This is a genomic window from Streptomyces avicenniae (assembly GCF_000719135.1).
In the GTDB taxonomy this organism is placed as follows: domain Bacteria; phylum Actinomycetota; class Actinomycetes; order Streptomycetales; family Streptomycetaceae; genus Streptomyces; species Streptomyces avicenniae.
The window spans coordinates 455175-567741 of sequence record NZ_JOEK01000009.1; the positions used below are offsets into that span (position 1 = coordinate 455175).

Annotated in this window: 101 protein-coding genes and 1 pseudogene (2 of these 102 only partly in view); 57 read left to right on the forward strand and 45 right to left on the reverse strand. The window is 74.2% G+C overall.

Translation table 11 applies throughout. The features are described 5' to 3' along the window. The 4 genes from IF27_RS17020 to IF27_RS17035 form a co-directional block, all read left to right on the forward strand. Window positions 1-137 carry the 3' portion of a GNAT family N-acetyltransferase gene (locus IF27_RS17020; protein ID WP_110945981.1) on the forward strand. 472 nt of this gene lie to the left of the window's left edge, so only the last 137 of its 609 coding nucleotides appear in the window; its start codon lies off the left edge, out of view; it ends in the stop codon at window positions 135-137. After that, window positions 134-1249, forward strand: coding sequence for an amino acid ABC transporter permease (locus IF27_RS17025; protein ID WP_110945982.1), 1116 nt, complete (start codon window positions 134-136; stop codon window positions 1247-1249). The genes IF27_RS17020 and IF27_RS17025 overlap by 4 nt, the downstream gene beginning before the upstream one ends. Further along, complete coding sequence (locus tag IF27_RS17030; RefSeq protein ID WP_052850434.1) at window positions 1246-2022, forward strand: amino acid ABC transporter ATP-binding protein; 777 nt, start codon at window positions 1246-1248, stop codon at window positions 2020-2022. The genes IF27_RS17025 and IF27_RS17030 overlap by 4 nt, the downstream gene beginning before the upstream one ends. Window positions 2023-2148: 126 nt before the next feature. Then, complete coding sequence (locus tag IF27_RS17035; RefSeq protein WP_052850435.1) at window positions 2149-3147, forward strand: ABC transporter substrate-binding protein; 999 nt, start codon at window positions 2149-2151, stop codon at window positions 3145-3147. Window positions 3148-3205: 58 nt separating this feature from the next. On the opposite strand, the gene IF27_RS17040 is transcribed toward IF27_RS17035, so the two are convergent. Next, window positions 3206-3427, reverse strand: coding sequence for an Atu4866 domain-containing protein (locus IF27_RS17040; RefSeq protein ID WP_052850677.1), 222 nt, complete (start codon window positions 3425-3427; stop codon window positions 3206-3208). Window positions 3428-3605: 178 nt separating this feature from the next. Between IF27_RS17040 and IF27_RS17045 the strand changes: the two genes are divergently transcribed. Then, a complete protein-coding gene (locus IF27_RS17045) occupies window positions 3606-4439 on the forward strand; it encodes a helix-turn-helix transcriptional regulator (protein WP_052850436.1) in 834 nt (277 codons plus the stop codon). 21 nt (window positions 4440-4460) lie between these two features. Here the strand turns inward: IF27_RS17045 and IF27_RS17050 are convergent, their stop codons facing one another. Together IF27_RS17050 and IF27_RS17055 are read right to left on the reverse strand one after the other, a co-directional pair. Beyond that, window positions 4461-5186 (reverse strand): Atu4866 domain-containing protein, encoded by a 726-nt coding sequence (locus IF27_RS17050; protein ID WP_052850437.1) that lies wholly within the window; start codon window positions 5184-5186, stop codon window positions 4461-4463. Between the two features lie 27 nt (window positions 5187-5213). After that, complete coding sequence (locus tag IF27_RS17055) at window positions 5214-6608, reverse strand: amidohydrolase family protein (RefSeq protein WP_052850438.1); 1395 nt, start codon at window positions 6606-6608, stop codon at window positions 5214-5216. Window positions 6609-6841: 233 nt separating this feature from the next. Between IF27_RS17055 and IF27_RS17060 the strand changes: the two genes are divergently transcribed. Then, window positions 6842-9061, forward strand: a complete 2220-nt coding sequence (locus IF27_RS17060) for an NADP-dependent isocitrate dehydrogenase (RefSeq protein WP_052850439.1) — start codon at window positions 6842-6844, stop codon at window positions 9059-9061. A 96-nt stretch (window positions 9062-9157) separates the two neighbouring features. Here IF27_RS17060 and IF27_RS17065 read toward each other — a convergent pair whose 3' ends face one another. Next, window positions 9158-9961, reverse strand: coding sequence for an SAM-dependent methyltransferase (locus IF27_RS17065; RefSeq protein WP_052850440.1), 804 nt, complete (start codon window positions 9959-9961; stop codon window positions 9158-9160). 130 nt (window positions 9962-10091) lie between these two features. On the opposite strand from IF27_RS17065, the gene IF27_RS17070 reads away from it, so the two are divergent. The 5 genes from IF27_RS17070 to IF27_RS17090 all read left to right on the forward strand — a co-directional run bounded on the left by IF27_RS17070 (window position 10092) and on the right by IF27_RS17090 (window position 14338). Continuing rightward, window positions 10092-10355: an acyl carrier protein gene (locus IF27_RS17070; RefSeq protein ID WP_052850441.1), complete on the forward strand. Its 264-nt coding sequence runs from the start codon at window positions 10092-10094 to the stop codon at window positions 10353-10355. Beyond that, window positions 10352-11545, forward strand: a complete 1194-nt coding sequence (locus IF27_RS17075) for a beta-ketoacyl-[acyl-carrier-protein] synthase family protein (RefSeq protein ID WP_052850442.1) — start codon at window positions 10352-10354, stop codon at window positions 11543-11545. Before IF27_RS17070 ends, IF27_RS17075 begins: the two co-directional genes overlap by 4 nt. A 32-nt stretch (window positions 11546-11577) precedes the next feature. Further along, the gene (locus tag IF27_RS17080; protein ID WP_052850443.1) at window positions 11578-12804 is read left to right on the forward strand and encodes a cytochrome P450; all 1227 of its coding nucleotides are present in this window, start codon (window positions 11578-11580) and stop codon (window positions 12802-12804) included. Between the two features lie 137 nt (window positions 12805-12941). Next, window positions 12942-13739 carry an endonuclease I family protein gene (locus IF27_RS17085; protein ID WP_052850444.1) on the forward strand — a complete coding sequence of 266 codons (798 nt, stop codon included), beginning with the start codon at window positions 12942-12944 and terminating at the stop codon, window positions 13737-13739. A gap of 77 nt (window positions 13740-13816) precedes the next feature. Further along, a complete protein-coding gene (locus tag IF27_RS17090) occupies window positions 13817-14338 on the forward strand; it encodes a GNAT family N-acetyltransferase (protein WP_052850445.1) in 522 nt (173 codons plus the stop codon). A gap of 9 nt (window positions 14339-14347) precedes the next feature. On the opposite strand, the gene IF27_RS17095 is transcribed toward IF27_RS17090, so the two are convergent. The 3 genes from IF27_RS17095 to IF27_RS17105 form a co-directional block, all read right to left on the reverse strand. Next, the gene (locus IF27_RS17095) at window positions 14348-15172 is read right to left on the reverse strand and encodes an SAM-dependent methyltransferase (RefSeq protein WP_052850446.1); all 825 of its coding nucleotides are present in this window, start codon (window positions 15170-15172) and stop codon (window positions 14348-14350) included. Window positions 15173-15952: 780 nt separating this feature from the next. Next, window positions 15953-16285, reverse strand: a complete 333-nt coding sequence (locus IF27_RS17100) for a histone-like nucleoid-structuring protein Lsr2 (RefSeq protein ID WP_052850447.1) — start codon at window positions 16283-16285, stop codon at window positions 15953-15955. Between the two features lie 455 nt (window positions 16286-16740). Continuing rightward, window positions 16741-18162 carry an APC family permease gene (locus tag IF27_RS17105; RefSeq protein WP_110945983.1) on the reverse strand — a complete coding sequence of 474 codons (1422 nt, stop codon included), beginning with the start codon at window positions 18160-18162 and terminating at the stop codon, window positions 16741-16743. 193 nt (window positions 18163-18355) lie between these two features. Here IF27_RS17105 and IF27_RS17110 point away from each other — a divergent pair, with 193 nt between their 5' ends. Together IF27_RS17110 and IF27_RS17115 are read left to right on the forward strand one after the other, a co-directional pair. Continuing rightward, the gene (locus IF27_RS17110; protein ID WP_052850448.1) at window positions 18356-19381 is read left to right on the forward strand and encodes a lactonase family protein; all 1026 of its coding nucleotides are present in this window, start codon (window positions 18356-18358) and stop codon (window positions 19379-19381) included. Between the two features lie 110 nt (window positions 19382-19491). Then, complete coding sequence (locus IF27_RS17115; protein WP_052850449.1) at window positions 19492-19782, forward strand: hypothetical protein; 291 nt, start codon at window positions 19492-19494, stop codon at window positions 19780-19782. Between the two features lie 303 nt (window positions 19783-20085). Here the strand turns inward: IF27_RS17115 and IF27_RS17120 are convergent, their stop codons facing one another. Next, window positions 20086-20565: a Rid family hydrolase gene (locus IF27_RS17120; protein WP_052850450.1), complete on the reverse strand. Its 480-nt coding sequence runs from the start codon at window positions 20563-20565 to the stop codon at window positions 20086-20088. Between the two features lie 90 nt (window positions 20566-20655). Between IF27_RS17120 and IF27_RS17125 the strand changes: the two genes are divergently transcribed. From IF27_RS17125 to IF27_RS17140, 4 genes are all read left to right on the forward strand, one after another. Further along, on the forward strand, window positions 20656-21159 hold the full coding sequence (locus tag IF27_RS17125) for a MarR family winged helix-turn-helix transcriptional regulator (protein WP_052850451.1): 504 nt from the start codon (window positions 20656-20658) through the stop codon (window positions 21157-21159). Between the two features lie 67 nt (window positions 21160-21226). Continuing rightward, on the forward strand, window positions 21227-22054 hold the full coding sequence (locus IF27_RS17130) for an APH(3'') family aminoglycoside O-phosphotransferase (protein WP_052850452.1): 828 nt from the start codon (window positions 21227-21229) through the stop codon (window positions 22052-22054). A gap of 72 nt (window positions 22055-22126) precedes the next feature. Further along, window positions 22127-22684, forward strand: a complete 558-nt coding sequence (locus tag IF27_RS17135) for a hypothetical protein (protein ID WP_052850453.1) — start codon at window positions 22127-22129, stop codon at window positions 22682-22684. Between the two features lie 81 nt (window positions 22685-22765). Next, the gene (locus IF27_RS17140) at window positions 22766-23791 is read left to right on the forward strand and encodes a glycoside hydrolase family 5 protein (RefSeq protein WP_052850454.1); all 1026 of its coding nucleotides are present in this window, start codon (window positions 22766-22768) and stop codon (window positions 23789-23791) included. Between the two features lie 34 nt (window positions 23792-23825). On the opposite strand, the gene IF27_RS17145 is transcribed toward IF27_RS17140, so the two are convergent. The 5 genes from IF27_RS17145 to IF27_RS17165 all read right to left on the reverse strand — a co-directional run bounded on the left by IF27_RS17145 (window position 23826) and on the right by IF27_RS17165 (window position 28745). Beyond that, the gene (locus IF27_RS17145) at window positions 23826-24824 is read right to left on the reverse strand and encodes a small ribosomal subunit Rsm22 family protein (RefSeq protein WP_110945984.1); all 999 of its coding nucleotides are present in this window, start codon (window positions 24822-24824) and stop codon (window positions 23826-23828) included. Between the two features lie 78 nt (window positions 24825-24902). After that, window positions 24903-25853, reverse strand: a complete 951-nt coding sequence (locus IF27_RS17150) for an aldo/keto reductase (protein ID WP_275935581.1) — start codon at window positions 25851-25853, stop codon at window positions 24903-24905. 182 nt (window positions 25854-26035) lie between these two features. Continuing rightward, window positions 26036-27091: a serine hydrolase domain-containing protein gene (locus tag IF27_RS17155; protein WP_052850458.1), complete on the reverse strand. Its 1056-nt coding sequence runs from the start codon at window positions 27089-27091 to the stop codon at window positions 26036-26038. Beyond that, the gene (locus tag IF27_RS17160; protein ID WP_052850459.1) at window positions 27088-28014 is read right to left on the reverse strand and encodes a DUF6895 family protein; all 927 of its coding nucleotides are present in this window, start codon (window positions 28012-28014) and stop codon (window positions 27088-27090) included. Before IF27_RS17160 ends, IF27_RS17155 begins: the two co-directional genes overlap by 4 nt. Then, on the reverse strand, window positions 28014-28745 hold the full coding sequence (locus IF27_RS17165; RefSeq protein ID WP_052850460.1) for a hypothetical protein: 732 nt from the start codon (window positions 28743-28745) through the stop codon (window positions 28014-28016). The genes IF27_RS17160 and IF27_RS17165 overlap by 1 nt, the downstream gene beginning before the upstream one ends. A 501-nt stretch (window positions 28746-29246) precedes the next feature. On the opposite strand from IF27_RS17165, the gene IF27_RS17170 reads away from it, so the two are divergent. Both IF27_RS17170 and IF27_RS17175 read left to right on the forward strand, forming a co-directional pair. Next, the gene (locus IF27_RS17170; RefSeq protein WP_052850461.1) at window positions 29247-30413 is read left to right on the forward strand and encodes a wax ester/triacylglycerol synthase domain-containing protein; all 1167 of its coding nucleotides are present in this window, start codon (window positions 29247-29249) and stop codon (window positions 30411-30413) included. 177 nt (window positions 30414-30590) lie between these two features. Continuing rightward, on the forward strand, window positions 30591-32183 hold the full coding sequence (locus IF27_RS17175; protein WP_052850464.1) for an alkaline phosphatase D family protein: 1593 nt from the start codon (window positions 30591-30593) through the stop codon (window positions 32181-32183). A gap of 30 nt (window positions 32184-32213) precedes the next feature. Here IF27_RS17175 and IF27_RS17180 read toward each other — a convergent pair whose 3' ends face one another. Then, entirely contained in the window at window positions 32214-33434 is a 1221-nt protein-coding gene (locus IF27_RS17180; RefSeq protein WP_052850466.1) for a DUF4032 domain-containing protein, read from the reverse strand. A gap of 1030 nt (window positions 33435-34464) precedes the next feature. On the opposite strand from IF27_RS17180, the gene IF27_RS17185 reads away from it, so the two are divergent. Genes IF27_RS17185 through meaB form a run of 3 tightly spaced genes read left to right on the forward strand, consistent with a single transcriptional unit; the run spans window position 34465 to window position 39606 of the window. Beyond that, window positions 34465-36369 (forward strand): methylmalonyl-CoA mutase subunit beta, encoded by a 1905-nt coding sequence (locus IF27_RS17185; protein WP_052850467.1) that lies wholly within the window; start codon window positions 34465-34467, stop codon window positions 36367-36369. A gap of 2 nt (window positions 36370-36371) precedes the next feature. Beyond that, the gene (scpA, locus tag IF27_RS17190; protein WP_052850468.1) at window positions 36372-38567 is read left to right on the forward strand and encodes a methylmalonyl-CoA mutase; all 2196 of its coding nucleotides are present in this window, start codon (window positions 36372-36374) and stop codon (window positions 38565-38567) included. A gap of 13 nt (window positions 38568-38580) precedes the next feature. Beyond that, a complete protein-coding gene (gene meaB, locus IF27_RS17195) occupies window positions 38581-39606 on the forward strand; it encodes a methylmalonyl Co-A mutase-associated GTPase MeaB (RefSeq protein ID WP_223291084.1) in 1026 nt (341 codons plus the stop codon). On the opposite strand, the gene IF27_RS17200 is transcribed toward meaB, so the two are convergent. Continuing rightward, window positions 39597-41828 carry a discoidin domain-containing protein gene (locus IF27_RS17200; protein WP_052850469.1) on the reverse strand — a complete coding sequence of 744 codons (2232 nt, stop codon included), beginning with the start codon at window positions 41826-41828 and terminating at the stop codon, window positions 39597-39599. The genes meaB and IF27_RS17200 overlap by 10 nt on opposite strands. 251 nt (window positions 41829-42079) lie before the next feature. Here IF27_RS17200 and IF27_RS17205 point away from each other — a divergent pair, with 251 nt between their 5' ends. Then, window positions 42080-43222 (forward strand): glycoside hydrolase family 88 protein, encoded by a 1143-nt coding sequence (locus tag IF27_RS17205; RefSeq protein WP_052850470.1) that lies wholly within the window; start codon window positions 42080-42082, stop codon window positions 43220-43222. A gap of 67 nt (window positions 43223-43289) precedes the next feature. On the opposite strand, the gene IF27_RS17210 is transcribed toward IF27_RS17205, so the two are convergent. Further along, complete coding sequence (locus IF27_RS17210) at window positions 43290-44525, reverse strand: MFS transporter (protein WP_052850471.1); 1236 nt, start codon at window positions 44523-44525, stop codon at window positions 43290-43292. 86 nt (window positions 44526-44611) lie between these two features. On the opposite strand from IF27_RS17210, the gene IF27_RS17215 reads away from it, so the two are divergent. Further along, window positions 44612-44962 carry an ArsR/SmtB family transcription factor gene (locus IF27_RS17215; RefSeq protein ID WP_052850472.1) on the forward strand — a complete coding sequence of 117 codons (351 nt, stop codon included), beginning with the start codon at window positions 44612-44614 and terminating at the stop codon, window positions 44960-44962. Between the two features lie 12 nt (window positions 44963-44974). On the opposite strand, the gene IF27_RS17220 is transcribed toward IF27_RS17215, so the two are convergent. Next, on the reverse strand, window positions 44975-47023 hold the full coding sequence (locus IF27_RS17220; RefSeq protein ID WP_052850473.1) for a glycoside hydrolase family 31 protein: 2049 nt from the start codon (window positions 47021-47023) through the stop codon (window positions 44975-44977). A gap of 228 nt (window positions 47024-47251) precedes the next feature. On the opposite strand from IF27_RS17220, the gene IF27_RS17225 reads away from it, so the two are divergent. From IF27_RS17225 to IF27_RS17235, 3 genes are all read left to right on the forward strand, one after another. Then, window positions 47252-48601 carry a hemolysin family protein gene (locus tag IF27_RS17225; protein ID WP_110946009.1) on the forward strand — a complete coding sequence of 450 codons (1350 nt, stop codon included), beginning with the start codon at window positions 47252-47254 and terminating at the stop codon, window positions 48599-48601. Then, window positions 48598-49623, forward strand: a complete 1026-nt coding sequence (locus tag IF27_RS17230) for a hemolysin family protein (protein WP_052850474.1) — start codon at window positions 48598-48600, stop codon at window positions 49621-49623. Before IF27_RS17225 ends, IF27_RS17230 begins: the two co-directional genes overlap by 4 nt. 107 nt (window positions 49624-49730) lie before the next feature. Continuing rightward, on the forward strand, window positions 49731-49919 hold the full coding sequence (locus IF27_RS17235; protein ID WP_052850475.1) for a DUF2795 domain-containing protein: 189 nt from the start codon (window positions 49731-49733) through the stop codon (window positions 49917-49919). Between the two features lie 573 nt (window positions 49920-50492). Here IF27_RS17235 and IF27_RS17240 read toward each other — a convergent pair. Beyond that, entirely contained in the window at window positions 50493-51329 is an 837-nt protein-coding gene (locus tag IF27_RS17240) for a hypothetical protein (RefSeq protein ID WP_190233000.1), read from the reverse strand. 796 nt (window positions 51330-52125) lie between these two features. Between IF27_RS17240 and IF27_RS17245 the strand changes: the two genes are divergently transcribed. Both IF27_RS17245 and IF27_RS17250 read left to right on the forward strand, forming a co-directional pair. Next, window positions 52126-53181, forward strand: coding sequence for an NsdA family TPR-like regulatory protein (locus IF27_RS17245; RefSeq protein ID WP_052850477.1), 1056 nt, complete (start codon window positions 52126-52128; stop codon window positions 53179-53181). Window positions 53182-53302: 121 nt separating this feature from the next. After that, window positions 53303-53851 (forward strand): GNAT family N-acetyltransferase, encoded by a 549-nt coding sequence (locus tag IF27_RS17250; RefSeq protein WP_052850478.1) that lies wholly within the window; start codon window positions 53303-53305, stop codon window positions 53849-53851. Between the two features lie 92 nt (window positions 53852-53943). Here IF27_RS17250 and IF27_RS17255 read toward each other — a convergent pair whose 3' ends face one another. From IF27_RS17255 to IF27_RS17270, 4 genes are all read right to left on the reverse strand, one after another. Continuing rightward, entirely contained in the window at window positions 53944-55299 is a 1356-nt protein-coding gene (locus IF27_RS17255; RefSeq protein ID WP_052850479.1) for an MFS transporter, read from the reverse strand. A 201-nt stretch (window positions 55300-55500) separates the two neighbouring features. Continuing rightward, the gene (locus IF27_RS17260; RefSeq protein ID WP_052850480.1) at window positions 55501-56673 is read right to left on the reverse strand and encodes an alcohol dehydrogenase catalytic domain-containing protein; all 1173 of its coding nucleotides are present in this window, start codon (window positions 56671-56673) and stop codon (window positions 55501-55503) included. A 91-nt stretch (window positions 56674-56764) separates the two neighbouring features. Beyond that, on the reverse strand, window positions 56765-58480 hold the full coding sequence (gene ctaD / locus IF27_RS17265; protein ID WP_052850481.1) for an aa3-type cytochrome oxidase subunit I: 1716 nt from the start codon (window positions 58478-58480) through the stop codon (window positions 56765-56767). Window positions 58481-58572: 92 nt separating this feature from the next. Beyond that, on the reverse strand, window positions 58573-58956 hold the full coding sequence (locus IF27_RS17270) for a DUF2267 domain-containing protein (RefSeq protein ID WP_052850482.1): 384 nt from the start codon (window positions 58954-58956) through the stop codon (window positions 58573-58575). 280 nt (window positions 58957-59236) lie between these two features. On the opposite strand from IF27_RS17270, the gene IF27_RS17275 reads away from it, so the two are divergent. Continuing rightward, window positions 59237-60247, forward strand: a complete 1011-nt coding sequence (locus IF27_RS17275; protein ID WP_223291085.1) for a SigB/SigF/SigG family RNA polymerase sigma factor — start codon at window positions 59237-59239, stop codon at window positions 60245-60247. A gap of 21 nt (window positions 60248-60268) precedes the next feature. On the opposite strand, the gene IF27_RS17280 is transcribed toward IF27_RS17275, so the two are convergent. Then, window positions 60269-61714, reverse strand: coding sequence for a GH1 family beta-glucosidase (locus IF27_RS17280; protein WP_052850483.1), 1446 nt, complete (start codon window positions 61712-61714; stop codon window positions 60269-60271). Window positions 61715-61900: 186 nt separating this feature from the next. On the opposite strand from IF27_RS17280, the gene IF27_RS17285 reads away from it, so the two are divergent. After that, window positions 61901-63019, forward strand: coding sequence for an NAD(P)/FAD-dependent oxidoreductase (locus IF27_RS17285; RefSeq protein WP_110945988.1), 1119 nt, complete (start codon window positions 61901-61903; stop codon window positions 63017-63019). A 26-nt stretch (window positions 63020-63045) separates the two neighbouring features. On the opposite strand, the gene IF27_RS17290 is transcribed toward IF27_RS17285, so the two are convergent. The 4 genes from IF27_RS17290 to IF27_RS17305 all read right to left on the reverse strand — a co-directional run bounded on the left by IF27_RS17290 (window position 63046) and on the right by IF27_RS17305 (window position 67635). Beyond that, the gene (locus tag IF27_RS17290; protein WP_190233001.1) at window positions 63046-63948 is read right to left on the reverse strand and encodes a glycosyltransferase family 2 protein; all 903 of its coding nucleotides are present in this window, start codon (window positions 63946-63948) and stop codon (window positions 63046-63048) included. Further along, window positions 63945-64652, reverse strand: a complete 708-nt coding sequence (locus IF27_RS17295; protein WP_052850484.1) for an SDR family NAD(P)-dependent oxidoreductase — start codon at window positions 64650-64652, stop codon at window positions 63945-63947. Before IF27_RS17295 ends, IF27_RS17290 begins: the two co-directional genes overlap by 4 nt. A gap of 45 nt (window positions 64653-64697) precedes the next feature. Further along, complete coding sequence (locus tag IF27_RS17300) at window positions 64698-66509, reverse strand: thiamine pyrophosphate-requiring protein (RefSeq protein ID WP_052850485.1); 1812 nt, start codon at window positions 66507-66509, stop codon at window positions 64698-64700. A gap of 64 nt (window positions 66510-66573) precedes the next feature. Continuing rightward, entirely contained in the window at window positions 66574-67635 is a 1062-nt protein-coding gene (locus tag IF27_RS17305; RefSeq protein ID WP_052850486.1) for an NAD-dependent epimerase/dehydratase family protein, read from the reverse strand. A gap of 190 nt (window positions 67636-67825) precedes the next feature. Between IF27_RS17305 and IF27_RS17310 the strand changes: the two genes are divergently transcribed. The 11 genes from IF27_RS17310 (at window position 67826) to IF27_RS17360 (ending at window position 82340) form a co-directional block, all read left to right on the forward strand. Next, the gene (locus IF27_RS17310; protein WP_110945989.1) at window positions 67826-68842 is read left to right on the forward strand and encodes an NAD-dependent epimerase/dehydratase family protein; all 1017 of its coding nucleotides are present in this window, start codon (window positions 67826-67828) and stop codon (window positions 68840-68842) included. Between the two features lie 48 nt (window positions 68843-68890). Next, window positions 68891-70549 carry a carbamoyltransferase family protein gene (locus IF27_RS17315; protein ID WP_052850487.1) on the forward strand — a complete coding sequence of 553 codons (1659 nt, stop codon included), beginning with the start codon at window positions 68891-68893 and terminating at the stop codon, window positions 70547-70549. Between the two features lie 4 nt (window positions 70550-70553). Further along, the gene (locus IF27_RS17320; RefSeq protein WP_052850488.1) at window positions 70554-71585 is read left to right on the forward strand and encodes a glycosyltransferase family 2 protein; all 1032 of its coding nucleotides are present in this window, start codon (window positions 70554-70556) and stop codon (window positions 71583-71585) included. A 58-nt stretch (window positions 71586-71643) separates the two neighbouring features. Next, the gene (locus IF27_RS17325; RefSeq protein WP_420822021.1) at window positions 71644-72228 is read left to right on the forward strand and encodes a D-glycero-alpha-D-manno-heptose-1,7-bisphosphate 7-phosphatase; all 585 of its coding nucleotides are present in this window, start codon (window positions 71644-71646) and stop codon (window positions 72226-72228) included. Then, window positions 72225-73304, forward strand: a complete 1080-nt coding sequence (locus tag IF27_RS17330; protein WP_052850490.1) for a glycosyltransferase family 9 protein — start codon at window positions 72225-72227, stop codon at window positions 73302-73304. Before IF27_RS17325 ends, IF27_RS17330 begins: the two co-directional genes overlap by 4 nt. Continuing rightward, window positions 73301-74266 (forward strand): glycosyltransferase, encoded by a 966-nt coding sequence (locus IF27_RS17335; RefSeq protein WP_052850491.1) that lies wholly within the window; start codon window positions 73301-73303, stop codon window positions 74264-74266. Before IF27_RS17330 ends, IF27_RS17335 begins: the two co-directional genes overlap by 4 nt. Next, window positions 74266-75504, forward strand: a complete 1239-nt coding sequence (locus IF27_RS17340) for a glycosyltransferase (protein WP_052850492.1) — start codon at window positions 74266-74268, stop codon at window positions 75502-75504. The genes IF27_RS17335 and IF27_RS17340 overlap by 1 nt, the downstream gene beginning before the upstream one ends. 41 nt (window positions 75505-75545) lie before the next feature. After that, window positions 75546-76220 (forward strand): D-sedoheptulose-7-phosphate isomerase, encoded by a 675-nt coding sequence (locus IF27_RS17345; RefSeq protein ID WP_052850493.1) that lies wholly within the window; start codon window positions 75546-75548, stop codon window positions 76218-76220. Beyond that, window positions 76217-77647: a D-glycero-beta-D-manno-heptose 1-phosphate adenylyltransferase gene (gene rfaE2 / locus IF27_RS17350; RefSeq protein ID WP_052850494.1), complete on the forward strand. Its 1431-nt coding sequence runs from the start codon at window positions 76217-76219 to the stop codon at window positions 77645-77647. The genes IF27_RS17345 and rfaE2 overlap by 4 nt, the downstream gene beginning before the upstream one ends. Continuing rightward, window positions 77644-78609 carry a glycosyltransferase family 9 protein gene (locus IF27_RS17355; RefSeq protein ID WP_052850495.1) on the forward strand — a complete coding sequence of 322 codons (966 nt, stop codon included), beginning with the start codon at window positions 77644-77646 and terminating at the stop codon, window positions 78607-78609. The genes rfaE2 and IF27_RS17355 overlap by 4 nt, the downstream gene beginning before the upstream one ends. Before the next feature lie 182 nt (window positions 78610-78791). Next, entirely contained in the window at window positions 78792-82340 is a 3549-nt protein-coding gene (locus IF27_RS17360; protein ID WP_052850496.1) for a WD40 repeat domain-containing protein, read from the forward strand. Between the two features lie 15 nt (window positions 82341-82355). Here IF27_RS17360 and IF27_RS17365 read toward each other — a convergent pair whose 3' ends face one another. The 3 genes from IF27_RS17365 to IF27_RS17375 form a co-directional block, all read right to left on the reverse strand. Then, complete coding sequence (locus IF27_RS17365; protein WP_052850497.1) at window positions 82356-82655, reverse strand: NIPSNAP family protein; 300 nt, start codon at window positions 82653-82655, stop codon at window positions 82356-82358. 100 nt (window positions 82656-82755) lie between these two features. Further along, window positions 82756-83688 (reverse strand): glycosyltransferase family 2 protein, encoded by a 933-nt coding sequence (locus IF27_RS17370; RefSeq protein WP_052850498.1) that lies wholly within the window; start codon window positions 83686-83688, stop codon window positions 82756-82758. Beyond that, window positions 83675-84547: a glycosyltransferase family 2 protein gene (locus tag IF27_RS17375; RefSeq protein WP_052850499.1), complete on the reverse strand. Its 873-nt coding sequence runs from the start codon at window positions 84545-84547 to the stop codon at window positions 83675-83677. The genes IF27_RS17370 and IF27_RS17375 overlap by 14 nt, the downstream gene beginning before the upstream one ends. 87 nt (window positions 84548-84634) lie before the next feature. On the opposite strand from IF27_RS17375, the gene IF27_RS17380 reads away from it, so the two are divergent. The 3 genes from IF27_RS17380 (at window position 84635) to IF27_RS17390 (ending at window position 88285) form a co-directional block, all read left to right on the forward strand. Continuing rightward, window positions 84635-85564 (forward strand): polysaccharide pyruvyl transferase family protein, encoded by a 930-nt coding sequence (locus IF27_RS17380; protein WP_052850500.1) that lies wholly within the window; start codon window positions 84635-84637, stop codon window positions 85562-85564. Window positions 85565-85685: 121 nt separating this feature from the next. Next, window positions 85686-87809 (forward strand): catalase, encoded by a 2124-nt coding sequence (locus tag IF27_RS17385; RefSeq protein WP_052850501.1) that lies wholly within the window; start codon window positions 85686-85688, stop codon window positions 87807-87809. A gap of 83 nt (window positions 87810-87892) precedes the next feature. Further along, window positions 87893-88285, forward strand: coding sequence for a CBS domain-containing protein (locus tag IF27_RS17390; RefSeq protein WP_052850502.1), 393 nt, complete (start codon window positions 87893-87895; stop codon window positions 88283-88285). Window positions 88286-88303: 18 nt separating this feature from the next. On the opposite strand, the gene IF27_RS17395 is transcribed toward IF27_RS17390, so the two are convergent. Together IF27_RS17395 and IF27_RS17400 are read right to left on the reverse strand one after the other, a co-directional pair. Further along, entirely contained in the window at window positions 88304-89668 is a 1365-nt protein-coding gene (locus tag IF27_RS17395) for an NAD(P)/FAD-dependent oxidoreductase (protein WP_052850503.1), read from the reverse strand. Window positions 89669-89771: 103 nt separating this feature from the next. Next, the gene (locus IF27_RS17400; RefSeq protein ID WP_223291097.1) at window positions 89772-90254 is read right to left on the reverse strand and encodes a DUF6328 family protein; all 483 of its coding nucleotides are present in this window, start codon (window positions 90252-90254) and stop codon (window positions 89772-89774) included. 401 nt (window positions 90255-90655) lie between these two features. Between IF27_RS17400 and IF27_RS17405 the strand changes: the two genes are divergently transcribed. Together IF27_RS17405 and IF27_RS17410 are read left to right on the forward strand one after the other, a co-directional pair. Then, the gene (locus IF27_RS17405) at window positions 90656-93709 is read left to right on the forward strand and encodes an FAD-binding and (Fe-S)-binding domain-containing protein (RefSeq protein WP_052850504.1); all 3054 of its coding nucleotides are present in this window, start codon (window positions 90656-90658) and stop codon (window positions 93707-93709) included. A gap of 128 nt (window positions 93710-93837) precedes the next feature. Then, on the forward strand, window positions 93838-94188 hold the full coding sequence (locus IF27_RS17410; protein WP_052850505.1) for a hypothetical protein: 351 nt from the start codon (window positions 93838-93840) through the stop codon (window positions 94186-94188). 18 nt (window positions 94189-94206) lie between these two features. Here IF27_RS17410 and IF27_RS17415 read toward each other — a convergent pair whose 3' ends face one another. From IF27_RS17415 to IF27_RS17430, 4 genes are all read right to left on the reverse strand, one after another. Continuing rightward, window positions 94207-94599 (reverse strand): hypothetical protein, encoded by a 393-nt coding sequence (locus tag IF27_RS17415; RefSeq protein ID WP_052850506.1) that lies wholly within the window; start codon window positions 94597-94599, stop codon window positions 94207-94209. Window positions 94600-94686: 87 nt separating this feature from the next. Beyond that, a complete protein-coding gene (locus IF27_RS17420) occupies window positions 94687-95526 on the reverse strand; it encodes an ABC transporter permease (RefSeq protein ID WP_052850507.1) in 840 nt (279 codons plus the stop codon). After that, window positions 95523-96473, reverse strand: a complete 951-nt coding sequence (locus IF27_RS17425; protein ID WP_052850508.1) for an ABC transporter ATP-binding protein — start codon at window positions 96471-96473, stop codon at window positions 95523-95525. The genes IF27_RS17420 and IF27_RS17425 overlap by 4 nt, the downstream gene beginning before the upstream one ends. A 29-nt stretch (window positions 96474-96502) precedes the next feature. Continuing rightward, window positions 96503-96961 carry a MarR family winged helix-turn-helix transcriptional regulator gene (locus tag IF27_RS17430; protein WP_052850509.1) on the reverse strand — a complete coding sequence of 153 codons (459 nt, stop codon included), beginning with the start codon at window positions 96959-96961 and terminating at the stop codon, window positions 96503-96505. A 168-nt stretch (window positions 96962-97129) separates the two neighbouring features. Between IF27_RS17430 and IF27_RS17435 the strand changes: the two genes are divergently transcribed. From IF27_RS17435 to IF27_RS17445, 3 genes are all read left to right on the forward strand, one after another. Then, the gene (locus IF27_RS17435) at window positions 97130-98566 is read left to right on the forward strand and encodes an FG-GAP-like repeat-containing protein (RefSeq protein WP_223291086.1); all 1437 of its coding nucleotides are present in this window, start codon (window positions 97130-97132) and stop codon (window positions 98564-98566) included. Window positions 98567-98797: 231 nt separating this feature from the next. Continuing rightward, the gene (locus IF27_RS17440) at window positions 98798-100174 is read left to right on the forward strand and encodes an FG-GAP and VCBS repeat-containing protein (protein ID WP_223291087.1); all 1377 of its coding nucleotides are present in this window, start codon (window positions 98798-98800) and stop codon (window positions 100172-100174) included. A 385-nt stretch (window positions 100175-100559) separates the two neighbouring features. Next, a complete protein-coding gene (locus IF27_RS17445; RefSeq protein WP_110945991.1) occupies window positions 100560-101999 on the forward strand; it encodes an FG-GAP-like repeat-containing protein in 1440 nt (479 codons plus the stop codon). Window positions 102000-102032: 33 nt separating this feature from the next. On the opposite strand, the gene IF27_RS17450 is transcribed toward IF27_RS17445, so the two are convergent. From IF27_RS17450 to IF27_RS17465, 5 genes and pseudogenes are all read right to left on the reverse strand, one after another. Next, window positions 102033-102905, reverse strand: coding sequence for an alpha/beta fold hydrolase (locus tag IF27_RS17450; RefSeq protein ID WP_110946012.1), 873 nt, complete (start codon window positions 102903-102905; stop codon window positions 102033-102035). Beyond that, window positions 102902-104041: a zinc-binding metallopeptidase family protein gene (locus IF27_RS17455; protein WP_052850511.1), complete on the reverse strand. Its 1140-nt coding sequence runs from the start codon at window positions 104039-104041 to the stop codon at window positions 102902-102904. Before IF27_RS17455 ends, IF27_RS17450 begins: the two co-directional genes overlap by 4 nt. Before the next feature lie 158 nt (window positions 104042-104199). Beyond that, window positions 104200-104473: pseudogene (locus IF27_RS30380) on the reverse strand (IS5/IS1182 family transposase); the annotation flags it as partial. A 10-nt stretch (window positions 104474-104483) separates the two neighbouring features. Further along, the gene (locus IF27_RS17460) at window positions 104484-104918 is read right to left on the reverse strand and encodes a hypothetical protein (protein ID WP_052850512.1); all 435 of its coding nucleotides are present in this window, start codon (window positions 104916-104918) and stop codon (window positions 104484-104486) included. A gap of 303 nt (window positions 104919-105221) precedes the next feature. Next, window positions 105222-106082: an SDR family NAD(P)-dependent oxidoreductase gene (locus IF27_RS17465; RefSeq protein ID WP_052850513.1), complete on the reverse strand. Its 861-nt coding sequence runs from the start codon at window positions 106080-106082 to the stop codon at window positions 105222-105224. Window positions 106083-106157: 75 nt separating this feature from the next. Between IF27_RS17465 and IF27_RS17470 the strand changes: the two genes are divergently transcribed. From IF27_RS17470 to IF27_RS17480, 3 genes are all read left to right on the forward strand, one after another. Then, complete coding sequence (locus IF27_RS17470; protein ID WP_052850514.1) at window positions 106158-106565, forward strand: winged helix-turn-helix transcriptional regulator; 408 nt, start codon at window positions 106158-106160, stop codon at window positions 106563-106565. A gap of 157 nt (window positions 106566-106722) precedes the next feature. Next, entirely contained in the window at window positions 106723-107472 is a 750-nt protein-coding gene (locus tag IF27_RS17475; RefSeq protein ID WP_052850515.1) for a sugar phosphate isomerase/epimerase family protein, read from the forward strand. Then, window positions 107469-108596, forward strand: a complete 1128-nt coding sequence (locus tag IF27_RS17480; protein WP_052850516.1) for a Gfo/Idh/MocA family protein — start codon at window positions 107469-107471, stop codon at window positions 108594-108596. The genes IF27_RS17475 and IF27_RS17480 overlap by 4 nt, the downstream gene beginning before the upstream one ends. Before the next feature lie 91 nt (window positions 108597-108687). On the opposite strand, the gene IF27_RS17485 is transcribed toward IF27_RS17480, so the two are convergent. The 3 genes from IF27_RS17485 to IF27_RS17490 are packed head-to-tail and all read right to left on the reverse strand — an operon-like array spanning window position 108688 to window position 110086. Then, window positions 108688-109452, reverse strand: a complete 765-nt coding sequence (locus IF27_RS17485) for a hypothetical protein (RefSeq protein WP_052850517.1) — start codon at window positions 109450-109452, stop codon at window positions 108688-108690. Continuing rightward, the gene (locus IF27_RS31165) at window positions 109449-109592 is read right to left on the reverse strand and encodes a hypothetical protein (RefSeq protein ID WP_190233002.1); all 144 of its coding nucleotides are present in this window, start codon (window positions 109590-109592) and stop codon (window positions 109449-109451) included. Before IF27_RS31165 ends, IF27_RS17485 begins: the two co-directional genes overlap by 4 nt. Beyond that, window positions 109592-110086, reverse strand: a complete 495-nt coding sequence (locus tag IF27_RS17490) for an ATP-binding protein (RefSeq protein ID WP_052850518.1) — start codon at window positions 110084-110086, stop codon at window positions 109592-109594. Before IF27_RS17490 ends, IF27_RS31165 begins: the two co-directional genes overlap by 1 nt. Window positions 110087-110239: 153 nt before the next feature. On the opposite strand from IF27_RS17490, the gene IF27_RS17495 reads away from it, so the two are divergent. From IF27_RS17495 to IF27_RS17510, 4 genes are all read left to right on the forward strand, one after another. Next, window positions 110240-111019, forward strand: coding sequence for an XRE family transcriptional regulator (locus IF27_RS17495; protein ID WP_420822022.1), 780 nt, complete (start codon window positions 110240-110242; stop codon window positions 111017-111019). A 91-nt stretch (window positions 111020-111110) separates the two neighbouring features. Next, window positions 111111-111311, forward strand: coding sequence for a DUF397 domain-containing protein (locus IF27_RS17500; protein ID WP_052850520.1), 201 nt, complete (start codon window positions 111111-111113; stop codon window positions 111309-111311). Window positions 111312-111399: 88 nt separating this feature from the next. Next, window positions 111400-111624 (forward strand): DUF397 domain-containing protein, encoded by a 225-nt coding sequence (locus IF27_RS17505; protein WP_052850521.1) that lies wholly within the window; start codon window positions 111400-111402, stop codon window positions 111622-111624. A gap of 88 nt (window positions 111625-111712) precedes the next feature. After that, window positions 111713-111913, forward strand: coding sequence for a DUF397 domain-containing protein (locus IF27_RS17510; RefSeq protein ID WP_052850522.1), 201 nt, complete (start codon window positions 111713-111715; stop codon window positions 111911-111913). 60 nt (window positions 111914-111973) lie between these two features. Here the strand turns inward: IF27_RS17510 and IF27_RS17515 are convergent, their stop codons facing one another. After that, window positions 111974-112567: the final stretch of an MFS transporter gene (locus IF27_RS17515; RefSeq protein WP_052850523.1), read on the reverse strand. It continues 636 nt past the right edge of the window; 594 of the gene's 1230 nt are visible here — the last part of the coding sequence; its start codon lies beyond the right edge, outside the window; the stop codon is at window positions 111974-111976.

Here is a 112567-nt window from a genome sequence, read left to right on the forward strand (position 1 = left end):
CCGACCCGGAGACCATCGGGCCGCTGCCCTTCGAGAAGCACCTCGGCCGGGGCGCCCCCCGTGCCGCCACCACCACCGCCAGCACCGTGACCGCCGCAGGGCCGGGCGCCGCAGAACCGGGGAGGACCCGACCATGACTTCGGAAGCCGACAGAGGCGGCGCGCCGCCGGGCTCCCCGGGGGAGGGGGCCGCGCCGTCCGCCGTCGCGGCGCCGCCCCCCGCGCCCGCGCCCGCCGCGCCGGGACCGCCGGACGGGCCCCGCGAGCGGCAGGGACGCCTGGCGCCCGACGACGAGGTGAGCGGCCTGCGGATCGTGCCCGCCCGGCACTACGGCCGCTGGCTGGCCGGGGCGGCGATCCTCGTGCTGGTCGCGCAGTTCGTCAACGGCCTGGTCACGAACCCGGCGTGGGACTGGCCGGTCTTCTTCGACTACCTGCTGGCCGACAGCGTGCTGCGCGCGGTGTGGGTGACCGTCCAACTGACCGTGTACGGGACGCTGCTGGGCTTCGCCCTCGGCGTCGTGCTCGGCCTCATGCGGCTGTCGCGCAGCTACGTGCTGCGCAGCGTCGCCTGGGCGTACGTGTGGGCGTTCCGGTCGATCCCGCTGATCGTGCAGCTGCTGTTCTGGTTCAACCTGGCGTACCTGTACCGGGAGTTGGGATTCGGCATCCCGTTCGGTCCGGTGCTGTGGCGCGTGGGGACGATGGACCTGATCGGCGCGATGACGGCCGCCGTCATCGGGCTGGCACTGCACCAGGCGGCGTACGCGGCGGAGATCGTGCGCGGCGGCGTGCTGGCGGTGGACGCGGGGCAGCGGGAGGCCGCGGCGGCGCTGGGCATCCCCCGGGTGCGGCAGTGGCGGCGCATCGTCCTGCCGCAGGCGATGCGCGGCATCCTGCCGAACGCGGCCAACGAGATCATCTCCCTGTTCAAGGGCACGTCGATCGTCTCGGTGATGGCGATCGGCGAGCTGTTCTACCAGGTGCAGGTGGTCTACGGGCGCAACGGCCGCGTCGTGCCGCTGCTGATGGTCGCGACGGTCTGGTACATCGTGCTGACGACGGTGCTGACCGTCGCGCAGTACTACGTGGAGCGGCGGTTCGCCCGGGGGGCGACGTCGCACGCGCCGCAGAGCCCGGCGCGGCGGCTGCGGAAGGTCGCCGGGGACCTGCGCGCGGGCGCCGCCCGCAGGCGGGGGCGGCTGCCGGGCGAACGGGGCACGGAACCGGCCGCGGGAGGCGCGCGATGAGCGGCGCGGCGGGCGGCGTGATGGTCGATGTGCGCGGTGTCCACAAGGCGTTCGGCACGCTGCCGGTGCTGCGCGGGGTGGACCTCCAGGTGCGGGCCGGCGAGGTGACCGTCGTCATCGGGCCGTCGGGCTCCGGCAAATCGACCCTGCTGCGCGGGATCAACCACCTAGAGAAGCTGGACAGGGGCTCGGTGCGGATCGACGGGGAGCTGATCGGCTACCGCCGCTCGGGGCACGTCCTGCGCGAGCTGAAGGAGCGCGACGTGCTCAGGCAGCGGGCGCACATCGGCTTCGTCTTCCAGAACTTCCATCTCTTCCCGCACCTGACCGTGCTGGAGAACGTCATCGAGGCGCCGCTGTCCACGCTGCGCAGGCCGCGCCGTACGGCCGTGGCGCAGGCGCGCGCGCTGCTGGAGCGGGTGGGCCTCGCGGACCGGGAGGCCGACTACCCGCGGCACCTGTCGGGCGGGCAGCAGCAGCGTGTGGCGATCGCCCGCGCGCTCGCGCTGGAGCCGAAGGTGCTGCTGTTCGACGAGCCGACGTCCGCGCTCGACCCCGAGCTGGTCGGCGAGGTGCTCGGCGTGATCAAGGACCTGGCCCTGGCGGGCACCACGATGATCGTGGTCACCCACGAGATCGGCTTCGCCCGTGAGGTGGCCGACACGGTGGTCTTCATGGACCAGGGCCGGATCGTCGAGCAGGGCCCGCCGCCCGAGGTGCTCGACCGGCCGCGCCACGAGCGGACGCGGGCGTTCCTCTCGAAGGTCCTGTAGCCACCCACCCACACCTGCCCGTTCCCCGCGCCGCACCGGCCGGTGGGCGGGCCTGCCCCCACGGCGCACCTTTTGCACCTTTCGCCCCACATTTTTTCGTTACCGACCCGACCGGAAAGTACTGCCATGACTCCTCGAACCGCCCGACGCCGGACCGTCGCCGCCCTCACCCTCGTCCTCGCCGCAGGGCTGGCCGCCTGCGGCGATCCGGACGAGTCGGGAAACGGCTCAGGCGGCTCCGCCTCAGGTGACGCCGCCGACTCGGGCGACGCCGGTGTGAACACCAGCCCCGACCAGGACCGCGTCCGCACCGACGAGGTCGCCGACATCGTCGCCCTCCTCCCGGACGAGATCCGCGAGCGCGGCACGCTTGAGGTCGTGAACTCGGTGGGCGCCGTGCCGCCGCTGAACTTCTACGCGAGCGACGACGAGACCGTGATCGGCGTCGAGAGCGACCTCGCCGTCCTGGTCGGCGACGTGCTCGGCCTTGAGGTGAGCTTCAACACCGTGGACTGGGCCAACATCTTCGTCGGCCTGGACAGCGGCCAGTACGACGTCGGCTTCTCCAACATCACGGTGACCGAGGAGCGCAAGGAGAAGTACGACTTCGCCACCTACCGGCTGGACAGCCTGGCGTTCGAGACGCTCGCCGACGCGGACTGGACGGTCGAGGGCCCGGCGGACGTCGCGGGCCGCACCATCGGCGTCGGCTCGGGCACCAACCAGGAGCAGATCCTCATCGAGTGGAGCGAGGAGAACGTCGCCGCGGGCCTCGAACCCGTGGACATCGCCTACTACGCGAACCCCACCGACTACTACCTCGCGCTCTCCTCGGGACGCCTCGACGCCTACCTCGGCCCGAACCCCAGCGCCGCGTACCACGCCCGCGTGAGCGGCGAGACGAAGGTCGTCGGCGTCTTCTCCGGCGGCGGCGACGCGCTCCAGGGCGAGATCGCCGCGACCACGCAGAAGGACAACGGCCTGGTCGAGGCGCTCGCGGCGGCGCTGAACGAGGTGATCGACAACGGCACGTACGCCGAGGTCCTCGACCGCTGGGGCCTGGCGGACGAGGCCCTTGAGGTCTCCGAGATCAACCCGCCCGGCCTGCCCAGGCCCGAGGAGTGACGGGCGTGGCGCGGCAGGACACGTCGGCGTCCTGCCGCGCCGCGCGCGGTGCGGGTGCTCAGGCCCGTTCCTCCCGGTACAGGACGAGGTGCTCGTGGAAGAGCACGCCGTCACGGATGTCGCCGGTCGCCGTGAAGCCGGTGTCATCGACGTAGTCGAGGTGGTCGCCGGTCACCGTGTACCGGCCCGTGTAGGCGCTGCGGCGATCGCCGCGGGCCTCGTCGTAGCGGCCGTCGGGCAGCAGCTCCTGACGGATGTGGCCGTCGGCGGTCACCCACATCCCGACCACGTCCGCCCGTCCGCCGCCCGTCCGCTCCGGTTGTGACTCCACCAGGTCCCCTCTCGCTCTCGGTCGTCGAGGACGAGCCTGGACGACCGCGCCAGGACCTGCCAGGACAGGCGCTGCCGGGGTACCGCGCACCCAGGCACGCGGCCGGGGCGCGGCATAGCCTCAAGGGGTGACCGGCAACGCTCTCGGGGACTTCCTGCGCACCCACCGCGCCCGCCTGCGGCCCGACGACGTCGGGCTCGCGTCGTACGGCGCGCGGCGGGTCCCGGGGCTGCGGCGGGAGGAGGTCGCCGTCCTGGCCGGGATGAACAGCGACTACTACGCCCGCCTCGAACAGGGCCGCGAACGCGGCCCCTCCCCGCAGATCCTCGACGCCATCAGCCGCGCGCTGCGGATGGACGACGAGGCGCGCGCGCACCTGTACCGGCTGGCGGGCAGCGCGCCTGAGGGCGCGTGGCGGCAGCCGCGGGAGACGGTCGATCCCGCGCTGCGGCAGCTGCTGGAGGGGTTCACGGGCGCCGCGGCGTTCGTCCTGAACCCGGCCACCGACCTCCTGGCGGCGAACGCGCTGGCCGACGCCCTGTTCTCGCCGTTCGAGAACGCGGACAACCTCGCCCGCATGACCTTCCTCGACCCGGCCGCACGGGAATTCTTCGCGCCGTGGGAGCGCGCGGCCGAGGCGGTCGTGGCCGGTCTGCGGCACGCCACGGGCCTGCATCCCGACTACCGGCGGCTGCGCGCGCTGGTCGGGGCGCTGGCCGGGGCGAGCGAGGAGTTCGACGCGCTGTGGTCCGCGCAGACCGTCCACGGGAAGACCCGTGCCGCCAAGGGGTTCGTCCACCCCGACGTCGGGCCGCTCACCGTGACCTTCCAGAGCTTCGACGTCCGGGGGGCGCCGGGGCAGCAGTTGGTGGTCTACCACGCCGCGCCGGGGAGCCCCGCGGCGCAGGCGCTGTCGCTGCTCGGCAGTCTGCACGCCACCAGGCGCCCCCGGGAGCGGTAGGCCCCCGGGGGTGGGGGGTGGTCAGCGGCGGGTGAAGCGGTAGCCCGCGTGGTGCAGGGCCCCGTCCCGGAACTCGCCGAAGGCCCAGAAGCCCAGGTCGTCGAGGTAGTCGATGCGGTTGCCGTTGATCCAGTAGCGGCCCTGGTAGGCGCTGGGGCGGTCGCCGCGGGCCTCGTCGTAGCGGCCGTCGGGCAGCAGTTCCTGGCGCACGAATCCGTTGTCGTCGATCCACAGCCCGAGCAAAGGATGTGCCGGGTCGTGGTCGGGCAGGTCTTCGGGGGGCGCGGCGGTGGCGTGGCCGGCGGCGTCGAGGGGGCGGCCGTCCCAGAGGCGGACCCGCCCGCCGGTGACCAGGACGTCGAGGTGGGTGCCCCGGCCCGGCACGGCTCCGCCGGGGGTGCCGGGGGCGTCGGCCAGGCGCAGTACGGCGATCTCGGCGGCCTCGCCGGGGGCGAGCGTCGCGCCGGTGCCCGGCGCGGTGAAGTCGGCGGCGGCGGGGAGGACGAGGGTGCCCGCGCAGTCGATGACGAGGGCGTGGTCGTCGCCCGCCGCCGTCAGCAGACCGGGGCCGACGCCCGCGATCACGGACCCGCCGATGAGGACGTCGGCCTCCTGCCAGTCCCCCGTCAGCGGATGGCCGGTGATCACGACGCCGCCGCTCAGCAGCAGCGGACGGCCCTTCGGGTCGCGCAGGTCACGCGCGACGGACGGGTCGCGGCGCGGGTTCGTACGGAAGACGTCGCTCATGGCGGTACCTCGATCTGTCGGGGGCGGTCAGGCCGCGGAGGCCGCGAGGATGTGGTCGCGGGAGGCGTGGACCTCGTCGCGCAGGGCGGGCAGGTCGATGTCGAGGACCTGGCCGTTCCACTTGCGGGGCTCGCCGTTGACGAGGACGGCGCTGATGTTGCGGGCGTCCGAGCCCAGGACGACGGTGCCGATCGGGTCGTTGAGGGGCATGGTGTTGAGGTCGTCGGCCCGGATGACCAGGAGGTCGGCCTTCTTGCCGGGGGTGAGCGAGCCGGTGACGGCGCCCAGGCCGTTGGTCCTGGCGCCCTGGAGGGTGGCGAAGTCGAGCACGTCGTGCGTGGTGATCCGTACCGGCCGCCGGTCCGTGCCGTGGACGGCGTTGACCGCGCGCATCCGCTGGATCGTGTGCAGGGCCCGCATCTGCGTGAACATGTCGCTGGCCAGGGCGACTTCCACGTCGATGCTCAGGCCGGGGCGCACACCGACCGACAGGGCCTCGTCGATGGCGGGGACCGCGGAGTCGAGGCCGATCTGGGCGTCGGAGGTGGGGGCCAGGGCGACGGTGGTGCCGGAGCCCCCGATCGCCCTCCACGCCTCGCGGGTCAGCCCGGTGGCGTGGACGAGCGTGACGTCCGCGCCGAGGAGCCCCTGCCGCTCCCAGCCCAGGACGGCCCGGGACGAGGAGTCGCCGAGGACGGCGTCGATGCTCACGCCGATCCCCAGGTCCCGTGCGACGCGGGCGAGTTCGGGGCCGTAGGCGAGGGCGGGCCCGGCGGTCTCGTCGGTGGCAAGCGCCGCCAGGCGCAGGGTGAGCAGCTGGTCGTCGGTGGCGAAGTACTCCTCCCGCAGGCGGGCCAGGTCGCCGGGCCACTGCCCGGCCCAGTCGCCGAAGTGCGGGCCCATGGAGGCGTGCACGCCCCGGATACCGGTGTCGGCCAGGGCCTGGACCGCGGCGTCGGAATGCGCGGGGGTGCGGGAGTTGTGGGAGAAGTCGAGCATGCAGGTGATGCCGCTGTCGATCGCCGTCAGCGCGGCCAGCCTGGTCCCGACGTACATGTCGTGCGGCCGGTAGACGGTGGCGTGGCCCGCGAGCGTGGCCCGCACGTAGGCGCCGAGGTCGTGGACGTCCGGCATGATGCGGCGCAGCTGGGTCTCCCAGGCGTGCCGGTGGGTATCGACGAAGCCCGGTGCGAGGACGGTGCCGGTGGCATCGACGACGACCGCGCCGTGCCGGTCGGGGCAGGCGCCGACCGCGGCGATCGTGTCGCCCTCGACGAGCAGGTCGGCGCGGTCGAGGACGCCGAGGCCGGGGTCCATGGTGACGACGGTCGCGCCGGTGAACAGGATGCGCCGGTCCGGCCGTCCTGACCGGCGGCGGAGCTGTGCGAGCACGGCGGGGTCGGTGGTGTCCGAGGGGGTCAAGGGGAGGTCCTGTCCTTCGTGCCGGGCGGGGAGGCCCGCGCGGAGTGGGTGACGGCCTCCAGCGTCGGCCCGGCCGACGGCGGCAACCAGGCTGCCGTCCACCCGGGTACGGCGCACCCGGGCGGGCCGCCACCCCCGGCCCCCGGCCGGAACGCGCGGTGCCCTGTCGAGCGCGCACCGGACACGAGATATCTTGATGTCGAGCAATGTTGCAGACGTGGAGCGGAGCACCGGTGACTGACTCGACCATCATCTACACCCACACCGACGAGGCCCCGGCCCTCGCGACGTATTCGTTCCTGCCGGTGGTCGAGGCGTACGCCTCGACGGCCGGGGTGCGCGTGGAGAGCCGCGACATCTCGCTGGCGGGCCGGATCATCGCCGGTTTCCCGGAGTGGCTCGCGGAGGACCAGCGCATCGACGACGCGCTCGCCGAGCTGGGCGCCCTCGCGGGCACGCCGGGGGCGAACATCATCAAGCTGCCGAACATCTCGGCCTCGATCCCCCAGCTCAAGGCGGCCGTCGCCGAGTTGCAGAAGCAGGGCTACGCGCTGCCGGACTACCCGGACGACCCGCGCACGGACGAGGAGCGGGACATCCGCGCCCGCTACGACAAGGTCAAGGGCAGCGCCGTCAACCCGGTCCTGCGCGAGGGCAACTCCGACCGCCGCGCGCCCGCGTCCGTCAAGAACTACGCGAAGAACCACCCGCACCGGATGGGCGCCTGGTCGGCCGACTCGCGCACGAACGTCGCCCACATGACGGCCGACGACTTCCGCTCCACCGAGAAGTCGGCCGTCGTCGCCGCCGACGGCACGCTGCGGATCGAGCTGGCGGGTGACGACGGCGCCACCACCGTGCTGCGCGCGTCGGTCCCCGTGCTGGCGGGCGAGATCGTGGACGCCTCGGTGCTGCGGGTCGCGGCGCTGCGCGAGTTCCTGACGGCCCAGGTCGCGCGGGCCAAGGCGGAGGGCGTGCTGTTCTCCGTGCACCTGAAGGCCACCATGATGAAGGTGTCCGACCCGATCGTCTTCGGTCACGTGGTGCGCGCGTTCTTCCCCGAGACGTTCGCCACCTGGGGCGAGACCCTCGCCACGGCGGGGCTGACGCCGAACGACGGTCTCGGCGGCATCCTGAAGGGCCTGGAGTCGCTGCCGGAGGGCGCCGACATCAAGGCGTCGTTCGAGGCCGAGCTGGCCGCGGGCCCGGCCCTCGCCATGGTGGACTCCGACCGGGGCATCACCAACCTCCACGTGCCGAGCGACGTCATCGTGGACGCCTCCATGCCCGCGATGATCCGCACCTCGGGACACATGTGGGGCCCGGACGGGCAGGAGGCCGACACCCTGGCCGTCATCCCGGACAGCAGCTACGCCGGTGTCTACCAGGTCGTGATCGACGACTGCCGCGCGCACGGCGCGTTCGACCCGGCCACCATGGGCTCGGTGCCGAACGTCGGCCTGATGGCGCAGAAGGCCGAGGAGTACGGCAGCCACGACAAGACGTTCGAGATCCCGGCCACCGGCACCGTCCGGGTGCTCGCCGAGGACGGCACCGTCGTCCTGGAGCAGGCCGTGGGCGCGGGCGACATCTTCCGCATGTGCCAGACGAAGGACGTCCCGGTCCGCGACTGGGTGAAGCTGGCCGTCGGCCGCGCGCGCGCCACCGGCGTCCCCGCGGTCTTCTGGCTGGACGAGGACCGCGCGCACGACGCCCGCCTCATCGAGAAGGTCCGCGCGTACCTGCCCGAGCACGACACCGACGGGCTGACGATCGAGATCCTGGCGCCCGAGCAGGCGACCGCGTACTCGCTGGAGCGCATCCGCCGGGGCGAGGACACCATCTCCGTCACCGGCAACGTGCTGCGCGACTACCTGACCGACCTGTTCCCGATCCTGGAGCTGGGCACCAGCGCGAAGATGCTGTCGGTGGTCCCGCTGATCAACGGCGGCGGCCTGTTCGAGACGGGCGCGGGCGGCTCCGCGCCCAAGCACGTGCAGCAGCTCGTCAAGGAGAACTACCTGCGCTGGGACAGCCTCGGCGAGTTCCTGGCGCTGGCCGTCAGCTTCGAGCACCTGGCGCAGACCACGGGGAACGCGCGGGCCCAGGTGCTCGCCGACACCCTCGACCGGGCGACCGCCACGTTCCTCGACGAGGACAAGTCCCCCAGCCGCAGGATCGGCGGCATCGACAACCGCGGCAGCCACTTCTACCTGGCGCTGTACTGGGCGCAGGAGCTGGCGAAGCAGACCGACGACCCGCAGCTCGCCGAGGCGTTCGCCGGGCTCGCCGGGACGCTGACCGAGCAGGAGGCGACGATCGTCGGCGAGCTGGCCGCCGTGCAGGGCGCGTCCGCCGACATCGGCGGCTACTACCAGCCCGACCCGGAGAAGGCGGCGGCCGTGATGCGCCCGTCGAAGACGTTCAACCAGGCGATCGACTCGCTCGCCTGACGTCGCGCGGCGCCGTACGCCCCGGCCGGGGTTCCTCCCCCGGCCGGGGCGTACGCGTTCCGCGCGTCAGGCCCGCTCACCCCCGTGCGGCGGCCGTCACGGCACGCGGGCGACCCCGCCCATGCCGACGCTCGGCGGGTAGTCCCCCACCGCGACGTCGGGACGCCACTCGGGCATCGGCACCACGCCGGGGTCGAGCAGGTCGAGCCCGTCGAAGAAGGACGTGATCTGCTCGGGCGAGCGCAGGATGTACGGGACGGCGCCCGTGTCGTTGTAGTCGTCCTGCGCGGCGATCAGCTCGGGGTCGCGCGCCGCGCCGTGGCTGAGCATGAGGTAGCTCCCCGGGCACAGCCCGCCCACGAGGCGGCGCACGATGTCCCGCGCCACCTCGAAGTCGGTGACGTGGCCGAGGACGTCGGAGAGGATCAGCGCCGTCGGGCGGCCGAAGTCCAGCGTGCGCGCGGCGCCCGCGAGGACGGTCTCCGGGTCGTGCAGGTCGGCGTCGATGTACTGGGTGGCCCCCTCGGGCACCGACGTCAGCAGGGCCTGCGCGTGGAGGAGGACCAGCGGGTCGTTGTCCACGTACACGATCTTGCTGGTCGGCGCGACGCGCTGCGCGACCTCGTGCGTGTTGTCCACCGTGGGCAGCCCGGTGCCCACGTCGAGGAACTGGCGTATGCCCGCCTCCCCGGCGAGGTGACGGATCGAGCGCGTCAGGAAGTAGCGGGAGGCACGGGCGACGGCGTCGATGTCGGGGACCGTGCGGCGGTACGCGTCACCGGCCTCGCGATCGACCTGGTAGTTGTCCTTGCCGCCGAGCCAGTAGTTCCAGATGCGCGCCGAGTGCGGCACCGTCGTGTCGATACCGGACGGGCCGGCCTGCGTGTCGGACGTGCTCATGGTGGTCTCTCCGCTCCGTTCAGGGCCTACGGGGGTCCTCCAGGACATGATCCCGCAGTAACCACGGGTGCCCAACCTCGTTAGGGAGAAGGGTGCTTCGGGGACATGTCCGAGTTTCGAGGGATGATTCATGTACGAGACGCTGGCCGCGCTGCTGATCGAGGAGTTCGGGTGCGAGCCGGACGCGGTGACGCCCGAGGCCACCTTCAGGCGGCTGGAGCTCGACTCCCTGTCGCTCGCCGAGCTGGCGGTGCTGGTCGCCGACCGGACGGGCGTCCTCGTGGAGGACTCCGACCTCGGGCTCGACACCACGCTGGGCCGCGCCGCCGCGGAGTTCACCGCCGCGTCCACCGTGCCCTTCCCGCCCTCGCCGCCCGCCGGGAGCGCGGCGTGACGGGCGACGGCACGGCCGACGTCGCCGTCACCGGCCTCGGGCTGGTGACGCCGGGCGGCATCGGCGTGCCCGGCGCGTGGGACGCGGTGTGCCGCGGGCTCCCCACCGCCAGGCATGACCCCGAACTCGCCTGCTCCGTAAGGGACTTCGACGGCGACGGGCTGCTCGGACGGCGGCTCGCGCGGCGGCTGGACCGCGTCGCGCAGTTCGCGGTCGTCGCGGCGCGGGAGGCGGTCACGATGGCCGGTCTCGCCGGGCGTGGCTGGGACGCGCGGCGGGTCGCCGTGCTGTTCGGCGCGAGCGGGTCGAGCTTCCAGGGGCTGACCGACGCCTACCCCAAGCTGCTCGCCGGACGGACGGCGACGATCTCGCCGCTCCTGCTGCCCCGCTCGCTGCCCAACGCGCCCGCCGCCGAGGTCGCGCTCGACCTCGGCGCGCGCGGCCCGGCGTTCGCCACCTCGGCGGGCTGCGCCTCGGCGCCCCTCGCCGTCGGGATCGCCCGCGACCTGCTGCGGTCGGGAGCCCTCGACGTCATCGTGGCCGGAGCTGCTGAATCGTTGCTCCACCCGCTGACCACGGCGGGCTTCGCGCGGCTCGGCGTCGTGACGCGCAGCGCGGCCCGGCCGTTCGACGCGGCCAGGGACGGCTTCGTCCCGGCCGAGGGCGCGGGCGTCCTGGTGCTGGAACGCGCCGGGTACGCCCGCGCGCGCCGGGCGCAGGTCCTCGCCTGGCTCGCCGGGCACGGCGCGGCGGGCGAGGCCCACCACCCCACCGCCCCGCACCCGGACGGCACCGGCGCGGAGCACGCCGTACGCGCCGCGCTGGCGGCGGCCGGACGGGAACCGCGCGCCGTCGAGCACGTCAACGCGCACGGCGCCGCCACGCGCGGCGGCGACAGCGCCGAGGCCGTCGCCCTCGCCCGGCTCCTGCCGCACCGGCCGCCGGTGACGGCCACCAAGGGCACGCTGGGACACGCGGGCGCGGGCTCCGGCGCGATCGAGACCGTCGTCACCGCCCTCAGCCTGCGCGACCAGCTGATCCCGCCCACCGCAGGACTCACCCGCCCCGACCCCGCGTTCTCCCTCGACGTCGTCACCGGCGCGCCCTGGCGCCGGACGCTGCGGACGGCCGTCTCGGTCTCCACCGCGCTCGGCGGCCAGAACGCGGCCCTGCTCCTCCTGGCGGCCTGACCGGCCGCCCCGTCACCCGCACGAAAGCAGTCATGCACACCCTCACGGCCACCGCGCCCCCGTCCTCCCGCACCGTCGAGACCGTCAGGCTGCTGCTGCGCCTGCGCGCGACGAGCGACCCCGCCGCCGTCTACGAGCAGCTGCGGGCCCTCGGCCCCGTCCTGCCGGTGCCCTGGTTCAGGTCCCTCCTCGTCACCGGCTACGACGAATGCCGCACGATCCTGCGCGACCCGGCGTTCGTCATGCCGGACACGGACTGGCGGGACCGGCACCAGCCCGGCTGGCGCGCGCACCCCGCGATGCGCGCGCTGTACACGTCGCTGCTCACGTCCAACCCGCCGCACCACACGAACCTGCGGGCCGGTCTCGCGCCGCTCTTCTCGCGCACGGCCGTCGCGACCCTGCGCCCGGCCGTGGTCGAGCTGACCGAGACCTGTCTCGACAGCCTCGCCGTGGCGCTGCGCACGGGGGACGCCGACCTTGCGGCGCACGTGGCGGAGCCGCTGCCCTCGCGGGTGATGTGCGCCTGGCTGGGGCTGCCGGAGGAGGACGCGCCCGTGCTCACGGGGCTGTCGCGCCGCTTCGCGATGGCGCACGAGCTGTCGCCGAGCGAGGCGCAGCTCGCGGACGCCGACCAGGCGTACGCCGAGCTGCGGACGTACTTCGAGCCGCTGGTGCGGGCGCGCGGCGACGCGGCGGGGAGCGGCCTGCTGGCACGCTGGGCCGCCCGCGCGCCGCTGGACGACCACGACTTCGGGGTGAACGCGGCGCTGCTGTTCGTGACCGGTTTCGAGACCACGGCGGCCCTGATCGCGACGCTCACCCGGATCGTCCTCGAACGGCCGCCGCTGGCCGACCGGTTGCGGGACGCCCCGGCCGACGAGGTCGCGGACGCGGTGGAGGACATGATGCGGCGCCACCCGCCCGCGGCGCTGGTCAGCAGGGTGGCGCGGGAGGAACGGACGCTGGCCGGTGTGCGCGTGCCGCGCGACCAGCTCCTGCACGTGATGCTCGGGCCCGCCAACCTCGACCCGGCGGCGGGCCGTTCTGCGGCGGCGCACCTGTCGTTCGGCAGCGGCATCCACTACTGCCTGGGGGCCTCGCTGGCGCGGATGGAGCTGTCGGTGTTCCTGCCCGCGCTGCTGCGGCGTTTCCCGGCGCTGCGGCTGGCGGCGGCGCCGGAGCCGTGCGACGGGCTCGCGCATCCGCAGACGCCCCGGATGCTGGTCACGGAGCAGGTGGCGGTGGGGATGTTCTGAGGGCGTGCCCGGTGTCCGCGGGGCGGGCGCCGGGGTCCGGGCGGGGTGACGCGCGTAGTTTCCGGCCTGCGCGTGGCAGGTACATATCAAAGTACTGGTCATGACCGACCCGGTCCCCCCACGGAAAGGCCCTCTCCATGCGGATACCGCTGGCCACCGGCGCCCTGGCCCTCGCGCTCGCGCTCGTCGCCCCCGTGCCCCACGCCTCGGCCGACGGCGCCGGAAGCCCCGACGCCCACCGCGCGGCAGCCGGTTACTACGACGACGCCGAAGGACTGACCGGTGGCGCGCTGCGCGACGCGCTGCACGACATCGTCGGCACGGGCGTGACGACCCTGACGTACGCGCAGGTGTGGGACGCCCTCAAGGTGACGGACCGCGCGCCGTCCGACCCGGACAGCGTCGTCCTGTTCTACACCGGGCAGTTGCGCGACGCGGACGAGAACGGCGGCGCCGTCGGCGACTGGAACCGCGAGCACCTGTGGGCGCAGTCGCACGGCGACTTCGGCACAGGACGCGGCCCCGGCACCGACCTGCACCACCTGCGGCCGACCGACGTACAGGTCAACAGCACGCGCGGCAACAAGGACTTCGACGACGGCGGCTCCCCCGCCCAGGGCGCGCCGGGGAACTACACGGACGGCGACTCGTGGGAGCCGCGCGACGCCGACAAGGGCGACGTGGCCCGGGCGCTGTTCTACCTCGCGGTGCGCTGGGACGGCGGCGACGGCTTCGCCGACCTGGAGCTGAACGACGCGGTGGACAACGGCGGCAGCCCGTACATGGGGCGGCTCTCGACCCTGCTCGAATGGCACGAGGCGGACCCGCCGGACGCGTTCGAGGAGCGGCGCAACGAGACGATCTACACGTCCTACCAGCACAACAGGAATCCGTTTATCGACCATCCGGAGTGGGCCGCCGAGATTTGGGGCTGAGCGGCGGGCCCCGAGCGGGCAGTATGGGCCGCCGGGGCCCGTGACGACCGACGCGGGCCGGGAGCGGGAGACGCGCGATGCCGGTGATCGAGGGGCACGGGGTACGGCTGCGGGACGCCGGGGAGGGCGACCGGGAGCGTTTCACGGCGGTGCTCGACGCCCCGGGCGTGCGGAAGTGGTGGGGCGACCCGGCGGAGGCGGTGGACGAGTCGTGCGCGCCGCCCGAGGGAGCGTGGTGCGTGGCGGTGGAGCACGGCGGGCTCGTGACCGGTCTCGTGCAGGTGTGGGAGGAGACGACGCCGGACTACCGGCACGCCGCGCTCGACATCGCGGTGCACGAGGACTTCCACGGGCGCGGGATCGGGGGCGCGGCGCTGTACCTGGTCGCGCGCCACCTGTTCGAGACCGTGGGGCACCACCGGCTGACGATCGATCCGGCGGTGGCGAACGAGGGCGCGGTGCGGCTCTACCGGCGGCTCGGCTTCCGGCCCGTGGGCGTCATGCGGGAGTACGAGCGGCGCGCGGACGGGTTCACGCGCGACGGGCTGTTGATGGACATGCTGGCGGGGGAACTGGTCGCTCCCCCGCCGGCGCGGTGATCCGCGGGGTCACGCCTTGCGGGCGACGCCGCCCGCCATCAGCTGCTGGGCCACGTCGAGGGGCAGCGCCACGGGGCCGTCGGGGCGCCACAGCGGCAGGGAGACCACCCCGGGGTCGAGGAGGTCGAGGCCGTCGAAGTAGGCGGTGATCTCCTCGATGGTGCGGAAGCGGCCGGTCCCGAGGAAGTCCAGCATCGTCACCTCGACGGCGCGGGCCTCGGGGCCGGTGTCGCAGAAGCAGGTGAGGACGAGGTAACTGCCGGGCGGCACGGCGTTCATGTAGGCGTTGACGACACCCTGCGGGTCCTCGTCGTCGTGGAGGTGGTGCAGGATGCCGACCAGCATGACGCCGACGGGCTTCGAGAAGTCGATGAGGCGCTGGACGCTGGGGTGCGCCAGGACGGCGGCGGGGTCGCGGAGGTCGGCGGTGACGACGGCGGTGCGGTCGTTCTCCTCCAGCAGCGCGCGGCCGTGGGCCAGGACGATGGGGTCGTTGTCCACGTAGACGACGCGGGCGTCGGGGTTCTCGCGCTGGGCGACCTGGTGGGTGTTCTCCAGGGTGGGCAGACCGGCGCCGAGGTCGAGGAACTGGTCGATGCCCACGGCGTCCGAGGCGAGGTGGCCCACCATCCGGCCGAGGGCGGCGCGGTTGTACCAGCCGACGTCGCTGATGTGCGGCATGTTGCGGCGCACCTCGTCGGCGACGACGCGGTCGATCTCGTAGTTGTCCTTGCCGCCGAGGACCGCGTCGTAGACACGGGCGATGCTCGGCCTGCTGAGATCGATCTCCGGGGCCGTGCCGCTGGCCGGTGTTCCGCCGTGCTGATCCGTCATCGCGGACCTCCCATCTCTCCGGTGCCGTCCGCGTTCCGGACGCCCCGCGCGCGTGCCGGGTCAGAGTAACGCGCGGGAGGGCGGGTGAGGCGGTTCGATGATCACCAACTCGCCCTGTCGGGACGCAAGTTATCGATCTGATATGCGAGGGGCACGGCGGGCGGACGGTCCGTCGAGGGCGGCGGGGCCGCCGAGGGGGTGAATACCGGGAGAAATGCTCTTGCCCTCGCCCATTACGGAGAGTAATGTTACCCGTGCGTTGAGGGAAACGCGGAGCGCGGGGCCCGAGACCGGAAAGGATGGGCGGTTTCGTGTGGTGGGTGTTCGAGGAATACGGCGGCGACATCGGGAGGGCCGGACCTGACCCCGCATTGCCGGGCCGATGGCCGGGCAAGCGGGCGGTCACACGTCGCCGTACGGGCACGGTGGTGCCGTTTCGGGTTCACGCTCCGGACGTCGGGGAGGAGCAGCCACGATTTCCGGGCGGTCGGCGGACCGCCGAATTGGGTGATTCGGCGGACACGGGCCGGGAGAAGCGTGCTTCGGCCCCGGAGTGGGGGCCGGTCATTCGGGCGGCCCTGGCCTTTGACGAAGAGCCGTTCCGGTGGGGAAACCGGGGACGGATACGTGCGGCGGGCCGGGGCGGAGGGGTGCTGCCCGGCGGTCCGGCGACGGCCGCCCCGAGATGCCGGGCCCGGCCGTACGCGGTGGCAGGGCGGTGGGGACCGCCGGTGCGCCGCGTGTGCCGGGAGGTTCAGGACCGCGCGGGGCCGGGTGGATTCAGTGGGCTTTGTCGTACGCTTCCTGGACGTTTCCGGGGACACGGCCCCGGTCGTTCACCTCGTAGCCGTTCTCCTTGGCCCACTCGCGCACCTTGGCCGGGTCAACGCCGGGCGCGGGGCGCTTGACGGTGGAACCGCCACGCTGACTGCGGCCGGTCTTGCGGCCCTTGTCGATGAATGGGCCGAGGGCTTCGAGAAGCCGGTCGAAGGAGTCGGGCGCGAGGTCGATCTCGTAGTTCACGCCGTCGAGGCTGAAGGTATGCGTACCGACATCGGTGGCCTCGTCCCCGGTGAGGTCGTCGGTGTAGATGGTGACCACTTTCTTTGCCATGACGGGGAGTATACGGCCAATGGAGTGGTATTCACGCCCCTACCAGACGGGGATTTTACCGGCGCAATGCCGTCACCCCGCCGGGAGACCGGGAGGAATCATACGGACGACATCGCGAGGAGTCCGGGAGACAAGGATATTCCCAGCGTCGGCGGCGCCGAGGTGATATCCGCCGGGGGCGGTGGGCGGCCGTCGCACCCTGGAGAGCGACGGCGTTAGGGGCACGCTTCCCCACCGCGTGTGACGAGGAGTGCGGACGACTGTATCGGTCCCCCGGGCCCGCGACAGTGTGGAACAGCACAATCCACGGTCCCGGTCTCAGTGGATTCCGCCGCGTGTCGGGCGGCCGTCACGGTGTACGGCGGGCCAGGGGCGAGGCGGCCGTCAGGTGGCGCGTCGGACGGCGCGCGTGAGACGGCGGGACGTCAGATGACGGGAGGTCAGTAGGTCCGGCGTCAGACGGCGGTGCCTGTCGGGCCGGGGGCCCGAGGGGTCCCGGTCACCTCGGCATCGGCATCGGCTTCCGCTTCGGTGGCCCTGGCGGCGGGGACCGTGGCGCCGGTGGCGGCCCGGCGCCTGCGGATCTCGGTGCCGAGCGCGAGCAGCAGTCCGGCCGCGAGCAGAGGCAGGGCGCGGAACCAGACCTCCTGCTCGACCTGGGTGGCGAGCAGGACGCAGGACCCCACGCCGAGCACGGGCACGACGGCGGGGACCGTGAAGTGGTCGCGCCCGACACGGTCGCGGCGCAGGACGAGGACGGAGGTGTTGACGACGGCGAAGACGAACAGGAGGAGCAGCACCATGGTCGAGGCGAGCGTGGCGACGTCACCGGTCAGCGCCAGGCAGGTGGACAGCGTGGTCGTGACGATGATCGCCACCCAGGGGGTGCGCCGCCGGGGCAGCACCCGGGCCAGGAAGGAGGGGAGCAGTCCGTCGCGGGCCATGCCGTAGGCGAGGCGGGACGTCATGATGCCGGTGAGCAGGGCGCCGTTCGCGACGGCCACGAGGGCGATGGCGCTGAACAGCCGGTCGGGGACTCCGCCCGCGGCGTGGACCACTTCGAGCAGCGGGCCGCTGGAGCCGACGAGCCGTTCCGTGGGCACGGCGGTGCTGGCGACGACGCCGACGAGCCCGTAGATCAGCCCGGCGGCGCCGAGCGCGCAGAAGAGGGCGCGCGGGAAGGAGCGGCGCGGGTCGTGCGTCTCCTCGGCCAGGTTGACCGAGGTCTCGAAGCCCGCGAAGGCGTAGTAGGAGAGCACCACGCCGCCGAGGACGGCGCCCGCGGCGCCGGTCTCCGGGGTGCCGAGATCGGCCAGCCGGGACGGGTCGCCCTCGCCGCGCAGCACGACCCAGGTGCCGAGGCCCACGATGAGGAGGAGGCCGCCGACCTCGACGACGGTGGCGACGGCGTTGGCGCGCATCGACTCGCTGATGCCCCGGGCGTTGAGGAGGGCCAGGGCGAAGGGGAAGACGACGGCGACGGCCGCGGTGGGCACGCTGACGAAGGCGCCCAGGTAGTCCCCGGCGAACGCGCGCGTGAGGGTGGCGACGGAGACCGTACCGGCGGCGAGCATGCAGAAGCCGGTCAGGAAGCCGGGGAGGGACCCGAAGGCGAGGTGGGCGTAGTGCGCCGCTCCCCCGGCGCGCGGGTACTTGGTGGCCAGTTCGGCGTACGAGGCGGCGGTGAGGAGGGAGAGGCAGAGGGCGGCGAGCAGCGGTACCCAGACGGCGCCGCCGGACTCGGCGGCCACCTGGCCGACGAGGACGTACACACCCGCGCCGAGGACGTCGCCCAGGATGAACAGGAAGAGGAGCCGCGTCGTGAGGGCCTTCTTGAGGGGCGTCCGCGCGTCCGCCGAGGGGTCCGTAGGCGTCATGTGGTCCCCCCTGCCCTGGTGTCGGCGCGGCAGACGCCCGTTCAGCCGAACGTGTCATCAGCGGCGGTGATCGGGGGCGGGCGGCGCCCGCGGCTGGTATGCGGGCCGGTGGCGCGGGCCTCCGGGCGCCGCGCGGCGGGAGGTTGGTACCGTCCCCGGGTCGTCACTCCCTCCGGCGAACGGACTCGAAGACATGCCCGATCGACTGATCTGTGTCGGCTCCTACACGGACGAGACCGGCGGCCGTGGCCCCGGCCTCACGGTCCTGCGCGGGACGGGGCCCGACGGGCGCCTCGTGCCGTCAGGCGAACTGCCGCTGCCCGGCGCCTCCTGGCTGGAGTGGCACCCGTCCCTGCCCGTGCTCTACGCGGTGCACGAACTCGCCGAGGGCGGGGTGAGCGCCGTCGCGTTCGACGCCGACGGCACCCCGGCCGTGCGCGGGACGCTCCCGACCGGCGGCGCGGAGCCCTGCCACCTCGCCGTCACCCCGGACGGGCGGCACCTGCTGGCCGCCAACTACGGCTCGGGCAGCGTCGCCGTCTTCGCCCTGGACACGACGGGCGCGCTGGTGAGCCGCACCGACCTGGTGACGCACACCGGCTCGGGTCCCGACCCTGACCGCCAGGAGGGCCCGCACGCCCACATGGTGACCCTGCACGGCACGGACGGCCTGGTCACGGTCACCGACCTCGGCACCGACACGCTGTGGACCTACCGGCTGGTGGCCGAGACGGGCACGCTGGAGCGGGTCGCGGCGAGCGCGCTGCCCGCCGGGACGGGCCCGCGCCAGCTGGTCCACGCGGCGGAGAGCCGCTGGTACGTCGTGGCCGAGCTCGGCCGCGCGCTGATCGCCGTCACCGAGAGCGCCCCCGGCACGTTCGCGCCGGTGGCGTCGAGCCCGGCCTCGGGGCACGACGCGGACGTCATGCCCGCGCACTTCGCCGTGTCGGCCGACGGGCGCTTCGGCTTCCTCTCCAACCGCGGCCCCGACACGGTCGCGACGTTCGCACTGGGCGCCGAGCAGCCCGCGCTGGTGGACGAGCACACGCTCGACGCCGCCTGGCCGCGGCAGTTCACGTTGGACGGCGACCGCATGTACGTGGCCGCGCAGCAGAGCGACGCGGTGGTCGTCCTGACGGTGGACCCGGGGACGGGCTCCCTCACCGAGGACTACCGCGTGCCCGTGGGCTCGCCGGCCTGCGTCGCGATCCAGCCCTGACGGGTGCGCCACCCCCCTGGCCCGGCCGTGCGGAACACCGGGCCAGGGGCGGCGTACGCCCCGCGTCACGGGGTGCGTTTCACGCCGCCGGTCCGGGCAATGCGGATGTCATGTCCGCGAATACAAGGAGATTCGGCCCGGCCGCCGCGATCATCGCCGTGGTCGCCGACGTGGCCGCATTCATCATCGGCCTCTGGATTCTGATGTACCTGCTCGACGCCAACCCGGGCAACGCGCTCGTGGACTTCGTCCACGACTCGTCGCGCTGGCTGGCCGGCTGGTCCCATGACCTGTTCACCTTCGACGAGGAATGGGCGCGTGTGGTCTGCGGTTACGGCCTGGCGGCGCTGGTGTACTTCGCCATCGGCAACTTCGTCGCCAATCGCGTCCGTCAGTACTGAACACGGCCCCGCTCACGGCACCGTCCGCCGTGGGCTCGGGACGCGCGACGGTCCCCCGGCCAGGTGGCCGGAACGTCCCCCGGGCAGGGGGACCGCCGCGCGGCACGGAGCGAGGGGCCCGCACGGCAGGACGGACGGCGGTACCGGCCCGCCGAGGCACGGCGGGCCGGGGGACAACGGGAGATCACGGAAACGCGGGATCGCGCGCACACGCGCGCACGCACACACGCACACGAGGGGACGGCCGGGCCACAGCGCCCGGCCGTCCCCTCACGACGTACCGGCGCCACGCCGGGCGGCCGGTCAGCCGTCGTGCCCGACGACGGCCGTGACGCGGATCTCGACGCGCATGCCGGGCGCCCCGAGCACGGGCACCCCGGTCTGCGTCCAGATGGGCGCGCGGTCCCCCATGCGCAGACGGAACTGCTCCACCATGACCCGGTTGTGCTCCTCACCGATGGTGTCGGCGGCGCTCGGCACGTGGTACGAGTTCACGGCGACGACGTCACGCCAGGTGGCGCCCGCCTCGGCGAGGGTCAGCGCGACGTTGTCGAACGCCCGCACGATCTCCTCCTCCAGCGCCTCGGGGAACGCCGGGCCGCCGCCCGGGGCCCACTCCGGGTCCCAGCCGCCCTGCCCCGAGGTCTCGACGCGGTCCCCGATCCGTACGGCCTGGCTGTAGCGCAGCCCGGCCAGGAGGTTCGCGCCGTAGCCGGGGGTGACGAAGAACTCGGGCGCGCCGGACCCGGCGCCGGTGGGGGTGGCAAGGGTGGTGTCAGACATGGAAATCCTCTCAATTGACTTCACGCATGAAGTGAATCTACCACACATCGCTTCACGCATGAAGTAACGACCGCTTGGTAGGATGCCCGCATGATCCGCTCCTCGCCCTCGGACACGGGCGGTGACACACCCGGCGAGCCGGCGTGGCTCACGGCGTCCGAGAAGGAGGCGTGGACCGGCCTGGTCTCCCTCGTCCTGCTCCTGCCGGGACGGCTGGAGTCCCCCCTCCAGCGCGAGGCGGGTCTGACGCTCTTCGAGTACCTGACCCTCAGCCACATCTCGGAGACCCCCGGGCGCCGCCTGCGGATGAGCGAGCTGGCGTACCTCGCCAACGGCTCGCTCTCCCGCCTGTCCAACGTCGTCAAGCGGTTCGAGGCGCGGGGCTGGGTGGAGCGCTCCCCCGACCCCGACGACGGCCGTGTCACGCTCGCCGCCCTGACCGACGCGGGTTACGAGGTCGTCGTCGCGGCGGCGCCCGTGCATGTGCGCGCGGTACGCGAGCTGGTCCTCGATCCCCTGACGGCCGCCGACCAGCGGGCCCTTGCCCGCATCGCCGCGAAACTGCGGACGAGGCCAGCCGATCTGGCCCAGTGACCCGCCCCCGGTGCCCCGACCCGAGGCGCCGTCACCGACCCACCGCGACGACCACGGAGCCGCCCTCATGCACGCCACCCCAGGACTCGGTCCCGCCTCCCCGGAAACGCTGGGCGCGGGAGACGGCGGCGGCGCCTGGGTGCCCGTCACCACGGGCGAGTCGGAGGCCGCCGTCTTCCGCAGCGCGGACGGGGCGCGGTACGCCAAGTGCGTGCTCCCGGCCGACGCCGCCGGTCTCGCCGCGGAGCGCGACCGGATCGCCTGGCTGCGCGGCCAGGGCGTACCAGGCGCGACCGTGCTGGCCTGGCACACCACCGACGCGGGCGCCTGCCTGGTGACGGGTGCCGTGCCCGGCGTGCCCGCCGACCAGGTGCCCGCCGCCGACCTGTGGACCGCCTGGGACAACATCGCCGACGCCGTGCGCGCCCTGCACGAACTGCCCGTCGGCGACTGCCCGTTCCACCGCGACCTGGAGACGATGGCCACGACGGCGCGCGACGTCGTGCGCCGGGGCGCGGTGAACCCCGAGTTCCTCCCCGAGGAGCAGCGGGACACCCCGCCCGCCGACCTGCTGGCCCGCCTCGTCCCGCAGCTCGCGCGGCGGCGGGAGCAGGAACAGGCCGACCCGGTCGTCTGCCACGGCGACCTGTGCCTGCCCAACATCGTCCTCGACCCCAGGACGCTGACGGTGTCGGGCTTCATCGACCTCGGCCGCCTCGGCGCCGCCGACCGCCACGCCGACCTGTCCCTGCTGCTCGCCAACGCGCGGGAGACATGGCCGGACGAGGAGCGGGCACGGGAGGCTGACGCCGCCTTCGCCGCGCGGTACGGAATGCCCCTGGACGGCGACCGCCTGCGCTTCTACCTGCATCTCGACCCGCTCACCTGGGGCTGAACGCGCCCCGGGCATGCCCGGATATCCTGTACGGGCGCGTCCACCCGTCACCTCGGGTCGGACGCTTTTTTCATGCCCACACACCCACGGCCGCCCCGCGCCCACGGCACCCTCTTCCACGCCGACGTCACGCGACCGCGCGGCGACCTGCTCCTGCCGCTCGCGATGCTCCGCGACCGGCACCCCGACCTGTACGCCCTCCACGCCGCCAAGTACGCGGGCCGCGAGCAGCGCCTGCGCGAGCCCGTGACGCCGCTCGGCTGCACCTGGTCCGACGTCGTGTTCCTCTCACCGGTCGATCCGGCCGTCCTGTTCGACGCGGTACGCGTCTCCGGGCGGCGCGTCAGGGACGTGCGTGTCCTCACGCTCGACGCGGCCGACCTCGACCCGGGACGCTGCTGCGTCCGGCTCATGCGGGTCAGGCCCGGTGCCATGACCGCCGAGCCGGGCACGGACGACGACCATCTCCCCCTCACGACCGCGACGCTCCGCGCCGTCTCCGAGGTGACGGACCGGGCGCTGCGGCGGCTCCGCACCCTGGGCCCGGACGACCCCGTGCTGCCCTGGGGGGACGTGCCGCACGTCCTGCATCGCGGACCGGTACCGCTGCGCCTGTTCCGATGGTCTTGACCACTCCCGCCCCGCGCCCTAACTTCCCTCCGCAGGAAGCGCTTTCCGAGGCTTTCCACCCCCACACCGAGAGGACCCGCCATGGCCCCCCACCGTCCCCGCCGACCGGCGCGGCGGCGCCTGGTCACGATGGCCTTCGCCCTGGTCGCCGCCGGTGCGGCGACCGCCCCCGCCGGTGCCGCCGCCCCCGCCGCGACACCGCTCGCGGACTACGGCCGCGTGTCCGTCTGCGGCACGTCGCTGTGCGACGAGAGCGGCACGCCCGTGCAGTTGCGCGGCATGAGCACGCACGGCACGCAGTGGTACGAGCAGTGCGTCACCGACGAGTCCCTCGACGTGCTGGCGTACGACTGGGGCGCCGACGTCCTCCGCGTCTCGACGTACGTCCAGGAGGGCGGCTACGAGACCAACCCGCAGTACTACACGGACCTCGCCAGCCGCATCATCGAGCAGGCCACCGAGCGCGGGCTGTACGTCGTCGTGGACTGGCACATGCTGACCCCGGGCGACCCGAACGCCAACACGGCCCTGGCGACGCGCTTCTTCCGCGACATCACCGCCCGCTTCGGCGACCAGGACAACCTGATCTACGAGATCGCCAACGAGCCGAGCGGCGTGAGCTGGCAGGCCATCAGGAACTACGCGCACGACGTCATCCCGGTGATCCGCGAGGGCGACCCGGACTCCGTGGTGATCGTCGGGACACGCGGCTGGTCCTCGCTCGGCGTCTCGGACGGCTCGGACGAGTCGGAGATCGTCAACGCGCCGGTGAACGCCACGAACATCATGTACACGTTCCACTTCTACGCCGCGTCGCACCAGGAGGTGTACCTGGACACGTTGGAGCGGGCGGCGCAGGACCTGCCGCTGTTCGTCACCGAGTTCGGCACGCAGGAGTACACCGGCGACGGGCCGAACGACTTCGGGATGTCGCAGCGCTACCTCGACCTGCTGGAGCGCGAGAACATCAGCTGGACGAACTGGAACTTCTCCGACGACTTCCGCTCGGGCGCGGTCTTCGAACCGGGCACCTGTGACGACGGGGACTGGGCCGACCCGGGCGCGCTGAAGGAAGCCGGCGAGTGGATCAGGGACCGCATCGGCTGACGTCGCGCGCACGGCGGGCACGTGGCCGCCGCCGTCACTCCCCTGACGGCGGCGGCCACGCGTCGCCCCACCGCACGTCGCGCGCCGCGCGGTACAGGTCGCGCTGCCGCTTGGTGACGGTGGTGTCTGCCAGCCCGTCGTCCGCCGTGCACTCCCGCAGCGCCACGAGCCCCTTGCGCTTCAGCGGGTGCCGCAGCACGCGGCTCGTGGCGCGGCCGTACGGGCGGCGGGACGCGGCGACGTAGGAGAACTTCTCGTCCTCGAAGCCCAGTGTGCCGTCCTTGATCTGCCGGTGGGCGTCGAGCCGGGGCAGGCGGGTGGCGAAGTGGCACCAGTCCTGGCCGCGCGGCACGGGGCAGGCCAGGTCGTGCGGGCAGGGGGCGAGGACGGTCATGCCGCGCGCGAGAAGGGCGGCGCGCGCGGTGACGATCCGCTCGTACCCGTCGGGGGTGCCGGGTTCGATGAGGACGACGACGCCGTCGTCCCCGGCCGCGTCGGCGAGCCAGCCGACGGCGGGTTCCCGTGCGGGCTCGGGCAGTTCGCCGAGGACGTACGAGAGGGTGACGAGGTCGGCGGCCGGTGGCGGGGCGGCCGGGTCGATGGTGCCGCGCCGCCAGGTCGCGTCGCGCAGGGCGGGGGCCGTGGCGGTGGCGGCGAGGCGGCGGCCGAGCGCGATGGCCTCGGGCGCCTGCTCCGTGACGGTCAGCTCGCCGAGCGCGGGCCAGGTCCGCTGGGCGGCCCACAGGGCGGCGCCCGTGCCGCCGCCGACGTCGGCCATGGTCGTGGGCGCGAAGCCGCGCGCGGCGCGCGCCACCTCCGTCAGGGCCGCGTGCACGGCGGCGTAGGTGGCGGGCATGCGGTAGCCCGCGTAGGCGGCGACGTCACCGGCCGTCGCGAGGATCGGCGCGGTGGCGGCGCGGCCTTCGCGGTACCGGCCGCTGAGGCGTTCCACGGCGCGCGCGAGGTCGCGGCGGCCGTGGCCGTCGAGGGCGTCGTCGAGGGCCGCGCGCAGGTCGTCGGGCAGGGCGGTCATGCACCGCATTCTGCCCGTTCACGGCGGGCGGCGGCGCCCCGGGCCGGTGACGACCGGCCCGGGGCCACCGCGCGGGTGTCAGGGGAGCAGCGACTCGATCTCGGCGAGTTCCGCGTCGCTGAAGTCGAGGTTGCGGACGGCGCCCGCGCTGTCCTCCAGCTGCGCGACGCTGCTGGCGCCGATCAGCGCGGACGTGACGCGTCCGCCGCGCAGCACCCAGGCCAGGGCGAGCTGCGCGAGGGTCTGCCCGCGCCGCTCGGCGATCGCGTTGAGCGCGCGGACGGTGCCGAGCGCCTTCTCGACGCCCTCGGCCGTGAGGAACGGGCTGTCGCCCGCCGCCCGCGAGCCCTCGGGGATGCCGTTCAGGTAGCGGCTGGTCAGCAGGCCCTGGGCGAGCGGCGAGAAGGCGATGGACCCGGCGCCCACCTCGTCCAGGGCGTCCAGGAGGCCGTCCTCGACCCAGCGGTTCACCATCGAGTAGGACGGCTGGTGGATGAGCAGCGGGGTGCCCAGCTCGCCGAGGATGCGGGCGGCCTCGCGGGTCTGCTCGGGCGAGTAGTTGGAGATGCCCGCGTACAGCGCCTTGCCCTGGCGGACGGCGGTGTCGAGCGCGCCCATCGTCTCCTCGAACGGGGTGTCCGGGTCGGGGCGGTGGGAGTAGAAGATGTCCACGTGGTCGAGGCCGGTGCGCTCCAGGCTCTCGTCCAGGCTGTTCAGCAGGCTCTTGCGCGAGCCCCACTCGCCGTACGGGCCGGGCCACATCTGGTATCCGGCCTTGGTGGAGACGACGATCTCGTGGCGGTGGGCGCGGAAGTCGGCCGCGTAGACGCGTCCGAAGTTGCGCTCGGCCTCGCCGGGCGGGGGGCCGTAGTTGTTGGCGAGGTCGAAGTGGGTGATGCCCAGGTCGAACGCCCGGCGCAGGATCGCGCGCTGGTCGGCGAAGGGCTTGGCGTCCCCGAAGTTGTGCCACAGGCCGAGCGAGATCGCGGGCAGCTTCAGGCCGGAGCGGCCGACACGGCGGTAGGGCATGGACGCGTAGCGCTGGTCCGATGCGACGTAGGTCACGGGGACTCCCTGGTGGGGTGACGGACGGCTTGCCTGCGTGACGGGCGGTCCGGGACAGGGCCGCCACATCCCGGCATACCGTATCCCAGCGCCCCCACGTCCCCGCTGCCCCATTTCCCGACATCCCCGCGTCCCCGCGTCCCCGCTCAGCGCTCGGTGGCGGCCTCCACCACGGCGTCGAGCAGGCGGCGCCCGGCGCGCAGCACGGGCTGGCCGCGTGTCGGGGTGGTGTTGGCCAGCAGGGCGGCCCCGGCGCGGGCCTCGGGGCTGAAGCCGATGAACGCGGTGAAGCCGCCGGTGCCGCCGCTGTGCCACAGGAGCGTGTGGTCGTCCATGGCACGGTGGGTCCAGGCGAGGCAGGTGGCGTTGGGGCTGCGCGGGTACGGGTGGTACGGCTGGTGGGTCGCGGTGAGCGCGGCGCTGAGGGCGGTGTGCTGCGGGCGGAGCTGGGCCTGGAGGTAGCGGAGCATGTCGTCGCCGGTGGCGTAGGCGGCCCCGGCTCCGGCGAGGGCGTCGAACGTCCAGTGGTGGGCGGGCCGTCCGCGCCGGTGGCCGGTGGCGGCGTCGGGCGGGGGGCCGTCCGCGCCGGAGACGCTGGTGCCCGTCATGCCGAGGGGGCGCAGGAGCCGGTACGTGAGCAGCGTGCCGTAGTCGGTGCCGGCCGCGTTCGCGAGGAGGTGTCCGAGGAGGCCCATGCCGAAGGTGGAGTAGCGCACGACGCGGGAGCGTGGGCGGACGTGCGCGGTGGCGCGGTGAAGGTCTTCCTCGCGGTAGCGGGCGTACGGGTTGGACAGCAGGTGCGGCAGGCCGCGGCGGTAGAAGTTGCCGGGCAGGCGCGGGAGTCCGGCGCTGTGGGTGGCGAGGTCGAGGAGGGTGATGGGGGCGGTGGCGTGGCGGGGGGCGGCGGCGGGTGGCAGGTGGAGGTCGATGGGGTCGTCGTAGGAGACGTCGCCGCGGCAGGCGAGTTCGGCGAGGAGCAGGCCGGTGAGGGTCTTGGTGAGGGAGCCGAGGGCGAACGGCGTGTCGGTGCGCACGGGTTCGGCCGAGCCCGCCGTCCGGTGGCCGGTGGCGACGACGGCGGCCTCGGTGCCGAGGACGGCCGCGCCGACGACGCCGGGCGCGGTGTGGTCGGCGACGAGGGGGTCGGTGGCGGCCCTGAGGAGGTCGGTCGCGCGGGAGGCGGGCAGGGCGGGACGCGTCATGCGGGGGTCCGGTCCGTGACGGTGCCGAGCGCGCGCAGGACGGTGAGGGTGCCCGCGACGACGGCGACGGTGGTCGGGTGGAGGTCGGGGTGCGGACACGTCGTCGGGCCGGTCGCGCCGGGCGGGCCGGTCGTCACCGTCCCGTCGGGGAGTTGGGCGTCGGCGAGGCGCTGCCAGGTGGCCTGCGGGAAGCGGGGCGCGGGCAGGCACATCCCGGCGGCGAGGAGTTCGGCGACCAGGTCCCAGGACTCCGTGTCGGCGAACACCTCGGTCCAGACGGGCAGCCAGCGTTCCAGGTAGTCGCGCAGGCGCGGCGGGAGTTCGTCGGGGCGGGCGGCGCGGTCGGTGAGGTGGAGGACGGTGCGGGCGAGGGCGCGGGCGCCCGCGCGGTCGAGCATCCACGGCTCGGGGGTGCTGCCGAGCCAGGTGCGGCCGGTGAGTTCGGCGGCGTCGGGCGGGTCGGGGAGGCCGAGGCGGCGGGTGGCGGCGAGGACGGCGAGCCTGCGATGCGGGGCGTGTTCGGTGACGCGGGCGGCGCGCAGACCGTGGAGGTGCGCCGCGAGGTCGTCGAGTCCGGCGTGTCGGTAGCCCACGGCGGCGAACTGGCTGTAGATCTCTACCGGATGCGTGGCCGCGGGAGTGTCCCGCTGGAGCTGGTGGAGGAGATCGCCATCGCGGAATTCGTGCCAGGCGAAGTCCATGAGTTCCTGGGCCGTGCGCGCGGCGCCGGGGCCGGTCGCGGGCGACCGCAGGACGGCGGCGGGGGCGGGGATCAGCGCGGCGAGCGCGTGGACGGCGTCCGGGGGGATGTCCTCGTCGGGGACGCCGCGCGGGAGCACGAGGTCGGCGCGTGCCTCGCTCAGGCGGGTGAGCGCGTTTCCGGCGACGCGATGCGCGAGCCGTACGGTGGTCGTGGTGTCCATCAGCCCGCTCCTCCCAGCAGCCGCCGGGCGACGGCGAGTTCGAACAGCGTTCTGGGCGGGTGGGGGCCGAGTGCGGCGAGGTGGGTGAGCGCGGCGGGCAGCAGGGGGTCGGGGGCTCCCGCGGCGTCGAGGGCGAGCCAGCGGGCGATCCGCGCGGCGGCGAGGTGGTCGTGGCGCAGGATCGCGTGGACGAGGCCGCGGGTGAGGGTGGGCGCGTGCTCGCGGAACCTGGTGCGGCAGGTGCCGGTGACGGGGGGCGAGGCGAGGGTGCTCAGGCGTGCGGCCTCGGCGCCCCAGGCCGTCCATGCGGCGGGGTCAGGCAGGGAGGTGGTCTCGGTGAGGGCGGTGAGCCGGTGGGTGGCGAGCCCTTCCCAGTCGTGGGTGGGGACGCCGAGCACGGCCAGGGCGCGGGTGAGCGCGGCGTCGCGCAGTGCCCATGCGGCACCCTCGGGCGCGCCGGGCGCGGGGGCGGGGAAGGCGGTGACGGCGGCGCGGACGAGTGCCGCGTCGCCCGGGGTGAGCGGGTGGCCCGCGACGAGGAACGGGAGGAGGACGTCGGCACCGCTCGCGCGCAGGGCCCCGAGGGCCCGGACGGGATCGACGCGGCCGTCGAGCGCGGCCCGCAGGGTGAACGTTCCTCCTGGGGCGGTGAGGGCGTCGGCGAGCACTCCGGTGAGCACGTCGGCGGCCGTGGTGGCCGCGCCGGGTCCTGCCCGGTGCGCGAGGGACATCAGCCGCCGCGGCGGGCCGCCGCTGCGCGGACCCGGGGCGGAACGGGCGACGGGGGGTGGTTCACGGGGGGACCTCGTCTCGTGCGGTCCGCGGAGGAGGCGGAGGAAATCGCCGTGCGCTGCGAACGCTCCCCGGCGGCCGGGGCATCCATGCAGAACGGCGGAAAAATACTGGCTATTGACAGCATGACCACCCGCCATATCGGCTTTCGCGCGAATGGGATAACAGAGCGACCGCTTACCGGGTGACCCGGGGAAAGGGCGTTCCTCGAAAGCCTGTCGCCCTCTCGCACCATTCGGCGAATCCATGGATACGCTCACCTCTCAGATGGAAAAATCACCCGTCGGATGTACTGTTCGGCTGCCCGCTGGGCAGGGTGCCCTGGACAACAGTGCTCCGCACGACTCGCGTAGTCAGGACGCCGAAAAACCATGGCAGACTGTGTTTCCTTCCGGGCCGGCCCATTGGAACGGTTTCTCTTCGGTTCCCCCGGGAGCAAAGTGATCCCGACCGGCTTCTTCATGGATCTCCCGGGCGCCCCGCCGTCCGTCGCCGCGCTCCGCGACCGGGCGCTCGGCCGGGTGGCGGAACTGCCCGCGCTGCACCAGCTCGCCGCGCCGGGCCCCCGGTGGGGCAGGGCGACGGCGTTCGACCCCGAACTCCACATCAGGACGCGGGACGTCGCCCCGGGCCGGGCCGCGCTCGACGCGGCGAGCCAGGAACTGCTGCACCTCCCGCTGCCCTCGGGGGCGGCGCCGATGTGGGACATCTGGCGGCTCCGCACGCCGGGCGAGGACGGCTACCGCCTGTGCTTCCGCATCCACCACGCACTCCAGGACGGCGTGGGCGCCGCGCACACCGTGACCCGGCTGCTGGCCGACGACCCCGGCACGCCGGGCCCGCGCGCGCACCGGCCCGTGCCCGTCACCCTGCGGGGCCTGACCGGGCTCGGCCGCGACCTGTACGGCTCGCTGCGGCGCGACCGCAGCTGGCACATGCTCGGCGTGCCCCCGGCCGACGACCTCGCCTGGTCCTACCGTGACACGCAGGACTCCCGGCTGCGCGCCCTGGCCGCGCGCTGGGGCGGCACGGTCAACGACATGTATCTCGCCGCGCTGGCCCGCGCGTTCCGCGCCTGGCACGCACGGCGGCCCGCGCCGCGCATGCCCTGCGGCGACGTGACGGCGGTCGTGCCGATGTCCCTGCGCAGGAAGGGCGAGGAGCACGCGCCGGGCAACCGTCTGGTGTTCGCGCGCGTGGCGCTGCCGTGCTCGCAGGACGGCCCGGCCGAGTGCGTAAGGCAACTCGTCTGCGACACGCGGCAGTTGCGCACGTCGGGGCAGCGGGAGATCGCGGGCCGCCTCTTCAACTGGGCGCCCGCCGCGGCGACCATAAGAAAACAGCTCGCCATCACCACGCCCCGCATCTCGCTGATCGCGAGCAACGTCCATCTGCCGCACGACGTCAGCTGCTTCGGCTCCCGGGTGGGCGCGTCCAGCATGTTCACCGCGCTGCCGCACGGCGTGCTCTGCTACGTGTCGCTGACCAGGACCGGGGGAACCGCGCGCTGCACGGTCGTCCACGACGGGGCGCTGCCGGGCGCGGGCGCGCTGCCCGAGCTGTGGCTGACGGCGCTCGGCGAGCTGGAGGCGACCGTCCCCGTCTGACGCCCGCCCCGCCCCGGCGCGGCCGTGCCCCGCGCCCGGCCCGCTGCCGAGCGTGGCGGCCAGATCACATTCCGGCGTCATGTCGCCGTCCCCGCCCGTTCAGGGCGCCGTCCCGTCGCGCTGTCAGCCTCTCGTCACGTCGTTGCCTGTTCGTCCGACAGACGAGAGGGACCCCACATGTCCCAGGACCCGACCATCCCCTCCCCCACCGGCCGCCGCCGGTTCCTCGCCTCGGGCGCAGCCGCCCTCGGCGCGGCCACCGCCGGCCAGCTCGCCGCCCCCGGCGCGGCGCGGGGCGCCACGGTCGCCGCGCGCCCGGCACACCGTCCCGCCGTCGCCCCGCTCCCCGACGGCCTGTTCACCCTCGGCGTCGCCTCGGGCGACCCGCTCCCCGACGGCGTGGTGCTGTGGACGCGGCTCGCCCCCGACCCGCTGCACGGCGGCGGCATGCCGGACCGGACCGTCGAGGTCGAGTGGCAGGTGGCGACCGACGCGCGCTTCCGCCGGATCGTACGGCGCGGCACGGCGCGCGCCGAGGCGGCGTACGGGCACAGCGTGCACGCCGACGTGCGCGGGCTCGCGCCGGGCCGCGACCACTGGTACCGGTTCCGCGCCGAGGGGCAGCTCTCGCCCGCCGGGCGCACCCGCACGGCCCCCGCGCCGCACTCCGTCGGCGCGCTGCGGCTCGCCCTGGCCTCCTGCCAGAACTGGCAGCACGGCTACTTCTCTGCCTACGCGGACATGGCCGCGCAGGACCCGGACGCCGTGCTGTTCGTCGGCGACTACATCTACGAGAGCGGCCCGTCCGCCACCGCCGTCCGGCGGCACGAGGGCACGGGCGAGCCGGTCACGCTGGAGCAGTACCGCAACCGGTACGCGCAGTACCGCAGCGATCCCGACCTGGCGCGCATGCACGCGTCCGCGCCGTGGATCGTCACCTTCGACGACCACGAGGTGGACAACGACTTCGCGGGGCAGATCCCCCAGGACCCGGACCGTCAGCCGCACGACGCGTTCGTCGCCCGGCTGACGGCGGGCTACCAGGCGTTCTACGAGCACATGCCGGTACGCGCGAGCGCCGTGCCGGACGGCCCGCACATCCGCGTGCACCGCAGGCTGGACTTCGGGCGGCTGGCGCGCCTCCAGGTCCTCGACACGCGGCAGCACCGCAGCGACCAGGCCACCACGCAGGAGGGCGCGCAGAACCCGCTGCTCACCATGCTCGGCGCGAGCCAGCGGCGCTGGCTGATCGACGGGCTGCGCGGCTCGTCGGCGCGCTGGAACCTGATCGGCTCGCAGATCATGCTGGCGGAGACCGATCTGCTGCCCGGCGTCGGCAAGCGCTGGTACTACGACGCGTGGGACGGCTACCAGACCGAGCGGAACGCGCTGCTGGGCGAACTGGCCGCGGTGCGCAACCCCGTCGTGCTCAGCGGCGACCGGCACCTGACGATGGTCAGTGACGTCAAGCGCGACTTCGCCGACCCGGGCTCGCGCGTGATCGGCGCGGAGTTCGTCGGCTGCTCGATCTCCTCCAACGGCGACCAGGACCAGGCCGCGTTCCGCGCCCAGTGGGACCCGCTGCGGGCCGACAACCCGCACTGGAAGCTGCTGGACGCGCACCGGGGCTACCACCTGTTCGACATCGACGCGGACGGCATCGACGCGCAGGTCCGCACGGTGGAGACCGTGCTGTCCCCCACGTCGCCGCAGCGCGAACCGGTGCGGCTGCGCGTGGACGCGGGCACGCCCGGCGTCCGCACGGTCTGAGCCCCCGTCGGGGCGCCGGGCGCCGGGGCGTCAGGTCGTGACGATCGGCGGACGGCCGCGCAGCACCTCCGTGTAGTCGGCGGCGGCGGCCTCCGTCGGCACGTCCTCGCGGCGGCGCTCCGACAGGAGCAGCCGGTGCTCCAGCAGCTCGTGGTAGACCTGTGCGGTGTCCAGCGCCTCGCGCACGTCGAGGGGGACGAGGCGCACGGCGGGCCGGAAGACGTCCCGGACCCAGCGGTGCGCCAGCACCTCGACGCGGGCGCCGAGCGGGTCGCCCGGCGCGTAGTCGTCCTGGGAGGCCATCCAGGTCTCCAGGTCGTTGAGGAGGCTGCGCGCCTGGTTCTCCTCGGCGTCCAGTCCGGTGAGGCGCAGCAGTTGCCGCTGGTGGTGCCCGGCGTCCACGACCTTGGGGACGAACGTCACGGCGTCGCCGTCAGGCGAGCGCTGGATCTGCATCTCGGCGACGTCGAAGCCGAGGGCGTTGAGCCGCCGGATGCGGCGGTCGATGTAGTGGCGCTTGTCGCGCGGGTAGACGGACGTGCGGGTCAGCTCGTGCCACAGCGCGTTGTAACGGTCCACGATGTCCTGGCCGAACGGGACCGGGTCCACGGCCGGGTGCAGGGAGCCGCCCGCCTCCAGGTCCATCAGCTCGCCCGCGATGTTGACGCGCGCGACCTCCAGGTCGTAGTCCCGCTGGCCGCGGCTCAGCGTCGGCTGGATCTGGCCGGTCTCGGCGTCCACGAGGTAGGCGGCGTAGGCCCCGGCGTCACGGCGGAACAGCGTGTTGGACAGCGAGCAGTCGCCCCAGGCGAAGCCGCTCAGGTGGAGGCGCACGAGGAGGACGGCCAGCGCGTCGAGGAGGCGCTTTATGGTGCCGGGCCGCATCGTCGTCTCGAACATGGAGCGGTAGGGCAGCGAGCCCTTCAACTGCCGTGTGATGAGGACGGGTTCCAGCGGCTCGCCCTCGGGCGTGCGCCGCTGGGTGACGACGGCCACCGGATCGACGGACGGCACGGCGAGCCGGTCGAGGTCGCGCAGCAGCCCGTACTCGCGCACGGCGGCCCACTCGCCGACCTCCTTCACCGCGACGATCTCCTCACCGGCCCGCGCGAACCGCACGACGTGCCGCGAGATGCCGCGCGGCAGGGCGACGAGGTGCTTGTCCGGCCACTCTTCGAGCGGCATGTGCCACGGCAGGTCGAGCAGCGTCGCGGGGTCGCGCGGATCGGTGGCGGTGATCTGGAGATCCATGCCCCCAGTCTGCGTCACCGGTGGCGTCAGGTCGGATCTGCGTCGAGGTGCCGTCCGGCCGAGCCCCTCGTAGAGTCCCCTGGCGGCCCGCCAGTGGCCCGCCGCCGCCTCCGATCTCGGCGATCGCCTGGACCGCCCTGACCTCCTCCAACTCCGCCGCCACCTCCCACATCCCCCAGGAGTGGAAGGGGCGGCTAAGAGCGTGGACAAGGAGGCCGAGAGGTCCGGGTGTGCTCGGCGGCGGCCACGGGATCGCCGCGGTTGAGATCCGTCCAGGTAGGCGCCTCGGCCGCACCCGCCGGACGGGGAACGGACGGCATGACGGGGGTGTCGTCGATCACAACGAGGGCCGCGTGGTGCGCCGTGTACGAGCGCCACGGCGCCGCGCCCTCATCGAGGCGGTTGGGCAGCCCGCCTTCGTGTCCGACCGTCCGCAGCAGGATGCCGAGGGCGTCGATCGGCTCGACCGGGGGCTGCCCGTGGTGACCACGCATGCTCGCTTAGAGGCGTCCGCCGGGACAGGTGCCCTGGAGGAGACGCGCCGCGTGGACGGCGAGCGCTTTTCTCCCGACATCCGCCCGTCCCGTGCAGGACCAGCAGCTTGAGCACCTGACCGTCGCCTGCCGCTTTCCTGCCCTCCACAGGCGAACTGCCGGGGCACACAATCACCCTGCCATTCGCCCGACGGGGAAAGTGTGAATTCGACATCACGACGACGAATGAGGCCAGGGACTCAGAACGTGGCGAGAACGAACTCCGCGGCATATATCATGAATCGGCACAGCGGTGCCAGCTGATCCATCACGTACATGCAGTACCCCCAGAGTTATGGCATGAACACGGAGAACTCACAGTAACACCACGCGCTTCGGAATCATCTCAAAGAGCAATGATCTAATGCCGCTGAGGTTGACGAAGGCCGCGATATCACCGCTTCACCTAAGCCGATGTCACGGGGGCGATGCGTATGTATGGCGTATGGGTGGGGGACAGTAGGGGCAGCAGGCAGTGCAGCCGGTGAGGAGCGTCCATGTCCGAGGTCCGCAGTGCGTCCGACGAGATCCTGCCCCTGGCCGCCGGTTTCCCTCCTGCGGGGAGGGACGAGTGGCGGGCCCTGGTCGCGGGTGTGCTGCGGAAGGCGGGCCGGGAGGTCCCGGCGGACGGCGGTGGCGCAGCCGTCGAGGACGCGTTCACGACTCACCTGGCGGACGGCGTCGTGGCGCGGCCCCTGTACACGGCCGAGGACGCCCCGCCGGACGCGACCGGTTACCCGGGCGCGGCGCCGTTCGTCCGGGGTGCCGGGCCGGGCGGCACGGTCGGCGGCTGGGACGTGCGGCAGCGGCACGCCGACCCCGACCCCGGCCGGACCAACGCGGCGGTGCTCGCCGACCTGGAGGGCGGCGCCACGTCGCTGTGGCTGGTGCTCGGCGAGGGCGGGCTGCCGCTCGACGGGCTGCCCGCCGCGCTCGACGGCGTGCTCCTCGACCTGGCGCCCGTGGTGCTGGAGCCGGGGCGGGACGTCGGACCGGCCGCGCGGCTGCTGCTGCGGCTGGCGGAGGAACGCGGCGTCGCCCCCGCGGCGCTGCGCGGCGGTCTCGGCGCCGACCCGCTGGGCCTGCTGGCGCGTACGGGGGACGCCGCGGGGCTGGCGGACGAGCTGCGGGCGGCGGTGGAGCTGGCCGTCCGCGCGCACCGTGAGCTGCCAGGCATGCGGGCCATGACGGTGGACGCGCTCCCCTATCACGAGGCGGGCGGCTCGGACGCGCAGGAGTTGGGCTGCGCGCTGGCCACCGGCGTGGCCTACCTGCGGGCGCTAACCGGCGGCGGGCTGCCGGTGGACGCGGCGCTCGGGCAGCTTGAGTTCCGCTACGCGGCGAGCGCCGACCAGTTCCTGACGGTCGCGAAGCTGCGCGCGGCGCGGCGGCTGTGGGCGCGCGTCGCGGAGGTGTCGGGGGCGGGCGCGGCGGCGGGGGCGCAGCGGCAGCACGCGGTGACGTCCCGCGTGATGATGACGCGCCGCGACCCGTGGGTGAACATGCTGCGCACGACGGTCGCGGCGCTGGGCGCGGCCGTGGGCGGCGCGGAGTCGGTGACGGTGCTGCCGTACGACGAGGCGCTGGGGCTGCCGGACGCGTTCGCCCGCCGGATCGCGCGGAACACCTCCTCGGTGCTGGTCTCGGAGTCGCATCTGGCGCGGGTCGTGGACCCGGCGGGCGGCTCCTGGTACGTGGAGCGGCTGACGGACGACCTGGCGCGTGCGGCGTGGGCGTGGTTCCAGGAGCTGGAGCGGGCCGGGGGGCAGGCGGAGGCGCTGCGGTCGGGGCTGGTCGCCGACCGGATCGGGGCGGAGTGGGAGCGGCGCTCGCGGCTGCTGGCGACGCGCGCGGAACCCGTCACGGGCGTCAGCGAGTTCGCGGACGTCACGGAGAAACCGGTGGTGCGGCCGAAGGCGCCGCCAGGACCTGGCGGCGGGCTGCCGCGCGTGCGGCGGGACGAGGCGTACGAGGCGCTGCGGGCCCGCGCGGACGCGCACGAGGCGGCGACGGGCGCGCGGCCCCGCGTGTTCCTGGCAGCGCTCGGACCGGCCGCGACGCACACGGCGCGGGCGACGTTCGCCGCGAACGTGTTCCAGGCGGCGGGGCTCGCGCCGGTGCACGAGCCGGTGTCGGTGGACGAGGAGTCGGCGGGCGCGGCGTTCGCCGCGAGCGGCGCGGCGGTGGCGTGCCTGTGCGGGAGCGACGCGCTGTACGGGGAGCGGGCGGTCGCGGTGGCCGCCGCGCTGCGGGCGGCGGGTGCGCGGCGGGTGCTGCTGGCCGGGCGGCCGGGGGAACGGGAGCCGGAGCTGCGCGCGGCGGGGGTGGACGGGTTCGTGTTCGCGGGCGCCGACGTGGTCACCTTCCTGGCGTCCGTGCTCGACGCGGCGGGGGGTGCGTGACGATGGCGCCGATCCCCGACTTCTCGGACGTCCCCCTCGGCCCCGCGCCGCACGACGAGGCCGCGGGAGCACGCGAGCGCTGGCGCGCCGCGGTCGCCGAGACGACCGGCCGCAGCGTGGACGAGCTGGTGTGGGAGACGCCGGAGGGCATCCCCGTCAAGCCGCTCTACACGGCCGACGACCTGGCGGGCCTCGACTTCCTGGGCGGCTACCCGGGGATTGCGCCCTACCTGCGCGGCCCGTACCCGACGATGTACGTGAACCAGCCGTGGACCGTGCGGCAGTACGCGGGGTTCTCGACGGCCGAGGAGTCCAACGCGTTCTACCGCCGCAACCTGGCGGCCGGGCAGAAGGGGCTGTCCGTCGCCTTCGACCTTCCCACGCACCGGGGGTACGACAGCGACCACCCGCGCGTCACGGGCGACGTCGGGATGGCGGGCGTGGCGATCGACTCGATCCTCGACATGCGGCAGCTGTTCGACGGCATCCCGCTCGACCGGATGAGCGTGTCGATGACGATGAACGGCGCGGTGCTGCCCGTCCTGGCGCTGTACATCGTCGCGGCGGAGGAACAGGGCGTGCCGCCGGAGAAGCTGGCCGGGACCATTCAGAACGACATTCTGAAGGAATTCATGGTCCGCAACACCTACATCTATCCGCCGCGCCCGTCGATGCGGATCATCTCCGACATCTTCGCCTTCACGTCGGCACGCATGCCGCGCTACAACTCCATCTCCATTTCCGGCTATCACATCCAGGAGGCCGGTGCGACGGCCGATCTGGAACTGGCCTACACGCTCGCGGACGGCGTGGAGTATCTGCGCGCCGGGCGGGAGGCGGGCCTCGCCGTGGACGCGTTCGCGCCGCGCCTGTCGTTCTTCTGGGCGATCGGCATGAATTTCTTCATGGAGATCGCGAAACTCCGCGCGGCGCGGCTGCTGTGGGCGCGGCTGGTGTCGCGCCTCGGCCCCGAGAACCCGAAGTCCCTGAGCCTGCGCACCCACGCGCAGACCTCCGGCTGGTCCCTGACGGCGCAGGACGTGTTCAACAACGTGACGCGCACCTGCGTCGAGGCCATGGCCGCCACGCAGGGCCACACCCAGTCGCTCCACACCAACGCGCTGGACGAGGCCCTGGCGCTGCCCACCGACTTCTCCGCACGCATCGCCCGCAACACGCAGCTGTTCCTCCAGCAGGAGTCGGGGACCACGCGCGTCATCGACCCGTGGGGCGGCAGCGCGTACGTCGAGCGGCTGACCCACGACCTGGCGCGCCGCGCCTGGCGGCACATCGAGGAGGTGGAGGCGGCGGGCGGCATGGCCGAGGCGATCGACGCGGGGCTCCCGAAGCTGCGCGTGGAGGAGGCGGCGGCCCGTACGCAGGCACGTATCGACTCGGGACGGCAGCCGGTGATCGGCGTCAACCTCTTCAGGGCGGCGAGCGACGAGCCCGTCGAGGTCAGGTCGGTGGACAACTCGGCGGTGCGCGCCAGCCAGCTCGCGAAGCTGCGGCGGCTGCGCGCCGAGCGGGACGGAGCCGCCTGCCGCGCGGCGCTGGACCGGCTGACCGAGGCGGCGGCGTCCGGCCGGGGCAACCTGCTGGAGGGGGCCGTGGCGGCGGCGCGCGCCCAGGCCACCGTCGGCGAGATCTCGGACGCGCTGGAGAAGGTCTTCGGGCGGCACGCGGGCCGCGTCCGTACGCTCTCCGGTGTGTACCGCGAGGAGGCCGGCGGCTCGCCGGGTGTGGAGCGGACGCGCGCGCTGGTCGCCGCGTTCGCGGAGGCCGAGGGGCGCAGGCCGCGCATCCTCGTCGCCAAGATGGGGCAGGACGGGCACGACCGGGGGCAGAAGGTGATCGCCACCGCCTTCGCCGACCTCGGGTTCGACGTGGACGTGGGCCCGCTGTTCCAGACCCCGGCCGAGGTCGCGCGCCAGGCCGTCGAGGCGGACGTGCACGTCGTGGGCGTCTCGTCGCTGGCCGCGGGGCACCTGACGCTCGTCCCGGCGCTGCGGGAGGAACTGGCCCTGGCGGGGCGGGAGGACATCACCGTCGTCGTCGGCGGGGTGATCCCGCCGCAGGACGTGGCGGCGCTGCGGGCGGCGGGCGCCGCGGCCGTGTTCCCGCCGGGCACGGTCATCCCGGAGGCGGCGTACGCGCTGCTGACGGAGCTGGCCGCGGATCTCGGCCTCGACCTGTGAGCCGGGGGGCGGCGTGACGCGGCGGCCGATCGACACGGACGCGCTGGCCGAGGGCGTGCTCGCCGGATCACGGGCCCAGGTCGCGCGGGCGATCACCCTGGTCGAGTCGCGGCGCGAGGACCACAGGCGGCTCGCGCAGCGGCTGCTGCTGGCGCTGCTCCCACACGCGGGGCGGGCGCGGCGGGTGGGGATCAGCGGGGTGCCCGGCGTCGGGAAGTCCACGTTCATCGACGCGCTCGGCTCGCTGCTGACGGCGGACGGGCACCGGGTCGCGGTGCTCGCGGTCGATCCGTCGTCCACCCGTACGGGCGGCTCGATCCTCGGGGACAAGACGCGCATGGAGCGGCTGGCCGTCGATCCGGCGGCGTTCGTGCGGCCCTCGCCGTCGGCCGGGACGCTGGGCGGCGTGGCGCGGGCGACGCGCGAGACGGTCGTGGTCATGGAGGCGGCCGGGTACGACGTCGTGCTGGTCGAGACGGTCGGGGTCGGCCAGTCGGAGACGGCGGTGGCCGGGATGGTCGATTCGTTCCTGCTGCTGACGCTGGCGCGTACCGGGGACCAGTTGCAGGGCATCAAGAAGGGCGTCCTGGAGCTGGCGGACGTCGTCGCCGTCAACAAGGCGGACGGCCCGCACGAGCGGGACGCGCGCCGCGCCGCCCGTGAACTGGCGGGCGCCCTGCGGCTGATGGGCCCGGCCGACGCGTCCTGGACGCCGCCGGTCCTCACGTGCAGCGCCCGGGAGGGCGCCGGGCTCGGCGAGGTGTGGGAGCGTCTCCAGGCCCACCGCGCCACGCTGGAGGCGACGGGACGGCTGGCGGCCAAGCGCCGTGACCAGCAGGTCGAGTGGACGTGGGCGATGGTGACCGACCATCTGCTCACCAGCCTGCGCCGTGACCCGGAAGTGCGCCGCCTCGCACCGCTGCTTGAGCAGCAGGTCCGGGACGGCGCACTCACCGCGACGCTGGCGGCCGAGCGGCTGATCGCCGCGTTCCGGCCGGGTCAGGACGGTGCCGACGGCACCGGGGGGACTTACGGGTAGTTGGCGACGTACTGGATCTGGTTCGCCAGGTTGGCCGTTCCTCCGGTGTCGTTGATCACGCGGTTGATCGTGCCGACGCCGCCGAGCGAGACGGACACGAGTCCGTGGAGCCGCACGCCCGGTTTGTTCGGCACTTCGAAGCTGCGTGCCGCGGTGACGGACGGGTTGACGTTGAAGTAGCAGTAGCTGCCGACGCCCCACGCCTCATGGGTGTTGACCGAGTCGGCGACCTTGTAGGCCGCGTAGCCCGGCGAGGAACCGTTCATCCAGGCGGCCTGGTTGGGCGGGTCGTAGGGCATCTCGTTCTGGTAGAAGTACGTCCGGCCGCGTTCGCCGTTCCAGATGGTCTGGTACTTCTGGTAGTGCTCGACGAACAGGCCGTACATCGTGACGTCGTCGCCGTTCACGATCAGGCCCTGGTCGGCCGTGTTCTGGTTCCAGCCGATGCCCGCGCCGTGGTCACCGCGCCACAGCCACAGGTGGTCGCCGATCACGTCGTCGCTGTTGACGGTGAGGCTGGTCGTCGCCCGGCCCACGTGCGCGCCGCCGATGCGGAAGTACACGTCGTGCAGCGAGGTCGGGTTGGCGGAGTGGTCGGCCGAGGATCCGGGCGGGCCGACCTCCATGAGGTTGGGCGAGTTGTTCGGACCGGCGTCGATGAACAGACCGGCGACCTTCACGCCGTCCACGTCGGCGACCGAGATGGCGGTCGCCCCGGTGTCCGGGATCAGGGTGGCGAGGCCGAGGCCGAGGACGACGGTGTTCGGGTTGGTGACGCGGATGGTCTCCGACAGGTGGTGGATACCGGGCGTGAACAGGAGGTGCTTGCCCTGCTGGAGCGCGGCGTTGATCGTCGCGGTCGAGCTGCCCGGGTGGACGATGTAGAAGTCGGCGAGCGAGACGGACGAGCCGGGCGCGTTGCCGTTCGCCCAGCTGGTGCCGACCGCGTTGCGGCGGACCGCGGGCACGAAGACGTTGTAGTTGCCCGAGCCGTCCACGTAGAGGAACGGCTTCTCACGGACGACCGGAGTCTGGCCGACGACCGTGTGCGAGGGGTTCGGGAAGTTCTGCGGCGGGGTGCCGGTCGAACCGACGAACACCATGTTCCACACCGAGCCGCTCCAGGCGCCCAGTTCGCTGTTGCGGGTCAGCCACTGCTGCTGCGAGCCCGACTCGACGAAGCCATCGATCTTGGTGTCGGCGAACAGGCCGCCGCTCGCCCAGCCGTCGCCGCCGTTCCACAGCTGCGTGCCGATGCCGCGCAGGTGCATGCGGCGGTACGGGGCGGCCTGCGAGACGGCCCAGCGCTCGATCTGGTTCGGCGGCAGGGTGACGGAGAAGTTCTCCACGCCGCGCCAGAAGTTCTGCGTGGCGTTCCCGAGGTTGTCGGGGTTGTCGCCCTGCTGGAGCCAGTCGGCCTCGACGCGGACGTGCCCGTTGATGTTGACGTCGTCCGGGTTGCGGCCGAGGCCCGCGATCTGGGTGTAGAAGCCCAGCGGGATGTCGAGGTTGTAGTTGCCCGGCTTGAACAGCACGGCGTAGCGCTGCTCACCGAACTGGTTGGTGTGCTGCTGGTTGTAGATCGTGTTGATCCGGCTCTGGATGGTGCCGGTCGGGGTGGACTGGTCGTACACCAGGACGTTCGGGCCCAGGTTCGGGTTGGCCGGGTCGGTCGGGGGCACCGAGGGGCCGCCGCCGCCGATCTCGCCGTAGACCTGGAACTCCCACAGCGAGTAGCCCCACGGGGTGGCGCGCTGCGTGCCGTAGACACGGACGTAGCGGGCGGTGCCGCTGACGCTGAGGGTGTCGATGCCGCCGTTGCCCGCGGTCGTCGAGTACACGGTGTTCCAGGTGGTGCCGTTGGCCGAGGTCTCGACGCGGTAGGCGCTGGCGTACGCGGCCTCCCAGTTGAGGACGACCTGGGTGAGCGTGGCCGAGCTGCCGAGATCGACCTGGATCCACTGGGGGTCGCTGAAGGCGCTGGCCCAGCGGGTACCGGTGGCGCCGTCCACGGCCGCCGAGGCGGGGGTGCCCGCGTTCTCGGTGGAGGAGGCCGTGACGGCCTTGTTCTGCGAAAGGAGCGTCGGGGCGGCCTCGGCGCGCTGGGCGGGGGCGACGAGCAGCCCGGCGGCGACCAGCAGGACGGCCCAGAGCATGGCGGCGCGGGAGCGTTGCCAGCTCGGTCGGTAGCGGCCCGGTGGGCGCGCGAACAGGGATGTCATGGGATCTCCTGGGTGGGGGCGGAAGCGGGTGAACACAGGAGAGAGCGCTCTCTCACGCCATCGCCAGGAGTGTTGTTGCGACCCCGTTTCGTGTCAAGGAGCTGAACGGACCGGAACCGTAAGGCGATTGACGCATACGGCGTTCAGCCTGGTGAACGCGTTCCGGATCTCGGCGGCCCGTGTTCAGGACGTGGACACGTCAGGTCTAGACCTTGACGATGGGAGCCCCCACCGACGGAGAGGTTGGTCCCATGGACAGGCGACAGCTCCTCGCCACCGCCGCGCTCGTCGCGGCCACGCCCGCCGTGCCGCTCGTCGCGGCGGCACCCGCCCACGCCGCGCCGCCCTCCCCCACGCTGCCGTCCCGCGCGGCGATCGTGTCCGTGCTGCGGCGCGTCACCGACCACTGGATCGGCGCGCACGGCAACCCGGGCGACAACCGCTGGGCGCGCGCGACGTTCTTCAGCGGCCTGACGGCCGTCCACCGCCTCACCGGCGAGCGCCGCTACCTCGACTACGCGCGCGGCTGGGCCGAGCGGCACGGTTACGGCCTGAACGCGGGCGTGACGACGCGTCACGCCGACAACCACAACGCGGGCCAGACCTATCTGGACCTGTACGAGATCGAGCCGGAACCGGCCAAGATCGCCGCCATCGAGGATTCGCTCCGGCGCATGGTCTACACCGATCGCCCGCAGAAGAACGACGACTGGTGGTGGGACGACGCGCTGCACATGGCCATGCCGCCCTTCGCCAGGATCGGGCGCCTCAGGAACGACACGCGCTTCTGGGAGAAGCTGTACGGCCTGTACAACCACACCAAGCGCGTCCAGGGCGGCCCCGGGCTGTACGCGCCGTCGCAGGGCGGCCTGTGGTACCGGGACGACCGGTTCCTGCCGGGCGGCATCCTCTCGCCGAGCGGCCGTCCCGTGCTGTGGTCGCGGGGGAACGGCTGGGTCGCGGCGGGGCACGTCAAGACGCTGAAGACGATGCCCGCGAACGCCGCGCACGTCCAGGAGTACCGCGACACGCTGGCGCAACTGGTCCGCGCGCTGCGGCCGATACAGCGGGCCGACGGCTTCTGGAACGTGAACCTGGCCGACGCCGCGCACCTGCCGGGCCCCGAGACGAGCGGCACGGCGTTCTTCGCGTACGGGACGGCCTACGCCGCCGCCACCGGTCTCGTGGACGCGGCGACGTACCTGCCGGTGGCGGCGCGGGCGTGGAACGGGATGGTCGCGACCGCCGTGCACCCGGACGGCTTCCTCGGCTACGTGCAGAACGTCGGTGACCGGCCGGAGTCCAGCCAGCCGGTGAACTACGGCACGACGGCCGACTTCGGGGTCGGCGCGTTCCTGCTCGCGGGCACGGAGCTGGCGGCGCTCGCCACCTGACCCGCGACCGCGTGGCCCGCGCCCCCCGTCGCCGCCCCGGAGGCACCGGCGGCGGGGGCGCGCGGCGTCACGCGCGCCGGTGGCCCCGCGCGAGGACCAGCAGCACCGCCACGCACAGCGCCGCCGTCACGGCGGCGAAGCACTGGACGGCGGTGAGGAGCCCCACGACGGTGGCGAGGAACCCGACGCCGACGACGGGCACGCTGACGCCCAGGTAGAGGATCACGTAGAACGTGGACAGCGCCTCGGCACGCCGGTCGGGCGGCGCGGCCTGGTTGACGGCGGTGAGGCCGCCGAGGAACGTGAGGCCCTGCCCGACGCCGCCGACGGCGGTCGCGGTGAGCAGCAGCGCGAGGGAGGACAGGCCCCCGGCGAGCGCGAGCAGGACGAGGCCGGTCGCGAGGAGGGGCAGGCCCGTCAGTTCGAGGCGCCTGGCGCTCCTGCCGTGTCCGGCGAGCTGGGCGAGCGCGGAGCACAGCAGCAGGAGGCCCACGGACGCGCCCGCCAGGAGCAGGTTGCGGCTGTCGGCGAGCGTGGTGACGTACGTCGGCACGAGGGTGAGGAACAGGCCGGTCACGGCGAACGCGAGGAAGCTGGCCGCTCCGCTGGAGACGAGGACGGGCCGCATCCCGGCGGGGACGCCGGGCCGCCTGGGCCGCCGCCGCGCGCCCCGGGCGGCGGTCGGCAGGGCGGCGACCGCGACGGCCGCCGGGACCAGCAGGGCGATCTCCACGGCGAACGGCAGGACGCCGGGCGCGGGGGCGTACTCGGCGAGCAGCCCGCCGAGGAGCGGGCCGAGGCCGAGGCCGCCGACGGAGATCACGGTGGAGACGAAGGCGGCGCGGCGGTGGTCGCCGGCCGGTTCGAGTTCGGTCAGCGCGGCGGTGAGCGGTCCTGAGGCGGCGCCGAGGGCGATGCCCTGGAGCGCGCGGGCGGCGAACAGCCAGCCGGGGCCCGTGGCCAGCGCGAAGGCAAGCGATCCGAGGGCGGCCAGCGTGACGGCCCCGAGCAGCAGCGCGCGGCGGCCGAGCAGGTCGGTGAGGGGCCCTGCCGACAGGAGGGAGGGGATGAGGACGGCCGCGTAGACGGCGAAGACCAGCGTGACGACGAGGGCGGAGAAGCCGAAGCTCTCCTGGTAGCCGCGGTAGAGCGGGGTGGGGACGTTGGTGCCGACGAGGAGGACGAGGAGGGTGTACGCGGCGCCCCTGAACCGCCATCGGCCGCCGGGCGCGGGCGGCCCGCCGGGGACGGCGGCGGCTGGGGCGGGGTGCCGCCGCGTGACGGCGGGGCGTTCGGTGGACATGCGACTCCTCCACACTCCGATGTTCGGCCTGGACGAACATAACAGATGTTCGAGAAAGTCGAACATGCTCTGCTAGGCTCGCCGCCATGGCCAGCCGCACCGCGACCCCGCTCGTCCATCCAGGCCGTGACCAGCTGCGGTTCACGACCGTGCTCGCCGCCCTGAGCGATCCGGTACGGCTCGCCATCACCGCCCGCCTCGCCGACGCGGGACCCGGCGGCGAGCTGGCGTGCGCGACGTTCTCGCTGCCGGTCAGCAAGTCCACCCAGAGCGGCCACTTCAAGGTGCTGCGGGAGGCGGGCGTCATACACCAGCGGGATGAGGGCACCCGGCGGCTCAACCGGCTGCGGCGCGACGACCTCGACGCCCTCTTCCCCGGCCTGCTCGACCTCGCCGTCCCGCACGGCCGCGAGATCATGACCGGCTGGGACGGCTGAACGCCGCCGCCGTCAGGCCGGGGTGAGCACGCCGTCCAGCCCGCGCTCCGCCCGCACGAAGGCGGGGTACTCGCCCGGTTCGCAGTGGATCTCACGCCAGCCGGGCCCGCGCTGCGGCGCGCAGCCGAGCAGCGGCAGCCACTCCCCCTCCGGCACCCACAGCGTGCTGCGTCCGCCCGGCTCCAGGAGCGGCGCGACGAGGATGTCGGGCCCCAGCAGGTACTGGAGGTCGGCGTCGCGCGCGGCGCGGTCGCCCGGGTAGGCGAGCGGCATGGCGCGCATCAGCGGCAGGCCGTCGGCCGAGGCCGCCAGGTAGCGGCGCATGCGCTGCCGTAGGCGGCAGGCGGCGATGGCGGCCGAACGCGCGGGCTCCGGATAGGCCGTCGGCTCGCGGCGTCCTACGCCGTGGAAGCGCATGAGGGGCGTGAACGCGGCGAGTTGGGCCCAGCGCCCGTACAGCTCGGGATCGACGTCGGCGAACACGCCGTCGGGCGTCATGTGTTCACGCAGCACCGCCGCGCGCTCGTAGGCGGCGGGCGTCCAGAAGCCGCCCGCGTCGTGGCTGACGGCCGAGCAGCCGCTGAGCGACATGGACAGCACGGCGCGCAGCGTCGAGACGAGGCCGCTCCAGGTGGAGGGCAGGTCACCGGCCCAGTGTGCGGCGTCGCGCTGGGAGCCCGCCGTGCCGGAGCGGGCGACGGGCACGAAGTCGCCGCCCCTGGCGCGCAGCCCGGCCTCGCGGACGGCGCGCTGGTAGAGGAGGCCGTAGCTGTTGCGGCGCTCGGTGCCGCGGGTGCCGTCGGCGAAGACGGCCTCGTCGGGGATCTCCTCGCCGAAGTCCGCGAGGACGGCGGAGTTGCCCTCCTCGCGCAGGACGGCAGCGAGGCGTCCGACCCACCAGGCGTGCGCGTCGGGGTTGGTGAAGTCCACCGGCAGCGAGTCGGGGTTGTCGGCGGTGGCGGCGGGGCGGCCGTGGATGTCGTGGACGAGGAAGCCGCGCCGCTCCACCTCGTCGGCCAGGGGCGTGCCGCGCTGGACGTAGGGGTTGATCCACAGGCTGGTGCGGACGCCCCGCTCGGTGAGGGGACGGGTCCAGCCCGCGGGGAAGCGCGCGCGGTCGGCCGGTGCGGTCCAGGCGGCGGCGGTGAGGACGTTCTCGTCCAGCCACTCGTCCACGTGCACCACGTCCACCGGGCAGTCGGCCGCCTCCAGCTCCTCCACGGTCCGCACGACCTCGTCGGCCGTGAAGTAGGAGGACCTGCTCATCCACACGCCGTACGCCCACTCGGGCATGTCCACCGAGTGGCCGGTCAGGGTGAGGTAGCGGTCGAGGAGGGTGGGGGCGTCGCCGGTGAGGAGGAAGAGGTCGAGTTCGTCGCCGCGCACCTCGATGCGGGCGGCCTCGGAGTGGGTGGCGCCGAGGTCGGCGGCGACGGGCCCGCCGGTGTTGGCGAACAGACCCCAGCCCGCGTCCGACCACAGGAACGGGATGTTGAGGTACGCGGAGTCACGCCCGGCCGCGCGGTCCTCCTCGATGTTGCGCAGGCTGCGGCGGCGTCCGCGCAGGTTGATGCCCTGGTAGCTCTCGCCGCCGCCGTAGACGGCCGCGTCGGGCGCCAGGTGCACCGTCTCGACCCAGCCCGCCGGGCGGCCGGGCGCGGCGGCCAGGTGCCCGGCGTGGAAGGGCACGGTCGCGCCCTCGTGCTCGGAGAACCGCGCGAACGGGCCGAAGCGCAGCCCCTGCGGCGCGGCCTGCTGGGACGGCAGCTCGCCGGTCGTGCCCTCGTCCCACAGCGCCTGGACGCCCGGACCCGTGATCTCGGTGCCGCCGGGGACCCGGCGCAGCAGCGCCGGGCGGTGCGGCAGGTCCATGAGCGCGGGGGACGCGCCCCGGGGGCCGGGGTCGGCGCCGGTCGGGCTGACCAGGCGTATCCGCAGGACGCCGGGGAGCGGCACGGTGCAGGAGAAGCGCACCGTGCGGCCCGAGGCGAGGGTGACCCGGAGGAATTCGCGGTCCGCCGCCGGTTCCGCGGCCACGTAGGGGTCGGTGCGTGACGTCATCGGCGGCGAGTACCCGGGGCCGGGCGGGGCTAACGGGCGGTGCCGCCGGGGGCGGGCCGCCATGGCGGCGGGTGGCCCGGGTAGATGCATTCGGGTACCGGCGCGCCGCCGTCCCGCACGGCGTCCGCGCGCCGGTGGCCGTGCGCGCCGACAATGTGCGCCGCCGGGATGGATCGCGGGAACAGGTGGCCGGTCCCGGCCAGGGACGGACGGAGAGGGGGCGAGATGCTGACCGAGATCGTGCTCGTCGTGGTCGCGCTGGCACTGACGCTGGCGTGTTCGGTGTTCGTCGCGGCGGAGTTCTCGCTCACCACGGTGGAACGCGGTGAGCTGGAGCGTGCGGAGGCCGAGGGACAGAAGGGCGCGTCGGGCGCGCTGCGGGCCGTGCGGGCGCTGACGCTCCAGCTGTCGGGCGCGCAGCTGGGCATCACGGTGACGTCGCTGGTCATCGGCATGCTGGCGGAGCCGTCGCTGGCGGCGCTGCTGCACGGCCCGCTGGAGTCGCTGGGGCTGCCTGACGGCCTGGCGTCCACGCTGGCGGTGGCGCTGGGCATCACGCTGTCCACGGTCGTCCTGATGGTGGTGGGCGAGCTGGTGCCGAAGAACTGGGCGATCTCCAGCCCCCTGCGGATCGCGCGGGCCGTCGCCGGGCCGCAGCGGGCGTTCACGCACGCGTTCGGGCCCTTCATCCGGCATCTGAACAACACGGCGAACCGGTTGGTGCGGCTCTTCGGGCTCGAACCGACGGAGGAGCTGGCCTCGGCCCGCACGCCGCAGGAGCTGGTGGCGCTCGCCCGGCACTCGGCGGCCGAGGGCGTGCTGCCGCCGGACTCGGCCGAGCTGTTCGTCCGTACCCTGCACCTCGGCGACCTGACGGCGGAGAACGTGATGACGCCCCGGGTGGACGTGCACGCGCTCGCCGCCACGGCGACCGCGGCCGACGCGGCGAACCTCACGCTGGCGACCGGCCTGTCCCGCTTCCCGGTCTACGACGACGGTCTCGACGACATCGTGGGCCTCGTGCACATCAAGGACGTCCTGGCGCTCGACGACGGTGTGCGGGCCGACACGCCGGTCTCCCGGCTGTGGACGGAGCCGCCGCTCGTGCCGGACACGCTGCCGGTGGACCGGCTGCTGGAGCGGCTGCGGGGCACGCGGTCGATGGCGGTGGTCGTGGACGAGTACGGCGGGACGGCCGGGGTCGTCACGTTGGAGGACATCGTCGAGGAGGTCGTCGGCGAGGTCCGCGACGAGCACGACCCGGACGAGGACCCCGACCTGGCGCCCGTCGGCGCGGGCGGCTGGGAAGCGGAGGGCCGGGTCCGCGTGGACCAGCTGGCGGGCGTCGGCCTCCGGGTGCCCGAGGGCCCGTACGAGACGGTCGCCGGGCTGATCGCCGCCCGTCTGGAGCGCATCCCCGAGGAGGGCGACGCGGTGGAGGTGGACGGCTGGCGGCTGGACGTGCTGGTCGTGTCGCGGCACCGCGCGGACCGCGTGCTGATCAGGGCGCCTCGGACCCGGCCGGACGGGCGCCGGGAGCCGGATGAGGCGGGCGGGGAGGCGGAGGCCGCCGGATGAACACCGTGCACCTGGCGATCGGCGTGCTGACGCTGGTCACGAACGCGTTCTTCGTCGGCGCCGAGTTCTCCCTCATCTCCGTGCGCCGCGACCAGATCGAGCCGCGCGCCGAGCGGGGCGAACGGCGGGCGCGCACCGTCCTGTGGGCCCTGCGGCACCTGTCGCAGATGCTCGCGGCGGCGCAGCTCGGCGTCACCGTCTCCTCGCTGGTGCTCGGCGCCGTGGCGGAACCGGCGATCGCGCACCTGCTGGAGCCCGCCTTCGACGCCGTGGGCGTGCCGGTCTCGCTCGGCCACACGGTCGCCTTCGCCGTCGCCCTGCTGATCGCGACGTACGCGCACATGCTGTTCGGCGAGATGGTGCCGAAGAACGTCGCGCTGGCCGCGCCGGAGCGGACCGTGCTGCTGCTCGCTCCCCCGCTCGTGGCGCTGACGCGGGCGCTGCGGCCCGTCATCTTCGGGATCAACGCGCTGGCCAACGCCGTGCTGCGCCTGCTGCGCGTGGAGACGCGGGACGAGGTGGCGTCCGTCTTCACGGACGAGGAGCTGGCCCGGCTGGTGCGCGATTCGTCGGACGCGGGGCTGCTGCCGCCCGACGAGGGCGAGCGGCTGCGGGACGCGCTGGCCCTCGGCAGCCGCGCGGTGGCCGAGGTCATGGTGCCGCTGGCGCGCATGGTGACGGTGGACCACCGGGTCACGCCGCGGCGGCTTGAGCGGACGTCGGCCGAGTCGGGCTACTCGCGCTTCCCCGTCACCGGTCCTGGCGACCAGGTCATGGGGTTCCTGCATGTGAAGGACACGCTGGAGCGGACCGAGCGCGACCGCCCCTTCCCGCGCACGGCGCTGCACCCGGTGGTGCGGGTCAGGCTGGACACGCCGCTGGACGACGCGCTGACGGCGATGCGCGGCACGGTGACTCACCTGGCCGCGGTGATCGGCGGGAACGGGCGGCTGCTGGGCTTCGTGACCATGGAGGACGTGCTGGCCGAGCTGGTCGGCCCGCCCGCGCCGCGCGCGGCCTGATTGGTGCGCCGAGCCGTCGGGTACGCGGAAGACGCACACGGAACAGACCAATCACGCATGACGGACAAGAGCGGATGGACCGCACGGAATCGAGAAGGAGGCCGAGCATGGGCAAACCGAATCCGATCGAGGTGCAGAAGGCGCTCAAGGGCATCAGCTATCCGGCCGACAGGTCGGACCTGGCCGAGCAGGCGAAGCAGAACCACGCCGACCAGGGCCTCGTGCAGCGCATGGAGACGCTGAAGGGCGACACCTTCGAGCGGCCGAGCGACGTGCAGAAGGCGCTCTTCGACTGACGGCGCCGCCACCCCTTCCGTGAACGGTGGCACGCCACGACAGCCCCCCGGCCCGGAAGGCCGGGGGGCCGTCGTCGTCCTGCTACTCGTGTGGAGGTGTGCAGCGGTCCTCGGGCGCGCGGCACAGGTAGCCGCGGCCTTTGCAGTGCCAACAGCGGTGCGGCGCCGGTACGCCCATGGCCGGGCCGGCCACGGGGACGTACAGCGTCTCCCGGACCTCGGTGCGCCTGCCCGTGCATGCCTGGCACTGCTGGTGCGGCCCCGGGCAGTCGTCCGGCGGGCCTACTGGCTGATCCATCCCGTCCCTCCGCAGGAGCCGCAGGACCGCTCCTCGTACTCCGTGGGCACGCCCGGCTCGACAGTGGACCGCCGAGCCACCAGGACGTACCCCTTGCCGCTGCATGTCCCGCACTGCGCCTTGGGCTTCGGGGCCTTCGGCGGCTTTGCCTTACCCATTGTGTACCACTCCTCGCTGCTCGTGGTGGTCGTTGGGTGCCCGGCCGCCGCCGGTGCGGGCGGAGGCGGCCGGGCAGCCTGCCCGCGTGTGCCAGTGGGGTCACGCGCGGTCAGGGGTCAGAACGGTGCGAACGGCAGCCGCGTCCGTTCGCCGCTCGCGGCGGCGAGGGTGTCCAGCACCTCGTCCCGGCTCGGCGGGGGCGCGGTGGACAGGGCGACGCTGGCCCACATGCACAGGCCGTCCATCACCGGGGTGACGCTGTACGCGTGGCGGACGCCGTTCGCCAGGCCGGGGATCGGGTCGGGCAGCCTTGGCGTGCGGTGGGCCCGTGAGCGGTGGATCTGGATGGCTACGGCGTCCTCGTCGGCGCGCAGGCTCAGCCACCAGGGGCGTCGGGTCCGTCCGGCCGTGATCATGGCGTCCGCGACGGGCCACGCGGCGGACAGGCCGTGGGCGTCGAGTGTGCTCCGCGTCCACTCCGCGGCTGCCGTCGTGTCGTCGTCCCCGCCGCCGCCCGGGAAGAGACGCGAGGTGAACAGGTGCACGGGTTCCCGGCGGTCGTCGGTGTCGGTCACGGCCGCCTTCCGTAGCTCCATGACGGCGGCGTGCACGGCTGAGGTCGCGGCGCCACGATCCCGGCCCGCCACCACACGCGACGCGGAGGCCGCAACAGCGGGGAACAGCCGGTCCGTGATGGGCCGCAGCTGGGGCGCGTCACCCAGATCCGCGAGCCGCGCGACCAGTTCGTAGGGAACAGCAGCGGGCCAGTAGTGCAGGCCACCACGGGACCCGGACGGGTGCGCGAGGAACGGCACGAGGCGCCCACCGATCCGGCAAGGGCGGCAGGCGTACGACGTCCAGCGGCCGGTCCCGTCCCCTGTCGGGATCTCAGCGACGGTCACCAACTCGCCAGCGGTCGCACCGCAGTACATGCAGCGCACGTCCGCAATCACGACCCCTCACCCCCGTCCGGCGTCTCCCCCGGCCCGGCCTCGGCGGCAGAAGGCGCGGAAGTCGCCTCGGCATCCGTGGCCGGTGTCCCCCGCCAGACGGGCCGGGGCAGCGGCCCTTCCAGGCCGGTGATGACGGTGATGTGCGGGTTCGGGTCACGGCGGGGCGCAGGCCGGCGTCCCCGTCCCACAGGCCATGGACACGATCGACCGGCGGGATCGCGAGCACGTGCCCACGCCCCAACGGCACCACACCGCAAGGCCACCACCGCCCGTTCGCCGCACCGACCGGAACCAGCCAGTGCAACACCCGCTGCACCGGATCCTCCACCACCGGCCCCGACAACCCCGTCAACGCGAGACGCGGCAACACGTACAACCCCTGGAAGGTCGGCACACGCACCGCATCGAAGTCCTCACCCAACGGCCTTATGCGAACCCGGCGGTCGATCGGTACCCAAGCGGGGAATGTATGAAGGAGAGGAGTTCCGGTCACAGTCTCACCAACCTCGATAGGGGGTGACAACCAGTCAACTCCTCGATGCGGAGCGGTACGAGATGCCAGACTGTCGGCCACTGTCGTCCACTTGTCGTCCAGCACTACCTGAGGGAAGCCGTGACCGACGCAGACCGCATCCGGGACGCGCGCCGTGCGCGCGGCCTGACTCAGGAGGGGCTGTCAACTCGGCTGGCCATCGCCGCAGGTCGCGCCCCCACGGACGGCCCCGGCCGAAACCAGGTCTACCGGTGGGAGAAAGGGCGCCGATGCCCTAGCTCATGGCGCCCTCATCTGGAGCAGGTGCTCGGTATCTCCCTGAACGGTTACCGTGGTCAGACCGCACAGCTCGCGGGTATCCATGAGATCGAGATCGAGGAGATGCCTGTGGACCGCCGCCAGTTCATCGGAGCCAGCGCTGTCGCCGGGGTCGCGATCAGCTCACCCGCGACGGCCGGGGGACGTCGCCTGGGCCGTTCCGATGTGGACCGTGCCAGGGCGCGTCTGGCCGATCTGCGCCGACTCGACGACTACAGCGGCGGCGCCGCGGTCTACCCGCTGGCCATCCGGGAGATCGGCGCTCTCGCCGGTATGGCGTCCTCGGGCACTTACACCCAGGCAGTGGGACAGCAACTTCTCACCACACTGGGCGAGCTGTACCAGTTCACCGCGTGGACGGCGTTCGACGCCGGGCACGGCGAGCGTGCACGAGGGCTCGCGCTCGCGGCGGCGAACGCCGCCAACCGGGCTGGCGACCGCACTCTGGGTGCGACGGCGCTCTCCGAGCTGTCCTACCTGACCGCCTCGTCAGCTCACCCCGGTGAGGGCGTCGCGATGGCCCGCGCCTCGCTGGCGAACGCTCGGCACGCCATCCCGGCGGTGCGGGTCGTCCTGGCGGACCGGCTCGCGTGGGCATGCGCGCGCACCGGGGACCTGGAGGGGGCTGCCCGAGCGATCGGAACGGCGCAGGAGGCACACGACCGCCGGGACGACGCCTCGGACGACGAACCCGACACCGTGTACTGGATCAACCGTGACGAGTCCATGATCATGAGTGGCCGTGTCTGGTCGGCCCTGGGGCGGCATGACCGTGCCGCCGCCGTGTTCGAGGAGCTGACGGCCCCCTACGACGACACACACGCCCGCGAGATGTCGCTGCTGCACTGCTGGTTGGCGGACGCACGCGTGGGGACCGGCGAGATCGATGGGGCGGTGGCGTCCGCCCGTCGGGCCGCCGAACTGGCTGCCCAGACCGCGTCGCCCCGGACCGACGACATGCTCAGGAACACGTTCAGCGCGCTCCAGCCCCACCGGGGAACACCCGCGGTCGGCGAACTGCTGGACACCTGGAACGGCTGACCGGCCCGCTGAAACGGACCGGCGTCGTGGGCCGGAGCCCGGCCGAGCACCTGTCATGACCCCTGCGCGGGACGCTGCGGTGGGCCGCGCACTCCCCCGCGTGACGGTAGGGTCACCGGGCATGTACCCGGTGACCCAGTGCGGCGCCCACCTGACACTGCGCGAGGTGGGCGTGGACGATGTCGGTGCCCTGCTGGCGATCTACGGGAGCGCGGAGGCGACGCGGTATCTGTCGTTCGAGCCGCGCACGCGGGAGCAGGTCGGGCTCATCGTGGCCCGGTCGATGGTGTCCGCCACCGCGCAGCCCCGCACCGAGTACGCACTCGCCGTCTGCGAACGTGGCCCGGACGGGCCGCTCGTCGGGTTCGCGCGGCTCGCGCTCGGTGGGCAGAGCGCCGGGGAGATCGGGTTCGCTCTCCGTCCGGACCGCTGGGGACGCGGCTACGGCCGCGAACTGGTCTCCGCACTGGTCGCGTTCGGCTTCGGCCCGCTGGAGCTCCATCGGATATGGGCGGCACGCGCGCCGGACAACGCTTCGTCGCGCGCGGTGCTCCTCGGCGCGGGCATGGAGGAGGAGGGGCGTATCCGGCACCACGTCCAGGTGCGTGGCGCATGGCGGGACTCCGTCGTGCACTCCCGGGTGAACGACGAGGCGCCTCCGCTTCCTTGACCTCCGTTCTGGTGGTCGTCGCGACATCCCGGCCAGGGGGCTTGCGAGGGACTTCGAGATCCGGGAGGGCCGGGGGTCCGCGCGGGCGGGTGTCAGGCGACCGGTGTCAGTTCGGCGGCGCGTGCCGTCGCGGGGGCCTGCGCCGGGGCGGGGGCGGCCGGGGCGGTGGTGGGGGTGCGGCGGGCCTGGAGGAGCAGTCCCGCGCCGGACACACCGGCGATGACCACGCCGCCGAGCACCAGGGCGGCCCGGGGGCCCATGACCTCCATGAGCACGCCGATGGCGGGCGGCCCGACGAGGCTCCAGCCGGTGCTCAGGCTGCGCCACACGCCCAGGACGCGGCCCCGCATGTGCTCGGGCGGGTCGGTCTGGAGGACGGTCGCGCCCGCCGTGTCGGACAGTGACTCGACGGCGGCCATCGGCAGCACCAGCAGGATCAGCAGGCCGAGGGACGGGGACAGCCCCGCCGCGATCTGGAGGACGGCGCCGGTGGCGGCCATGACGGCGACCAGGCGGACGGAGGGCCGCTGGAGCACTCCGGCGGCCAGGGCGCCGACGATGCCGCCGACGGCCAGCACCGTCGCGACGGTGCCGAAGGACCCGGCGCCGCCCGCGAGCGGGCCCGTGACCAGGACGGCGAGCGTCAGGCCGTAGTTGCGGCCGAAGACGGCGCTCAGGGCGGTGACGGCGGCCAGCGCGACCAGCCGGGGGCGGCCCAGGAAGTAGCGCAGCCCTTCGCGCGGGTCGGCGCTGATGCGCGGCGCCGGGGCCTTCGCGGCGGGGGCGGGCCCTGCGGCGGGCGCGGGCGCGTCGTCCCGTTCTGCGAGGCGCAGGAAGGGGATCACCGAGGCGACGAAGAGGAACGACAGGCCGTTCGCGACGAACGCGGCGGCCGTCCCCGCCAGCGCCACGACGGCACCGGCCATGGCCGTGCCCGCGAGGCGGCCGACGCTGTGCACGGCGGAGCCGAGCGCGATGGCCGAGGGCACGTCCTTGCGGGGCACCAGGTCGTTCCCGAGCAGGGAGCAGGCCGGGCCGTCCACGGTGGCGATGACGCCGGTGACGGCGGACAGCAGCAGCAGCGTGGGCACGTTCAGCGTGCCGAGCGCGACCATGGCGGCGGTCGTGAACGCGACGAGGCCGAGCGCCGCCTGGCTGACGGCGGCCGTCAGCTTGCGGGGCCAGGCGTCCACGGCGGCGCCGCCGACGAGGCCGAGGAGCAGCCCTGGGCCCGCCTGGACGGCCAGCGAGAGGCCGGTCATGGCGGCGGAGCCGGTGATGTGCAGGACCAGGAGGTTCTGCACGGTGAGCTGCATCCACGTGCCGAGGTTCGAGAAGAGGTTGGCGATCGACCACCAGCGCATGCTGGGGTGTCGCAGACAACGCCACGGGTTGCGGTCGCCGCCGGGGCGCGGGGCGCGCAGGCGGGCCGGGACGAGGAGAGACATCAGGGGGCACCTGGAGGGGGCGGGACGGCTTCCGGGTCCGGGCGCCGTCGCACCGCCGGGAGCGGTCCCCACCATGGCAGAGCGGCGCCCGCGCCCGGAAGACCAAGATCACCCCGGGACGGGCGCCGCCGCCGTCACTCCGTGCGGCACAAGGGCGGCGGGCGCCGCGTGCCGTTGCTCACACACCGCCGCGGGTGCGCGTCAGGGCCGCAGGACGACCTTCGCGGCGTCCTTGTGCTGGAACAGCTCGTAGGCGTAGGTGGCGTCGTCGAGCGGCATGTGGTGGGTGGCGAAGTCGTCCACGCCGAGCGGGTCGTCGTCGCCGAGCAGCGGCAGGATCTCGGGGACCCAGCGCTTGACGTTGGCCTGGCCCATGCGGAGCTGGATCTGCTTGTCGAACAGGCGCAGCAGCGGCATCGGGTCGGCCATCCCGCTGTAGACGCCGCTCAGCGAGATCGTGCCGCCGCGCCTGACCATGTCGATGGCGAGGTGGATGGCGGCCATCCGGTCCACCCCGGCCTTGCCCGCCAGTCGCTCCGCCATCCGGTCGGGCAGCAGGCCGGGGAGCGCCTGCGCCATGCGGCCCGCGCCGCTGCCGTGCGCCTCCATGCCGACCGCGTCGATGACGGCGTCGGGGCCGCGGACGGTGCGCTCGCGCACGGACTGGGCGACGTCCGAGTGCTGGGTGAGGTCCATGGCCTCGATGCCGCGTGCCATGACGCGGGCGAGGCGTTCGGGAACGAGGTCGATGCCGATCACCTGGCCGGCGCCCTGGTGCTGGGCGATGCGGCAGCACATCTCGCCGATGGGGCCGAGGCCGAGGACCGCGACGCTGCCGCCCGGCGGGATGTCGGCGTAGCGGACGGCCTGCCAGGCGGTCGGCAGGACGTCGGAGAGGTAGAGGTAGCGGTCGTCGGGCACGTCGGCGGGGACCGTGATGGGCCCGTACTGGGCCTGCGGGACGCGCAGGTACTCGGCCTGCGCGCCGGGCACGGCGCCGTACAGCCTGGTGTGGCCGAAGAGGGCGGCGCCCGAGCCGTGCTCGGTGACCTGGGTCGTCTCGCACTGGCTCTGGAGCCCTTCGCGGCACATCCAGCACGTGCCGCAGGCGATGCCGAACGGGACGACGACGCGGTCCCCGGGCCGTAGCCCGGTGACGTCGCGCCCGGTCTCCTCGACGACGCCGAGGGCCTCGTGGCCGAGGATGTCGCCCGAGGTCATGAACGGGGACAGCACCTCGTAGACGTGCAGGTCGGAGCCGCACAGGCCGGTGGAGGTCACGCGGATCACCGCGTCCGTGGGCTCCTGGATGACCGGGTCGGGCACCTCGTCCACCCGTACGTCGCGCTTGCCGTGCCACACCGCCGCCTTCATTCCGGCTCACCTCTCGTGGGGGACTCGCAGAGGAGCCGTGTACCCCGATTCGCGAAGATCGCCCCTTGTGCGGGGATACGCCGGGCGCGGGTCAGTGGCCGTCGTGGGCGCGGACCGTGCCGTCGCCGATGTCGCGGTTGCCGTCGCGGCGGGCCTGGTCGCGGGCGGCGACGCCGGGGTGGTGGAGGTCGAAGGCGGGCGCCTCGGAGCGAATGCGGGGCAGGGCCGTGAAGTTGTGCCGGGGCGGCGGGCAGGAGGTGGCCCACTCCAGGGAGCGGCCCCAGCCCCACGGGTCGTCCTCGGTGACGCGGGGCGCGTACCGGGTGGTGTGCCAGACGTTGTAGAGGAACGGCAGGGTGCTGAGGCCGAGGAGGAAGGCGCCGATGGTGGAGATCGTGTTGAGCGTGGTGAAGCCGTCGGCGGCCAGGTAGTCGGCGTAGCGGCGTGGCATGCCCTCGGCGCCGAGCCAGTGGTGGACGAGGAAGGTGCCGTGGAAGCCGAAGAACAGCGTCCAGAAGTGGATCTTGCCCAGCCGTTCGTCCAGCATCTTCCCGGTGAACTTGGGCCACCAGAAGTGGAAGCCCGCGAACATCGCGAAGACGACCGTGCCGAAGACGACGTAGTGGAAGTGGCCGACGACGAAGTACGAGTCGGTGACGTGGAAGTCGAGCGGCGGTGAGGCGAGGAGCACGCCGGTCAGGCCGCCGAAGAGGAACGTCACGAGGAAGCCGATCGACCACAGCATCGGCGTCTCGAAGGACAGCGACCCCTTCATCATGGTGCCGATCCAGTTGAAGAACTTGACGCCGGTCGGGACGGCGATGAGGAACGACAGCATGGAGAAGAACGGCAGCAGCACGGCGCCGGTGGCGAACATGTGGTGGGCCCACACGGTCATCGAGAGGCCGGTGATGGCGATGGTGGCGCCGACGAGGCCGATGTACCCGAAGACGGGCTTGCGGCTGAACACCGGCAGGATCTCCGTCACGATGCCGAAGAACGGCAGCGCGATGATGTAGACCTCGGGGTGGCCGAAGAACCAGAACAGGTGCTGCCACAGCAGCGCGCCGCCGTTCGCCGCGTCGTAGATGTGGGCGCCGAGGACGCGGTCGGCGGCGAGGGCGAAGAGCGCGGCGGCCAGCACGGGGAAGGCCATCAGGACCAGGACGCTGGTGAGCAGCACGTTCCAGGTGAAGATCGGCATGCGGAACATCGTCATGCCGGGGGCGCGCATGCAGATGATCGTGGCGACGAAGTTGACCGCGCCGAAGATCGTGCCGAAGCCGGAGAGGGCGAGGCCCATGACCCACATGTCCGCGCCGGTGCCGGGGGTGTGGACGGCGTTGCTGAGCGGCGAGTAGGCGAACCAGCCGAAGCTGGCGGCGCCCGACGGCGTCAGCAGGGAGCCGACGACCAGCAGGCCGCCGAGCGCGAACAGCCAGTAGCTCAGCATGTTCAGCCGGGGGAACGCGACGTCGGGCGAGCCGATCTGGAGCGGCATGACGGCGTTCGCGAAGCCCGCGAACAGCGGGGTGGCGAACAGCAGCATCATGATCGTGCCGTGCAGGGTGAACGCCTGGTTGTACTGCTCCTTGGTGAGCAACTGGAGCCCTGGGCGGGCGAGTTCGGCGCGCATCGCCATCGCGAGGAGTCCCGCGAAGAGGAAGAACGCGAAGGAGGTGACGAAGTAGAGCCCGGCGATCTTCTTGTGGTCGGTGGTCGTCAGCCAGTTGACGGCGATCCGCCCGCCGCCCCCGGTCCTGGGTTCCTCGGGAACCCGCGCCTGGGGTGGTGTCAGCGTCGTCATGTGCCGGGTCCTTTCGCGTGGTCCGCGGCAGTTCTACCGTCGCGGGGGGCGCGGGCCCGGGTATGACTCGTTCGTGGGCGTGGTGGCCCGGGTCAGGCCAGCTCGGAGTACCCGAACAACTCGGCGTAGCCGGACGGGAGCTGGCTCAGCAGCTTGTTCATCTCGCCGCCGCTGACGCGCTCGGATATCGCGGAGAAGACGTTACGGGTGTCGGTCTCGGCCGTGTCCCTGTCCTCGCCGGTGTGCAGCGCGACCTGGGTGAGGAACTCCTCGACGCCCCAGGGGCGGCCGATGTCGGAGGCGTCCTCCAGGATGCCCGCGACGGGCTGGGGCAACTGGTCGGCGAGGTGCTGGGAGGCGCGCTGCGGGAGCCGTTCGCCCAGGGTCCGCACGACGGCGTCCACGGCGGTCGCGGCCTCCTCGTCCGGGTAGTCGCCGCTCGCTCGGACGCGGCTCAGGAACTCTCCGTACGTCATGGTCCGGCTGCCTCTCCTCGGAAGGGCCCCTCGCCGGGGCGCGGAACGGTACCGGTGGCGGGTTTCCCTCCCCGGCACCGGGAAACCTCTGTCCGCATATGCCCGAGATGTGGCAATGGCGAAGTGCGGGCAGACTGAGGAGGAACGTCCCACCGGCTCCCGTGGCGAGCACAGAGCGGCACGCACGCCCCCTCACCTGGGAGAGCAGATGAACACTCCCGCACATCCCCCTCATCCCGGGTCCGTCACCGAGTCCCCCGGTGACGGGCCGTCCAATCCCGTGCGAACGGGGGACGACGCGAACGGCGGCGGCGCGGCGCCCGGCCCGCCGGGCCCGCCGGGCCCGCCCGGCGCGTCCGGCGCGTCCGGCGCGCCGCCCCGCAGGCGCGGCCGTCATCCGCACGACGACGCCCCCGACACGCGGCAGCAGTTCGAACGCATCGCCGAGCTGCCGCCCTGCCCGGAGCGCGACCGGCTGCTGCGCGAGGTGGTGTGCGCCTGGATTCCCATGGCGGACCGCCTGGCGCGCACCTTCCGCGACCGGGGCGAGTCCCTGGAGGACCTGGAGCAGGTCGCGGCGCTCGGCCTCGTCAAGGCGGTGCAGCGCTACGACCCCGCCAGGGGCCGCCCGTTCGAGAGCTACGCGGTGCCCACCATCGTCGGCGAGGTGAAACGTCACTTCCGCGACCACATGTGGGGCCTGCACGTCCCGCGCCGCACCCAGGAACTGCGCAACAGGGTCAGGGCCGCCGCGCGCCAGCTCACGTACCGGCTGGACGACCGCGGCCCGAGCGTCGAGCAGATCGCGGAGCACACCGGCCTGACCGAGGACGAGGTGCGCACCGGTCTCGAAGCGCTGGAGAGCTACAGCACGCTCTCCCTGAACGCCGACCTCCCCGGCTCGGACGGCGACTACTCGCTCCTGGACACCCTGGGCGAGCCCGAGCCGGGGTTCGACATGGTGGTGGACCGCGAGTCCGTGCGCTCGCCGCTGCGGGAACTGCCCGAGCGCGAGCGGGAGATCCTCTACCTGCGCTTCTTCCACGGCATGACGCAGAGCCGCATCGCCCGGCAGCTCGGCATCTCGCAGATGCACGTCTCGCGGCTGCTCAGCCGGGCGTGCGCGAGCGTGCGGGAGCAGGTGGAGGGCGACGCCGCCGCCGCGCCCGCCCCGGCCCGCGCGGCGGGCAAGGCCGCGCGCAAGGCGGGGCAGGCCGCGGTGCGGACCGCGCGGACGGCCGTGCAGGAGGTCGCTCCCGCGACGGACCCGGCGGACCGCGCCGCCGCCTGACGACGGCGGACGGGCGGCGCCTCAGCGGCCCGCGCCCGGCGGCGTCGGCCCGTCCCCCGCGGCGGCGCCGCCGGTGCGCGCGCGGTGGTCGGCGAGGAGGGCGCGGTACCAGTGGTAGCTGTCCTTCGGCAGCCGCTCCAGCGTGTCGTAGTCCACGCGGACGATCCCGAAGCGCTTGGCGTAGCCGAAGCCCCACTCGAAGTTGTCGAGCAGCGACCAGACGTAGTAGCCGCGCACGTCCACGCCCTGCGCCATCGCGTCGGCGAGGGCGTGGAGGTGGCCGTCGAGGTAGGCGACGCGGTCGGCGTCGTGGACCTGGCCGTCGGGGGCGACGGTGTCGTCCTCTGCCGAGCCGTTCTCGGTGATGTGCACCGGGGGCATGGCGGGGTAACGGCGGGCGAGGTCCGTCAGCAGGTCGGTGAACGTGGCGGGGACGACGGGCCAGCCCATCGCCGTGTGCCGCACGTCGCCCTGCCAGGTCTCGATGGCGCGGATGTCCACGGCCGTGCGGGTGGCCGGGTCGGGGTCGGTGTGGGGCGCGGCGGCGATGGTGATCGGCCGGTAGTAGTTGATCCCGACGAGGTCGAGCGGCGTGCCGATGACGTCGAGGTCGCCGTCGTGGCGCCAGGTGGGGTCGGCAGCCAGCTCGCCCCAGGTGTCGGCCTCGTTGTCCGGGTAGCGCCCGGCGAACAGCGGGTCGAGGAAGACGCGGTTGTGCAGCGTCTCGGCGCGGTCGGTGGCGGCGCGGTCGGCGGGGGTGTCGGTGGCGGGCAGGAGGCGGTCGGGGTTGAGCGTGACGCCGATCTCGCCCCCGGTGGTCTCGCGCAGCACGCGGGTGGCGAGGCCGTGTCCGAGGAGCAGGTGGTGGGCCACGGCGAGGGCAGCGCTGCCCTCGCGGGTGCCGGGCGCGTGGCGGCCGATGGCGTGGCCGACGAAGGCGGTGCAGAACGGCTCGTTCAGCGTGATCCAGCGCGGGACGCGGTCGCCGAGGCGCGCGGCGACGTGCGCCGTGTAGGCGGCGAACCGCTCGGCCGTGGCGCGCACGCGCCAGCCGCCCACGTCCTCCAGGGCCTGCGGGAGGTCCCAGTGGTAGAGGGTGGCGGCGGGCGCGATCCCGGCGTCGAGCAGCGCGTCCACGAGCCGGTCGTAGAAGTCGAGCCCGGCCGCGTTCGGGGGGCCGTCGCCGGTGGGCTGGACGCGGGGCCAGGCGATCGAGAAGCGGTAGCTGTCCACGCCGAGGTCGCGCAGGAGGGCGATGTCCTCGGGGTAGCGGTGGTAGTGGTCGCAGGCGACGTCGCCCGAGGTGCCGTCGGCGATGCGGCCTGGCTCGCGGCAGTACGTGTCCCAGATGGACGGGCCGCGCCCGTCCTCGTGGGCCGCGCCCTCGATCTGGTAGCTCGCGGTCGCCGCGCCGAAGGTGAATCCGGCGGGGAAGCGGGGGAACGGGCTGCTGTCTCCTGCGGTCATGGTGGCGGTCGTCCCTTGGTCGCGTGACGGGGCCGCCGGCGGTCCCGGCGGGGAGCGGCACGGCGCGGGTGCTGGCCGGGGCCGGTTCCGCGAAGGGACTGTACAGAAGGCCGTGGCGGGCGCCCCTAGGGTGGTGGGGTGCCGCCTCCGCCCGAGGAGGCGCGGCGGAGGAGTGGAGGGCGCGGCGTGCGCATCGTGGTCGTGGGCGGGGGTGTGGCCGGGGCCGCGCTGGCGTGGCGTCTGGCCGGGGCGGGGGCCGAGGTGACGGTCGTGGAGGCGTCGCGGCAGGGCGCGGCGACGCTGGCGGGGGCCGGGATCGTGAAGGCGTCCGGGCGGGTGGGCCCGGCCGCGTACGCCGACCTGTTCGGCCGTGCGGTGGCGCACCACGGGCGGCTGATGGCGGAGCTGGCCGAGGAGGGGCCGGGCGATCTGGGCCACCGGGCCGTGGGCGGCCTGTGGGTGGGGCGCGACGCGGGCGAGCTGGACAGGACCGAGGCGCTGTTGCGTGAGCGGCCACGGGACGAGACGGGGACGGTGAGCCGGGTCGAGGGGGCGGAGCTGCGGGAGCTGTTCCCCGTGCTGGCGCCGGAGCTGGTCGGCCTGCACACGTCGGCGGGGGCGCGTGTGGACGGGCGGCTGCTGCGCGTCGCGCTGCTCGCCGCCGCGGGGCGGCGCGGCGCCACGCCGGTCGAGGGCCGCGCGGCGCTGCGTCTGCGCGGCGGGCGGGCCGAGGTGGCGGTGGACGGCGCCGTGCTGCCCGCCGACGAGGTGGTCGTCGCGGCGGGCGCGTGGAGCACGGAGCTGCTGGGCGGCTGCGGCATCGACCTGGGGGTGCGTCCGCAGCGCGGGCAGATCAGCCACCTGGGCCTGCCGGGCACGGACACGTCGGCGTGGCCCGTCGTGTCGTCGGCGCGGGGCCATTACCTGCTGGCGTTCGGCGACTCGCGTGTGGTGGCGGGCGCGACGCGGGAGGAGGGCGCCGGGTTCGACGGGCGGGTGACGGCGGCCGGGCAGGCGGAGGTGCTGGCCGAGGCCCTGGCGACCGCCCCCGGGCTGGCCGGGGCGACGCTGATCGAGACGCGCGTCGGCTTCCGTCCGGTGTCGCGGGACGGGCTGCCGCTGGTCGGCCGCCTGCCGGGCGCGGCGAACCTGAGCGTGCTCACGGGGTACGGGCCCTCGGGGCTGACGCTGGCGCCCTACGTGGCGGAGCTGTGGGCGTCGGCGCTGCTGTCGGGCGTCGAGCCTGACGGCCTGGCGTGCGTCTCGCCGCTGCGCGCGGGCGGCCTGCCGGACACCGACGGCTGAGCCTGTCGTTCAGCGCAGCTCGCCGTTCAGCGCAACTCGCCGAGCGCGGCGACCTGTTCCGTCACCCGCCCGGGCACGGCGCGGCGGCGGCGCAGCGCCTCGGGGAGGCGGCGCAGCAGCCCGGCAAGGGCGCGGGCCGCCGCGCGGTTGTGCGTCGCCTGGGCGGCCAGGCCAGCCGTGCGGCGGGCGGCGTCGGGCAGGGGCAGGCGCATCCAGCGGATCAGCAGGTCGTTGCGCCGGTGCAGGGCCCAGCGGCGGGGGGCGAGGGCGCGGCGGGGCGAGGGGGCGTGGCGCGCGGTGACGTCGGCCGCGTAGGCGGCGCGCCAGCCGCGGGCGGCGAGGTCGAGGGCGAGCAGCGTCTCCTCGCCGCCGAAGAACACCAGGTCGTCGAAGCCTCCGGCGGCGGTGAACGCGTCGCGGCGGACGACGGCGGCGCAGGCGGGGAAGCCGAGGACGGCGGGGCCCGGCAGGTCGTCGGGGTCGCCGAGGGGGGCGGTGGCCATCTTCTCTGAGACGTGGTCGGTCGGCGCGTCGCCGGGGTCGCCGTCGCCGAGGCGGACGCGGCCGACGAGGAGGCCGAGCGCCGGGTAGCGGGCGAAGTGGGCGGCGGCGCGGGTGAGGGCGCCGGGCTCCCACCACGAGTCGTCGTCGCTGAAGGCGACGTAGGGGGTGTCGGTGAGGCGTACCCCGGCGTTGCGGGCGGGGGCGCCGTGGTTGCGGGCGAGCGCGACCAGCCGTACGGCGGGGAAGCGGGCGGCGACGGCGGCGGGCGTGCCGTCGCGCGACCCGTTGTCCACGACGACGACCGGCGGGCGTTCCGGCAGGGCCGTGAGCCGTTCCAGCGTGCGCAGCAGCTCGTCGCGGCGGTCGCGCGTCGCGATGACGACGCTCACCTCGGACGTCTCGCCGCCGCCGTCCCGGGGGTTCACAGCGGGCCGCCGCCGGTCGCGGCCCGCACCTCGGCCGCCATGGGGCCCGCCTCCCGCGAGGCGAGGAGGACGTACGCGGTCGCCGTCTCGTCGGGATGCACGGGCACAGGCTCGACCGCGTTCACGCGGATGCCGTCGCCCGCCAGCTGGGCGGCGAGGCCCTGGGTGAACGTGACGACGGCGCCCTTCGCCATCGCGTAGTCCAGCAGGTGCGGGCCCGGCCAGGACGCCTGGGGTGACGTCGTGTTGATGACGCAGCCGCCCTTGCGCAGGTGGGGGACGAGCGCCGTGGTCAGCCAGGACATGCCGGACAGGTGCGCCCGCAGCACGTGGTCGAACCGCTCGGCGGGGCAGCCGGGGGCCTCCTCCGGCCACGCCGCCGGGTGGACGGCGTTGTTGACGAGGACGTCGAGTTCACCGAACGCGGCCACGGCCCGGTCGGCGAGCCGCGCGCACTGCCGCTCGTCGCGCAGGTCGGCGGCGAAGGCGACGGCGCGGCGCCCGCCCTCGGCGGCGAGGCGGCAGGTCTCCTCGGCCTCCTTCTCCTCCTCCGGCAGGTGGCTGATCAGCACGTCGGCGCCCTCGCGGGCGTAGGCGAGCGCGACGGCGCGGCCGATGCCGGACCCGCCGCCGGTGACGACGGCCCGCAGACCGCGCAGCCGCCCGCCGCCCTCGTACGTGTGCTCGCCGTGCTCCGTGCCCATGGGGCACCTCCGTTCGCGTTCCGTCGTTCCGTTCTCCGTGCGGGCTCACCTGTCGTGCCGTGGTTGCGGGTCGCCCCCGGCCAGGAACTCCTGGAGCTTCGCCTTCACGCCCCGCGTGAGCACGGCGCCACGGTCGGGGTCGCCCTTCAGCAGCGCCTTGACGGTGGACTCCGTCCGGTCCCGGCTCGCCGAGGTCGGGAGGGGCGGCACCGAGCCGTCGGTCACGAACTCGACGACGGCCGGGCCGTCCGCGTCCAGCGCGGCGCGCCACGCCTCCTCGACGTCCTCGGGCCGCTCGACGCGCTCGGCGTGCAGGCCGAGGGTGCGCGCGAAGGCGGCCATGGACACGTCGGGCAGTTCCTGCGAGGGCCGGAACCTGGGGGCGCCCGCCGTCGCGCGCAGGCTCCAGGTGACCTCGTTCAGGTCGCGGTTGTTCCACACGCCGACGACGAACCGGGGGTCGGCCCAGCGGTCGCGGTACCTGGCGGCGGTGATCAGCTCGTTCATGCCGTTCATCTGCATGGCGCCGTCCCCGACGAGCGCGACGACGGGCCGCTGCGGATGGGCGAACTTGGCGCCGATGGCGTAGGGCAGGGCGCAGCCCATCGTCGCGAGCGTGCCGGAGAGCGAGCCGCGCATGGTGCCGCGCATGGTGATGTGCCGGGCGTACCAGGTGGTGACGGAGCCGGAGTCCACGGTGACGAGGGCATCGTCGGGCAGCAGCGGGTCGAGGGTGTGCGCGACGTACTGCGGGTTGACGGGGTCGGCGGCGACCAGTTCCGCCTGGCGCGCCAGCACCTCCCACCAGCGCAGCACGGACTTCTCGATCTCCTCGTGCCGCCGCGCCGCGCCGTCCTTCGCGTCGAGCAGCGGGATCAGCGCGCGCAGCGTGGCCGCCGCTTCGCCGACGAGGTGGACGTCGCGGGGGTGGCGCATGCCGGGGATGCAGGGGGCCGCGTCGATCCGGACGCCGCGCGCCTGCCCGCGCTCGGGCGCGAACCGGCCGTGGGGGAGGTCGGAGCCGACGGCGACCAGCGTGTCGCAGCCGTCCATGAGGTCCTGCGAGGGGCGGGTGCCGAGCGGGCCGACGGTGCCGGTGACGTACGGCAGCGTGTCGGGGAGGACGTCCTTGCCGAGCGGTGTCTTGGCGACGCCTGCGCCGGTGAGGCGGGCGAACTCCTCGATCTCGGCGCGCGCCCCGGCGGCGCCCCGGCCGACGAGGAGGGCGACCTCGCGCCCCGCGTTGACCACCTCGGCCGCGCGGCGCAGCGCGTCGGGCTCGGGCGCGGGGGAACGGCTGGGGAGGTCGCGGCCGGGGGGCGCGTGCCCAGGGGGCGTGTGGTCGAGGGCCTGGACGTCGGCGGGGACGACGACCACGGCGGGCCCGCGGCGGGACAGCGCGGTGCGCAGCGCCCGGTCGAGGACGTCAGGCAGCTGCTCGGGCACGTGCACCGTCTCCAGGAAGCAGGCGACGTCCTTGAACAGCGCGTGGAGGTCCACGTCCTGCTGGTGGGGCGGGTGGGAGCCGCCCGCCGCGCCGTGGTCCGTCCGGCCGACGAGCGCGAGGACCGGCACGTGGTCGAGCTTCGCGTCGTAGAGGCCGTTCAGGAGGTGGACGGCGCCGGGGCCTGAGGCCGCGACGCAGACGCCGACGCGGCCGGAGAACTTGGCGTGGCCGACGGCTTGGAGCGCCGCCGTCTCCCCGTGTCTCGCCTGGACGAACGCCGGTCGGTCGTCGGCGCGCCCCCAGGCGGCGAGGAGGCCGTCGATGCCGTCCCCCGGGTATCCGAAGACGACCTCGACGCCCCATTCACGCAGGCGGGCGAGGATGTGGTCGCCGACCTTCCGGCTGCTCATGGCCTGGTCACCTTCTCTTCGACGTCGCTGTCGGGCGGTGCGGTGCCGGGGGGTGGGGGCGGGGTCAGGGGGCGCGGCCGACGCCGGTGGCCAGCTCCGTCGCGCGCCCGCCGGGGACACGGGGTTCGAGCGGCGGCGTGTGGGCGCCCGAGCCGTCCCGCAGGCCGCCGACCAGTTCGAGCAGGGCGTCCTCGGCGCTGACGCGGGGCCGCCAGCCGAGTACCTCGGCGGCGCGCGTGCGGTCCATGAGCGGCAGCCGCACGAACGCGTCGAACAGCTGCGGCGAGGCGGGCGTCAGCCGGAGGCGCCAGGCCGCCGCGAGCGCCGCGCGCACCAGCGGGCGGGGCAGGGTGACAGGTCGCGCCTCGAACAGCCGCCCCAGCAGCGCGGCGTCCACGACGGGTTCGGCGGCGAGGTTGAACGCGCCGCGCACCGGCTCCGTGATGCCCAGCCTGAACGCCTCCGCCACGTCGCTCGTGTGCACCACCTGGAAGCGCAGGCCGCGCATGTCCGGCATCAGCGGCAGCAGTTCCGGCCGCACGAGGGGCCCGAACACCAGCGGCCCGGCGAACAGCCGCCGCTGCCCGGCCGCCGCGTGCCGGGAGAAGACGAAACCGGGCCGCATCCGCACGACGCGCACGGTCGGCTGCCGGTACTCGAAGGCGTCGAGAAGCCGCTCCACGTAGGCCTTCTCCCTGCTGTACGCGGCCTGCGGCCAGCCGTGCGTGGGCCAGCTCTCGTCCACGGCGCGGTCCTTCGGGCCCGGCGCGTAGGCGGCGACCGACGACGACTGCAGGAGCGCGGGCACGCGCGCGGCGGCCACGGCGTTCAGCAGCCGCGTCGTGCCGAGGACATTGGCCTGCCAGGTGGTCACCGGGTCGCGGGCGGGCTGGATGAGCCAGGCGAGGTGGACGACGGCGTCGGCGCCCTCGAAGTAGCCGCGCAGCCGCGCCTCGACGTGCTCGGCGTCCCGCAGGTCCACCGGCGCCCACGTCGTCTTGGCGACCTCACGGTCCGGGACGCGGCGTGCGAGGCCGAGGACCGACGTGACGGCGGGTTCGTCCGCGAGCGCGCGCACCAGCGCCGTGCCGACGTTGCCGGTCGCTCCGACGATCACCACGCGCATGGGACTTCCCTTCACCGGGGGCGCCGTCCGGCCACGGGCGGCCGTGAACGGTCCAGGTACCCGGAGGTGTCGGCACGACACCCCGTTTGCCCGATTTTCCGGCGGGTACTTGGGACGGGTCATACAGCGACGAATCGCTACAAAACGCGCATAGGCCACCGAGGGCCGGACGCACGGGAGAGGCACGCCCATGCACCATCAGCACGCCGTCGTCACCGGCGGAGCCGGTTTCGTCGGGTCCCACCTGTGCACCGCGCTGCTCGCCGAGGGCACGGCCGTGACCTGCGTGGACGACCTGAGCACGGCCGATCCGCGCACCGTCGTGCACCTGAGCGGGCACCCGGGCTTCACCATGGTGGAGCAGGACGTCCGCGAGCCGTTCGACGTGACGCCGCGGGCCGACCTCGTGCTGCACTTCGCCTCGCCCGCCTCCCCCGCCGACTACCTGCGGCTGCCGCTGCACACGCTGGAGACCGGCAGCCTCGGCACGCGCAACGCGCTGCTGCTCGCCCGCCGCCACGGCGCCCGTCTCGTCCTCGCCTCGACGTCCGAGGTGTACGGCGACCCGCTGGAGCACCCGCAGCGCGAGGGCTACTGGGGGAACGTCAACCCGGTCGGCCCGCGCAGCGTGTACGACGAGGCGAAGCGTTTCGGCGAGGCCCTGGCCATGGCCGAGGCACAGGTGCACGGCACGGACGTGGGCATCGTGCGGCTGTTCAACACCTACGGCTCGCGGATGCGCGGGTACGACGGCCGCGCCGTGCCGACGTTCGTCCGGCAGGCGCTCGCGGGCGAGCCGCTGACGGTTGCCGGGGACGGCACGCAGACGCGTTCGCTCACCTACGTGGACGACACCGTGCGCGGCGTGCTGGCCATGGCGGCCTCCGACCTGCGCGGGCCGGTGAACATCGGCAACCCGCACGAGATCACCATGCTCGACCTGGCCGCCACCGTCATCCGGCTGACGGGCTCGCGCTCCACCGTGCGGCACGTCGAGCGCCCGGCTGACGACCCGACCGTCCGCTGCCCCGACATCTCGCTCGCGCGCGAACGGCTCGGCTGGGAACCGCGGGTGCGGGCCGCCGAGGGCCTGGCGCGCACGATCGCCTGGTACCGCGAGCAGGGCCAGGAGTACGGCGGGAGCGGCCGGGCGCCCGACCAGGCCGCCGGGCGGCGGGAGGACCGCGCGGCGCGCAAGGCCGCCTGAGACGACCCGCGAGACCCGTGAACCCCCGCGCGCCCTACGGAGGACCCCATGCGCGTACTCGGTATCAACGCCCTCTTCCACGATCCGGCCGCCGCCCTCGTGATCGACGGCCGGACGGTGGCCGCGGCCGAGGAGGAACGGTTCTCCCGGCGCAAGCACGGCAAGCGCCCCGTGCCGTTCTCGGCCTGGGAGCTGCCCGAGCAGGCCGCGGCCTGGTGCCTGAGCCAGGCGGGGCTGCGCCCGGAGGACCTGGACGCCGTCACCTACTCGTTCGACCCCGAACTCGCCCGCCCGGCCGACGCGATGGGCCTGGACGACCCCTGGGACGGGCTGCGCCTGACGTACGCGCGCGAGGCCCCATCCTTCCTCGCCACCGCGCTGCCGGGCCTGGAGCGCGAGCGCGTCCGCTTCGTGCCGCACCACATGGCGCACGCCGCCTCTGCCGTGTTCGCGGCGCCCGACGCGGAGAACGCCTCGGTGCTCGTCCTCGACGGGCGCGGCGAGTCGGCCTCGCACCTGGCCGCGCGGCGCGTGGGCGACCGCCTCGAACCGCTGTACAGCCAGCAGCTCCCCCACTCCCTCGGCCTGGTCTACGAGGAGCTGACCGAACACCTCGGCTTCCTGCGCTCCAGCGACGAGTACAAGGTCATGGCGATGGCCTCCTACGGCTCGCCGCGCCTGCTGCCCGAGCTGCGCAAGTACGTCTATCCGACCGGCGACGGCGGCTTCCGCGCCGTGGACGTGCCGTGGTCGGAGCTGTGCCCGCGCCTGCGGCCCGGCCAGGCGTGGACGCCGGAGCACGCGGACCTGGCGGCCAGCGCGCAGGCCGTGCTGGAGGAGACGCTGCTCGACATGGTCCGCTGGCTGCACGGCCGCACCGGCGACACGCTGCTGACGATGGCGGGCGGCGTGGCGCTGAACTGCGTGGCCAACGCCAGGATCGTCCGCGAGGGCCCGTTCGACCGCGTGTGGGTGCAGCCCGCCTCGGGCGACGCGGGCACGGCCCTCGGCGGCGCGCTGCTGCACTCCGCCGAGCACGACCCGGCGCCGACGCTGCCGATGGACGGCGCCGACCTCGGGCGCGGCTGGTCGGACGCGGAGATCGAGGCGTGGCTGAAGACGGCTGCCGTGCCGTTCGAACGGCCACCGGACGTCGCGGCTGCGGTCGCGGAGGCGCTGGCGGACAACGCCGTGGTGGCCTGGTTCCAGGGGCGCGCCGAGTTCGGCCCGCGCGCCCTGGGGCACCGGTCGCTGATGGCGCATCCCGGCCGCTCGGGGAACCTGGAGCGGCTGAACGACATCAAGGGCCGCGAGCAGTTCAGGCCCGTCGCGCCGATGGTGCGGGCCGAGCGCGCCGCCGACCTGTTCGAGGGCGGCCCGCTGCCGTCGCCCTACATGCTGTTCGTGCACGGGGTGCGGCCCGAGTGGCGCGAGCGCATCCCGGCCGTGGTGCACGTGGACGGGACGGCGCGCATCCAGACCGTGGACGCGGAGCGGGAGCCGCTGGTGGCGCGGATGCTCGGCAGGTTCGAGGAGCTGACGGGCCTGCCCGTCGTCGTCAACACGAGCCTCAACACGGCGGGGCGGCCCATGGTGGACGACCCGCGCGACGCGCTGGAGTGCTTCGGCTCCGCGCCCGTCGATCTGCTGGCCATCGGCCCCTTCGTCGTACGGCGCGCGGCCCTGTTCGCGCCCGGGGAGGAGTGACGCCGTGAGCCGTCCCGCGCCCGTCGCGTTCGCCATCGTGATCCCGACCCTCGGCAGGCACAGCCTCAACCTGGTGCTGGCCGCGCTGGCGGCAGAACGCGGGCCGCGCCCGGCGCGGATCGTCCTCGTGGACGACCGGCCGCCGCACGACCCGAGGCCGCTGCCGGTGACCGTGCCCGACGAGGTGCGCCCGCTGGTCGAGATCGTGCCGGGGCGCGGGGCCGGGCCCGCCGCCGCGCGGAACGCGGGGTGGCGCGCGACGCGCGAGCCCTGGGTCGTCTTCCTCGACGACGACGTGGTGCCAGGCCCGGGCTGGGCCGCGGCCCTGACCAGGGACCTGACGCGCGCCGACCCCGACACCGCGGGGGTGCAGGCGCGGATCACCGTGCCGCTGCCGACCGACCGGCGGCCCACCGACTGGGAGCGCACGACGGCCGGGCTCGCGACGGCGCAGTGGATCACCGCCGACATGGCCTACCGCCGTTCCGCCCTCGCCGACGTGGGCGGCTTCGACGAGCGCTTCCCGCGCGCGTTCCGTGAGGACGCCGACCTCGCCCTGCGCGTCCTGGACGCGGGCTGGGCCCTCGCCATCGGCGAGCGCCGCACGACGCACCCGGTGCGCCCGGCGGGGATGTGGGTGTCCGTCAGCACGCAGGCGGGGAACGCCGACGACGTGCTGATGAACCGTCTGCACGGCCCCGCCTGGTGGGCGCGGGCGGGCGCGCCGCGCGGGCGGCTGCCGCGTCACCTCGCCGTGACGGCCGCGGGCCTGCTGACGCTGCTGTCCGCCGCCGGACGGCGGCCCGCCGCGGCGGCCGGGTGGGGGGCGCTGTGGCTGGCGGGGACGGCGGAGTTCGCGGCGGCGCGGATCCTGCCGGGGCCGCAGACGCGCGAGGAGATCGTCCGCATGCTGCTGACCAGCGCCGTCATCCCGCCGGTGGCCTCCGCGTACTGGATCGGCGCGGTGATCAGGCACCGGGTGCGGCCCAGCTCGTTTGAGCCAGCCAAATCGGGCAACTCACTCGTTCATGACTAATCGCCCACGGGGCCCCTGGCTCCTTCCGCCGGAACCCGGCCCGTCCGGGGTGTCAGGCGTGGGCCGGACGCCGGACGGTCCCGGACCCGACGCGGTGCTCTTCGACCGCGACGGGACGCTGATCGTGGACGTGCCCTACAACGCGGACCCGGCGCTGGTGCGGCCCATGCCGGGCGCCCGCGCGGCGGTGGACGCGCTGCGGGCGCGGGGCGTCGCGGTGGGCGTGGTGACCAACCAGTCGGGCGTGGCGCGCGGCCTGTTCGGACGCGCGGGCGTGGCGGCGATGCGGCGGCGGGTGGAGGAGCTGCTCGGGCCGTTCGCCGTGTGGGCCGTCTGCCCGCACGGGCCGCAGGACGGCTGCGACTGCCGCAAACCGGCGCCTGGGCTCGTGCTGGCGGCCTGCGAGCGGCTCGGCGTCACGCCGGGGAGGACCGCGGTCGTCGGCGACATCGGCGCGGACGTCGCGGCGGCCGAGGCCGCAGGGGCGCGGGGCGTCCTCGTCCCGACCGGGGCGACGCGCGCCGCGGAGATCACCGGGGCGCGGGAGAAGGCCCACGACCTGCGGGACGCCGTCGCGCTGCTGCTGCGGCCCGGCGCGGACGGCGGGGGCCTGGGGACGCACCGGAAGGGGTGTCTGCGGTGACCGCCACGGCCCCCACGCCGGGCGGCGGACCGCCCCGCACGCTCGTCGTCCGGCTGGACAGCGCGGGCGACGTCCTGCTGGCCGGGCCCGCGATCCGCGCCGTCGCCGCCGGGTCCGCCGCGACGGCCCTGCTGTGCGGCCCGCGCGGCGAGGACGCCGGGCGGCTGCTGCCCGGCGTGGACCGGCTGCTGGTGTACGACGCCCCGTGGGTGAGCCTGACGCCGCCCGAGCCGGGCCGCGACGACGTGCTCGCCCTGGTGGAACGGCTGGCGGCGGAACGTTTCGACCGCGCGCTCGTCCTGGCGTCCTACCACCAGAGCCCGCTGCCCGCGGCGCTCATCCTGAAGATGGCGGGCATCCCGTGGATCGGCGCGGACAGCGAGCACTACCCCGGCTCGCTCCTCCAGCTGCGGCACCGCCGCGCCCCCTACCGGCACGAGGCGGCGGCGGCCCTCGAACTGGCCCAGGCCGCGGGCTTCGCGCTCCCGGAGGGCGACAACGGCGCGCTGCGCGTCGAGGACTTCCCCGACATGAAGGCGCTGACCGGCGCGGAGCCCTACCTCGTCGTCCATCCGGGCGCCGCCGTACCGGCCCGTACGTGGACGCCGGAGCGTGCCGCGCGCGCCGTCGCCGCGCTGGCGGCGGCCGGGCACCGCGTCGTCGTGACGGGCGGTTCAGGGGAGGCGTCGCTGACGCGGCGCGTCGCCGGTGAGGACGCGCTCGACCTCGGCGGCAGGACGGGGCTGCGCGAGCTGGCCGGTGTGCTGGCGGGCGCGCGGGCCGTGATCGTCGGCAACACGGGCCCCGCCCATCTCGCGGCGGCCGTCGGCACCCCCGTCATCAGCCTGTTCGCGCCGGTCGTGAGCCCCGAGCGGTGGCTGCCGTACCGGGTGCCGCACCTGCGGCTCGGGCGGCAGGACAGCCCGTGCGCGGACAGCCGGGCGCGGCTGTGCCCCGTCGCGGGCCACCCGTGTCTCGACTCCGTCACCGACCAGGAGGTGCTGGCCGCCGTCACCGCGCTGACGGGCGGCGGGCACCGGCACGACGCCCCGCTCGGCCCGAAGGCGGTCGCATGAACATCCTCCTGTGGCATGTGCACGGCTCGTGGACGACGGCGTTCGTCCAGGGCCCCCACTCCTACCTGGTGCCGGTGCTGCCCGACCGGGGCCCCGACGGGCTCGGCCGGGCGCGGACGTACGCCTGGCCGGACTCGGTGACCGAGGTGGCGCCCGAGGGGCTGCGCGACGCGCCGGTGGACCTCGTCGTCCTCCAGCGGCCCCACGAGGCGGACCTCGCGGAGCGGTGGCTCGGCGGGCGCAGGCCGGGCCGTGACGTCCCGGCCGTCTACCTGGAGCACAACGCGCCGCACGGCGACGTGCCGGACACGCGCCACCCGTGCGCCGACCGCGACGACCTGACGCTCGTCCACGTCACGCACTTCAACGCCCTGTTCTGGGACGGCGGCCGGACGCGGACCGCCGTCGTCGAGCACGGCGTCGTGGACCCGGGGCACCGCTGGACGGGCGAGCTGGAGCGCGCGGCGGTCGTCGTCAACGAGCCGGTGCGGCGCGGGCGCACCACCGGCACCGACCTGCTGCCCGCGCTCGCCTCGGCCGTGCCGCTCGACGTCTTCGGCATGCGGACGGAGGGCCTGGCGGAACAGCTCGGCGTCCCGTACGCGCGCTGCCGCTCGTACGACCTGCCGCAGGCGCGGCTGCACCAGGAGGTCGCGCGGCGGCGGCTGTACCTGCACCCGGTGCGCTGGACGTCGCTCGGCCTGTCGCTGATCGAGGCGATGCACCTCGGCATGCCGATCGTCGCGCTCGCCACCACCGAGGTCGCCGACGCGGTGCCCAGGGAGGCCGGGGTCATCTCGACGCGGCCCGAGGTCCTGGCGCGGGCGGCCGAGGAGTTCCTGCACGACGAGGACGCGGCGGCCGAGGCGGGGCGTGCGGCGCGGCACGCGGCGCTGGAGCGCTACGGCCTGAAGAGGTTCCTGGACGACTGGGACCTGCTGCTGGAGGAGGTGATCCGCTGATGAGGCCCAATTCGTCCGCGGGGCTGGCCATCGCCCTCGTCTCCGAGCACGCCAGTCCACTGGCGGCCCTCGGCGGGGAGGACGCGGGCGGCCAGAACGTGCACGTCGCCCAGCTGGCGGCGGAACTGGCCGGGCGCGGCCACGAGGTGACGGTCTACACCCGGCGGGACTCCACCGCGCTGCCGCTGACCGTGCCGATGCTGCCGGGCGTGACGGTGCGCCACGTGCCCGCCGGGCCGCCGGAACCGGTCGCGAAGGACCGGCTGCTGCCGTTCATGGCGCAGTTCGGCGGCTTCCTGGAGCGCGAGTGGGCCCAGGCGCCGCCGGACGTGGCGCACGCGCACTTCTGGATGTCGGGCGTCGCGACGCTCCAGGCGACCGGCCCGCTGCGCATCCCGTTCGCCCACACGTTCCACGCCCTCGGCACCGTCAAGCGGCGCCACCAGGGCCCGGCCGACACCAGCCCGGCCGACCGGATCACCTGGGAGCGCTACATCGGGCTCAGCGCCGACCGTACGGTCGCGACCTGCCGCGACGAGGTGGCCGAGCTGACCGCGATGGGCCTGTCGCCCGCGCGGATCAGCGTCGTGCCGTGCGGCGTCGATCCGGAACGGTTCACGCCGGTCGGCCCGGCGGAGCCGCGCGGCAGGTGGCGGCACCGGATGCTCCAGCTCGGGCGGCTCGTCCCGCGCAAGGGCGCCGAGCTGTCCATCGCGGCGCTGGCGCGCGTGCCGGACACCGAGCTGGTCGTCGCGGGCGGGCCGCCGCCCGGGGAGCTGGAGCGCGACCCCGAGGTCCGCAGGCTGCGGGCGGTGGCGCGGGCGCACGGCGTGGCGGAGCGGGTGCGCTTCACCGGCGGCGTCGGGCGCGACGAGGTGCCGCGGCTGTTGCGCGGCGCCGACCTCGTGCTGTGCCCGGCGGACTACGAGCCGTTCGGCATCGTGCCGTTGGAGGCCATGGCCTGCGGCGTGCCCGTGATCGCGAGCGACGTGGGCGGCCAGCGCGACACCGTCGCCGATCCCGGCACGGGCCGCCTCGTCCGCCCCGGCGACCCGCTGGCGCTCGCCGAGGCCGCCGCCGGGCTGCTGGCCGCGCCCAGGGAACGGGCGGCGCGCGGCGCGGCCGGACGGCGGCGGGTGCTGACGCGCTACCGCTGGGCGACCGTCGCGGCGGCCACCGAGGAGGTCTACCGCGACATCAGCAGCCGCCGTCCCGCACCCGTCAGCGGCACGGCCTGACCCACGTCACCCCGCCCCCTCGCCACACACCGGAGGTCACCATGCACGCACCGCGCAGCGCGCACCGGCACTGCCAGTCGCTCCACGACGCGCTCCGGGGGTTCCGCGACGACGGCGACTACGGCCTGACGCAGGCCGTCGCCTGGGGGCGGCAGCTCGCCCAGGTCCTGTCGTCGGGCGGCAGGCTCCTCGCGGCGGGCAACGGCGGCAGCGCCGCGCAGGCGCAGCACCTGACGGCGGAACTGGTCGGCAGGTACGCGGCGGACCGGCGCCCGTTCTCGGCGATCTCGCTGCACGCGGAGACGTCCAGCATGACGGCGATCGCCAACGACTACGGCTTCGACGAGGTGTTCGCCCGCCAGGTCGCGGCGCACGGCCGCGAGGGCGACGTCCTCGCGCTGATGTCCACCTCGGGCAGCAGCGACAACCTGCTCGGCGCCGCGACGGCGGGCCGCGCCGCCGGGCTGCGCGTGTGGGCCATGACGGGGCCGATGCCCAACCCGCTGGCGGCGCAGGCCGACGCGGTGCTGTGCGTCGATGCGCCCAGCACGGCGACCGTGCAGGAGGCGCATCTCGTCGCGCTGCACGTCGTGTGCGAGGCGTTCGACGAGGCGCTTGAGGACATGTCGCACACGCGGCAGCTCAAGGCCACGAGCCCCGAACCGGCGGACGCGCCGCCCGCGCCCGTCGCGCTGACCCGCCGGGAGGCGGCATGAGCGCGCCGCGCGGGCCGTTGGTCGTCGTCGGCGACATCCTGCTGGACGAGGACGTGACGGGCGAGGCCACCCGCCTCGCGCCCGACGCGCCCGTGCCGGTGGTCGAGGTGCAGGCCGAGCGGCGGCGGCCGGGCGGCGCGGGCCTCGCGGCGGCGCTCGCCGCGCGGGACGGCCGCGAGGTCGTGCTCGTCACCGCCATCGGGCAGGACAGCGCCAGCGAGGCGGTACGGGCGATGCTGCCGCCGTCCGTACGCCTCGCGGAGCTGCCGTTGCGCGGCACGCTGCCCGTCAAGTCGCGCGTCATGGCGGACGGCCGCCCCCTGGTCCGCATGGACCGGGGCGGCGGCACGGTGGGCGAGCCGGGCCCGGCCGTCCGCCGTGCGCTGGCCGACGCGGGCGCCGTCCTCGTCGCGGACTACGGGCGCGGCGCGGCGGCGGCCGTGCGGCAGGGGCTCGCCGAGGCGGCCGGGCGCGTCCCGGTGGTGTGGGACCCGCATCCGCGCGGACGCGCCCCCGTGGCGCGGGCAAGGCTCGTCACGCCCAACGAGCACGAGGCGCGCTGGTTCGTGCGCGAGCACTGCCCCGGCGCCACCGGCGTCGCCGCCGAGGAGGGAGACGACACGCTGCGCGCCCACAGCCTGCGCGGCGCGCTGCTCGCCGAGCGCTGGCAGGTCGCCGCGGTCGCGGTGACGCTGGGCGAACGCGGCGCCGTCCTGACCCGCGCCGACTCCGACGACCCGCTCTACCTGCCGGTGGCGGCGGGCGGCGAGTGCGACCCGTGCGGCGCCGGTGACTGCTTCGCCGCCACGGCGGCGACCGTCCTCGCCGACGGGGGGCTGCCGTCCGAGGCGGTCGGCCGGGCCGTGGAGGCGGCGGCGGCCTTCGTGACGGGCGGTGGCGTGGCGAGCCCGGTCGGCTGGCGCAGGCAGACGGCCCCGGCGGAGGTGCCGGGCGGCGTGCCGCGTGACCTGCCCGCCATCCGCGCGCTGACGGAGACGGTACGGGCGCGCGGCGGCACGGTCGTCGCCGCGGGCGGCTGCTTCGACCTGCTGCACGCGGGCCACGTGCAGTTCCTGGAGAACGCGCGGCGCACCGGGGACTGCCTCGTCGTGTGCGTGAACTCCGACGCGTCCGTGCGCCGCCTCAAGGGCCCAGGCAGGCCGCTGAACCCGGCGGCGGACCGGCTGCGCGTGCTGGGGAGCCTGGGCTGCGTGGACGCGGTCGCCGAGTTCGGCGAGGACACCCCGGAGGCGCTGCTGCGGGAACTGCGGCCCGACGTGTGGGTGAAGGGCGGCGACTACCGCGTGAGCGACCTGCCGGAGGCGGCGGCGCTGCGCGAGTGGGGCGGCCAGACCCTCGTCCTGCCCTACCTGGACGGACGCTCCACGACGGAACTGGCGCGGCGCGCCGCGTTCGTCCGCCGGTGAGCACGCCCCGTGTGCTGGTGCTGCGGGCGCTCGGGCTCGGCGACCTGCTGACGGCCGTGCCCGCGCTGCGGGCGCTGCGCCGGGCGCGCCCGGACCGGTGGCTGGTGCTCGCCGCGCCGGAGGCGCTGCGGCCCGCCGCCCGGCTGACGCGCGCCGTGGACGAGTTCGTGCCGACCACGGCGGCCGGGCGCGAGGTGCCCGGCCACATCCCGTGGAGCGGGCCGCCGCCCGTCCTCGCCGTGGACCTGCACGGCAGCGGCCCTGAGAGCGTCGCCCCGCTGCGCGCGCTGCGGCCCGCCGCGCTGTTCGCGTACGCGGAGCCGTCGGGGCCCGCGTGGGACGAGGGCGAGCACGAACGGGTGCGCTGGTGCCGCCTGTTGGAGTGGTACGGCATCCCTGCCGACCCCGGCGACCTGCGGATCAAGGCCGCCGACGTGTACTCCCCGGCGCCGGGCGCGGTCGTGCTGCACCCGGGCGCGGACGCGGCGGCGCGGCGCTGGCCCGCCGACCGGTTCGCGGCGGTGGGCCGGGCGCTGCGCGACGAGGGGCGCGACGTGGTGGTGACCGGCGGCCCGGCCGAGTCCGCGCTCGCCCGCCGGGTGGCGGCGGACGCGGGCCTGCCCGAGGAGGCCGTGCTGACGGACGTGCCGTTCGACGACCTGACGGCCCTGCTCGCGGAGGCGCGGGCCGTGGTGGTCGGCGACACCGGCATCGCCCACCTGGCGACGGCGCTCGGCACACCGTCCGTCGTCCTCTTCGGCCCGGTCTCCCCGCAGTTGTGGGGCCCGCCGGACCTGCCACGCCACCGCGCGCTGTGGCACCCGGACGACCCGCCGACCCCCCGCCCCGGCGACCCCCACGCCACCACCCCCGACGCACGCCTGCTGCGCATCACACCGGCCGACGTCCTCACCGCACTCGCCTCACTCCCGACACCTTTCCCCCTCACACGCCTGCGCTGACACACCCGGACACGGCCTGACATCGGCCACTTGTGGCCTGCACGGGCGATCCTCGATCATGGGGCGGTCGGGGGAAGTTGCCCAGGTAACGCAGGAGTTGCGCGCATGGTCGGGACGGAGAGCGGTCCAGGGGGACGCTGCGGGCACGCCGGGGCGCATCCCCGCGTACCGGGGGCGACGGCATGAGGAACCGTCAGCTCAGTCTCGCCCTCCAGATCCTCGTGGTCCTGCTCGCGAGCCTGCTCGGCATCGTCACCAACTACGCGACCAACGCCGAGGACGTGCCCTTCGCCCTCCAGGTGTTACAGCGGGTGGCGGTCCCGGCGATCGGTCTGCTGATCCTCGCCATGATCCTCGCCCAGGCCGCCGTGCTCCGCCTGGAACGCCCGGCTCCCCCACCGCGCGTCTGGGACAGGCGGCAGGCCCCCTATCCCGGTCTCGACGCCTTCACGGAGACCGAGGCCGCCGTGTTCTTCGGCCGGGAGACGCAGATCGCCGAGGTGACCAGGCGCCTGCACGCGTCACCGCCCCGGGACGCCGAGCGCTTCGTCCCGCTGGTGGGGGCGTCGGGAAGCGGCAAGTCGTCCCTCGCCCAGGCGGGCGTGACGCCGCGCCTGCGCGAGCGGCGCTGGACGGTGCTGCCGGTGCTGAGCCCCGGCGCCAACCCGCTGGGCGCGCTGGCGGACATGCTCGCCGAGGCGGCGGGCGGCGCGGAGAGCGGGGCGGTGGTCGCACGGCGGCTGCGCCAGTCGCCCGGGATGCTCTCCGAGGAACTCGGCCGCCTGCGCCGCAACGGCCGCTTCCGCAGCATGCTGCTCGTGATCGACCAGTTCGAGGAGCTGATCACGCTCGCCGGGGAGCGCGAGCGGACGGCGTTCCTCCAGGCCGTGGCCCACGCGCTCGCCCAGGACTCCCGGCTGCACGTCCTCGCCACCGTCCGCATCGAGTTCCTGCACGACTTCCTCGACACGCCGCACGCGGAGCTCTTCCAGAAGCCCGTGGCCATCGGCACGATCGGGCGCCCGCAACTGGCCGAGGCCGTCGAGCGGCCGGGCGCGCTGGTCGGGATGACCTTCGCCCCGCGCCTGGTCGAGACGATCCTGGACGACACCGGCACGAGCGACGCACTCCCGCTCCTGGCCTACCTGCTCCAGGAGTTGTACTTCGCCTCCGGCCCCGGCACCACCGTCACCGAGGACTTGTACCGCAGGCTCGGTGGCGTGGCCGGGGCACTTGCGCGCCAGGCGGACCACGTGGTGTCGGGACTGCGCGAGACGGAGAACGCCGCGTCGATCCCGCGGACACTGCTGAAGTTCGTCACCGTGGAGGGAGGCCAGGCGACACGCCGCCGGGTGGCACTCGCCGAACTGACGTCGGGAGAGCGGCGCATCGTCGATGCGTTCGTCGATGCCCGGCTCCTGGTCACCGACGCAGGGGACGGGGAGCGGGCGACACCCGAGGCGTTCGCGCGTGTGGCGCACGAGGCGCTCTTCCGCCAGTGGCCGCCCCTGCGTCAGGAGGTCGAGGCCCGTGCCGAACAGCTCAGGCAGCGGGCGGAGCTGGAACGCTGGGCGGCGGACTGGCAGCGGGCGGACCGCAGCGCCGACTACCTGCTGACCGGGGACCGGCTCGTCCTCGCCCAGCGGTGGCTGACCGCGCTGGAGGAGAGCGGCCAGGCGTCGGACGCGGTCCGCGCGCTGGTCGTCACGTCCCGCGACCGCGACCTGGCCCATCTGCGCCGCGTGTCCGAGAGCGTCGGCGAGTACGTGCTCGCGAACGCGGAGCGGGATCCAGAGCTTTCGCTCCTGCTGTCCCTGGCCGCCCTCGACGAATGCGGGCGGACGCCGACGGCCGGGCGCGGCCTCATGGCGGCCCTTGCCTCCAGCCATCTCAGGGCCCAGTTGGTGGGACACACGGACACCGTCCGCGGTGTCGCGTGGTCCCCCGACGGCGGACGGATCGCGGCAGCGTCGCGGGACGGCACGGCGCGGATCTTCGACGCGGTGTCCGGCCGCGCCCGCGCGGTGCTCTCCGGTGGGGGGTCCATGGTGGAGGCGGTGGCCTGGTCACCGGACTCATCGAAGGTCGCCACCGCGGGCCGGGACCGGGTGGTGCGTGTGTGGGACGCCGGGTCCGGTGCACACCTTCTGTCCCTGACCGGGGCCACCGACATCGGGCGCTCGGTCGCATGGTCGCCCGACGGGTCGCGGATCGCCGGGACGTCGCGGGACCGACTGGTCCGTGTCTGGGACGCGGACACGGGACACCTCGTGCGGGAGTTCCACGGCCACACCGACGACGTGTGGGGGGTCGCCTGGTCGCCGGACGGCACGCGGCTGGCGAGCGCCTCGCACGACCGCACGGCGCTCGTGTGGGACATCGCCTCGGGACGGTCCGTGGCGACCGTCGCCGGTCACACCGACTTCGTCGAGGGCGTGGCATGGTCACCCGACGGACGGAGCGTCGCCACCGCCTCGGGGGACCACACCGTCCGTGTGTCCGACCCCGCCACCGGTGACCTGCGGCTGCTGGTCAGGGGTCACGGCGACTACGTGTGGGGCGTGGCGTGGTCGCCCGACGGACGCTCGCTCGCCTCGGTCTCCTCGGACCGCACGGTGCGCGTCTTCGACGCGCGGGACGCCAAGCCGCTGGCGGTGTTCCGGGGGCACGGCGACACCGTCTGGGCGGTGGCCTGGTCCCCGGACGGGACACGTCTGGCCTCCGGCTCCTCGGACACGACGGCCCGCGTCTGGGACGTCCGGCCGCGCGGCGCCGAGCGCGTCCTCGTCGCCGGGCACCGGCAGCCGGTCAACGAGGGGGTGTGGTCTCCCGACGGCGGCCGGATCGCCACGGCGTCGGACGACGGCACGGCGCGGCGGTGGGACGCGGCGACGGGTGCGGAGACGGATCTGCCGGTGCGTCACCTGGACAGGGTGTGGGGCGTGGCCTGGTCGGAAGGACGCCTTGTCACCGGGTCGGGCGACAGGACGGCCCGGATCACCGACGGGGAGCACACCCGCGACCTCGCCCACGGTGACGCCGCGGTCGAGGCCGTGGCGTTCTCCCCGGACGGCGGCCGTCTGGCCACCGGAGGGCACGACGCCGTGGTGCGTGTCTGGGACGTCGCGTCAGGGGACGAACTCATGGCTTTCGAAGGCCACCAGGACTGGGTGGGCGCCGTCGCCTGGTCGCCCGGGGGACAGTTCCTCGCGACGGGTTCCGACGACCGTACCTGCCGGATCTGGGACGTCGCCGGGGGCCAGCAGGTCACGGTGCTGCGCGGGCACGAGGGCTACGTGGACGGCGTGGCGTGGTCGCCCGACGAGCGGCACGTCGTCACGGCGTCGGGTGACTGGACGGCGGGTCTGTGGCTCGTGGCCAGCGGTCGGCGGGTCGGGTCGCTGCGCGGACACGACGGCCGGGTGCGCGGTGCCGCGTGGTCGCCGGACGGCAGCCGGGTCGCCACCGTCTCGGACGACCGTACGGTCCGCGTCTGGGCCGCGGGGACGACGGAGGAGATCGGGGTCGCCGGGGTCCATCAGGACAAGGTCACCTCCGTCGCCTGGTCGCCGGACGGCAGCGCGCTCCTGACGGCGTCGTTCGACGGCACGGCCCGGGTCTGGGCGGCCGATCCGGATCTGGACCGGCTCACGACCACCGCGCGCAACCGCGTCTTCCGGTCGCTGACCCGGGAGGAACGGCTGCGCCACATGCTGCCGCTCACTCCCTGACCGGGCCAGGCGCCGTCACAGGACGGCATCGACCGCGTGTTCCTCGGTGGCCACCAGGTAGTCGTCCGGGTCCAGGTCCATGGCCGCGCGCTGCGGTGCGGCCCAGTAGAGCGCGTTGCGTTCGGCGAACGTCCCTGGTCCCTCGTAGGAGATCAGCCAGAAGAAGAGGTTCCGTTCCCGGTCCACCCACGCGCCGCCGATCTCGAAGCCCAACTCCCTGCGGAGCGGCACGATCTGGGTGCGCCAGCGCTCGGCCCACTCGTCGAGCAGCCCTTCCCGGACGGTGTACGTGCGCAGTTGGGTGGTCCTCGGCATGTTCGGCTCCTCCGGGATGCGGCCGATCGGGGACCCCAGGTTTCCCCATGCCGCCCTGCTCGGGCAACCGTGGCCCTGACCCGCGGTCGGCCGCGGCGCCTCACCCCACGTAGCGGCGGGCGCGGGAGGTGCGTTGGGCTTCCTCCAGCAGCCGCAGCCGTGCCTCCACGTCGTCCGGCACCGCCCTGCGTTCCCGCAGCACCCACGGCAGCCCGCCGAGGGCGCGCAGCACGGCGACGGCGGACGTCCGGTCGTGCGGCACCGTCCGCAGCAGGTGCGCCGTGCGGCGCAGGACGGCGGTGGGCGGGCGGCGCAGCCAGGTGTACCAGAGCGTGTTCCTGATGCCGTCGGCGCGGCGGCGGGTGGGGTCGCGCAGTCCTGACGGCTGGTGGTGGACGCGCAGTTCCCCGGCGTAGACGAGCCACCAGCCCGCCGTCATCAGGTCGGCCGCGAGCAGTTCCTCCTCGCCGCCGAGCCACAGCCGGGGCGAGAAGCCGCCCGCCGCGCGGAAGGCGTCGGTGCGCAGCACGGTGGCCCCGGCGAGGAACGAGCCGAGCGCGGGCCCTGGCAGCCCTTCGGGCCTGGGCAGCGGGGAGGCGCGCAGTTCGGCGACGATGGGGTCCTCGGTGCCGCCGGGTTCGACGAGGATGCGGGCGGTGACGGTGGCGACGGTGGGGTGGGCGTCGAGGAGGTCGGCCGCGGCGCGCAGGGAGCCGGGCTCCCACCACGTGTCGTCGTCGCAGAACGCGGTGTAAGGGGTGGTGACCTCGCGGACGGCGAGGTTGCGGCCGACGGCGCCGAGGTTGGCGCCCGGGCTGAGGACGCGCAGGCCGGGGTGGCGGGCGGCGGCGGCGCGGGCGGTGCCGTCGGTGGAGCCGTTGTCCACGACGATGATCCGGGGCCGTTCCGGCAGCGCGGTGAGCCGGTCGAGGGTGCGCAGCAGCTCGTCGCGCCGGTTGTGCGTGATGACGACGACGGTGACGCGCGCGTCCGGCGGAAGCGCGTCAGGCCGCGGCGCGTCAGGCGGCGGCATGGGTGCGCTCCAGGAGCCGTACGTCCGCCTCCACCTCCGGCGGCAGCGGGCGGCGGTCGCGCCAGGCGGCGGGGAGGCGGGAGACGATCTGGCCGAGCGCCTGCCGCGCGGTGGCGTCGGCGGGCGCCTCGCGCGCGAGCTGCCAGGTGTCGCGCAGCGCGACGGGCAGCGGGCGGCGCAGCCAGGCGGTGAGGTTGGCGTTGCGGCGCATCATGGCGCGGCGCTCGGGCCTGGGGTCGTCGGCGGGTTCGTGGACGGCGGTGATCTCGGGGGCGTAGGTGACGAGCCAGCCAGCGACGGTGAGGTCGTAGGCGAGCAGCGTCTCCTCGCCGCCGATGAACAGCAGCGGGTGGTAGCCCCCGGCGGCCAGGTAGGCGCTGCGGCGCGCGACGGCGGCGCAGCCGAGGAAGCCGAGGACGGGCGGCCCCGGCAGTCCGGCGGGGCCGCTGAGCGGGGAGGCGGCGAGGGCGGAGTTCACCGGGTCGGGGGCGCGGTCGGCGCCGACGAGGGTGCGGGCGGCGAGGAGCCCGATGCGCGGGTCGTCGTCCAGGAGCCTGGCGGCCTCGGTGAGGGATCCCGGCGTCCACCAGGAGTCGTCGTCGCTGAAGGCGATGTACGGCTGGCGCAGGGCGCGGACGCCCGCGTTCCGCGCGAGGGGGCCGAGGTTGTCCGGCATGGGGAGGAGGCCGACGTGCGGGAAGCGGTCGGCGACCATGGCGCGGGTGTCGTCGGTGGAGGCGTTGTCCACGACGAGGATCTCGGGGTCCTCGGGCAGCGCGACCAGCCGCTCAAGCGTGGCGGCCAGCTTGGCGGCGCGGTTGCGGGTGGCGATGACCACCGCGAGGGACGGATGCGGCACGGGCGGCGAGTGCCCGGCGCGCCCGCGGCGAAACCCGCGCCGCCGCCCCGCACGTTTCGCCCGGTGCGTGCCGGGGACCCGGGGCCGATGCTGAGTGAGGGCGGACGAACACTGGTGACCGGCTGGTTCAGCCTGCTGGACGGTGAGGCGACGGCGGGTGACGTGCTGGCGCAGCGCCGGGTGTGCGACGTGCTCCAGGCGCGCGGCATCCCGCACGACGTGGCGTGGAGTCCGCGGTTCCGGCCGGACGGCCTGGCGCTGGACGCGGCGCGGCCAGGGGACTACGAGCGGCTGATCTTCGTGTGCGGTCCGCTGCACGGGCCGCAGGTGGCGGGGCTGCACGAGCGGTTCGCGCACTGCCACCGCGTGGCGGTCGGCGTGTCGGTGATCGACCCGGACGACCCGGCGGTGACGGGGTTCCACGGCGTCCTCGCGCGCGACGTGGCGGACCGTGCGCCGACGCAGGACCTGTCGCTGCGCGCGCCGCGCGAGCCGGAGGTGCCGGTGGTCGGCGTGGTGCTGACGCACGGGCAGCAGGAGTACGGCGGGCGGCGCGCGCACGACGAGGTGGCGGAGCGGATCACGGGCTGGCTGGCCGGGACGCGCTGCGCGCCGGTGATGGTCGAGACGCGCCTCGACTCGCGTGACGGGCGGCTGTGCGGCACTCCGGCGGAGCTGCTGTCGGTGCTGGGGCGGCTGGACGCCGTGGTGACGGACCGGCTGCACGGGCTGGTGCTGGCGCTGCGCGTCGGGGTGCCGCCGGTGGCGGTGGACCCGGTGCGCGGCGGGGCGAAGGTGACGGCGCAGGCGCGCGCGTGCGGCTGGCCCGCGCTCGTGGCGGCCGATCAGGTGGACGAACGGCGGCTGGACGCGTGGCTGCGCTGGTGTCTGGGGCGCGGGCGTGAGGTGGCGGGGATGCGGCGTCAGTGGCTGGGCGCGGCGTCGGACGCGGCGGACGAGCTGTCGTGGGCGCTGGGGGACGCCGCGCGGGAGGGCCGCCGGGCGGCCGGCGCGTGAAGCCTCGCGCGGCATGCCGGAAAAATACCGTAGTGGCTGATTTGTGACGTTTGCCCCTGTCGGGCAGGGTGGTCCGGGAGGGCGCTCCGCCCGCCCCGACAGGGAAGGACACAGGACGCAGATGTCCCAGCAGGACAAGGACGGCCGCATCCCGGAGAAGCAGGAACAGCTCGACCCGCTGCGGGACAGCGGCGCCGACGCGTACCTGACGACCAACACGGGCATCAGGCTGCACGACACGGACAACTCCCTCAGCGCCGGAGAGCGCGGCCCGACGCTGATGGAGGACTTCCACTTCCGCGAGAAGGTCACCCATTTCGACCACGAGCGCATCCCCGAGCGCGTGGTCCACGCCAGGGGCGCGGGCGCGTACGGCCACTTCAGGCCGTACGCGTCGATGGCGGAGTGGACGAAGGCCGACTTCCTCCAGGACCCGGACCGCGCCACGCCCGTCTTCGTGCGGTTCTCGACGGTCGCCGGCTCGCGCGGCTCGGCCGACACGGTGCGGGACGTGCGCGGCTTCGCGACGAAGTTCTACACCGCGGAGGGGAATTACGACCTGGTCGGCAACAACATGCCGGTGTTCTTCATCCAGGACGCCATCAAGTTCCCCGACTTCGTGCACGCGGTGAAGCCCGAGCCGGACAACGAGATCCCGCAGGCCGCCTCCGCGCACAACACGTTCTGGGACTTCGTCTCGCTCCAGCCCGAGTCGATGCACATGGTGCTGTGGACGATGTCCGACCGCGCGCTGCCGCGCAGTTACCGGATGATGCAGGGCTTCGGCGTGCACACGTTCCGCTTCGTCAACGCGCAGGGGCGGGCGACGTTCGTCAAGTTCCACTGGCGCCCGCTGCTGGGCACGCACTCGCTGACCTGGGACGAGTGCCAGAAGATCGCGGGCCAGGACCCGGACTTCAACCGCCGCGACCTGTGGGAGGCCATCGCCGCCGGGGACTTCCCCGAATGGGAGCTGGCGGTGCAACTGGTGGACGAGAAGGACGAGTTCTCCTTCGACTTCGACCTGCTCGACCCGACGAAGCTCATCCCGGAGGAGAGCGTGCCGCTGCGGCCGGTCGGCCGGATGACGCTGGACCGCAACCCGGCGAACTTCTTCGCCGAGACGGAGCAGATCGCGTTCCACACGGCGCACGTCGTCCCCGGCATCGACTTCACGAACGACCCGCTGCTCCAGGGCAGGAACTTCTCCTACCTCGACACGCAGCTGATCCGCCTCGGCGGGCCCAACTTCCAGCAGCTGCCGGTGAACCGCCCCGTCGCGCCGGTGCACAACAACCAGCGCGACGGCTACGGCCAGCACCGCATCCACCCGGACCGCACGGCCTACGCGCCCAACTCGCTCAGCGGCGGCTGCCCCGGCGTGGCGACGGCGGACACCGGCGCGTACGTCCACTTCCAGGAGCGCGTGGACGGCGTCAAGATCCGCAGGCGCAGCGAGAGTTTCGGCGACCACTACAGCCAGGCCACGCTGTTCTGGAACAGCATGGCGGACTGGGAGAAGGACCACATCGTCGCCGCCTACCGCTTCGAGCTGGGCAAGGTGGACGTCACGGAGATCCGCGAGCGGACCGTCGAGCAGCTGAACCACATCGACAACGAGCTGGCCACCCGCGTCGCCGAGGGCCTGGGGCTGACGGCCCCTGCCGGGCCCGCGATCCCGAACCACGGCCGCTCCTCCCCCGCCCTCAGCATGGCGTCGGGCCAGGGCGGCACGGTCGTCACGCGCAAGGTCGCCATCCTGGTGGCGGACGGCGTGTCCGAGGCGGACGTGGCGGCGCTGCGCGACACGCTCACCGAGGCCGGGGCCGTCCCCGAGGTGCTGGCGCCGCGCGCGGGCGAGGTACGCGCGGCGGGTGACGGCACGGTCGTCGTCGTGGACCGCCCTATCGCGACGATGGCGTCCACGCTGTACGACGGCGTGGTGGTGCCGGGCGGCGAGGAGAGCGTGCGGACGCTGGCCGCCATGGGCCGGGCGGTGCACTACGTGAGCGAGGCGTTCGCGCACGGCAAGAGCATCGGGGCGGTCGGCGCGGGCGTGGACCTGCTGCGGTCGCTGCGGCTGCCGGGCGTGCGGCTCGCCGGTGACGGTGACGGCGTCGTGGACGACCACGGCGTCGTGACGGCCGGGACGGGCGCGGGCCCGACCGAGGTGGCGCAGACGTTCACCGAGGCCCTGGCGTACCACCGGCACTGGGACCGCGAGGTGGACGGCGTCGCGGCCTGACCCCGCCGCGTGACCGGTACCGCCCTGTCATGGCATGCCGCCCCCCTCCCCGGGTACCGCCCGGGGGGAAGGGGCGGTCTGTCATGGACAGTTACGGTGCGGCGCGCGGGCGTACGGTGCGCGTCGGCGAGGTGATGACGCCGGTGGTGACGGCGCTGCGGCCGGACGCGTCGCTGGTCGAGGCGGCGCGGCTGATGCGCGACCAGGGCGTGGGCGAGGTGCTGGTCGCGCAGGACGGCGTGCTCCTCGGCATGCTGACGGACCGCGACATCACGGTGCGGGCCGTCGCCGAGGGGCTCGATCCGCTGCTGGTGCGCTGTCACGCGGTCTGCACGCCCGACCCGCTCGTGGTGGCGCCGGGCGACGAGGTGGCCGTCGCGTCACGGCTGCTGCGGGCGGCGGCGGTACGGCGCCTGCCGGTGGTGGACGGGGACACGGTCGTCGGCATGGTCTGCGCCGACGACGTGCCCGCCTGACCGCCACCGTAGGGGCGTTCAGGCCGCGTCGCGGCCCTGCCCCGCCTCCTCGCCCGCCGCCTGCCTGCCCGACCCCTGGTCACGGAAGACGCGCGCCAGCTCGGGGCTCGCCGAGTCGATCGGCACCGAGCCCGAGCGGACCATCCCGAGCTGCACCGCCTGCCGCGGCTGGACGGCCTCCAGCAGCCAGTCCGCCGCCACGCGCACGCGGTTCCCCGGCATCGCCAGCAGGTGGTAGCCGCGCGTCACGGCCCCGGCGAGCGGCCCCGACAGCGAGACGTGCAGCGGGTTGGCCGCCGCCTGGAACCCGCCGAGGTCCACGACGAACCCCCGGTCGTGGTGCAGGTAGGGGCGGCGCTCGGCCATGCCGTACAGCGCGGCGACGTTACGCGCCGCCGTCCTGCCGTGGCGCCACGCGTGCTGCGCCGTCATGGGCGTGACGGACCCGGGCTTCGTCATGTCGGGCACGGCCGCCGCGTCGCCGCAGGCGAACACCTCGGGGTGGCCCGGCACGTTCAGGAACTCGTCCACGCACACCCGGCCGCGCTCGGTGGGCAGCCCGACGTCGGCGACCAGCGGGTCGGGGCGGACGCCGACGCACCAGATCAGCGTGCGCGTGTCCATCGCCGAGTCGTCGGTCAGGACGATCCCGTCGTGCCTGGCCTCCTTGACGGAGGTCTTCATCCGCACGTCCACACCGCGCTGCCGCAGCACGCGGTCGGCGGTGCGGGAGAGCCGTTCGTCCAGCTCGGGCAGGACGCGCGGCGCGACGTCCAGCAGCGTCCAGCGCGGCCTGACGGCCCGCCGCCCGTCCTTGCGGCGCGCCAGCGAGTCGGCGAACATCGCGCCGTGCGCGGCCAGCTCGGTCCCGGTGTACCCGGCGCCGACGACGACGAAGTTGCTGCGCGCGCGGGCCTCGGCCGGGTCGTCCGCGCCCGCCGCAAGCTCCAGCTGCCTGACGATGTGGTCCCGCAGGTACAGCGCCTCGGGCAGGCCGCGGAAGCCGCGCGCGTGCTCGGCGACGCCGGGGATCGGCAGCAGCCTGCTGACGCTGCCCACGGACAGGACGAGCGTGTCGTACGACAGCTCGCCCTGGCCGTCCTCGGGGTCGGTGTAGCGCACGCGCTTGGCGTCCAGGTCCACGCCGTGCGCCTCGCCGAGCACCAGCCGCACGCCCGGCAGCGTCCCGGTGAGGGAGACGGTGACCCGCCGTGGCTCCAGGATTCCGGCGGCGACCTGCGGCAGCAGCGGCAGGTAGAGGAAGTAGTCGGTCGGGTTCAGGAGGACGATGTCCAGCTTGCCCCGGGCGCGGCGGGCCAGGGTCCTGGCGGTCTGGTAACCGGCGAATCCCGCTCCGACGATCACCACTCGCGAGCGACTCATGCCTTCCGCCTCCTCACGGCTCGGCCTGGTGGGTGGGACACCCTCGACGGCGTGAAACACGCCGAGTACCCCCTGGCCGCGCCGCTACCCGCGCGCCGGGCGGTCAGCCGCCCGACTCGCCGTCCGCGCCCTGCGTGGCGTAAGGACCCGGCCCGGCCTTGCGGCGCAGGTGCTGCGGCAGGCCGACCCACGTGACCAGGCAGAGCAGGAACGCGGTCGAGCCGACCGCGATGCCCGCCGCACGGCCGAAGACGACGTCCACGACGAGCAGCAGCGCGCCGGTCAGCGACAGCCCGAGCGCCGCGAGCCCGGCGCCCGCGAGCCGGGAGGAGGTGTCCACGATGGTGCGTTTGGCGCCGAGGCCGAAGAGCTGCCGGTGCATGGCGGCCGGGGCCGTGAACATGACGGTGGCGACGAGGGCGAGCAGCAGCGTCGTGACGTACATGACGCGCTGGGCCGTGTCCAGCTCGGGGAAGCGGGCGCTGAACGCGAGGGTGAGGAGGAACGCGAAGAGCATCTGGACGCCGGTCTGGGTGACGCGGAGTTCCTGGAGCAGCTCGGCGAAGTTGCGGTCCGCGCGCTCCATGGGTGTCTCGTCGCGGAGCGCGGCGACGCCGTCGTGGCCCTCCCCGCCCTCTCCCCTGTGCACCGGATTGCCTCTGGCGTGGCGCTCCTCGCGGGGTCTGCCGTCGTTGCTCTCTCTGCCGTCCATGGCGTCATCGTGCATGGGCCGTCTCCCCTTCTCCTGTCAGGCACGAGCGCCCGACCGTGGGGCGGAACGTTTCTCCGGCCCCGGACGCCGGACGCCGGTGTGGCTGCGGTCCACAGCACGCACCACCTGCTGCCCCCGCCGCCCGCCCCGAAACCCGGCGGCCGTGGCGGCGGCACGGCCGGGCGGGTGAGCGGGCGCGCGGGCCGGTTTCGCCCGGGCGCCCCAGGGGACTCGCGGCCCTCCCCAGCCGCCCGCCGTGACCGCCAGGAGGACCCGTGGAGCCGATCGAACTGCCGATGCCCGCCGTCCGCCGCCCCGCGCCGGAGCCGGACGTCCGCGCGCTGGAGAAGGCCCTGCGGCAACGGGTGGACGGCGACGTCAGGTTCGACAGCGGCACCCGCGCGGCGTACGCCACCGACGCGTCGAACTACCGGCGCGTCCCCTACGGCGTGGTCATGCCCCGCACCCCGGAGGCCGCCGTCGAGGCGGTCGCGGTGTGCCGCGAGTTCGACGCGCCGCTGCTGTCGCGCGGCGGCGGGACGAGCCTGGCCGGGGAGTGCTGCAACGCGGCCGTCGTCCTCGACTGGAGCCGGTACTGCGACCGGCTCATCTCGCTCGACCCGGAGGCGCGGCGCTGCGTGGTGGAGCCGGGGATCGTCCTGGACGACCTGAACCGGCAGCTCGCCCCGTACGGCCTCCAGTACGGCCCCAGGCCCGCCACGCACGCCAACTGCACGCTCGGCGGCATGATCGGCAACAACTCGTGCGGCTCCACGGCCCAGGCGTACGGCAAGGTCGTGGACAACCTGCACCGGCTCGAAGTCCTCACCTACGACGGGCTGCGCCTGTGGGTCGGCCGCACGCCGGACGAGGAGCTGGCGCGCCTCGCGGCGGGCGACGGCCGGGAGGCCGAGATCTACCGGCAGCTGGCCGCGCTGCGCGACCGGTACGGCGACGCGGTGCGCGCGGGCTTCCCCGACATCCCCCGGCGCGTGTCGGGCTACAACCTGGACTCGCTGCTGCCCGAGCACGGCTTCGACGTCGCCGGGCTGCTGACCGGCTCGGAGTCCACGCTCGTGACGGTGCTGCGCGCCGAGCTTGAGCTGGTCCCGCTGCCGGGCCACACGGCGCTCGTCGTCGTGGGCTTCCCCGACATCGCGACGGCCGCCGACCACGTGCCCGCGCTGCTGCGGCACGCGCCGCACGCGCTGGAGGGCGTGGACCACGAACTGGTCGTCTCCGAGCGCCGCGAGCACCTGCACCCGGAGGCGCTGGGCCTGCTGCCGCACGGCTCGGCGTACCTGATGGCCGTCCTCGCGGGCGACACGGAGGACGAGACGGGCGACAAGGCGCGCGCGCTGATCGCCGACCTGCCGGACGGCCTGGACCACACCTGGTACCACGACAGGCGGCACATGGACGAGCTGATGCTCGTGCGCGAGTCGGCCCTCGGCGCCACCGCGCACGCGCCGGGGCGGCCCGACGCGTGGGAGGGCTGGGAGGACGCGGCGCTGCCGGTGGAGCGGCTGGGCGAGTACCTGCGGGAGGTCGGCGCGCTGTGGGAGGAGTTCGGGTACGAACGGCCGTCCGTCTACGGCCACTTCGGGCAGGGCTGCGTGCACAACCGCATCCCGTTCGACCTGGCGTCCGAGGAGGGCGTGGCGCGGATGCGGGCGTTCGTGGAGCGCGCGGCCGACCTCGTCGTACGGCTCGGTGGCTCGCTGTCCGGCGAGCACGGGGACGGGCAGTCGCGCGGCGAGCTGCTTGAGCGGATGTACGGGCGGGAGCTGGTCGAGGGCTTCGAGCGGCTGAAGTCGCTGTTCGACCCGCGCGGGCGGATGAACCCGGGCAAGGTCGTCGTGCCCGACCGGCTGGACGAGCACCTGCGGCTCGGCGCGGACTACCGGCCGTGGGAGCCCGAGGTGGCGTTCGCCTACGCGGACGACGAGGGGAGCTTCAGCCAGGCGGCGCTGCGCTGCGTCGGGGTGGGGCGCTGCCGTTCGTCGCGCGGCGGGGTGATGTGCCCGAGCTACCGGGCGACGCGCGAGGAGGAGCACTCGACGCGCGGCAGGGCGCGGCTGCTGTTCGAGATGCTGCGGAACGGCTCGCCCGTGGACGGCGGCTGGCGTTCGCCCGAGGTGCGGGACGCGCTGGACCTGTGCCTGGCGTGCAAGGGCTGCAAGGCGGACTGCCCTGTCGGTGTCGATATGGCGACGTACAAGGCGGAGTTCCTGCACCACCACTACGCGGGCAGGCCGCGTCCGCTCGCGCACTACTCGATGGGCTGGCTCCCGGCGGTGGCGCGGGTGGCGGGGGTGGCGCCGCGTGTGGTGAACGCGCTGGCGGGCGTGCCGCTGCTGGCGCGCGTGGCGAAGGCGGCGGGCGGGATCGCGCCGGAGCGGGACATCCCGGTGTTCGCGGAGCAGCGGTTCACGGCGTGGTGGCGCGAGCGCGGCGGGCCGCGCGGGGACGGGCGGCGGGGCGAGGTCGTGGTGTGGCCCGACACGTTCACGGAGAACTTCCACCCGGCCGTGGGCCGGGCGGCGGTCGAGGTGCTGGAGGCGGCCGGGTTCCGGGTCAAGGTGCCGCGGGCGGCGGTCTGCTGCGGTCTGACATGGATCTCGACGGGCCAGCTGGGCATCGCGCGGCGCGTCCTCGCGCACACGGTGGACGTGCTGCGCGAGGACCTGCGGCGCGGCGTGCCGGTGGTGGGCCTGGAGCCGAGCTGCACGACGGTCTTCCGCTCGCAGGCGGCCGAACTGCTGCCTGACGACCCGGACGCGCGGCTGCTGTGCGAGCAGACGCGGACGTTCGCCGAGCTGCTGGGCGAGCGGGCGGCGGACTGGGAGCCCCCGGCGGTGGACGCGCGTGCCCTCGTGCAGCGGCACTGCCACCAGTACGCCGTCCTCGGCTTCGACGCCGACCGCGAGCTGATGCGCAGGGCGGGCGTGGACGCCGATGTGCTGGACTCGGGCTGCTGCGGCCTGGCGGGCGACTTCGGGTTCGAGCGGGGGCACTACGAGGTGTCGATGGCGTGCGCCGAGGCGGGGCTGCTGCCCGCCGTGCGGGAGGCCGGGGAGGACACGCTCGTGCTGGCGGACGGTTTCAGCTGCCGCACGCAGGTCGAGCAGGCGGGCACGGGCCACGCGGCGCCGCTGCACGTGGCCGAGGTGCTGGCCGCCGCGCTGCGCGGCGAGCCGGTGACGGCGGACCGCCCCGCGGCGCCCGAGATGCGCGCGCTGCTGCCGGTGGCGGCTGCGGCGGGCGCGGCGGCGGCGCTGTCGCTCGTCCTGCGCGCCACGCGCCGCACGGCACCGCCGGTGCGCTGACGCCGCCACCCACCGCCCGGCGGATTAGCACTGAAATTCGCGCTAGCACTCTCCGGTGAATGCCGAAATGACCGGTGCACGGTGTTTGTTACGGTGCGGACTCCCTAGCACCGAGCGGCGGAGAGGCCATGGCGCGCACGTGCCCGGATTGCGACACCCCGAGGGCCATCTCGGTCTGCTTCTCCGCCGAGGGGAACTTCCTTTTCCCCTGCGTCCGCTGCGGCTGGGTGCCGGTGGTGATGCCGGGCGGCGCCGAGATCCGCGCCAACCGCCCCTGCCCGACGTACGGCTGCCCCGGCTCGACGGCCGACGTCTTCACGTTCGGCGGCCTCGGCTCGCTGGACGCGGTCAGGTCCGAGGCGTGCATGGCCTGTTACGCGGGCCGCCGCGCCCCGTACGCGGCGCCGCCGCCCCCGGACCGCACCCTCGTGCAGAGCCCGTTCGGCCACCCCGCGTACCTCCCCCGCACCCGCCTGTGACCGGCCGCGCGGGCGGCGTCAGCGCCGCCTACGGGCCTCGCGCTCCGCGCGCCTCGCGGCGCGGTCGGCGGCCTTGCGCGCCGCCCGCTCCTCCTTCTCGCGCTCACGGGCCGCCACCTGCGCCCGCTTCACCTCGTCGCTGTCGTGGAGCAGTTCGACGGCCGAGAAGCGGCTGCCGTAGCTGCGCATGGACCCCTCACTCACCATCAGGAACCCGTCGGCGGTCCTGAAGAGCCGCGTCCGCGTCGGGCTGAGCGGATGGCGCGGCGCGTGGGCGCGGGCGACGGCCTCCAGACGTGCCATCGCCTCCTCCCGCGTGCCGGTGAAGTGTTCGAGCACGGTCGCGACGGTCAGCCGGTTGTCCCCCGACCCGGCGGTCTCCTCCACGACCAGACCCCACCGCTCCGCCATGTGACCCTCCCTCCCGCGCCCCCGGCGCGCGACGTCCCCGCCCGCTGATCATGCCCGCCACACGGCGGTTCACCACGCAGTCCGCCCTCAGCCCTGGACCCGCCGGGCGAAGCGGCGCAGCGCGAGGTGGCCGAGGGCCGCCGTGCCGACGGTGAGGGCCGTCAGGTACGCCCAGGCGGGCATGTGGCCGGTGGACGGGGTGAGCGCGGCGCGCAGGCCCTCGCTCATGTAGACGAGCGGGTTCGCGAGCGTCGCGATCTGCACCCAGCCGATCGAATCCAGCGCGGTCCAGGGGTAGTAGACGCAGCCGAGCATGGTCCCCGCGGCCAGGAGCAGGCCGAGCAGCGCGCCGAACGCGGAGGCGTCGATCGCGGTGCCGAGCAGCAGCCCGAGCGTGGCGGCGAGCAGCGCGCTGAGCACCAGGGTGAGCACGAGCAGCGGCCAGTTCCCGACGTGCGTCTCGGGCGCGCTCCCCGGCGCGTGGACGAGCCGGACGACCGGCACGACGACGAGGGAGGAGACCAGGCCGAACAGCGCCGACGACGTGATCTTCTGGAGCCCCAGGGCCCGCAGCGACAGCGGCGCGAGGGCCCGGTCGGTGATCTCGCGGCCCGGCCCCAGCTCGGCGGCCAGCGGCCCGGTGACGGACATGATGCTCTGGAGCGTCAGCGTGCTGGCTATCAGGCCGGGCAGCAGGATCGTGGAGAAGGACGTCTCCCCGCCCAGGCCGCTGCCGATGCTGGGCATCACGTAGGCGAAGGCGAACGTGAACAGCAGCGGCTGGAGCCCGACCTGCAACAGGAGCGCGGGCAGGTTGCGGCGCAGGACGTGCAGGTCACGGGCGGTCAGCGCGACGTAGGCGTGCCAGGCGGCGCGGCGCGACGACGGCGCGCGCGGGGTGGTGGGGCGGGTCTCGGTGAGGGTCATGGCGTGTAGTCACGTCCGGTCAGGGTCAGGAAGGCCGTCTGGAGGCTGGGGGGTGTGGTGGTGGCGTCGCGGACGGTGAGCCCGGCGTCGGCGCCCGCGCGCAGGAGGTGGCCGAGGAGCCCGTCAGGGCGCGTGGTGCGCACGCGGACGGCGGGGCCTTCGACCGTCGTCTCGTGCGGGCCGCCGGGTATGCGGCGCAGGGCGTCGCGGAGCGGGGAGGCGTCGGCGTCGTACCGGACGGTGAGGACGGTCCGTGCGCCGCTGGCCGCCTTGATCGCCTCGGGGGTGTCGCAGGCGAGCAGCCGCCCGTGGTCGATCACGGCCAGGCGGTGGCACAGGGCCTCGGCCTCGTCCAGGTGGTGCGTGGTCAGCACGACGGTCTGCCCGGCGCCGTACAGTCCCCTGATGATCCGCCACAGGTCCTCGCGCGCCCGGGGATCGACCCCGGCGGTCGGCTCGTCGAGGAAGAGGACGTCAGGCAGGTGCATCAGCGCGCGGCCGATCATGACGCGGCGCGCCTGGCCGCCGGAGAGCTGGTGCACCCTGGCCCGGGCCTTGTCGGCGAGGCCGAACTGCTCAAGCACCTCGGCCGCGCGGCGCCTGGCGGCGGCGGCCGACAGGCCGAAGTAGCGGCCACGGAAGGCGAGGTTGTCCGCGACGGTGAGCGCGCGGTCGAGCGTGCCCGCCTGGGAGACCACGCCGATACGGGACTTGACGCCCACCGGGTCGGCGCCGACCTCGCGTCCGGCGACCCAGGCCCGTCCCGCGGTGGGGGTGACCAGCGTCGTCAGCATGCCGATCGTGGTGGACTTCCCGGCGCCGTTCGCGCCGAGCAGGCCGAAGAACTCGCCCTGCGCGACGGTGAGATCGAGGCCGTGGACGGCGGCGCGGCCGTCGGGTGTGCCGGGGTGGACCTTGCGCAGGCCCTCCGTGCGGATGGCGTCCATGGGGTGCTCCAGGGGGATGGTCAGGGGGATCAGGGGGGCGGGGTGCCGTGGCCGGGGAGCCCGGTCCCGCCGAGTCGGGTGAGCAGGGCGGACAGCGTGCCGATGTCCTGCGCGTCCCAGGGGGGCGCGGCGAAGATCTCGGCGGAGACCTGCCCCGCGGTGATGAGCATGTCGGCCAGGCGATCGCGGCCCGTGGGGGTCAGCACGGCGTAGGCGACGCGGGCGTCGCGCGCGTCCGTCTCGCGCGTGACGAGCCCGATGCGCTCCAGCGGGGCGAGGCCCCGGGTCACCCCGGAGGCGGTCAGCCCCAGCGCCTCGGCCAGGTCCACCCGCCGCATCCGGCCGCCGGGGGCCAGGGACAGCCGCAGCAGGGCCGTGAAGTCGGCCAGGCTCACCCCGTGCAGTCGGCCGAGGCTCGCGTCGAACCGTTTGACCAGGGCCGTCTGGGCCCGTACGAGACGCAGCGACGCGTCCAGCGCATCCGTCATTGCCACCTCCTTGACTCCTCAAGCATACCGCAAAGATTGCGGAGTCAAGGATCTCCTGGGACAGCAGGTCAAAGCAGTCAAGGGGAGTGACAGGAGGGTCCCCAACTGATCTAATCCGACCGGGGATTCATCAATTCTTCACTCTGGGGAGGAAATGTGAGGGCACGTGTGAGCCGCACCACCACGCGTGGAGCGTTGTGCGGGCTGCTGACCTGCGGCGTGGTCGCGGGGATGATGGGACCGGCCGCCGCGGCGGACCGGGCACCCGTCGTGGACTTCAACGGCGACGGTTACGAGGACATCGCCTCGGGCGCCGTCTGGGCGACCGTCGGCGGACGGCTCGACGCCGGGGCGGTGACCGTCCTCTACGGCGCGAAGGGCGGCGTCTCCGAGGGGCGCCGGGCCATCGTGCACCAGGGCTCCCCCGGCGTCCCTGGCGCCGTGGAGGCGGACGACAACTTCGGCAGCGCGCTGGCGGCTGCCGACCTGGACGGCGACGGCTACACCGACCTGGCCGTCTCCTCCGTCGGCGAGGACATCGCCGGTGCGCAGGACGTCGGGGCGGTGACCGTCCTGTGGGGCAGCCGTTCCGGCCTGTCGGGCGGGACGGCCCTGTGGCAGGCGCCCGACCTGGAGGAGCTGAGCTACTTCGGTTCCGACGTGGCGTCGGGCGACTTCGACGGTGACGGCAACATCGACCTGACCGTGACGGCCTGGCAGAGCACCCACACCTACTACGGCTCCTTCGACCGCGCCACCGGCCCGGCCTCGACCGTCCAGGAGCCCTTCGGCTCCGACTGGTCGGTCTTCGCGGGCGACCTGGACGGCGACGGCGACGCCGAGCGCTTCTACCCGTACGCGTCCGACGGCGGCTTCGGCGTCGATATCTCCTACCAGGACTGGGACGGCGACCACGACGTCCGGCGCACGCTGGACGGCGCCGCGGGCGACGTGGGCGCGGTCGGCGACGTGAACGGCGACGGCTACGACGACCTCGTCCTCGGCGACTGGACCGACGGCGGCCGGATCTCCGTGTGGCACGGCGGCCCGGACGGGCCCGACCCCGACCAGACCCCGACCGTCATCGACCAGAACTCCCCCGGCGTCCCGGGCGCGACCGAGACGGACGACGGGTTCGGCGAGTTCGTCTCGGTCGGCGACGTCAACGGCGACGGCTACGCAGACGCCGCCGTGGGCACGCCGGGCGAGGACGTCGGCCCGGCCGAGGACGCGGGCATGGTGACCGTCCTGTACGGCTCGGCGACCGGGCTGAGCGGCCGGGGCTCCCAGGCGTTCACGCAGGAGGTCGCCGGGGTCCCCGGCGCGCCCGAGCAGTGGGACGCCTTCGGCGTCGCCGTGACGCTGCGGGACGTGACCGGCGACGGCCGGGCCGACCTCCTGGCGGGCGTGCCCGGGGAGAACCTCTACGGCGGGGTGGCCTACCTGCGCGCCACCGCCTCCGGCGTCACGACCAGCGGATCGCTGCTGATCACCGCCCGCGACGTGGGCCTCGAAGGCTACGCCGGGCTCGGCTACTCCACGGACACCGGCGCCGCGCGCACCGGCCCGTACGGCGACGCCGCCACGGCACGCACCGCCTCCTGACCGACCGCCTCCTGACCGACCGCCGCCGACGCCCGACGCTCCCCCGTCGGGCGTCGGCGGCGCCGTCGTTCCGGCGCGCCGTCCTCACGGGCCACCCCGGGAATCGGGTGACAGGCGATGAACCAACTGGTCTAATCCCAGAGGGGATTCATCAATTCTTCACCCTGGGGAGGGGCAGTGATGAGACGTGCGTGCCGTGGTGTCGCGCGGGGAACGCTGAGTGGATTGCTGGTGTGCGGGGTGCTCGTGGGGGCGGCGGGACCGGCCTCCGCGCGGGCGGCGGGTACGCCGGTGGTGGACTTCGACGGCGACGGCTGGGCCGATGTCGTGATCGGGGCCGACCAGGCGACGGTCGGCGGCCATGAGGCGGCGGGGGCGGTGGTCGTCCTGTACGGCGCACCAGGCGGTGTCACGGCGACGCGGCGCGCCGTCCTGCACCAGGGCTCGCCCGGGGTCCCGGGCGCGGTCGAGGAGCTGGACACCTTCGGCAGCGCCCTGACCAGCGCCGATCTGGACGGTGACGGCTACACCGACCTGGCCGTCTCCTCCCTCGGTGAGGACATCGCCGGGGCGCTGGACGTGGGCGGCGTCACCGTGCTGTGGGGCGGCCCTGCGGGGCTCTCCGGCGGCACGGCGCTGTGGCAGTCGCCGTGGCTGGGCGAGCTGGCCATGCTGGGCGCGGGCCTGGCGTCGGGCGACTTCGACGGGGACGGGTGGCAGGACGTCACCGTGACCGGCTGGCACGGCACCCACACGTACTACGGGCCGTTCGACCGCGTCGCCGGGGCGGCCACGAACGTGGACGAGCCGTTCGGCTCGCAGTGGACCACCTTCGCCGGGGACCTGGACGGCGACGGGGACGGGGAGCGGTACTACCCGTACACGACCGAGGAGGACCGGGCCGGCACGATCGTCTACCAGGACTGGGAGGACGGCGACGACGTCCGGTACACCCTCGATGCGGCGGACGGCGACGCGGGCGCGGTCGGCGACGTGGACGGCGACGGCTACGACGACCTCGTCCTCGGGGACTACCTCACCGACGGCGGCCGGATCTCCGTCTGGCGCGGCGGCCCTGACGGCCCCGACCCCGACCAGACCCCGACCGTGATCGACCAGGACTCGCCCGGCGTGCCGGGCGGGACCGAGGACTACGACGGGTTCGGGCTGTCCGTCGCGGTCGGTGACGTCAACGGCGACGGCTACGCGGACGCCGCCGTCGGCACGCCGGGCGAGGACGTCGGCCGGGCCCGTGACGCCGGGATGGTGACCGTCCTGTACGGCTCGCCCTCCGGGCTGAGCGGGCAGGGCGCGCAGGCGTTCACGCAGGACGTGGCCGGGCTGCCGGGAGCGGCGGAGTCGTCGGACTCCTTCGGCCTCTCCGTGTCACTGCGCGACGTGACGGGGGACGGCAGGGCCGACCTCCTCGCGGGCGTCCCCGGCGAGAACGGCTACGGCGCCGTCGCCTGGCTGCGCGCCACGGCCTCCGGCGTCACGACCGGCGGATCGCTGCTGATCAGCGCCCGCGACGCGGGCCTCGCCGGGAACAGCGGCCTCGGCTACGCCGTGGACTCCGGCCAGGTGCGCACCGGCCCGTACGGCGGGTGACCGACCGCGCCGCCGGTGTCTGACGCTCCCCCGTCGGGCGCTGGCGGCGCTGTCGTCCCGGACGGACGGCGGGCCGTCGCCGTCCTCAAGTCCTGACAGCACCTCGGCGAGGCGGTCGGCGAAGGCGGCGGGGTGCTTGGCGTGGCCGACGTGCCCGCCGGGGAACAGGGCGAGGTCCCGGCCGAGCCGCCCGAACAGCCACCGGACACCCGCGCGGAGCCGCCGGACGGCGCGAGGTGGGTGAGCGGAGGCGGCGCGGGCGTGCGGAGTCGAGGAGCGCGCAAGGTGACGGGGCGTGATGCCGGGGAGGCCGTGACAGACGACCGGCCAACTGATCTAATCTCACGGGGGATTCACCAATTTTTCACCCTGGGGAGGGAACGTGATGACACACGTGCGCCGTCATGCCGCGCGAGGGGCGCTGAGCGGAGTGCTGGCCTGCGCAGTGGTCGCGGCGATGGCGGGACCGGCCGCCGCAGAGCCCGTGGCACCGGTCGTGGACTTCAACGGCGACGGTCGGCAGGACATCGCCTCGGGCGCCGTCTGGGCGACCGTCGGCGGACAGCTGGACGCAGGAGCCGTGACCGTGCTCTACGGCGCGTCGGGCGGTGTCTCCGAGACGCGCAGGACCGTCGTGCACCAAGGTTCGCCCGGCGTCCCTGGCGCCGTGGAGGAGGGGGACTACTTCGGCAGCGCGCTGGCGGCTGCCGACCTGGACGGCGACGGCTACACGGACCTGGCCGTGTCCGCGGTCGGCGAGGACATCGCGGGCGCGCAGGACGTCGGCGCGGTCACCGTGCTGTGGGGCGGCCCGGCCGGTCTCTCCGGCGGCACGGCGCTGTGGCAGTCGCCCGCGCTGGAGGAGCTGAGCTACTTCGGCGCGGACGTGGCCTCGGGCGACTTCGACGGCGACGGCCACATCGACGTCACCGCCACGGCCTGGCAGGGCACGCACACCTGGTACGGCCCGTTCGACCGCGCCACGGGGGCGGCCACGAACGTGGAGGAGCCGTTCGGCTCCGACTGGGCCACCTTCACGGGCGACCTCGACGGCGACGGCGACGCCGAGCGGTTCTATCCGTACCCGACCGAGGGGAACCCGGACGGCATCGCCTACCAGGACTGGGAGGACGGCAGCGCCGTCACCCGCACCCTCGACGGGGCGGTGGGCGACGCGGGCGCGGTCGGCGACGTGGACGGGGACGGGTACGACGACCTCGTCCTCGGGGACTGGATCGACGGCGGCCGGATCTCCGTGTGGCACGGCGGCCCCGAGGGGCCCGACCCCGACCAGACCCCGACCGTCATCGACCAGGACTCGCCCGGTGTGCCGGGCGGGACCGAGACGGACGACGGGTTCGGCGAGTTCGTCTCGGTCGCGGACGTCAACGGTGACGGCTACGCCGACGCCGCTGTCGGCACGCCGGGCGAGGACGTCGGCCAGGCCGAGGACGCCGGGATGGTGACCGTCCTGTACGGCTCGCCCTCCGGGCTGAGCGGCGCCGGCTCCCAGGCGTTCACGCAGGAGGTGGCCGGGGTGCCCGGCGCGGCGGAGACGTGGGACGGCTTCGGCGTCGCCGTGTCGCTGCGCGACGTGACGGGGGACGGCAGGGCCGACCTCCTGGCGGGCGTGCCCGGGGAGAACCTCTACGGCGCGGTGGCCTACCTGCGCGCCACCGCCACCGGCGTCACGGGCACCGGCTCGGTGCTGATCAGCGCCCGTGACGTGGGCCTCGAAGGGTACGCCGGGCTCGGCTTCTCGACGGACACCGGCGCCGCGCGCACCGGCCCGTACGGCGACGCCGCCGCCGCCCGCGCCTCCTGACCGCCCGCGCCGCCGGTGCCTGACGCTCCCCCGTCAGGCGCTGGCGGCGCCGTCGCGGACGGGATCGGTGCCCACCGTGCCGGGCGACTCGGCCGAGGACGGGCGGCCGTCCTCAAGTCCGGACAGCACCTCGGCGAGGCGGTCGGCGAAGGCGGCGGGGTGCTTGGCGTAGCCGACGTGGCCGCCGGGGAACAGGGCGAGGTCCCGGCCGAGCCGCTGGGCGAGGACGACCGCGGGGCGGTGCACGGTCTGTCCCCGCGACGTGTGTCCCCCCGCGACGGCGACGCGGCGCCGCGTACGGGCGAGCGCGCCGAGGTCGGGCCGGTGGCGGGCGAACGGCCGGACGACGTGCGCCAGGAAGAAGGCCGTGTTGTCCCGCTCCTCGGGCAGCACGGGCGCGGGCCGCCCGCCGAAGATCACGCTCAGCCTGCGCATGGCCGCCGGGATGCCCTCGCGCACGGACAGGGCGTGCACCTCGTCGAAGAGCGCCAGGTGTTCGGCCGCGTCGGGCAACAGCAGCATGGCGGGCGGCTCGTGCACGACGAGCGGCCCCACCGCCTCCGGGTACCGCGCGGCCAGCGCCATCGCGACCAGCCCGCCCGAGCAGCTGCCGAAGACCCGCACGGGGCCGCCGGACGGCGCGAGGTGGGTGAGGAGCCGGTGGGCGTCCTCCGCGTGCGTCTCGATGAACTGGTCGCACGGCGGCCCGTCGAGCGGGCTGCGCGAGTAGCCCCGCGCGTCGTAGGAGAGGACGCGGTAGCGGTCGGCGAGGGCGTCGGCCAGGCCCGTGAACACGGCGGCGTCCGAGTTGCCGCCCGCGATGAGCAGCAGCGGCGGCCCGGCGCCGCGCGTCTCGTGGTACAGCCGGGCGCCGGGGACGGCGAGCGTGCCGGTGACGGGGGTCATCGCGCCTCCCCCGCCGGGGTGCGGGCCGCGCACCAGCGCAGGACGGCGTCGGCGGCCTGCCGCGCCCCACCGTGGCCGAAGCGGTCGGCGAGCCCACGGGCGCGGCCGGTGGCGCCGAGCGTGGCCGTACGTTCCGCGACGCGGGCGGCCAGCCGTGCGCGCGAGCGGGGGTCGGCGGACACCGCGCGCACCGTCTCGGCGATGGCCTGGGACACGTCGGCGTCCGACCCGTCGTAGGCGACGGGCCGCCCGATGTCGGCCCAGTCGAGGGCGGCGTCGCTCAGCCCGTGCTCTGCGAGCAGGCGGGCCTGGGGGTGGTGGGAGGAGTTGGCGGGCGGCAGCCAGAGGGTGGGGACGCCGGTGGTGGCGGCGTCGTTGAGATTGCCGAGGCCGGGGGTCATGCAGGCGTGGGTGGCCGTGGACATGAGGCGCAGGACGGTGGCGTGGTCGCGGGTGACGGCGTCGGGGTCGCCCAGCGCGGCGGCGACGGCGCGGCTGGTCGTGACGACGACGCGCCGCCCGGCGGGCAGCGAGGCGCGGACGGCGGCCAGCACGACGCGCGCGTACGCGACGGCGTCGCCCTCCGTCCACAGCGGGTTCTGGAGGCCGCCGAGGTTGACGAGGACGTGCGCCCCGTCCCGCCGCGCGCCGGGCAGCGGGCGCGGGAGGGGCGGCGGGGTCACGGGCGGGACGACGACGGCCCGGCCGTGCAGCCGGGGCTCGGCCGCCAGGCGTTCGCGTACGCCGAAGAAGTCCTGCGCGAGGTAGAGGTCGGCGTCGCGCACGGCCGCCGGGAGGTCGGGCCAGAACCAGGTGAGCGCGTCGTAGAAGGCGACGCGGAGCCCGGCCTCGCGGGCCAGCGCGGCCGTCGAGGCGTCCATCGCCGTGAGAAAGAGGTCGAAGCCGGGCGCGAGGCGGTGCAGCAGCGCCCGGACGTCGCCCTCGCGCAGGCCGCTCGTGTCGTGGACGGCGGCGAACGGCGGGGTGGTCTGGAGGTCGAGCGTGTGGCCGCCGCCGACGTACGCCAGGTCCGCGCAGCGCGGGGCGAGTTCGGCGGCCAGCAGGGCGACGGCGGCGGCCGGGCCGAAGCCGAACGCCTCGGCGTTGAGGAGGAGTCGGGGCCCGTCCGGCGTCATGCACCGTCCAACGAGCGGGCACGGCACGGGGACACGGCCCCGCTCACACGATGTGCTTTCCGGATCTGCTCACCGGACGGAGGGGGCTTACGCCGAACCCGCCTGCCAGGCGCCGCACTTCAGCCGCGTGGCCCCTTCGGTGACGCAGGCCCTGACGACACCTGGGTGCCGTCCACGATGAGCACAGCGTCCTTCGCGAACCGCTTACGGGGCTGGAGCGCGGGCATCGGCCCGAGAGGGTCGATGATCCGGTCCGCCGCCGACTTCGACACCCCGAACAGCAGGGCACGGTCGGCTCCACGGCCGACCCCTGCGGACCGTGTCGGCCCCCTCGCGCCGCAGCAGCGTCACCAGCTTCCCGAATCGCCGCGGGCTCAGGCCGGTGAACGGGGCTCTCCAGGACGGCTCTGACGCCGTGATCACACCAGCCACACCAAAAGCGTCACATCAAGGTCAGACGGAGGTCCTCGGCCCAGCTCTCGCAGCGGACGCGCCCTCCGGGGAACGTGATCTCAAGAGCTACGCGTCCGGTGTTCGGTTCGTGCTCTTCCCGCACCGCCAGAATGCTTTCCCCGAGGTGATCCGCGAACGGTGTCTCGTCGCCGATCGCTCCCACGGTGACGCGTCCCGAGCCGCCCATGTCGTAGCCGGTGTGCGGCTCCGACTCCTCGACGATCAGACACCCGTCCGATCCCGTTGTGACGTGAACGGTCGCACCCCGGTCATCGACCAGCCACACGTCCAGCGGCCCCGCAGGGGCCTCGCTGCCATACACATGCCGCGATCCGACGACCTCCACGAGCAGGCGTCCCACGAGACCCTGTGCAGCCGCCCCACCACCATGAAGCGGGCACCCGTTCGACTTCTCAGCCTCCATCGGCCGACAGTACCGCCAGCCGACCTCCCGACTCACAGCCCTGTACGGGACAGCCCTTGGACGGGGGTTGATCAGGTCTGTGGAAGGATCTCGGCGCGCCTTGCCCTGCCGCAGGGCATCGCCGCAGTTCGGCGGACGAGATCCTGGCGGCAGGGTTCTCACCTACGCGACGGAGGGCCGAGGGCCACTTCTTCGCACCAGTACGCGCGTCGCATCGCCGATGCTGACGACACGACGCGGGCCGGGACGAAAGAGGACGCCCTCATGTGGCCGCGGCGGGCCCACCAAGATCCGCCGGGCGCCCTACGCCGTGCCCGCCGCGCGGCCGACGCGGCCGAGGCCGTGCAGCAGGTCCTCCGTGTAGGCGGCGAGGCGGTCGGCGTCCCCGGGGTCCAGCGTCCGCAGGGTCGGGGGCACCGGCTTCCCCCGGTCAACGGCGGTCAGCGGCTCGGTCGGCGGCTCGTTGATCCACCCGTCGATCGGCCGGACGGCGTCGGCCACCGGGCGGGCGAAGAAGCGGGCGAGCACCCGGAGCACGCGGCGCACCACCGGGTTGGGGTGCCCGTCCGTGCCGCTGCGCGTGAAGCCGGGGTGGTAGAGCACGTAACGGGCCCGGCCCGCGTCCTGCCGCGCGAACGCCACGCCCAGCAGGTCGTTCGCCCGCCCCGCCTGGAGCTGGGCGCGCACCTGCCCGTAGCGCTTCACCAGCTGCGGGTCCTCCCAGACGATCCGCCCGGCGGTGGCGCCGGTCCCCGAGACGTTGACGATCACCGGCGCGGGGCTGGCGTCCAGCAGCGGGCGCAGCCGGTGGCCGAGCAGGTAGCGGCTGAGGTAGTACAGCGCGAAGGTGGACTCAAGGCCGTCCTGCGTCTCCCGGCGGCGCGGGCTCAGCCGGTTGGCGAACAGCCCCAGCGCGTCCACGGACTCGTACCGCCCGGCGATCTCCGCCACGACCCGTTCCACCTCGTCGAGGGAGGACAGGTCCGCGCGCACGAAGTGCAGGCCGGGATCGTCGGCGTGCTCAAGCAGCGCGCGGCCCTTCGCCTCGCTGCTGCCGATCACGGTGACGCGGTGGCCCCGTGCGAGCTGCGCCAGCGCGGTCGCGCGGCCCATCCCGTCGGTCCCACCGCTGATGATCACGTTCTTGCGCGGTTGTCCCGACACGGTCGTTCTCCCTACTGTCGATAGCGGCCCCCTCATCGTGGGCCGTGCTCCCGGCGCCCGGAAGAAGGCAGTTTCATGTCCGATACGCACACCGGTGTTCCCTCGGTGCTCACCCACGAGCTGCCGCGTCCCGTCCCTGCGGACGAGCTGGCGGAGTGCCCGGTGGGGGACGTGTTCCGGCGCCTGGGCGACAAGTGGAGCCTGCTGCTGATCGTGCTGCTCGGGCAGCGGCCCCACCGCTACAACGAGCTGCGGCGGTCGGTCGAGGGCATCAGCCAGCGCATGCTGACCCGGACCCTGCGCACCCTGGAGACGGACGGCCTGGTGCGGCGCGAGGTGCACCCGACCGTGCCGCCCGGCGTCGAGTACAGCCTGACGCCGCTCGGGCGCAGCCTCCTCGGCCCGCTCTCCGGGCTGGCCGACTGGGCCGTGGACCACCACGAGGAGATGGACCGGGCCCGCGATGGGCGGGCCGTCGGCTGAGGGCGGGCCGCGCGGCGGCGTGTTCCGGAACGTCCGCCACCTCGCGTGGGACGGGTGGTCTGCGGGGAGGGTGACGGGGAACCGTTGCCACGACAGAACAAGTCGGATTAGCTTCTCCAGAGCCGCACGACAGGACATTTTCGGAGGCAGCACAACCATGGCACCACCACTGGGCGTCCAGCTCTACACCGTCCGTGAAGCGATCGCCGCCGACCGTGACGGGACCCTCGCGCGCGTGGCCGCACTCGGCTACACCGCCGTGGAGCCGTACGCCCCGACCGACGACCCCGAGGGCTTCCGCCGCGTCGCGGACGACCTGGGGCTGACCGTGCCCGGTACCCACGCCGTCCAGCTCGTCCGCGAGGACGACCCCGCCCGCGTCCTCGACGCGGTCGCCACGCTCGGCACCACGCTCGCCATCGTCCCGGCCGGGATACCCGCCGAGGACTTCACCCACCTCGACGGCATCCGCCGCGCCGCCGACCTGCTGAACGGCCTCGCCGAGCTGGCCGCCGCGCAGGGCATCACGCTCGGTTACCACAACCACTGGTGGGAGCTGGAGCCCGTCATCGACGGCCGCCACGCGCTCGAACTGCTCGCCGACCACCTCGACCCGCGCGTCGTCCTCGAAGTGGACACGTACTGGGCGGCGGTCGGCGGGGCGAACGTGCCCCGGCTGCTGCGCTCCCTCGGCGACCGCGTCCAGGCCCTGCACGTGAAGGACGGCCCGGGTGTCAGGGACGAGCCGCACGTCGCGGTCGGCTCGGGTGCCATGCCCGTGCCGGACATCCTGGCCGCCGCGCCGACCGCCTGGCGCGTCGTGGAGCTGGACGCCTGCGACGGCGACCTGTTCGACGCGCTCGGCAACAGCCGTACGTACCTCGCCGGGATCGGGGAGGCCGCGTGAGCCGCAGCGGACCGGTCGGCGTCGCGATCGTCGGCGCCGGTGTCATCAGCGGGCAGTACCTGACGACGCTGACGCAGCTGCCCGACATCGACGTCCTGGCCGTCGCCGACCTCGACCCGGAGCGTGCCGCAGCCGCCGCGCGTGAGCACGGCGTGCCCGTCTCGGGCGGCGTGGACGACGCGCTGGCCGTCCCGGAGGTCGAGCTCGTCGTCAACCTGACCGTGCCCGTCGCCCACGCCGAGGTCGCCACGGCCGCGCTGCGCGCCGGGAAGCACGTCTACGGCGAGAAGCCGCTGACCGCCACCCCGGCCGAGGGCGAGAAGGTCCTCGCGGAGGCGGCGGAGCTGGGGCTGCTCGTCGGCAACGCGCCGGACACGTTCCTCGGCTCCGGCATCCAGTCGGCGCTGCGCGCGGTGCGCGAGGGGAAGATCGGTACGCCGGTCTCCGCGTACACGGCGACGCAGAGCCTCGGCCCGGAGGGCTGGCACCCGGACCCGGCGTTCTTCTACCAGCCGGGCGGTGGGCCGCTGTTCGACCTCGGCCCCTACTATCTGACGGCGCTGGTCGCGCTGTTCGGGCCGGTCACCTCCGTGGCCGCCACGGCGGCGCGCGGGCGGGCGACGCGGGTCACCGGCTCGGGGCCGAAGGCGGGCGAGCAGTTCCCGGTGAACGTGCCGACGCATGTCAGCGCGCTGCTGGAGTTCGCCTCGGGGCCGCGCGCCAACTCGACGTTCAGCTTCGACTCGTCGGTGCGCCGTACGGTGATCGAGATCACCGGCAGCGAGGGCACGTTGTCCGTTCCCGACCCGAACCACTTCGACGGGCCGCTGCGGCTGTTGGCGAACGGGGCCGACGACTGGGTGGACCTGCCGGTCGAGGGCACGGCGCTCGGGCGCGGCCTCGGCGTGGTCGAGATGGCGCGGGCGCTGCGTTCGGGCGAGGCGCACCGGGCGTCGGGCACGCTGGCGTTGCATGTGCTGAAGACGATGGCGGCGATCGCCGAGTCGGCGGAGAGCGGGGAGTTCAGGCGGCCTGGCGCCGCCGCGTCGCCCCGGCTCGGGGAGCCGGTCGCGCCGGAGCCGCTGCCCGTGGACTGGGACCCGGCGGCGGCGACGCTGCTCTGAGGGATCACGCGCGCGACGGATCGCACGCACGACGGACCGCGTGCACGGACGGGCCCGGGGGGCGCACCACTCCCCCGGGCCCGTCCCGTCGTCAGCGCTCGCTCTCCCCTTCGCCGTCCTGGTCGCCGTCCTGTTCGCCGTCCTGGTCGTGGAGGATGCGGCGGGCGAGGTCGAACTCGTCGGGCAGGACGAGGCGTACGGCGTGCAGCTCGTCGGGCCACGCGTCTCCCGGCTTCGGTGCGCGGCGGTCGAGGCCGCCCGGGTCCTCGCCGAGGGAGACCAGCGCCCACCGGTAGACGCGCCACCAGCGGCGATCGACGGCGGCGAGGCCCCGGCGTACCGCCTCGGCGGGGCCCGCGCCGGTCCGCCGTGCGGCGTGGGCGACGGCGTAGCCGGATGCGGCGCCCAACAGGGCGGCGACAGCGGCCTGTTGGCGTGCGGTTCTCTCCGTCATGTGTGCCACGGTCTCTCCCGGCGTCGTGTGCGGAATGCCGCCTCGGGCCGCGCGTATGGCGGGGTCCGGGTCTTCGGCGTCGATGTGGCGTTGCCAGCGGCGGCCGAGCAGGGTCTGCGGCCTGCGGTGCCGTCCGGGGGTGCGGGGGCTGAGGCGGCGGGGGGCGGGCGCGCCGGGTTCCGTGTAGAGGGGGACGGCGCGACCGTCCGTGTCCATGGGGAGGTTGGCGGTGGCGTGGGCGTGGTCGGTGACTGCGCCGTGCAGACGCTCGACGCACGGGCCGCACGCGTACAGCGGCGCGTGCACGGCGGGGGCGCCGCTGGACACGGTGCCGACGGGGGCGACGAGCGTCACCCGGTGTCCGCACCACAGCCAACAGGCGCCGACGAACCACTCGTTCACGTGTCGTCCTTCCCGCCGTGGTCGTGCGCGCCGATCACGCGGGTGATCCACAGGATCACCAGCACGAAGCCCAGCCACAGCCCGCCACCGACGACGCTCACCAGCCCGAGCACGAACCCGAGCGCCCGCAGCCTGCGCATCACGCCACCGCCTCGTCGTCCGCGTCGCCGGGGTCGGAGGCGAGGTTGGGGGCGGGGTCGGGGGTGAGGTCCAGGGTGAACCAGACGCACTTGCCGCCCACTTCGGGGTCGCAGCCGAAGTCCCGGCACATCGAACGGAGCATCCACAGGCCGCGCCCGGACTCCGCGTCCCAGTCGGGCTCGGACTCCGCGTCCCAGTCGGGCTCGGTCACCACGGGCAGGCACGGCGACCGGTCCTCGACCCGCACCGTCACCCGCCCACCGTCGAGCACAGCCGACAGACGACAGTGCGGGTCGTCAACGTGCCGGACCACGTTCGTCAGGACCTCCGACAGCCCCATCCGCGCAACCTCGACGGCGGCCTCGGACGCTCCCCAGGACCGCAGGACCAGCACGAGCGTCCACCGCCACGTCTCGATCCCCCGGGCATCGGCGAGTAAGTCCCACGCGTACGCATAGTGCTGCCTCTCGGCGAACCGAACCGGAACCGTCATGACACCTCCTGGGGCGAACGCAGCAGAGCCAGAACACTCCGCTTCCGACGACCCACAGAGCGTGCCCGACCACTTTCGGCAGTGCCACCGTCACCCGTCGCCATAACTGCCATTACCCGTATACCGTTGGCGAGTGACTGTTATGACCGGGGAGTGGACTTGAACGAAGCGCTGAGGCGGGCTATCTCCGATTCAGGAACAAGCGCACACATGTTGGCGCAAGCCTGCGGTGTCGAGGATCGCACTGTCGATCGATGGCTGTTCGAGGGGCGAGTGCCACGTCCGGGAACTCGTGCCGCTGTCGCTGACGAGCTAGGAGTTGATGAGAACGTGCTGTGGCCCGGCGCTGCGAAGGCCGTGTTGAAGACAGGGGTCGATCGAGAGGTCGTCTCGGTGTATCCGTATCGCTCGGCCTGTCCGTCATCGGTGTGGCGATCACTCATCACCGATGCCGAAAAGGAGTTGACGTTCGCCGGGTACACCAACTATTTCCTGTGGCTGGACCACGCCAATCTCGCCCAAGTGCTCCGCAGGAAGGCACGCGGCGGCGCCGCCGTGCGTTTCTTGCTCGGCGATCCCGACGCCGACCTCACCCGCCGCCGGGAAGCCGTCGAACAGACGGCTCTAACCGTCTCGACGCGCATCCGCATCACACTCGAACACCTCCAACGCCTCACCGGAACCCCCAGGATCGAGGCCCGCTACAGCGACCACGAGGGACACATCAGCCTCTCGGTCTTCCGATTCGACGACCAAATGCTCGTCACTCCCCACCTGGCCAACCTCGTCGGTCACGACTCACCCCTGCTCCACCTTCGGCGCCTCCAGGACGACGGCATGTTCGACCGCTTCGCCTCCCACGTGGAAACCCTCTGGGACGAAGGCCGCCCGGCTTCCCCAGCCGAGGACGACTCGCCTGCCGCGCTTCCCTGACCGGAGAATTAGCGCCGCGCCGGCTGTCTATTCATCGACCAGAGCTGGGTAGAGTCACAACGGCATCGGCTATCAGAGAGGAAGCCAGGAGATGCAAAAGCAGAACGCAACTTGGCACCGGAGCAGTTACAGCGGCCAGAACGGAGAATGCGTCGAAGCGCGCCACCGCGCCCACGACGGCATCGACCTCCGCGACTCCAAGCACAACCACGGCCCCATCATCACCATCGACACCCACAGCTGGACCACATTCACCACCGCCCTGCAGAACGGCGCATTCGACGCGCGCTGACCATCGCGTCGCGATCGAGCACCAGCCCGCCCAGGCCCCGGTGAACTGCACATCTCGTTCGTGAACTCTCGTCAGAGGAACGAAGCGGATGATCAGCAACATCGACGTGACCACCGCCAAGTGGGTCAAGAGCGAACTGAGCAACGGGACGAACAACTGCCTGGAAGTGGCCTTCGTCGGCGGAGTCGTAGCACTCCGGGACTCCGGGGACGTGGGCAATCCGGAAGCGAAGGTGCTCATCCTCTCCGAGGACGACTACCGCGCTTTCACCGGTGGCGTGCAGAACGGCCAGAGCAGTTTGCTGCTCCCCTGATCGCCCGCAACTGTCACGCGCCGCCCGGCAGCTGACGGTCGCCCCTCGACCGCCCCTTCCGACCATGCCTCACGAGAGGACAACTGCGATGCAACCGAACGAGTCCGCATGGTTCACCAGCAGCCACAGCGGCCCGAACGGAGACTGCCTCGCAGCGCGTCACCGCGCCCACGACGGCATCGACCTCCGCGACTCCAAGCACAACCACGGCCCCGTCATCACCATCGCCACCCACAGCTGGACCACGTTCACCACCGCCCTGCGCAACGGCACGTTCGAAGCACGCTGACGGACACGCGACCACCGGCCCGGACTGCGTTCGACGGCGCGCCCGGCGGCGCGGCCTCCGTCACGCCTCCTCCTCCCCAACGCCCGACTCGTCCGCGTGCTCGAAAGCGCGGAAGTGCGCGATCGCGGCGACCATGAGCAGGGCGCACAGGACGAAACAGCCCGCGGCGACGGCGAACGGCGTCTGGAACCCCCACCGCGCCGCCAACACACCGCCCAGGCCCGCCCCGGCGGACAGGCCGCCGATACCGACCAGGCGCCCGACCGACCCGACGCGCCCCATCATGGCGGCCGGGGTCACCTTCTGCCGGATCGATGCGGCCATCACGTTCCACACCACCGCGTGTCCGATGTAGGCCGCCAGGAAGAACCCGACGACCCAGACGCTGTCGGACACCGCGATGACGGCGAACGACATGGCACCGACGAGCAGCGCGCCGATGACGGTCCCGCTGTAGCCGATCCGCCGTCTCACCGGTGCTGCCACGACGCTGCCGAGCAACCCGCCCACCGCCGAGGCCGACAGCAGCAACCCGTAACCGGTGGAGTCCAGGCCGAGCACTTCCTCGGCGTACAGCACCAGGTACGAGAACGGGATCATGTAGCCGACGCTCGCCAGGCCCCCGATCGCGATCAGCGTCCTGACGACGACGTT

What these genes read in the sequence shown, in the direction of transcription:
- IF27_RS17025 (WP_110945982.1), top strand. Translation starts at nt 134, where the DNA reads ATGACTTCGGAAGCCGACAGAGGCGGCGCGCCGCCGGGCTCCCCGGGG.
- IF27_RS17030 (WP_052850434.1), top strand. Translation starts at nt 1,246, where the DNA reads ATGAGCGGCGCGGCGGGCGGCGTGATGGTCGATGTGCGCGGTGTCCAC.
- IF27_RS17035 (WP_052850435.1), top strand. Translation starts at nt 2,149, where the DNA reads ATGACTCCTCGAACCGCCCGACGCCGGACCGTCGCCGCCCTCACCCTC.
- IF27_RS17040 (WP_052850677.1), bottom strand. Translation starts at nt 3,427, where the DNA reads ATGTGGGTGACCGCCGACGGCCACATCCGTCAGGAGCTGCTGCCCGAC.
- IF27_RS17050 (WP_052850437.1), bottom strand. Translation starts at nt 5,186, where the DNA reads ATGAGCGACGTCTTCCGTACGAACCCGCGCCGCGACCCGTCCGTCGCG.
- IF27_RS17065 (WP_052850440.1), bottom strand. Translation starts at nt 9,961, where the DNA reads ATGAGCACGTCCGACACGCAGGCCGGCCCGTCCGGTATCGACACGACG.
- IF27_RS17070 (WP_052850441.1), top strand. Translation starts at nt 10,092, where the DNA reads ATGTACGAGACGCTGGCCGCGCTGCTGATCGAGGAGTTCGGGTGCGAG.
- IF27_RS17080 (WP_052850443.1), top strand. Translation starts at nt 11,578, where the DNA reads ATGCACACCCTCACGGCCACCGCGCCCCCGTCCTCCCGCACCGTCGAG.
- IF27_RS17085 (WP_052850444.1), top strand. Translation starts at nt 12,942, where the DNA reads ATGCGGATACCGCTGGCCACCGGCGCCCTGGCCCTCGCGCTCGCGCTC.
- IF27_RS17090 (WP_052850445.1), top strand. Translation starts at nt 13,817, where the DNA reads ATGCCGGTGATCGAGGGGCACGGGGTACGGCTGCGGGACGCCGGGGAG.
- IF27_RS17095 (WP_052850446.1), bottom strand. Translation starts at nt 15,172, where the DNA reads ATGACGGATCAGCACGGCGGAACACCGGCCAGCGGCACGGCCCCGGAG.
- IF27_RS17100 (WP_052850447.1), bottom strand. Translation starts at nt 16,285, where the DNA reads ATGGCAAAGAAAGTGGTCACCATCTACACCGACGACCTCACCGGGGAC.
- IF27_RS17105 (WP_110945983.1), bottom strand. Translation starts at nt 18,162, where the DNA reads ATGACGCCTACGGACCCCTCGGCGGACGCGCGGACGCCCCTCAAGAAG.
- IF27_RS17110 (WP_052850448.1), top strand. Translation starts at nt 18,356, where the DNA reads ATGCCCGATCGACTGATCTGTGTCGGCTCCTACACGGACGAGACCGGC.
- IF27_RS17115 (WP_052850449.1), top strand. Translation starts at nt 19,492, where the DNA reads ATGTCCGCGAATACAAGGAGATTCGGCCCGGCCGCCGCGATCATCGCC.
- IF27_RS17120 (WP_052850450.1), bottom strand. Translation starts at nt 20,565, where the DNA reads ATGTCTGACACCACCCTTGCCACCCCCACCGGCGCCGGGTCCGGCGCG.
- IF27_RS17125 (WP_052850451.1), top strand. Translation starts at nt 20,656, where the DNA reads ATGATCCGCTCCTCGCCCTCGGACACGGGCGGTGACACACCCGGCGAG.
- IF27_RS17130 (WP_052850452.1), top strand. Translation starts at nt 21,227, where the DNA reads ATGCACGCCACCCCAGGACTCGGTCCCGCCTCCCCGGAAACGCTGGGC.
- IF27_RS17135 (WP_052850453.1), top strand. Translation starts at nt 22,127, where the DNA reads ATGCCCACACACCCACGGCCGCCCCGCGCCCACGGCACCCTCTTCCAC.
- IF27_RS17140 (WP_052850454.1), top strand. Translation starts at nt 22,766, where the DNA reads ATGGCCCCCCACCGTCCCCGCCGACCGGCGCGGCGGCGCCTGGTCACG.
- IF27_RS17145 (WP_110945984.1), bottom strand. Translation starts at nt 24,824, where the DNA reads ATGACCGCCCTGCCCGACGACCTGCGCGCGGCCCTCGACGACGCCCTC.
- IF27_RS17150 (WP_275935581.1), bottom strand. Translation starts at nt 25,853, where the DNA reads ATGCCCTACCGCCGTGTCGGCCGCTCCGGCCTGAAGCTGCCCGCGATC.
- IF27_RS17155 (WP_052850458.1), bottom strand. Translation starts at nt 27,091, where the DNA reads ATGACGCGTCCCGCCCTGCCCGCCTCCCGCGCGACCGACCTCCTCAGG.
- IF27_RS17160 (WP_052850459.1), bottom strand. Translation starts at nt 28,014, where the DNA reads ATGGACACCACGACCACCGTACGGCTCGCGCATCGCGTCGCCGGAAAC.
- IF27_RS17165 (WP_052850460.1), bottom strand. Translation starts at nt 28,745, where the DNA reads ATGTCCCTCGCGCACCGGGCAGGACCCGGCGCGGCCACCACGGCCGCC.
- IF27_RS17175 (WP_052850464.1), top strand. Translation starts at nt 30,591, where the DNA reads ATGTCCCAGGACCCGACCATCCCCTCCCCCACCGGCCGCCGCCGGTTC.
- IF27_RS17180 (WP_052850466.1), bottom strand. Translation starts at nt 33,434, where the DNA reads ATGGATCTCCAGATCACCGCCACCGATCCGCGCGACCCCGCGACGCTG.
- IF27_RS17185 (WP_052850467.1), top strand. Translation starts at nt 34,465, where the DNA reads ATGTCCGAGGTCCGCAGTGCGTCCGACGAGATCCTGCCCCTGGCCGCC.
- scpA (WP_052850468.1), top strand. Translation starts at nt 36,372, where the DNA reads ATGGCGCCGATCCCCGACTTCTCGGACGTCCCCCTCGGCCCCGCGCCG.
- IF27_RS17200 (WP_052850469.1), bottom strand. Translation starts at nt 41,828, where the DNA reads ATGACATCCCTGTTCGCGCGCCCACCGGGCCGCTACCGACCGAGCTGG.
- IF27_RS17205 (WP_052850470.1), top strand. Translation starts at nt 42,080, where the DNA reads ATGGACAGGCGACAGCTCCTCGCCACCGCCGCGCTCGTCGCGGCCACG.
- IF27_RS17210 (WP_052850471.1), bottom strand. Translation starts at nt 44,525, where the DNA reads ATGTCCACCGAACGCCCCGCCGTCACGCGGCGGCACCCCGCCCCAGCC.
- IF27_RS17215 (WP_052850472.1), top strand. Translation starts at nt 44,612, where the DNA reads ATGGCCAGCCGCACCGCGACCCCGCTCGTCCATCCAGGCCGTGACCAG.
- IF27_RS17220 (WP_052850473.1), bottom strand. Translation starts at nt 47,023, where the DNA reads ATGACGTCACGCACCGACCCCTACGTGGCCGCGGAACCGGCGGCGGAC.
- IF27_RS17230 (WP_052850474.1), top strand. Translation starts at nt 48,598, where the DNA reads ATGAACACCGTGCACCTGGCGATCGGCGTGCTGACGCTGGTCACGAAC.
- IF27_RS17235 (WP_052850475.1), top strand. Translation starts at nt 49,731, where the DNA reads ATGGGCAAACCGAATCCGATCGAGGTGCAGAAGGCGCTCAAGGGCATC.
- IF27_RS17250 (WP_052850478.1), top strand. Translation starts at nt 53,303, where the DNA reads ATGTACCCGGTGACCCAGTGCGGCGCCCACCTGACACTGCGCGAGGTG.
- IF27_RS17255 (WP_052850479.1), bottom strand. Translation starts at nt 55,299, where the DNA reads ATGTCTCTCCTCGTCCCGGCCCGCCTGCGCGCCCCGCGCCCCGGCGGC.
- IF27_RS17260 (WP_052850480.1), bottom strand. Translation starts at nt 56,673, where the DNA reads ATGAAGGCGGCGGTGTGGCACGGCAAGCGCGACGTACGGGTGGACGAG.
- ctaD (WP_052850481.1), bottom strand. Translation starts at nt 58,480, where the DNA reads ATGACGACGCTGACACCACCCCAGGCGCGGGTTCCCGAGGAACCCAGG.
- IF27_RS17270 (WP_052850482.1), bottom strand. Translation starts at nt 58,956, where the DNA reads ATGACGTACGGAGAGTTCCTGAGCCGCGTCCGAGCGAGCGGCGACTAC.
- IF27_RS17280 (WP_052850483.1), bottom strand. Translation starts at nt 61,714, where the DNA reads ATGACCGCAGGAGACAGCAGCCCGTTCCCCCGCTTCCCCGCCGGATTC.
- IF27_RS17295 (WP_052850484.1), bottom strand. Translation starts at nt 64,652, where the DNA reads ATGGGCACGGAGCACGGCGAGCACACGTACGAGGGCGGCGGGCGGCTG.
- IF27_RS17300 (WP_052850485.1), bottom strand. Translation starts at nt 66,509, where the DNA reads ATGAGCAGCCGGAAGGTCGGCGACCACATCCTCGCCCGCCTGCGTGAA.
- IF27_RS17305 (WP_052850486.1), bottom strand. Translation starts at nt 67,635, where the DNA reads ATGCGCGTGGTGATCGTCGGAGCGACCGGCAACGTCGGCACGGCGCTG.
- IF27_RS17310 (WP_110945989.1), top strand. Translation starts at nt 67,826, where the DNA reads ATGCACCATCAGCACGCCGTCGTCACCGGCGGAGCCGGTTTCGTCGGG.
- IF27_RS17315 (WP_052850487.1), top strand. Translation starts at nt 68,891, where the DNA reads ATGCGCGTACTCGGTATCAACGCCCTCTTCCACGATCCGGCCGCCGCC.
- IF27_RS17335 (WP_052850491.1), top strand. Translation starts at nt 73,301, where the DNA reads ATGAACATCCTCCTGTGGCATGTGCACGGCTCGTGGACGACGGCGTTC.
- IF27_RS17340 (WP_052850492.1), top strand. Translation starts at nt 74,266, where the DNA reads ATGAGGCCCAATTCGTCCGCGGGGCTGGCCATCGCCCTCGTCTCCGAG.
- IF27_RS17345 (WP_052850493.1), top strand. Translation starts at nt 75,546, where the DNA reads ATGCACGCACCGCGCAGCGCGCACCGGCACTGCCAGTCGCTCCACGAC.
- rfaE2 (WP_052850494.1), top strand. Translation starts at nt 76,217, where the DNA reads ATGAGCGCGCCGCGCGGGCCGTTGGTCGTCGTCGGCGACATCCTGCTG.
- IF27_RS17360 (WP_052850496.1), top strand. Translation starts at nt 78,792, where the DNA reads ATGAGGAACCGTCAGCTCAGTCTCGCCCTCCAGATCCTCGTGGTCCTG.
- IF27_RS17365 (WP_052850497.1), bottom strand. Translation starts at nt 82,655, where the DNA reads ATGCCGAGGACCACCCAACTGCGCACGTACACCGTCCGGGAAGGGCTG.
- IF27_RS17370 (WP_052850498.1), bottom strand. Translation starts at nt 83,688, where the DNA reads ATGCCGCCGCCTGACGCGCCGCGGCCTGACGCGCTTCCGCCGGACGCG.
- IF27_RS17380 (WP_052850500.1), top strand. Translation starts at nt 84,635, where the DNA reads ATGCTGAGTGAGGGCGGACGAACACTGGTGACCGGCTGGTTCAGCCTG.
- IF27_RS17385 (WP_052850501.1), top strand. Translation starts at nt 85,686, where the DNA reads ATGTCCCAGCAGGACAAGGACGGCCGCATCCCGGAGAAGCAGGAACAG.
- IF27_RS17390 (WP_052850502.1), top strand. Translation starts at nt 87,893, where the DNA reads ATGGACAGTTACGGTGCGGCGCGCGGGCGTACGGTGCGCGTCGGCGAG.
- IF27_RS17395 (WP_052850503.1), bottom strand. Translation starts at nt 89,668, where the DNA reads ATGAGTCGCTCGCGAGTGGTGATCGTCGGAGCGGGATTCGCCGGTTAC.
- IF27_RS17400 (WP_223291097.1), bottom strand. Translation starts at nt 90,254, where the DNA reads ATGGAGCGCGCGGACCGCAACTTCGCCGAGCTGCTCCAGGAACTCCGC.
- IF27_RS17410 (WP_052850505.1), top strand. Translation starts at nt 93,838, where the DNA reads ATGGCGCGCACGTGCCCGGATTGCGACACCCCGAGGGCCATCTCGGTC.
- IF27_RS17415 (WP_052850506.1), bottom strand. Translation starts at nt 94,599, where the DNA reads ATGGCGGAGCGGTGGGGTCTGGTCGTGGAGGAGACCGCCGGGTCGGGG.
- IF27_RS17420 (WP_052850507.1), bottom strand. Translation starts at nt 95,526, where the DNA reads ATGACCCTCACCGAGACCCGCCCCACCACCCCGCGCGCGCCGTCGTCG.
- IF27_RS17425 (WP_052850508.1), bottom strand. Translation starts at nt 96,473, where the DNA reads ATGGACGCCATCCGCACGGAGGGCCTGCGCAAGGTCCACCCCGGCACA.
- IF27_RS17430 (WP_052850509.1), bottom strand. Translation starts at nt 96,961, where the DNA reads ATGACGGATGCGCTGGACGCGTCGCTGCGTCTCGTACGGGCCCAGACG.
- IF27_RS17445 (WP_110945991.1), top strand. Translation starts at nt 100,560, where the DNA reads ATGACACACGTGCGCCGTCATGCCGCGCGAGGGGCGCTGAGCGGAGTG.
- IF27_RS17450 (WP_110946012.1), bottom strand. Translation starts at nt 102,905, where the DNA reads ATGACCCCCGTCACCGGCACGCTCGCCGTCCCCGGCGCCCGGCTGTAC.
- IF27_RS17455 (WP_052850511.1), bottom strand. Translation starts at nt 104,041, where the DNA reads ATGACGCCGGACGGGCCCCGACTCCTCCTCAACGCCGAGGCGTTCGGC.
- IF27_RS17460 (WP_052850512.1), bottom strand. Translation starts at nt 104,918, where the DNA reads ATGGAGGCTGAGAAGTCGAACGGGTGCCCGCTTCATGGTGGTGGGGCG.
- IF27_RS17470 (WP_052850514.1), top strand. Translation starts at nt 106,158, where the DNA reads ATGTCCGATACGCACACCGGTGTTCCCTCGGTGCTCACCCACGAGCTG.
- IF27_RS17475 (WP_052850515.1), top strand. Translation starts at nt 106,723, where the DNA reads ATGGCACCACCACTGGGCGTCCAGCTCTACACCGTCCGTGAAGCGATC.
- IF27_RS31165 (WP_190233002.1), bottom strand. Translation starts at nt 109,592, where the DNA reads ATGCGCAGGCTGCGGGCGCTCGGGTTCGTGCTCGGGCTGGTGAGCGTC.
- IF27_RS17490 (WP_052850518.1), bottom strand. Translation starts at nt 110,086, where the DNA reads ATGACGGTTCCGGTTCGGTTCGCCGAGAGGCAGCACTATGCGTACGCG.
- IF27_RS17500 (WP_052850520.1), top strand. Translation starts at nt 111,111, where the DNA reads ATGCAAAAGCAGAACGCAACTTGGCACCGGAGCAGTTACAGCGGCCAG.
- IF27_RS17505 (WP_052850521.1), top strand. Translation starts at nt 111,400, where the DNA reads ATGATCAGCAACATCGACGTGACCACCGCCAAGTGGGTCAAGAGCGAA.
- IF27_RS17510 (WP_052850522.1), top strand. Translation starts at nt 111,713, where the DNA reads ATGCAACCGAACGAGTCCGCATGGTTCACCAGCAGCCACAGCGGCCCG.